109 protein-coding genes, 3 pseudogenes and 1 riboswitch (1 of these 113 running past the window's edge) are annotated in these 111194 nt (G+C 65.3%); of the genes and pseudogenes, 49 read left to right on the top strand and 63 right to left on the bottom strand.

Going from position 1 to position 111194, the window contains the following annotated elements; translation table 11 throughout:
• The 6 genes from IEG05_RS05385 to IEG05_RS05360 all read right to left on the bottom strand — a co-directional run.
• Positions 1–1227 carry the 5' portion of an LTA synthase family protein gene (locus IEG05_RS05385; protein WP_003302063.1) on the bottom strand. Its footprint begins 924 nt before the window's first position, so 1227 of the gene's 2151 nt are visible here — the first part of the coding sequence; its start codon is at positions 1225–1227; the stop codon falls past the left edge of the window.
• Between the two features lie 11 nt (positions 1228–1238).
• On the bottom strand, positions 1239–1667 hold the full coding sequence (locus tag IEG05_RS05380; RefSeq protein WP_046617841.1) for a diacylglycerol kinase: 429 nt from the start codon (positions 1665–1667) through the stop codon (positions 1239–1241).
• Positions 1657–2376, bottom strand: coding sequence for a lipopolysaccharide kinase InaA family protein (locus IEG05_RS05375; protein WP_041014917.1), 720 nt, complete (start codon positions 2374–2376; stop codon positions 1657–1659). The genes IEG05_RS05380 and IEG05_RS05375 overlap by 11 nt, the downstream gene beginning before the upstream one ends.
• A gap of 2 nt (positions 2377–2378) precedes the next feature.
• The gene (locus IEG05_RS05370; RefSeq protein ID WP_041014918.1) at positions 2379–3056 is read right to left on the bottom strand and encodes a class I SAM-dependent methyltransferase; all 678 of its coding nucleotides are present in this window, start codon (positions 3054–3056) and stop codon (positions 2379–2381) included.
• Between the two features lie 81 nt (positions 3057–3137).
• Positions 3138–4415, bottom strand: a complete 1278-nt coding sequence (locus IEG05_RS05365) for a sensor histidine kinase (RefSeq protein ID WP_090519378.1) — start codon at positions 4413–4415, stop codon at positions 3138–3140.
• Positions 4405–5088: a response regulator transcription factor gene (locus IEG05_RS05360; RefSeq protein ID WP_003302056.1), complete on the bottom strand. Its 684-nt coding sequence runs from the start codon at positions 5086–5088 to the stop codon at positions 4405–4407. Before IEG05_RS05360 ends, IEG05_RS05365 begins: the two co-directional genes overlap by 11 nt.
• Positions 5089–5196: 108 nt before the next feature.
• On the opposite strand from IEG05_RS05360, the gene IEG05_RS05355 reads away from it, so the two are divergent.
• Positions 5197–7155, top strand: coding sequence for an LTA synthase family protein (locus IEG05_RS05355; RefSeq protein WP_191121729.1), 1959 nt, complete (start codon positions 5197–5199; stop codon positions 7153–7155).
• Between the two features lie 117 nt (positions 7156–7272).
• Positions 7273–7935: a phosphatase PAP2 family protein gene (locus tag IEG05_RS05350; RefSeq protein WP_376752123.1), complete on the top strand. Its 663-nt coding sequence runs from the start codon at positions 7273–7275 to the stop codon at positions 7933–7935.
• Between the two features lie 77 nt (positions 7936–8012).
• On the opposite strand, the gene IEG05_RS05345 is transcribed toward IEG05_RS05350, so the two are convergent.
• Positions 8013–8426, bottom strand: a complete 414-nt coding sequence (locus IEG05_RS05345) for a hypothetical protein (protein WP_224742695.1) — start codon at positions 8424–8426, stop codon at positions 8013–8015.
• 155 nt (positions 8427–8581) lie between these two features.
• Complete coding sequence (locus tag IEG05_RS05340) at positions 8582–9523, bottom strand: SdiA-regulated domain-containing protein (RefSeq protein ID WP_046617995.1); 942 nt, start codon at positions 9521–9523, stop codon at positions 8582–8584.
• Positions 9524–9600: 77 nt separating this feature from the next.
• Here IEG05_RS05340 and IEG05_RS05335 point away from each other — a divergent pair, with 77 nt between their 5' ends.
• From IEG05_RS05335 to IEG05_RS05295, 9 genes are all read left to right on the top strand, one after another.
• The gene (locus tag IEG05_RS05335) at positions 9601–9990 is read left to right on the top strand and encodes a YkvA family protein (RefSeq protein ID WP_061337042.1); all 390 of its coding nucleotides are present in this window, start codon (positions 9601–9603) and stop codon (positions 9988–9990) included.
• 121 nt (positions 9991–10111) lie between these two features.
• Positions 10112–10801, top strand: coding sequence for a thermostable hemolysin (locus IEG05_RS05330; protein WP_023445713.1), 690 nt, complete (start codon positions 10112–10114; stop codon positions 10799–10801).
• Positions 10785–12230: an AMP-binding protein gene (locus IEG05_RS05325; RefSeq protein WP_023445712.1), complete on the top strand. Its 1446-nt coding sequence runs from the start codon at positions 10785–10787 to the stop codon at positions 12228–12230. The genes IEG05_RS05330 and IEG05_RS05325 overlap by 17 nt, the downstream gene beginning before the upstream one ends.
• Before the next feature lie 15 nt (positions 12231–12245).
• Positions 12246–12917, top strand: coding sequence for an iron-containing redox enzyme family protein (locus IEG05_RS05320; RefSeq protein WP_065983055.1), 672 nt, complete (start codon positions 12246–12248; stop codon positions 12915–12917).
• Positions 12904–13737 carry an SDR family oxidoreductase gene (locus tag IEG05_RS05315; RefSeq protein WP_090519383.1) on the top strand — a complete coding sequence of 278 codons (834 nt, stop codon included), beginning with the start codon at positions 12904–12906 and terminating at the stop codon, positions 13735–13737. The genes IEG05_RS05320 and IEG05_RS05315 overlap by 14 nt, the downstream gene beginning before the upstream one ends.
• Entirely contained in the window at positions 13734–14384 is a 651-nt protein-coding gene (locus tag IEG05_RS05310; RefSeq protein ID WP_065983053.1) for a tetratricopeptide repeat protein, read from the top strand. The genes IEG05_RS05315 and IEG05_RS05310 overlap by 4 nt, the downstream gene beginning before the upstream one ends.
• Positions 14385–14446: 62 nt before the next feature.
• Complete coding sequence (locus IEG05_RS05305; protein WP_014821503.1) at positions 14447–15106, top strand: response regulator; 660 nt, start codon at positions 14447–14449, stop codon at positions 15104–15106.
• Positions 15100–16521, top strand: coding sequence for an ATP-binding protein (locus tag IEG05_RS05300; protein ID WP_090519385.1), 1422 nt, complete (start codon positions 15100–15102; stop codon positions 16519–16521). The genes IEG05_RS05305 and IEG05_RS05300 overlap by 7 nt, the downstream gene beginning before the upstream one ends.
• Before the next feature lie 121 nt (positions 16522–16642).
• Positions 16643–17194 carry a cytochrome b gene (locus IEG05_RS05295; protein WP_090519388.1) on the top strand — a complete coding sequence of 184 codons (552 nt, stop codon included), beginning with the start codon at positions 16643–16645 and terminating at the stop codon, positions 17192–17194.
• Between the two features lie 55 nt (positions 17195–17249).
• Here the strand turns inward: IEG05_RS05295 and IEG05_RS05290 are convergent, their stop codons facing one another.
• The 7 genes and pseudogenes from IEG05_RS05290 to narH form a co-directional block, all read right to left on the bottom strand.
• Positions 17250–18482 (bottom strand): molybdopterin molybdotransferase MoeA, encoded by a 1233-nt coding sequence (locus IEG05_RS05290; protein ID WP_090519391.1) that lies wholly within the window; start codon positions 18480–18482, stop codon positions 17250–17252.
• The gene (gene moaB, locus IEG05_RS05285) at positions 18479–19024 is read right to left on the bottom strand and encodes a molybdenum cofactor biosynthesis protein B (RefSeq protein ID WP_191121728.1); all 546 of its coding nucleotides are present in this window, start codon (positions 19022–19024) and stop codon (positions 18479–18481) included. Before moaB ends, IEG05_RS05290 begins: the two co-directional genes overlap by 4 nt.
• A gap of 239 nt (positions 19025–19263) precedes the next feature.
• Complete coding sequence (gene moaA, locus IEG05_RS05280) at positions 19264–20253, bottom strand: GTP 3',8-cyclase MoaA (protein WP_013981802.1); 990 nt, start codon at positions 20251–20253, stop codon at positions 19264–19266.
• Between the two features lie 108 nt (positions 20254–20361).
• On the bottom strand, positions 20362–21318 hold the full coding sequence (locus IEG05_RS05275; protein ID WP_191121727.1) for a peptidylprolyl isomerase: 957 nt from the start codon (positions 21316–21318) through the stop codon (positions 20362–20364).
• Positions 21319–21399: 81 nt separating this feature from the next.
• Positions 21400–22191 carry a respiratory nitrate reductase subunit gamma gene (gene narI, locus IEG05_RS05270; RefSeq protein ID WP_013981800.1) on the bottom strand — a complete coding sequence of 264 codons (792 nt, stop codon included), beginning with the start codon at positions 22189–22191 and terminating at the stop codon, positions 21400–21402.
• Positions 22184–22939, bottom strand: a complete 756-nt coding sequence (gene narJ / locus IEG05_RS05265; protein WP_191121726.1) for a nitrate reductase molybdenum cofactor assembly chaperone — start codon at positions 22937–22939, stop codon at positions 22184–22186. Before narJ ends, narI begins: the two co-directional genes overlap by 8 nt.
• A gap of 3 nt (positions 22940–22942) precedes the next feature.
• Positions 22943–23374 (bottom strand): annotated as a pseudogene (gene narH, locus IEG05_RS05260) (nitrate reductase subunit beta); the annotation flags it as partial.
• Between narH and IEG05_RS05255 the strand changes: the two are divergent.
• The 4 genes and pseudogenes from IEG05_RS05255 to IEG05_RS05240 all read left to right on the top strand — a co-directional run.
• Positions 23374–24003 (top strand): annotated as a pseudogene (locus tag IEG05_RS05255) (ATP-binding protein); the annotation flags it as partial. The pseudogenes narH and IEG05_RS05255 sit on opposite strands and share 1 nt — an antisense overlap.
• Complete coding sequence (gene narL / locus IEG05_RS05250) at positions 23981–24589, top strand: two-component system response regulator NarL (RefSeq protein ID WP_263481093.1); 609 nt, start codon at positions 23981–23983, stop codon at positions 24587–24589. The pseudogene IEG05_RS05255 and the gene narL, both read left to right, overlap by 23 nt.
• 171 nt (positions 24590–24760) lie before the next feature.
• Entirely contained in the window at positions 24761–25546 is a 786-nt protein-coding gene (locus IEG05_RS05245; protein ID WP_191121724.1) for a type IV pili methyl-accepting chemotaxis transducer N-terminal domain-containing protein, read from the top strand.
• Positions 25547–25627: 81 nt separating this feature from the next.
• Entirely contained in the window at positions 25628–26323 is a 696-nt protein-coding gene (locus IEG05_RS05240) for a Crp/Fnr family transcriptional regulator (RefSeq protein WP_191121723.1), read from the top strand.
• Here the strand turns inward: IEG05_RS05240 and IEG05_RS05235 are convergent, their stop codons facing one another.
• On the bottom strand, positions 26324–26869 hold the full coding sequence (locus IEG05_RS05235) for a DUF4345 domain-containing protein (RefSeq protein WP_125862625.1): 546 nt from the start codon (positions 26867–26869) through the stop codon (positions 26324–26326).
• 190 nt (positions 26870–27059) lie between these two features.
• On the opposite strand from IEG05_RS05235, the gene IEG05_RS05230 reads away from it, so the two are divergent.
• Together IEG05_RS05230 and ypfJ are read left to right on the top strand one after the other, a co-directional pair.
• Positions 27060–27497, top strand: a complete 438-nt coding sequence (locus IEG05_RS05230; RefSeq protein WP_191121722.1) for a DUF411 domain-containing protein — start codon at positions 27060–27062, stop codon at positions 27495–27497.
• Between the two features lie 130 nt (positions 27498–27627).
• Complete coding sequence (ypfJ, locus tag IEG05_RS05225; protein WP_102832086.1) at positions 27628–28485, top strand: KPN_02809 family neutral zinc metallopeptidase; 858 nt, start codon at positions 27628–27630, stop codon at positions 28483–28485.
• 210 nt (positions 28486–28695) lie between these two features.
• Here ypfJ and IEG05_RS05220 read toward each other — a convergent pair whose 3' ends face one another.
• The 3 genes from IEG05_RS05220 to IEG05_RS05210 all read right to left on the bottom strand — a co-directional run bounded on the left by IEG05_RS05220 (position 28696) and on the right by IEG05_RS05210 (position 30795).
• Positions 28696–29298 carry an HAD family hydrolase gene (locus IEG05_RS05220; protein ID WP_090519401.1) on the bottom strand — a complete coding sequence of 201 codons (603 nt, stop codon included), beginning with the start codon at positions 29296–29298 and terminating at the stop codon, positions 28696–28698.
• Positions 29295–30164: an acyl-CoA thioesterase II gene (gene tesB, locus IEG05_RS05215; protein WP_041014940.1), complete on the bottom strand. Its 870-nt coding sequence runs from the start codon at positions 30162–30164 to the stop codon at positions 29295–29297. The genes IEG05_RS05220 and tesB overlap by 4 nt, the downstream gene beginning before the upstream one ends.
• Before the next feature lie 76 nt (positions 30165–30240).
• Positions 30241–30795 (bottom strand): GNAT family N-acetyltransferase, encoded by a 555-nt coding sequence (locus IEG05_RS05210; protein WP_046617803.1) that lies wholly within the window; start codon positions 30793–30795, stop codon positions 30241–30243.
• 70 nt (positions 30796–30865) lie between these two features.
• Here IEG05_RS05210 and IEG05_RS05205 point away from each other — a divergent pair, with 70 nt between their 5' ends.
• From IEG05_RS05205 to IEG05_RS05195, 3 genes are all read left to right on the top strand, one after another.
• Positions 30866–31786 carry a histone deacetylase family protein gene (locus IEG05_RS05205; RefSeq protein WP_023444634.1) on the top strand — a complete coding sequence of 307 codons (921 nt, stop codon included), beginning with the start codon at positions 30866–30868 and terminating at the stop codon, positions 31784–31786.
• Between the two features lie 19 nt (positions 31787–31805).
• The gene (locus IEG05_RS05200; protein WP_191121721.1) at positions 31806–33071 is read left to right on the top strand and encodes a TIGR03862 family flavoprotein; all 1266 of its coding nucleotides are present in this window, start codon (positions 31806–31808) and stop codon (positions 33069–33071) included.
• A gap of 103 nt (positions 33072–33174) precedes the next feature.
• Positions 33175–35073, top strand: a complete 1899-nt coding sequence (locus tag IEG05_RS05195; protein ID WP_191121720.1) for an ATP-binding protein — start codon at positions 33175–33177, stop codon at positions 35071–35073.
• A 23-nt stretch (positions 35074–35096) separates the two neighbouring features.
• Here IEG05_RS05195 and adhP read toward each other — a convergent pair whose 3' ends face one another.
• A complete protein-coding gene (gene adhP / locus IEG05_RS05190) occupies positions 35097–36119 on the bottom strand; it encodes an alcohol dehydrogenase AdhP (RefSeq protein ID WP_125862620.1) in 1023 nt (340 codons plus the stop codon).
• A gap of 219 nt (positions 36120–36338) precedes the next feature.
• A complete protein-coding gene (locus IEG05_RS05185; protein WP_191121719.1) occupies positions 36339–37664 on the bottom strand; it encodes an RNA helicase RhlE1 in 1326 nt (441 codons plus the stop codon).
• Positions 37665–37873: 209 nt separating this feature from the next.
• Here IEG05_RS05185 and IEG05_RS05180 point away from each other — a divergent pair, with 209 nt between their 5' ends.
• Both IEG05_RS05180 and rimA read left to right on the top strand, forming a co-directional pair.
• A complete protein-coding gene (locus IEG05_RS05180) occupies positions 37874–39538 on the top strand; it encodes a cation:proton antiporter (protein WP_046617796.1) in 1665 nt (554 codons plus the stop codon).
• 118 nt (positions 39539–39656) lie between these two features.
• The gene (rimA, locus tag IEG05_RS05175; RefSeq protein WP_046617795.1) at positions 39657–40469 is read left to right on the top strand and encodes a S6 modification regulatory phosphodiesterase RimA; all 813 of its coding nucleotides are present in this window, start codon (positions 39657–39659) and stop codon (positions 40467–40469) included.
• A gap of 2 nt (positions 40470–40471) precedes the next feature.
• Here the strand turns inward: rimA and IEG05_RS05170 are convergent, their stop codons facing one another.
• The 10 genes from IEG05_RS05170 to IEG05_RS05125 all read right to left on the bottom strand — a co-directional run bounded on the left by IEG05_RS05170 (position 40472) and on the right by IEG05_RS05125 (position 55630).
• A complete protein-coding gene (locus IEG05_RS05170) occupies positions 40472–41152 on the bottom strand; it encodes a type 1 glutamine amidotransferase domain-containing protein (protein ID WP_046617794.1) in 681 nt (226 codons plus the stop codon).
• Between the two features lie 122 nt (positions 41153–41274).
• The gene (locus IEG05_RS05165; RefSeq protein ID WP_046617994.1) at positions 41275–43164 is read right to left on the bottom strand and encodes a methyl-accepting chemotaxis protein; all 1890 of its coding nucleotides are present in this window, start codon (positions 43162–43164) and stop codon (positions 41275–41277) included.
• Between the two features lie 185 nt (positions 43165–43349).
• A complete protein-coding gene (locus tag IEG05_RS05160) occupies positions 43350–44810 on the bottom strand; it encodes a sodium-dependent transporter (protein ID WP_003281701.1) in 1461 nt (486 codons plus the stop codon).
• 81 nt (positions 44811–44891) lie between these two features.
• Entirely contained in the window at positions 44892–45551 is a 660-nt protein-coding gene (gene maiA, locus IEG05_RS05155; RefSeq protein ID WP_046617793.1) for a maleylacetoacetate isomerase, read from the bottom strand.
• A complete protein-coding gene (locus IEG05_RS05150) occupies positions 45541–46524 on the bottom strand; it encodes a fumarylacetoacetate hydrolase family protein (protein WP_046617792.1) in 984 nt (327 codons plus the stop codon). The genes maiA and IEG05_RS05150 overlap by 11 nt, the downstream gene beginning before the upstream one ends.
• Positions 46524–47663 carry a homogentisate 1,2-dioxygenase gene (locus IEG05_RS05145; protein ID WP_191121718.1) on the bottom strand — a complete coding sequence of 380 codons (1140 nt, stop codon included), beginning with the start codon at positions 47661–47663 and terminating at the stop codon, positions 46524–46526. The genes IEG05_RS05150 and IEG05_RS05145 overlap by 1 nt, the downstream gene beginning before the upstream one ends.
• A 182-nt stretch (positions 47664–47845) precedes the next feature.
• Complete coding sequence (hppD, locus tag IEG05_RS05140; protein WP_046617791.1) at positions 47846–48931, bottom strand: 4-hydroxyphenylpyruvate dioxygenase; 1086 nt, start codon at positions 48929–48931, stop codon at positions 47846–47848.
• Between the two features lie 445 nt (positions 48932–49376).
• Positions 49377–50786, bottom strand: a complete 1410-nt coding sequence (locus IEG05_RS05135; RefSeq protein WP_046617790.1) for a sodium-dependent transporter — start codon at positions 50784–50786, stop codon at positions 49377–49379.
• A gap of 128 nt (positions 50787–50914) precedes the next feature.
• Positions 50915–52009: a Glu/Leu/Phe/Val dehydrogenase dimerization domain-containing protein gene (locus tag IEG05_RS05130; RefSeq protein WP_046617993.1), complete on the bottom strand. Its 1095-nt coding sequence runs from the start codon at positions 52007–52009 to the stop codon at positions 50915–50917.
• 150 nt (positions 52010–52159) lie between these two features.
• Positions 52160–55630, bottom strand: coding sequence for an indolepyruvate ferredoxin oxidoreductase family protein (locus tag IEG05_RS05125; RefSeq protein ID WP_046617789.1), 3471 nt, complete (start codon positions 55628–55630; stop codon positions 52160–52162).
• A 241-nt stretch (positions 55631–55871) separates the two neighbouring features.
• Between IEG05_RS05125 and IEG05_RS05120 the strand changes: the two genes are divergently transcribed.
• Positions 55872–56342: an Lrp/AsnC family transcriptional regulator gene (locus IEG05_RS05120; RefSeq protein WP_003281718.1), complete on the top strand. Its 471-nt coding sequence runs from the start codon at positions 55872–55874 to the stop codon at positions 56340–56342.
• Between the two features lie 237 nt (positions 56343–56579).
• On the opposite strand, the gene IEG05_RS05115 is transcribed toward IEG05_RS05120, so the two are convergent.
• A complete protein-coding gene (locus IEG05_RS05115; RefSeq protein ID WP_014821541.1) occupies positions 56580–56996 on the bottom strand; it encodes a DUF192 domain-containing protein in 417 nt (138 codons plus the stop codon).
• Positions 56997–57106: 110 nt separating this feature from the next.
• Between IEG05_RS05115 and IEG05_RS05110 the strand changes: the two genes are divergently transcribed.
• The 4 genes from IEG05_RS05110 to IEG05_RS05095 all read left to right on the top strand — a co-directional run bounded on the left by IEG05_RS05110 (position 57107) and on the right by IEG05_RS05095 (position 62022).
• On the top strand, positions 57107–58447 hold the full coding sequence (locus IEG05_RS05110; protein WP_046617787.1) for a short-chain fatty acid transporter: 1341 nt from the start codon (positions 57107–57109) through the stop codon (positions 58445–58447).
• Between the two features lie 270 nt (positions 58448–58717).
• Positions 58718–60109, top strand: coding sequence for a GntP family permease (locus IEG05_RS05105; RefSeq protein WP_191121717.1), 1392 nt, complete (start codon positions 58718–58720; stop codon positions 60107–60109).
• A 109-nt stretch (positions 60110–60218) separates the two neighbouring features.
• Entirely contained in the window at positions 60219–60989 is a 771-nt protein-coding gene (locus IEG05_RS05100; protein ID WP_191121716.1) for a 3-hydroxybutyrate dehydrogenase, read from the top strand.
• A gap of 136 nt (positions 60990–61125) precedes the next feature.
• Entirely contained in the window at positions 61126–62022 is an 897-nt protein-coding gene (locus IEG05_RS05095; RefSeq protein WP_046617786.1) for a ribose-phosphate diphosphokinase, read from the top strand.
• Positions 62023–62289: 267 nt separating this feature from the next.
• Here IEG05_RS05095 and IEG05_RS05090 read toward each other — a convergent pair.
• The 3 genes and pseudogenes from IEG05_RS05090 to IEG05_RS05080 form a co-directional block, all read right to left on the bottom strand.
• Positions 62290–63069 (bottom strand): annotated as a pseudogene (locus IEG05_RS05090) (DNA-formamidopyrimidine glycosylase family protein); the annotation flags it as partial.
• Between the two features lie 66 nt (positions 63070–63135).
• On the bottom strand, positions 63136–64020 hold the full coding sequence (locus tag IEG05_RS05085) for a pseudouridine synthase (protein WP_191121715.1): 885 nt from the start codon (positions 64018–64020) through the stop codon (positions 63136–63138).
• A gap of 163 nt (positions 64021–64183) precedes the next feature.
• A complete protein-coding gene (locus IEG05_RS05080; RefSeq protein ID WP_191121714.1) occupies positions 64184–64447 on the bottom strand; it encodes a PepSY domain-containing protein in 264 nt (87 codons plus the stop codon).
• Between the two features lie 225 nt (positions 64448–64672).
• Here IEG05_RS05080 and IEG05_RS05075 point away from each other — a divergent pair, with 225 nt between their 5' ends.
• The gene (locus IEG05_RS05075; RefSeq protein WP_046617784.1) at positions 64673–65449 is read left to right on the top strand and encodes a DUF899 domain-containing protein; all 777 of its coding nucleotides are present in this window, start codon (positions 64673–64675) and stop codon (positions 65447–65449) included.
• A gap of 2 nt (positions 65450–65451) precedes the next feature.
• On the opposite strand, the gene IEG05_RS05070 is transcribed toward IEG05_RS05075, so the two are convergent.
• Positions 65452–65808, bottom strand: a complete 357-nt coding sequence (locus IEG05_RS05070; protein WP_041014967.1) for a copper-binding protein — start codon at positions 65806–65808, stop codon at positions 65452–65454.
• 172 nt (positions 65809–65980) lie between these two features.
• Here IEG05_RS05070 and IEG05_RS05065 point away from each other — a divergent pair, with 172 nt between their 5' ends.
• Genes IEG05_RS05065 through IEG05_RS05050 form a run of 4 tightly spaced genes read left to right on the top strand, consistent with a single transcriptional unit; the run spans position 65981 to position 68581 of the window.
• The gene (locus tag IEG05_RS05065) at positions 65981–66289 is read left to right on the top strand and encodes a PepSY domain-containing protein (RefSeq protein ID WP_003301967.1); all 309 of its coding nucleotides are present in this window, start codon (positions 65981–65983) and stop codon (positions 66287–66289) included.
• 8 nt (positions 66290–66297) lie between these two features.
• Positions 66298–66603: a PepSY domain-containing protein gene (locus IEG05_RS05060; RefSeq protein WP_125877783.1), complete on the top strand. Its 306-nt coding sequence runs from the start codon at positions 66298–66300 to the stop codon at positions 66601–66603.
• Positions 66603–67268, top strand: coding sequence for a response regulator transcription factor (locus IEG05_RS05055; protein WP_014821557.1), 666 nt, complete (start codon positions 66603–66605; stop codon positions 67266–67268). Before IEG05_RS05060 ends, IEG05_RS05055 begins: the two co-directional genes overlap by 1 nt.
• The gene (locus IEG05_RS05050) at positions 67265–68581 is read left to right on the top strand and encodes a sensor histidine kinase (RefSeq protein ID WP_014821558.1); all 1317 of its coding nucleotides are present in this window, start codon (positions 67265–67267) and stop codon (positions 68579–68581) included. Before IEG05_RS05055 ends, IEG05_RS05050 begins: the two co-directional genes overlap by 4 nt.
• A gap of 3 nt (positions 68582–68584) precedes the next feature.
• On the opposite strand, the gene IEG05_RS05045 is transcribed toward IEG05_RS05050, so the two are convergent.
• Positions 68585–68800 carry a hypothetical protein gene (locus IEG05_RS05045; RefSeq protein WP_003281738.1) on the bottom strand — a complete coding sequence of 72 codons (216 nt, stop codon included), beginning with the start codon at positions 68798–68800 and terminating at the stop codon, positions 68585–68587.
• A 325-nt stretch (positions 68801–69125) separates the two neighbouring features.
• Here IEG05_RS05045 and IEG05_RS05040 point away from each other — a divergent pair, with 325 nt between their 5' ends.
• The 4 genes from IEG05_RS05040 to IEG05_RS05025 all read left to right on the top strand — a co-directional run bounded on the left by IEG05_RS05040 (position 69126) and on the right by IEG05_RS05025 (position 78385).
• Positions 69126–69998 (top strand): helix-turn-helix transcriptional regulator, encoded by an 873-nt coding sequence (locus tag IEG05_RS05040; RefSeq protein WP_046617782.1) that lies wholly within the window; start codon positions 69126–69128, stop codon positions 69996–69998.
• A gap of 1078 nt (positions 69999–71076) precedes the next feature.
• The gene (locus tag IEG05_RS05035) at positions 71077–72312 is read left to right on the top strand and encodes an exonuclease SbcCD subunit D C-terminal domain-containing protein (protein WP_046617781.1); all 1236 of its coding nucleotides are present in this window, start codon (positions 71077–71079) and stop codon (positions 72310–72312) included.
• On the top strand, positions 72309–75962 hold the full coding sequence (locus IEG05_RS05030) for an AAA family ATPase (RefSeq protein ID WP_046617780.1): 3654 nt from the start codon (positions 72309–72311) through the stop codon (positions 75960–75962). Before IEG05_RS05035 ends, IEG05_RS05030 begins: the two co-directional genes overlap by 4 nt.
• 243 nt (positions 75963–76205) lie before the next feature.
• Positions 76206–76422: riboswitch (cobalamin riboswitch) on the top strand.
• A 97-nt stretch (positions 76423–76519) separates the two neighbouring features.
• Positions 76520–78385 carry a TonB-dependent receptor domain-containing protein gene (locus IEG05_RS05025; protein ID WP_046617779.1) on the top strand — a complete coding sequence of 622 codons (1866 nt, stop codon included), beginning with the start codon at positions 76520–76522 and terminating at the stop codon, positions 78383–78385.
• A 22-nt stretch (positions 78386–78407) separates the two neighbouring features.
• Here the strand turns inward: IEG05_RS05025 and IEG05_RS05020 are convergent, their stop codons facing one another.
• From IEG05_RS05020 to nrdR, 12 genes are all read right to left on the bottom strand, one after another.
• Positions 78408–79208, bottom strand: a complete 801-nt coding sequence (locus IEG05_RS05020) for a cobalamin-binding protein (protein ID WP_046617778.1) — start codon at positions 79206–79208, stop codon at positions 78408–78410.
• The gene (locus tag IEG05_RS05015) at positions 79208–79615 is read right to left on the bottom strand and encodes a hypothetical protein (protein WP_023444673.1); all 408 of its coding nucleotides are present in this window, start codon (positions 79613–79615) and stop codon (positions 79208–79210) included. Before IEG05_RS05015 ends, IEG05_RS05020 begins: the two co-directional genes overlap by 1 nt.
• Positions 79612–80229: a GTP cyclohydrolase II gene (gene ribA, locus IEG05_RS05010; RefSeq protein WP_041014975.1), complete on the bottom strand. Its 618-nt coding sequence runs from the start codon at positions 80227–80229 to the stop codon at positions 79612–79614. Before ribA ends, IEG05_RS05015 begins: the two co-directional genes overlap by 4 nt.
• 110 nt (positions 80230–80339) lie before the next feature.
• Positions 80340–80987, bottom strand: a complete 648-nt coding sequence (locus IEG05_RS05005) for a retropepsin-like aspartic protease family protein (RefSeq protein WP_031297385.1) — start codon at positions 80985–80987, stop codon at positions 80340–80342.
• An 84-nt stretch (positions 80988–81071) separates the two neighbouring features.
• A complete protein-coding gene (locus IEG05_RS05000; protein WP_023444676.1) occupies positions 81072–81569 on the bottom strand; it encodes a phosphatidylglycerophosphatase A family protein in 498 nt (165 codons plus the stop codon).
• Between the two features lie 48 nt (positions 81570–81617).
• Positions 81618–82580, bottom strand: coding sequence for a thiamine-phosphate kinase (gene thiL, locus IEG05_RS04995; protein WP_046617777.1), 963 nt, complete (start codon positions 82578–82580; stop codon positions 81618–81620).
• 12 nt (positions 82581–82592) lie between these two features.
• Positions 82593–83078 (bottom strand): transcription antitermination factor NusB, encoded by a 486-nt coding sequence (nusB, locus tag IEG05_RS04990; protein ID WP_003281759.1) that lies wholly within the window; start codon positions 83076–83078, stop codon positions 82593–82595.
• The gene (gene ribH, locus IEG05_RS04985) at positions 83075–83551 is read right to left on the bottom strand and encodes a 6,7-dimethyl-8-ribityllumazine synthase (RefSeq protein WP_003289143.1); all 477 of its coding nucleotides are present in this window, start codon (positions 83549–83551) and stop codon (positions 83075–83077) included. Before ribH ends, nusB begins: the two co-directional genes overlap by 4 nt.
• A 58-nt stretch (positions 83552–83609) precedes the next feature.
• Entirely contained in the window at positions 83610–84689 is a 1080-nt protein-coding gene (gene ribBA / locus IEG05_RS04980; protein WP_014595797.1) for a bifunctional 3,4-dihydroxy-2-butanone-4-phosphate synthase/GTP cyclohydrolase II, read from the bottom strand.
• 11 nt (positions 84690–84700) lie between these two features.
• Positions 84701–85363 carry a riboflavin synthase gene (locus tag IEG05_RS04975; protein WP_014821569.1) on the bottom strand — a complete coding sequence of 221 codons (663 nt, stop codon included), beginning with the start codon at positions 85361–85363 and terminating at the stop codon, positions 84701–84703.
• A gap of 523 nt (positions 85364–85886) precedes the next feature.
• On the bottom strand, positions 85887–86987 hold the full coding sequence (gene ribD, locus IEG05_RS04970; protein WP_046617776.1) for a bifunctional diaminohydroxyphosphoribosylaminopyrimidine deaminase/5-amino-6-(5-phosphoribosylamino)uracil reductase RibD: 1101 nt from the start codon (positions 86985–86987) through the stop codon (positions 85887–85889).
• Positions 86984–87451, bottom strand: a complete 468-nt coding sequence (gene nrdR, locus IEG05_RS04965) for a transcriptional regulator NrdR (protein ID WP_003281766.1) — start codon at positions 87449–87451, stop codon at positions 86984–86986. The genes ribD and nrdR overlap by 4 nt, the downstream gene beginning before the upstream one ends.
• A 112-nt stretch (positions 87452–87563) precedes the next feature.
• Here nrdR and IEG05_RS04960 point away from each other — a divergent pair, with 112 nt between their 5' ends.
• The 3 genes from IEG05_RS04960 to thpR are packed head-to-tail and all read left to right on the top strand — an operon-like array spanning position 87564 to position 89174.
• A complete protein-coding gene (locus tag IEG05_RS04960; RefSeq protein WP_014821571.1) occupies positions 87564–87989 on the top strand; it encodes a YbaY family lipoprotein in 426 nt (141 codons plus the stop codon).
• Complete coding sequence (locus IEG05_RS04955) at positions 87986–88639, top strand: class I SAM-dependent methyltransferase (RefSeq protein ID WP_046617775.1); 654 nt, start codon at positions 87986–87988, stop codon at positions 88637–88639. The genes IEG05_RS04960 and IEG05_RS04955 overlap by 4 nt, the downstream gene beginning before the upstream one ends.
• Positions 88640–88655: 16 nt before the next feature.
• Positions 88656–89174, top strand: coding sequence for an RNA 2',3'-cyclic phosphodiesterase (gene thpR, locus IEG05_RS04950; RefSeq protein WP_046617774.1), 519 nt, complete (start codon positions 88656–88658; stop codon positions 89172–89174).
• 31 nt (positions 89175–89205) lie between these two features.
• On the opposite strand, the gene yedF is transcribed toward thpR, so the two are convergent.
• Both yedF and yedE read right to left on the bottom strand, forming a co-directional pair.
• Positions 89206–89445: a sulfurtransferase-like selenium metabolism protein YedF gene (yedF, locus tag IEG05_RS04945; RefSeq protein ID WP_023444682.1), complete on the bottom strand. Its 240-nt coding sequence runs from the start codon at positions 89443–89445 to the stop codon at positions 89206–89208.
• Positions 89414–90640, bottom strand: coding sequence for a selenium metabolism membrane protein YedE/FdhT (yedE, locus tag IEG05_RS04940; RefSeq protein WP_023444683.1), 1227 nt, complete (start codon positions 90638–90640; stop codon positions 89414–89416). Before yedE ends, yedF begins: the two co-directional genes overlap by 32 nt.
• Before the next feature lie 207 nt (positions 90641–90847).
• Here yedE and trxA point away from each other — a divergent pair, with 207 nt between their 5' ends.
• Entirely contained in the window at positions 90848–91717 is an 870-nt protein-coding gene (gene trxA / locus IEG05_RS04935) for a thioredoxin (protein ID WP_023444684.1), read from the top strand.
• Positions 91718–91742: 25 nt separating this feature from the next.
• Here the strand turns inward: trxA and IEG05_RS04930 are convergent, their stop codons facing one another.
• The gene (locus IEG05_RS04930; RefSeq protein WP_014821577.1) at positions 91743–92093 is read right to left on the bottom strand and encodes a hypothetical protein; all 351 of its coding nucleotides are present in this window, start codon (positions 92091–92093) and stop codon (positions 91743–91745) included.
• Between the two features lie 95 nt (positions 92094–92188).
• On the opposite strand from IEG05_RS04930, the gene IEG05_RS04925 reads away from it, so the two are divergent.
• Genes IEG05_RS04925 through IEG05_RS04910 form a run of 4 tightly spaced genes read left to right on the top strand, consistent with a single transcriptional unit; the run spans position 92189 to position 95333 of the window.
• On the top strand, positions 92189–92818 hold the full coding sequence (locus tag IEG05_RS04925) for a DUF2796 domain-containing protein (RefSeq protein ID WP_046617771.1): 630 nt from the start codon (positions 92189–92191) through the stop codon (positions 92816–92818).
• Between the two features lie 17 nt (positions 92819–92835).
• Positions 92836–93543 (top strand): ABC transporter ATP-binding protein, encoded by a 708-nt coding sequence (locus IEG05_RS04920; RefSeq protein ID WP_044314120.1) that lies wholly within the window; start codon positions 92836–92838, stop codon positions 93541–93543.
• Between the two features lie 3 nt (positions 93544–93546).
• Entirely contained in the window at positions 93547–94812 is a 1266-nt protein-coding gene (locus IEG05_RS04915) for an ABC transporter permease (protein ID WP_046617770.1), read from the top strand.
• An 8-nt stretch (positions 94813–94820) separates the two neighbouring features.
• Positions 94821–95333, top strand: coding sequence for a DUF3299 domain-containing protein (locus IEG05_RS04910; RefSeq protein ID WP_014821581.1), 513 nt, complete (start codon positions 94821–94823; stop codon positions 95331–95333).
• Between the two features lie 43 nt (positions 95334–95376).
• On the opposite strand, the gene IEG05_RS04905 is transcribed toward IEG05_RS04910, so the two are convergent.
• Genes IEG05_RS04905 through IEG05_RS04880 form a run of 6 tightly spaced genes read right to left on the bottom strand, consistent with a single transcriptional unit; the run spans position 95377 to position 100274 of the window.
• Positions 95377–96468: a tetratricopeptide repeat protein gene (locus tag IEG05_RS04905; protein WP_191121713.1), complete on the bottom strand. Its 1092-nt coding sequence runs from the start codon at positions 96466–96468 to the stop codon at positions 95377–95379.
• Position 96469: 1 nt separating this feature from the next.
• The gene (locus IEG05_RS04900) at positions 96470–97183 is read right to left on the bottom strand and encodes an energy transducer TonB (RefSeq protein ID WP_014821583.1); all 714 of its coding nucleotides are present in this window, start codon (positions 97181–97183) and stop codon (positions 96470–96472) included.
• On the bottom strand, positions 97183–97596 hold the full coding sequence (locus IEG05_RS04895) for an ExbD/TolR family protein (protein WP_023444691.1): 414 nt from the start codon (positions 97594–97596) through the stop codon (positions 97183–97185). Before IEG05_RS04895 ends, IEG05_RS04900 begins: the two co-directional genes overlap by 1 nt.
• Before the next feature lie 11 nt (positions 97597–97607).
• The gene (locus IEG05_RS04890; protein WP_014821584.1) at positions 97608–98153 is read right to left on the bottom strand and encodes a MotA/TolQ/ExbB proton channel family protein; all 546 of its coding nucleotides are present in this window, start codon (positions 98151–98153) and stop codon (positions 97608–97610) included.
• On the bottom strand, positions 98146–99492 hold the full coding sequence (locus IEG05_RS04885; protein WP_046617767.1) for a MotA/TolQ/ExbB proton channel family protein: 1347 nt from the start codon (positions 99490–99492) through the stop codon (positions 98146–98148). Before IEG05_RS04885 ends, IEG05_RS04890 begins: the two co-directional genes overlap by 8 nt.
• Positions 99489–100274 (bottom strand): DUF3450 domain-containing protein, encoded by a 786-nt coding sequence (locus IEG05_RS04880; protein ID WP_023444693.1) that lies wholly within the window; start codon positions 100272–100274, stop codon positions 99489–99491. Before IEG05_RS04880 ends, IEG05_RS04885 begins: the two co-directional genes overlap by 4 nt.
• A gap of 184 nt (positions 100275–100458) precedes the next feature.
• On the opposite strand from IEG05_RS04880, the gene IEG05_RS04875 reads away from it, so the two are divergent.
• A complete protein-coding gene (locus tag IEG05_RS04875) occupies positions 100459–101157 on the top strand; it encodes an OmpW/AlkL family protein (RefSeq protein WP_046617766.1) in 699 nt (232 codons plus the stop codon).
• 74 nt (positions 101158–101231) lie between these two features.
• Here the strand turns inward: IEG05_RS04875 and IEG05_RS04870 are convergent, their stop codons facing one another.
• The 4 genes from IEG05_RS04870 to IEG05_RS04855 all read right to left on the bottom strand — a co-directional run bounded on the left by IEG05_RS04870 (position 101232) and on the right by IEG05_RS04855 (position 105068).
• Entirely contained in the window at positions 101232–102161 is a 930-nt protein-coding gene (locus IEG05_RS04870; protein ID WP_046617765.1) for an NAD-dependent epimerase/dehydratase family protein, read from the bottom strand.
• A complete protein-coding gene (locus IEG05_RS04865) occupies positions 102154–103038 on the bottom strand; it encodes a sugar nucleotide-binding protein (RefSeq protein WP_014821589.1) in 885 nt (294 codons plus the stop codon). The genes IEG05_RS04870 and IEG05_RS04865 overlap by 8 nt, the downstream gene beginning before the upstream one ends.
• Positions 103039–103048: 10 nt before the next feature.
• Positions 103049–103543 carry a single-stranded DNA-binding protein gene (locus IEG05_RS04860; RefSeq protein WP_023445625.1) on the bottom strand — a complete coding sequence of 165 codons (495 nt, stop codon included), beginning with the start codon at positions 103541–103543 and terminating at the stop codon, positions 103049–103051.
• A 157-nt stretch (positions 103544–103700) separates the two neighbouring features.
• Positions 103701–105068 carry an MFS transporter gene (locus tag IEG05_RS04855; RefSeq protein WP_046617763.1) on the bottom strand — a complete coding sequence of 456 codons (1368 nt, stop codon included), beginning with the start codon at positions 105066–105068 and terminating at the stop codon, positions 103701–103703.
• Positions 105069–105199: 131 nt separating this feature from the next.
• On the opposite strand from IEG05_RS04855, the gene uvrA reads away from it, so the two are divergent.
• From uvrA to IEG05_RS23230, 4 genes are all read left to right on the top strand, one after another.
• A complete protein-coding gene (uvrA, locus tag IEG05_RS04850; RefSeq protein WP_046617762.1) occupies positions 105200–108043 on the top strand; it encodes an excinuclease ABC subunit UvrA in 2844 nt (947 codons plus the stop codon).
• A gap of 110 nt (positions 108044–108153) precedes the next feature.
• Entirely contained in the window at positions 108154–108414 is a 261-nt protein-coding gene (locus tag IEG05_RS23240) for a hypothetical protein (RefSeq protein ID WP_224742691.1), read from the top strand.
• The gene (locus IEG05_RS23235) at positions 108414–108998 is read left to right on the top strand and encodes a M14 family zinc carboxypeptidase (RefSeq protein WP_235399878.1); all 585 of its coding nucleotides are present in this window, start codon (positions 108414–108416) and stop codon (positions 108996–108998) included. The genes IEG05_RS23240 and IEG05_RS23235 overlap by 1 nt, the downstream gene beginning before the upstream one ends.
• 26 nt (positions 108999–109024) lie before the next feature.
• Positions 109025–109396 carry a hypothetical protein gene (locus IEG05_RS23230; RefSeq protein ID WP_224742690.1) on the top strand — a complete coding sequence of 124 codons (372 nt, stop codon included), beginning with the start codon at positions 109025–109027 and terminating at the stop codon, positions 109394–109396.
• A 68-nt stretch (positions 109397–109464) separates the two neighbouring features.
• On the opposite strand, the gene IEG05_RS04840 is transcribed toward IEG05_RS23230, so the two are convergent.
• Positions 109465–110925 (bottom strand): catalase, encoded by a 1461-nt coding sequence (locus IEG05_RS04840; RefSeq protein ID WP_046617761.1) that lies wholly within the window; start codon positions 110923–110925, stop codon positions 109465–109467.
• Positions 110926–111194 lie beyond the last annotated feature (269 nt).

Here is a 111194-nt window from a genome sequence, read left to right as displayed (position 1 = left end):
GCCGTTGTAGACGTAAACGTCGTCGAACGCCCGCGCACCGAGCAGCTGCGGCAGGCCGGAGAAGCGATGGCCGCCTTCGGGCGTCTGCATCAGGTACTCGAAGCCCGGCAGGTTGGGAAAGCAGGCCATGCTGGCGAACATGCCCTGGTGGGTGTGGGTGCCGTTGGCGAAGAAGCGCTCGAACAACAGCCCCTCGCCGGCCAGGCGGTCGAAGTTCGGCGTGATGCCGTCGGCACTGCCGAGCGCGCCGACATAGCGGCCGGCGAAGCTCTCCATGAGGATCACCACCACGTTGCGCACCGCCAGCTGGCCGTCCGCCGGCGGCTGGAAGTCACGGCGCACCGGCGCCAGCTCGGCGTCCACCAACCGGTCGTTGGCGGTCAGCAGCAGCTCGCGGGTGATAGCCTGCGCATCCGCCACCGGCAGTGTCGCCTTCCAGCTATTGTCGCGGTGGCTGGAAAAGCGGTTCTTCGCCGCGTCATACAGCGACAGTGTCGCGTTCAGGCCGAGGTGATTGGCGAACATCGACTCGGTGGTAAAGGCATCGCCCCAACGCAGCGGCGGTCCCTGGCGCAGCGTGCCGCGGGCAGCCACCACGCAGACCAGTATCAGCACGCCGAATACCGCCGCGCGGGTATACCAGGCCGAGCCGCGGCGGCGCGCGCCGGTCTCGCGCACAGCCGGCGCGCCACGGGTCAGCCGCTCCAGCCAGCCGAACAGGGCGTACATCGCCGCGCTCGCCACACCCCAGCTCGCCAGCAGTTGCAGTACCGGGAAGCCGTGCCAGAGCATGCTCAGCACCGTCGCCGGGTCTTCCTGCAGGTACTGGAACACCAGACTGTTCAGGCGCTGATGGAACTCGCGATAGAAGTTCAGCTCGATCAGCCCGAGCAGGATCGTCAGGCTGGCACACACACTCAACCACAGCCGCAGCAGGCCCCGGGCGGCCATCATGCGCATGCTCAGCACGCCGAGCAGCAGTGGCAGCAGGATGTACACCGTTACCCGCAGGTCGAAGCGCAGGCCGTTGCCGAACGCCTCGACGAAGCTGGCAAGCGGCGTGCTGCCGATCAGTTCGCGGTTGAACAGCAGCAAGCCCAGCCGCAGCAGCGCAAAAAGCGCCAGCAGGGCCAGCGCACTGGCGAACGTGAAGCGCAGGTGCGCGGCCAGGCAATTGAAGCCGGACGCCGGGCGCTCTCGAGCAGGGCGTCGCAAAGAGGAAAGCATGGGTACGTCCTTCAGGGGATGAGGATCACCGCCCAGACCAGACCGATCAGGCACAGCGCCAGCAATTGCGCGGCGCTTCCCATGTCCTTGGCCTGTTTGGCGAGCGGATGCAGTTCGAAAGAGATGCGGTCGACCGTCGCCTCGATGGCCGAGTTGAGCAGTTCGACGATCAGGCCGAGAAACACCACGGCAATCAGCACGGCGCGCTCGACGCGGCTGACGTCGAACAGAAACGCCAAGGGAATCAGCAGCAGATTCAGCAGCACCAGCTGGCGAAACGCCGCTTCGCCTCTATAAGCGGCCTTGAGACCTGCAGCCGAATAGCCGGACGCGTACCAGATGCGCGCCAGTCCGCTGCGCCCCTTCAGCGCCGCACCGTCGGCCGGCACGTCGACGCTGGCCACGGCATCGGTAGCCGCGCAGGTCGGCTCAGATGACATCGCAGCGCAACTCGCTGAAGGTGCGGTGGGCGGCCAGTAATCGTTGCCAGTCCTGTTCCGGCATGGCCTGGCGATGACGCTTGAGCTGGCGCAGGTCATGCCGTGCCGCGGCGCTACGCCGCAAACGGCGACGACTCTTTTCCAGATCGAGCAGCGCGACTTCGACGCTGGCCGCGTCACCTTCACCCTGAACCCTGATGAAGATGTGCTTGGGGTAGCAGCAGCCATGCTGCCAGCGTGCCTGGTGGATGCGACCGAGGCTAATTCCGACCGCTGTCAGCATGCGCTCCTGTACCGTCGGACCGAAGCGCCCCCCCAAGTCCTGTTGATACCAGTCCTCCAGGCTGACGAAGCCTTCCAGCTCCGCCGTCACCAGCAGCGCCTGCCACTGCCCGGCCTGTTGTCGCGTGCCGCAGTAGACCAGTTCCGGCACCTGCACGCCGAGCCGGGCGAATGCTTGCAGCGCCTGCAATTCGCGCAGCACCGTGGGCCGGCCGAACGGATGCAGCAGCGAGCGATACAGGTGGCCAATCTGCCGTTTGCAGTACAGCAGCGGCTGCTGCGGATCGCGCAGCCGTATCCGTTGCACACCGCTTTCGCCGGCGCGGCGCTGGTTAGGTTCCTCGACCCATTCGCCCTGGGTGTTCCACCAGCGCTGGAAGGTGCTGGTACGCGCTTCGCGGGCCGGCAGTACGAGTGGTCGGCTCATGTTCAACCCCGCTTGCGCAGCACGTAGACCCGCCACATGGCGTAGCCCGGGAGGAAGTCATTGCGGTCGAGGATGTCGAAGCCGGCCTCGGCGAATTCCGTCTCGATCACCGAGCGCGCGACGACGAAGCGGTTCTGGTTGTCCTTTGCCGGCCGGCGACGCTCCAGGCGCTTGCGCTTCCAGGCCTTGTAGTTGCCATCGACCCACAGCGAGACGATCAGCGTGTCACGGGTGACGCGGTGGAACTCACGCAGCATCGCCAGCCGGTGCTCCGGGTCGGCGATGTGGTGCAGTAGGCGCATGCAGAAGATGTTGTCTACCGCGTTGTCACCCATGTCGATGGCGAAGGCGGAGGTCTGAAAGGTCTCGACCCGCTTGAGCACTTCCAGCGAATGCGCCGATTCGGCGATCGCCAGCATGTCGGCGGAGTTGTCGGCGGCAAAGATCATCCGGCTTGGGTGCTCGGCCAGCAGCGGCCAGAAGCGCCCGGCGCCGCACGGCAGGTCCAGCACCAGATCAGGATCGCCGGCGATCTTCAGTGCGCGGCGCGCCATCTGCTCGTCACGCCAGTGCGACAGCCGCCGGGCCGGGCCATCCTGATGCTTGTGCAGGTATTCGTAGGCGTGCTGGCGGTCGTACTTGCGCGAGAACTCCAGTTCGATAGGGCTCGATGTGGTCATGGCGGGCATTCCGGTTGGAAACGGAACGCCAAACTAACCAGGCAGACATCAAGGGCACGTCAACGGAATGTGAAAAAAACGTCAAACCGCGCCGTCATGAAAGCGCACCTGAAAACAGCTGCCCTGCGGTTGCCGCGGCACCACACCTACCTGCCAGCCCTGGTGCGCGCAGATCCGCTTGACCAGCGACAACCCCAGCCCCAGCCCTTCGCCGCGCCCCTCGGCACCCCGCACGAACGGCTGGAACATGCGCTCCTGCTCCGCCAGGGGAATGCCCACGCCGCTGTCCTCGACGCGAAAGCCACCTTCGTCGAGGACCAGCCGCACCGTGCCGCGGTCGGTGTAATGCAGTGCGTTGCGCAGCAGGTTAGACATCACCGTGCCGAGCAGGGTGTGGTTGTAGACGCCGCGGTCCTCGCCCTCCTCCAGCAGCTCGAAGGCCAGGCCCTTCTCCGCCAGCAACGGTGCCCAGCGCTCGCTCTGCTCGGTCGCCACGCTCCGCAAGCTGGCGTCGCCGGCCAAGGACGTCTGTTGCGGACGCGCCCGCGCCAGCATCAGGAAGGTTTCCACCAGCTCGTGCATTTCCCGCGCGGCGCGCTGGATGCGCGCCAGCGGTCGCTGCGCAGCTGGCGACAGCTCGGCCTGCTGCTCGAGCAGCTCGCAGGCGCCGAGCACCACCATCAACGGGGTGCGCAGTTCATGGCTGACATCGGCGGTGAATAGCCGCTCGCGCTCCAGGGTCTGGCGCAGCTGGCCGAGGGTGCTGTCGAACGCCGCGGCCAGATGGCCGACCTCGTCATCGGGATACTGCAGGGCCAGCGGCGGCGCCAGCGGATGCAGTTGGTCGCGGTGGCGCACCTGGTTGGCCAGGCGACTGACCGGCGCCAACACCCGGTTGGCCATCAGCCGCCCCAGCGCCCAGGCGCCGAGCACGCTGAGCAGAAAGCCGGCCAGCACGACGTTGAACAGCGCATCTTCACGGGCCTCGAACTCGTGCTGCTCCCGCACCAGCACGTAGCGGTCAGCGCCGACATTGCGCACATAGACGTAGTAGGCATCGTCACCGCGAACCAGCTCGGTGAACCCCTCACCGAGCCCGGCAAACGCCTTTGGCATCGGGTGCTCGGGCAGATGCGAGGCGAAGAAGTGGGTGCTGGTGTCCAGCTGCGGTGTCCGTCCCTTTGGCAGGTCCTCGTTGAGCACGATGTCCAGGTGGCGACTCAGCTCCTCGGTGACCAGCTGCTCCTCGATGAAGTGCACGACGCCGACGATGCCGAGGGCGAACGCACCGCTCACCACCAGCGTCATCAGCGTGAAGGCGATGACGATCCGCCGCGCCAGCGGCTGCTTAGCGAGCATCGCAGTCCTCCGCCAGGCGGAAGCCAAGGCCGTGCACGGTATGCAGCAACGGCTTGGCGAACGGCTTGTCGAGCACCTGGCGCAACTGGTGGATATGGCTGCGCAACGCATCGCTGTCCGGCACGTGATCACCCCAGACGGCATCTTCCAGCGCTTCGCGGCGCACCACCGCCGGGCTGCGCTGCATGAGGATCGCCAGCAGCTTGTGGCCGATAGGGTTGAGGCGAATCGGCTGGCCACCACGACTGGCCTCTAGGGTGTCCAGGTCGTAGCAGAGATCGGCCACCTGCAGCTGCCGGCGACGCGATCCCTGGCAGCGACGCAGGATCGCCTCGATACGGGCAACCAGCTCGGACAGCGCGAAGGGCTTGATCAGATAGTCGTCGGCACCGGCCTGCAGCCCCTTGATGCGGTCAGGCAGGGCATCGCGGGCGGTGAGCATGATGATCGGCGTATCACGCCCGGCATCGTCACGCAGGCGCTTGCACACCTGCAGTCCGTCGATGCCCGGCAGCATCAGGTCCAGCACGATCAGGTCGTAGTCCTGGGTGGCGGCCAGGTGCAGACCGCTGAGGCCATCCTGCGCGCAGTCGACCACGTAGCCCTTGAGCTCGAGGTAATCGAGCACGTTGGCCAGGATGTCGCGGTTGTCTTCGATGACGAGAATGCGCATATCGGTTCGCTAGCAGGCAAATGACGGAATTTTCACGCCTTCTTTACGAAGGGCTCACAGGCGGGTGCGCAGACTTCGGCGCGTTCGTCCTTAGCCGTGGATCATACGATGCCTTTTCCCCGACATGCTCAGCTTCGTTATCTCGCCCTGCTTCTGGGCCTCTGGCTCGGCACCTTCGTGCTGACCCGCTCGGCGTTGCTCGTCGCGCACTGGCAGGAGGCGACCGCCGGCCCGCTCGACATCCTGCGCATCTATGCCGAAGGCGCGATCTACGACCTGGCCTACCTGGCCTTTGCCGCCGTGCCGCTGGCGCTGTATCTCGCGCTCTGCCCGCGAAAGATCTGGGCCAGCCGCTGGCACCGCTTCGGCCTGCGCCTGCTGCTGGTGCTGAGCCTCTACGCGATGCTGTTTACCGCGGTGGCCGAGTGGCTGTTCTGGGACGAGTTCGGCGTGCGCTTCAACTTCATCGCAGTGGATTACCTGGTCTACTCCGACGAGGTCATTCACAACATCATGGAGTCCTACCCGCTCTTCACCCTGCTCGGCCTGCTCGCCGCCCTGGCCCTGGCTCTCGGCCTGGCCCTGCAGCGGCCGGTCAGCCGCGCCCTTGCCGCGCCGAGCCTGCCCTGGCGCGGGAGCCTGGCGACGCTGGCCGGCGTAGCGGGCCTGGCACTGGCCGCGGCCCTGGTGGTTGGCCAGGACTTTCCGCGCGGCAGCGGCGGCAACGCCTACCAGCGCGAGCTGGCGAGCAACGGCCCGTTCCAGTTCTTCGCCGCCTTTCGCAACAACGAGCTGGACTATCCGCAGTTCTACGCCACTCTGCCCGACGCCGAGATCGGCAGCCGCCTGCGCCGGGAAGTCGCCGAGCCGAATGCGCGCTTCCTCGGCAAAGACCCGCTGGACATCCGCCGGGCGATCGACAACCCCGGCCAGCCACGTCATCTGAACGTCGTGCTGGTGACCATCGAGAGCCTCAGCGCCAAGTACCTGGGCAGCTTCGGCGACGCGCGCGGGCTGACCCCCAACCTCGACGAGCTGCGCAAGCACAGCCTGACGTTCACCAAATTCTATGCCACCGGCACGCGCACCGACCGTGGCCTGGAGGCGATCACCCTGTCCGTGCCGCCGACCCCGGGGCGCTCGATCGTCAAGCGCATCGGTCGCGAGAGCGGCTTTGCCAGCCTCGGCCAGCAACTCGGCGCCCAGGGTTACGACAGCGTGTTCCTCTACGGTGGGCGCGGCTATTTCGACAACATGAGCGCCTTTTTCGGCGGCAACGGCTACCGCGTGGTCGACCAGAGCAGCGCCGACGAAGCGGACATCCACTTCAAGAATGCCTGGGGCATGGCCGACGAGGACCTCTATGCCCTGGCCATGCGCGAGGCCGATGCCGACCACGCCGCCGGCAAGCCGTTCCTGCTGCAGCTGATGACCACCTCCAACCACCGCCCCTACACCTACCCGGACGGCCGCATCGACATTCCCTCGGGCGATGGCCGCGAAGGTGCGGTGAAGTACACCGACTACGCCATCGGCCAGTTCCTCGACAAGGCGCGGCGCAAGCCCTGGTTCAAGGACACGCTGTTCGTCTTCGTCGCCGACCATACCGCCGGCAGCGCCGGCTCGCAGGACCTGCCGGTGGCCAACTACCACATTCCGCTGTTCGTCTACGCGCCGGGTCTGGTCGAGCCGCGCGAGTTCACCGGGCTGGCCAGCCAGATCGACCTGGCCCCGACCCTGCTCGGCCTGCTGAACATGGACTACGTGTCGACCTTCTTCGGCCGCAACCTGTTGCGCGAGGATGCCGCGCCGGGACGCGCACTGATCGGCAACTACCAGCACCTGGGCCTGTTCGACGGCCAGGACCTGGCGATCCTCAGCCCGCGCCTGCAGGTACGCCGGCATGACGAGGCGCTGCGCTCGAGCCGCGAATCCGAGGCGCCGCTGAGCGACCCGCTGGTGCAGCGCGACATCGCCTACTACCAGGGCGCGAGTCACAACTACCGCCAGGGCCTGCTGAGCTGGCGGGCGCCAGCACCGCACGCCGATCAGCTCAGCCAACCCTAGACCGACCCGGCGCCCGACCAGGGCGCCTCTGGAGTTCCGATGCCCCGCCTACCCGACCGCTGCGAAAGCAGCCGCCCGTACAATTTCGTCCTTGGTTTCGGCGTGCCCGCCGCGCTGATGCTGGCACTGCTGATCGGCGACCCCAGCGAACTCGACTTCGCCTTCTCCCGGCTGTTCTACGAGCCGGGCGTCGGTTTCGTCGGCCGACACAGCTGGCTGCTCGAGGACTTCCTGCACGACCGCGTCAAGCAGGCGGTGATCGTCATCGGCGTGCTGGCCATCGCCGGCTTTCTGGTCAGCCTGCTGCCGACGCGCCTGGCGCGCTGGCGCCGTTCACTGGGTTACCTGGTGCTGGCACTCGGCGTGTCGACCAGCATCGTCACCCCGCTCAAGGCCCTGACCGGCGTGCATTGCCCCTGGAGCCTGACCGACTTTGGCGGCCAGGAGACCTTCACGCCGCTGCTGGCCGAACGCGCACCTACGCTCAAGCCCGGTCGCTGCTGGCCCGGCGGGCACGCCTCGGCGGGCTTCTCACTGCTGGCGCTGTTCTTCGTGTTGCGCGACCGCCGCCCGCGCCTGGCGCGCTACGCGCTGGGGCTGGCACTGGGCCTGGGCACGGTGATGTCGCTGGGCCGGGTCATGCAGGGCGCGCACTTCCTCTCGCACAACCTGTGGACGCTGCTGTTCGACTGGACGATCTGCCTGGCCTGCTACCGCCTGGTGCTCTATCGGCCGGCGCCGGTTCTGCAAGGTGCCGTCGCCGTCGAGCCCGCGCTCTAGTCAGCCGCCGGAAACGACAAAGGCGCAGGGTGCGGTTGCCCCTGCGCCTTTTTTTCGTCTGGACCTCAGCCGCTGGCTCAGCGATGGAAGGCCTCGGCCCGGTCCTGGTCGACCTGATGACGCCACTCGCGGTCACGCTGGCGCTGCCAGGCATCGCCACGCCGCGACGGCAGGCCACCGCTGCCCAGCGGCAGCGCCTCGCACTGGCGATAGCCGTCATCCCAGCCCTGCGCATAGAGCGGCTGGCTCAGGTAGCGCGACACGTCCTTGCGAAATGCGGCCATGGCGCCGGCGGCCTGGCGGCCGCTGCTGCAACCGGCGCCATAGCCCTCGAGGTAGGCCGGCGGATAGCCGTCGCCGGCGGGCTGGCCGGGGTCACTCTGACAGCCCACCAGCACCAGTGCGGCGAACAACAGCGCCCGCGGCGCAGCGGCAGGCCGCCCCGCGCGAGACCGGGTCGAGGAGCAATCAGGCAAGCGGCGCATGAGCATCGAATCACCCTGCAGGAGGCGACCGCACGCAGGCAGCGCGCGGCATCCGAGGCAGTCTGCGCGGGGCGCCGTCAGGGTTCCGTCAAACCGGCGTGAATGAAACGTGAAGCCGCGGGCGCCGGCCTGCCACTCGACCAGCGGCGAGGCCGCTGGCTTCAGCCCTCGCGGCGAAAGCTGTAGAACAGGTTCGGTTCGCTGACTACGTATAGCGTGCCGTCATTGTCGATCGTCACGCCTTCGGGCTGCGGTGCCGAGCGTTTCAGATCGCTGAACAGGCCGTTGAGGCTGCGGTAGCTGAGCATCCGCCCGTCGCCGCTGAGCTCCATCACCAGATGCGACTCGTCGCTGAGCAGAATCAGGTGGCCGGTGGCGGCATCGAAGTGGATGTCCGAGAGGTCGGTGGCGAACACCTGGCCCGTGATCCAGTCGCTGCGGTCGCGCACCTTCAGCTGCAGCCCCCCGTCGAGGCTTGCCGCCACGCCATCGACCTCGTAGAGCTGGCGCGGGTCGCGCTCTTTGACGATGAACATGCGGTCGCCCGCGGCATCGTAGGTCACCCCTTCGAAACCCTTGTTGCCGTTGAGGTTGATGCCCAGGGAAAAGAACCTGGCCTCGGCGCTGTCGATGGTGCGCGGCACGGACGGCAACTGGAAGATGCTCACCTGCTGGGCCCGTTCGTCGGACACCGCCACGCGCCCGCCGCCCATGTAGGTGAGGCCTTCGATGTCGCCAAAACCCTGCAGCGGATAGCGCTCGAGCAGCTCGCCGGTCTTGCTCAGCGCGACGATTTCGGTCGGCCCGCCGTTGACCACGCCCAACAGGCGGTCAAGGTCGGTGTCATAGGTGATGGCCGACAGGTTGCGTGCGATGCCCTCGATCGGCTTGGCGTCGATCTGCACCCGGTAGGCGGGCAGCCAGCGATTGGCGACGCCCTGGTCGGTGACGTTCATCTGCCGGGTCAGGTAGAAGTACAGCCGCTCGTCCCAGTGCAACGCCACACCGACGCCCAGGCCGACCAGCAGCGCCAGCAGGCCGAACAGCCGACGCCGGCCGAACCGCAGCTTCAGGCGTTGCCCGGGGTAAAGGGAGATCTGCATCATCGTGGTACTTCCTCGTCCTGGCGCCGCCAGTTCTGTTCGGTAAGGAGCGTCCAGTGCCCGTGCTGTCCCGTTTCATGGCCCGCCTGCAAGGCTGGGCCCGTGCCCTCAAGCGCGACGTCATGGCGCTCTGGTTCTGCGCCCGCCACCCGGCGCTGCCCTGGTGGCTGCGCCTGCTGACCCTGGCCATCGTCGCCTACGCCCTGAGCCCGATCGACCTGATCCCCGACTTCATTCCGCTGCTCGGCTACCTCGACGACCTGCTGCTCCTGCCGCTGGGCATCTGGCTGGTACTGCGCCTGACGCCGCCGCAGGTGCTGGCCGAAAGCCGTGAGCAGGCGCTGGCCTGGGAGGCACGGCGTGCGGCCCGTCCGACCAGTCGCGCCGGTGCCGTGGCAGTCGTGCTGATCTGGCTGCTCGGCGCCGCGCTGGCCGGCTACTGGCTGCTCGGGCAAGGCCGACCATAACCAGCACCTTGTGAAAAAAACGTAACGGCCGAGCGCCGCCAGAACAGCGCTCGCCGCTTAAGACTGCCTTAAGTTTGCCGCCGCAGACTCCAGCCCAGATTCCTGAACCGAGGTTCCCCGAATGGAACTCCCCTGGGTTGATCACACTGACGTACTGGCACGCATCGGCCGCGAGCGGCCGATGACCCTGCAACTGGCCCAACCCGATCAAGGCGAGCGCCGCATGGCGCTGGAAGCCTTCATCCACCAGCGCTTCGCCGAGCACTACGGGGCGCACGTGAAGCACTTCATGCCCTGCCTGCTTGGCCTGCACGACGAAGACGGCACCGTGCAGGGCGCGGTCGGCCTGCGCAGCGCGCGGCGCCGCCCGCTGTTTCTCGAGCGTTATCTGGACGCACCGATCGAAGAGGCCGTCAGCCTGCGCAGCGGCCGGGCGATCCCCCGCGAGGAGATCGTCGAGGTCGGCAACCTGGCCGCCTTCGGCAATGCCTCGGCACGCCTGTTGATCGTCGCGCTGACCGACCTGCTGGTCGCCCAGGGCTTCCGCTGGGTGGTGTTCACCGGTACTCCGGCGCTGCTCAACAGCTTCCAGCGTCTGGCGCTGACGCCGCTGCCCCTGGGCCTGGCCGATCCGGCACGAATGGGCGACGAGCTGCCGGACTGGGGCAGCTACTACGCCAGCCGCCCGCAGGTGATGGCCGGCGAGATCCTGCCCGGCCACCAGCATCTGCTGCAGCTCGGCGTGTACGCCAGGCTTGGCTATCAGCCGCTGTTCGATACCAGCGAGGTGCCCCATGCAGCCTGCAGCTGAACGCTTCTGGACGGCCCTTGAACAGCACAGCGGTATTGCCCTGAGCGAGGGCACGCGCCAGCTGAGCTATGCCGAACTGCGCCACGAGGTCGCCGCCCGTGCCAGCCGGCTCGAAGCGCTCGGCGTCGCGCGCGTCGCGCTGGCCCTGGACAATGGCCTGGAATGGGCGCTGTGGGACCTCGCGCTGCTGCGCGCCGGGCTGGTCTGCGTACCGCTGCCGGGCTTTTTCTCGCCGGCGCAGCAGGCGCACGTGCTGGAGCACGCGGGCATCGATTGCCTGATCGGGGCGACCCCGGCACCGATCGAGCGCAGCAGCTTCACCGCCCAGGAGCCCGGCCTGTACCTGCGTCAGCCGGGCGCCGTCACCGCGGTGCCGCCCGGCACCCTGAAAATCACCTATACCTCCGGCACCACCGGCCAGCCCAAGGGCGTGTGCCTGGATGCACGCGCACAGCTCGCGGTGGCCGAGAGCCTGTGGCAGGCCAGCCTGCCCTGCGCGGTGGAGCATCACCTGTGCGTGCTGCCGCTGGCGACCCTGCTGGAAAACATCGCCGGGCTCTACGCACCGTTGCTGGCCGGCGCCCGCGTCGAGCTGCGGCCGCTGGCCGAGGTCGGCTTCAGCGGTGCGGCGGGATTCGATCTGCCGCGTTTTCTCGGCACGCTCAACGAGAGCCGCCCGCACAGCCTGATCCTGCTGCCGCAGCTCTTGCTGGCGCTGATCAGCGCTGCCGAGCAGGGCCTGCCGCTGCCACCGGCGCTGCGCTTCATCGCGGTCGGCGGTGGCCGCGTCGCGCCGCAACTGCTCGAGCGTGCCGAGCGTCTCGGCCTGCCGGTGTTCGAGGGCTACGGCTTGTCCGAATGCGCCTCGGTGGTCTGCCTGAACACTCCCGTGGCACGGCGCATCGGCACGGTCGGCCGACCGTTGCCACACGCCGAGCTGCGCTTGGCCGACGATGGCGAGGTACTGGTGCGCGGCCCGCATATGCTCGGTTATCTCGGCGAGCCGCCGCTGACGGGCGACTGGCTGGCGACCGGCGACCTCGGCCATTTCGACGACGGCTTCCTGGTCCTGCATGGGCGCAAGAAGCACCAGTTCGTCACCGCCTACGGGCGCAACGTCAATCCCGAATGGGTGGAGGCCGAGCTGATCCAGCAGGCGCCGATCGCCCAGGCCTGGCTGCATGGCGAGGCGCTGGCGCAGAACGTCGCGGTGCTGGTGCCGCGACGCGCCGAACTCGGCGATGCCGAGCTGCAGGCGGCAGTCGAACGGGTCAACGTCGGCTTGCCGGACTACGCCCGCGTGCACCACTGGCTGCGCGCCGCCGAGCCCTTCACCGCCGGTAACGGCCTGGCCACCGCCAACGGCCGGCTGCGCCGCAACGCCCTGTTCAACCATTACCAATCGGCGATCAACGCCCTTCTGTCCTGACTTTCGAGGTTCATCATGGATTTCTTCGACCAGCTGCAACACCAGACCAATGCCGAGCGCGAATACCTGCTTGGCGCGCCGATCATCCACGCCGCGCTCGCCGGCACCGCGACCCGCGCGCAGTACATCGCCTTCCTCACCCAGGCCTACCACCACGTCAAGCACACCGTGCCGCTGCTGATGGCCTGCGGTGCGCGCCTGCCCGAGCGGCTCGAGTGGCTGCGCGAGGCGATTGCCGAATACATCGAGGAAGAGATCGGCCACCAGGAGTGGATCCTCAATGACATCCGCGCCTGCGGCGGCGATGCCGAGGCGGTGCGCAACGGCCAGCCCGCGCTGCCCACCGAACTGATGGTGGCCTACGTCTACGACCGCATCGCCCGGCACAATCCGGCGAGTTTCTTCGGCATGGTCAACGTGCTGGAGGGCACCAGCATCGCGCTGGCGACCCAGGCCGCCGGCGTGCTGCAGGACAAACTCCAGCTGCCGGCCAAGGCGTTCAGCTACCTGACCTCGCATGGCAGCCTGGACCTGGAACACATCGAATTCTTCAAGAGGCTGATGAACCGCCTCGACGACGAGGACGACAAGGCCGCCGTGGTGCACACCGCGCGCGTCGTCTACCGCCTCTACGGCGACATCTTCCGCAGCCTGAGCGCGCCGGAGCACGACCATGCAACTGCGTGACGCGCGCATCCTGCTGACCGGCGCCAGCGGCGGCATCGGCCAGGTGCTGGTCGAGCGGCTCTGCGCGAACGGCGCACGGCTGTTACTGGTGGGACGCGACAGTCTTGCCCTGGAAGCGCTGGCGCGCCGCTATCCGGGGCAGGTCAACTTGGTCTGCGCCGACCTCACCCAGCGCAGTGGCCGGCATACGGTGCTCGATGCCGCGCGGCGTTTCGGCGGCCTCAACTGCGTGATCAATGCCGCCGGGATCAACCAGTTCAGCCTGCTCGAACAGCAGGACGAGGATGCCATCGCCCGCCTTATCGGCGTCAACGTCACCGCCACGCTGCAGCTGACCCACCTGCTGCTGCCGCTGCTGCGCCAGCAACCGCAGGCGCTGCTGGTCAATCTCGGCTCGACCTTCGGCTCCATCGGCTACCCGGGTTTTGCCGCTTATTGCGCCAGCAAGTTCGCCCTGCGCGGCTTTTCCGAGGCGCTGCGCCGCGAGCTCGCCGACAGTCACGTCAAGGTGCTCTACATCGCCCCGCGCGCGACCCGCACGGCAATGAACAGCGCCGACGTGGTGGCAATGAACGATGCGCTGAAGGTCGGCATGGACGATCCGCAGGCCGTCGCGCGGCAGATCGTCCACGCCATCGCCACCGAACGCGAAGAGCTGTATCTCGGCTGGCCGGAAAAACTCTTCGTACGCCTCAACGGGCTCCTGCCGCGGCTAGTCGACCAGGCCTTACGCAAACAGTTGCCGGTGATCAAGCGCTTCGCCCGTGCTGAACAACCGCTGCCTCCCTCCCAAACCACTTCGACCGGAGATCACCCATGAAGCATCTGCTCGGCCTGTGCACCCTTGTGCTGGCGCTGGCCTGCCAGCCGTCCTTCGCCCTCAGTCCGGCCGGCGAATCGTCGCTGCGCCAGATCCAGGCGCGCTGGGCGGAGATCAACTACCAGCTGCCGGCGGCACAGCGCGAAGCGGCCTTCGCCCGGCTCGCTTCGGAAGCCGAAAGCGCGGTGGTCGGCGAACCGCAGGCCGCCGAGTTGCACATCTGGCACGGCATCGTGCTCAGCACCTGGGCCGGCGCCAAGGGCGGGCTCGGCGCGCTGGGTCTGGTCAAGCAAGCTAAAGCCGAACTGGAAAAAGCTATCGAACTTGAGCCACAGGCGCTGGATGGCTCGGCCTACACCAGCCTCGCCAGCCTCTACTACCAGGTGCCCGGCTGGCCGATCGGCTTCGGTGACGAGGACAAGGCTGAGGCGCTGTTCAAGCAGGCGCTGGCGCTGAACCCGAACGGCATCGACCCGAACTACTTCCACGGTGATTTCCTGCTGCGTCAGAAACGCTACGGGGAAGCGCGCGCGGCGCTGGAAAAGGCCCTTGCCGCGCCCGACCGTGCGGGTCGTGAAGTCGCCGATGCCGGTCGCCGCGACGAAGCCCGCGCGCTGCTCGCGCAGGTCAAGGAAAAGCTGGAATAACCGGCTGCGGCGGCGTTGAATGCACAGCAATGCCGCAAACCCTTCAGGACGACAGGAACGACATGCGCATTCTGCTGGTGGAAGACGATCGCGCCCTCGGCGAGGGCATCCGTACCGCACTCAAGCCCGAGGGCTACACGGTGGACTGGCTGCAGGACGGCGCCAGCGCGCTGCATGCGCTGAGCCACGAGAGCTTCGAGCTGGCCATCCTCGACTTGGGCCTGCCGCGTATGGACGGTCTGGAAGTGCTCAAGCGCCTGCGCGCCAGCGCCAACCCGATCCCGGTGCTGGTACTCACCGCGCGCGATGCCACCAGCGACCGCATCGCCGGGCTGGATGCCGGCGCCGACGACTACCTGGTCAAGCCGTTCGACGTCGCCGAACTCAAGGCCCGCCTGCGCGCACTGCTCCGGCGCAGCTTCAATCGCCCTGAGCCGGTACTGGAGTACCGCGGCATCCTGCTCGACCCGGTCAATCAGCAGGTCAGCTACCAAGGCACCCCGATCAACCTGCCGCGCAAGGAATTCGTCCTGCTGCATGAGCTGATCGCCCAGCCCGGTCGCGTGCTGACCCGCGATCGGCTGCAGCAGGTGCTCTACGGCTGGGACGAGGAAGTCGAGAGCAACGCGCTGGAGGTGCATATCCATCACCTGCGCAAGAAATTCTTCCCCGAGCTCATCCGCACCGTGCGTGGGGTCGGCTATCTGGTGGACAAATGCTGAGGCGCTCTATCCGCAACCGCACCCTGGTGCTGGTGCTCGGCATCCTGCTGCTGTCGCTGAGCCTGATCTCCTGGCGCAGTTATCGCGACGCCCGCCACGAGATCGAGGAGCTGTTCGACGCCCAACTGGCGCACAGTGCTCGACTGGTGCAGGGGCTGGTGATGCGCGACATGAACCCGCAGGCCCGCAATGCGCTGCAGCAGGCGCTGGACGCCGCGGTGAATGCGCGGCGCGATCAGGGCGTGCCGGGGCACGACTACGAAACCAAGCTGGGCTTTCAGGTCTACGCCACGGATGGCAGCAGCCTGCTGCAGTCAGCCGGCGCGCCGCACGGCGCCTTGCAGCGGCTGGCCGGCGCTGACTCCGCGTCACCCTTCAGCCATCTGAGCGGCGGCTATCACGACGTGCAGCTCGACGGCCATGCCTGGCGGCTGTTCCTGCTACACGACCGCGAGGACGATCTGTGGATTCTGCTCAGCGAGCGCGGCGACGTACGCGGCGAGCTGGTCGGCAAGATCGCCCGGCGCAGCCTGCTGCCCGACCTCATCGGCCTGCCGCTGCTGGCGCTGCTGATCTGGCTGGCGGTGGGCTGGGGTCTGCGGCCGCTGGCGCACATGGCGCAGCTTCTGAAGAGTCGCGATCCGGACAACCTCGCGCCGCTGCTGCTGGCGCCGCTGCCGCAGGAGCTGGAGCCGGTGGCCGCCTCGCTGAATCGCCTGCTGCAGCAGGTCAATCAACTGGTCGAGCGGGAAAAACGCTTCATCGCCGATGCGGCCCATGAACTGCGCACGCCCCTGGCAGTGCTGCGCATCCATGCGCAGAATGCGCAACAGGCCGAGCAGCCGGAGGACCGTGAAGCCGCGCTGCAGCAACTGCTGACCGGCGTCGATCGCACCACCCGCGTGGTCACTCAGCTGCTCACGCTCGCTCGCCTGGAACCCAATGCGCAGCCGCGGCATCCACAGCAGCTGGACCTGCTGCCGCTGTGCCGCGAATGCCTCGCCGAGCTGACGCCGCTGGCCCTGGCGCGCGATCAGGAACTGACGCTGGAAGCTGACGACGTGGCCGATCACCGGCTTCCCGGCGATGCCGCCGCGCTCGCCACGCTGCTGCAGAATCTGGTCGGCAATGCCCTGCAGTACACGCCCGATGGCGGGCAGATTCAGGTCAGCCTCCAGACCATGGAAAACGGCGTCAGCCTGTGCGTGGATGACAGCGGTCCGGGCGTGCCGGCAGCGCAGCGCGACAAACTGTTCGAGCGCTTCTACCGCCAGGGCGACGGCCAGGGCGCGGGGCTCGGCCTGGCCATCGTCGCACGCATCGCCGAACTGCACGGCGCGACCATCGAACTGGCGGACTCACCGCTCGGCGGGCTGCAGGTCGCCGTGCACCTGCCCCGCCAGTCACACCACTAGCCTAGAACGACCAGCGGCGAGCTGCCGCGACCGTCCGCCGCAGGCGCAACGGGCATTCGCTAAGGTTCGCTTAAGGCTGGCGCCCTAGACTGCCGACATTCCCCTACTCGGAGTGAGTGAAATGACTGCATCGAACCCTCTGGCACGCTACGGTCGCCTGAGCATTGCCCTGCACTGGCTGATGCTGCTGTTGATCGCAGCGGTCTACGCGACCATCGAACTCAAGGGCAATTTCGCCAAGGGCAGTGAACCGCGCGAACTGCTCAAGCACTGGCATTTCATGCTGGGTCTGACGGTATTTGCACTGGTCTGGCTGCGCCTGATTGCACGCTGGCTGCATCCCGCACCCAAAGCGGTCGCCGGGGCCGGCTGGGAACGCGCGCTGGCCAAGCTTATGCACCTGGCGCTGTACGGCCTGATGATTGGTCTGCCGCTGCTCGGCTGGCTGACGCTGAGCGCGGCAGACAAGCCGATTCCCTTCTTCGGCCTTGAGCTGCCGGCGCTGATCGGCGCCAACAAGGAGCTGGCCGGCGAGTTCAAGGAGCTGCATGAAACGCTGGCGGTGGCCGGCTACTGGCTGATCGGCCTGCACGCGGCGGCGGCCTTGTTCCACCAATACGTGCGCCGCGACGGCACCCTGTTGCGCATGCTGCCGCAGCGCCACCAGGCCTGAGGCGCAGACACGACAACGCCCGGTCGACTCACCATCGACCGGGCGTTTTTGTTTGTCAGCCGAGCAACTCGCTGAACGGCAGATACTCCACCGTCTCCCCTTCTTCCAGCGTGCGGTTGCGCTCGACGATGGCCAGGCCTTCGGCCCAGCTGGCCGAGGTCAGCATCGCTGAGCCCTGACGCGGATGCAGGCACACGCGCATCTCGCCATCGACCTGTTCCAGCCGCGCGCGCAGGTACTGGCGACGGTTGTTCGGCTTGCGCCAGGCGAAGCCGGCGGTCAGGCGCAGCGGCTTGGGCAGCACCTCGGTGCAACCCTGGGCACTGAGCAGGAACGGTCGCGCCACCACCAGCGAGGTGATCAGCGCCGCAGCCGGATTGCCGGGCAGGCCGATCCACGGCTTGCCATTGACCTCGCCAAAGGCCAGCGGCTTACCCGGCTGGATCGCCAGGCGCCACATGTGCAACTCGCCCAGCTCGCGAATGGCCTGCTTGAGATGGTCCTCCTCGCCGACCGAGACGCCGCCGGAGGTGATCAGCATGTCCCATTCGGAGGCGGCCAGCGCCAGGGCGTCACGGCTAGCAGCCAGCTCGTCGACGAGGATTTCGTAGTCGTGCACTTCCATTCCGATGCTGCGCAGCACGCTGAGCAGGCAGTAACGGTTGGAGTTGTAGATCTGTCCCGGCGCCAGCGGCTCGCCGGGTTCGCGCAGTTCGTTGCCGCTGGAGAGCAGGCCGATGCGCAGGCGCCGATAGACCGCCACGCGGGCAACGCCGAAGCTCGCCAGCAGGCCGATCTCCTGCGGGCGCAGACGCTTGCCCGCCTGCAGCACGGGGGCGCCAGCCTGCAGTTCCTCGCCCTGACGACGCACATGGGCGCCCTGGATAACGCCGGGGAAATGCACGCGATCGGCCTCGATCTGGCAATCCTCCTGCGCCACCACGGTGTCGGCGCCCGGCGGCAGCGGCGCGCCGGTGAAGATGCGCACGGCGTGGCCGGCAGGCAGTTGCTGGTCGGCGGCATCACCGGCGGCGATGCGCCCGGCGAGTGGCAGCCAGCCGCCTTTAGCCGGCAGGTCGGCGGCGCGCAGGGCGTAGCCGTCCATTGCGCTGTTGTCCCAGGCCGGCACCGGGAAGGGCGCGTCTAGCGATTCCGCCAGCACCCGGCCAAGGGCATCGGACAGCGCGACGTGTTCCACTGGCGGCAGCGCCGGCACCCGTGCCAGCAGCTCGGCGATGGCCTCGTCGACCGGCTTCAGGCCACTGGTGTCGCAGCCACAGGCGCTCATGAGCGTGGCCCGCAGTATTCGACTGCGCTGGCCTTCAGGTGCGGTACGAAGTTGCAGGGCTTGGTGCGGCTGTCCAGCTGCTCGACGAGGATCTTGTTCCAGGCGGTGCGGCAGGCATTGGTCGAGCCGGGCAGGCAGCAGACCAGGGTGCCGTTGCTCATGCCGGCCAGCGCGCGGGACTGCACGGTGGAGGTGCCGATCTCGCTCAGCGAAACGTAGCGGAACAGCTCGCCGAAGCCGTCGACATCTTTGTCCAGCAGCGGCTGCACCGCCTGCGGGGTGTTGTCACGGGCGGTGAAACCGGTGCCGCCGGTGATCAGCACCACCTGCACGTTTTCGCTGGCGATCCAGCTGCACACCCGGGCGCGGATCTGCCAGATGTCGTCCCTGACGATGGCCCGCTCGGCCAGCGTGTGGCCTGCGCTCTGCAGGCCGTCGATCAGCGCCTGGCCGGAGGTGTCGGTGTCCAGGTTGCGGGTATCGCTCACCGTGAGCACGGCGATGTTCAGAGGCTGGAATTCGGTGTTGGACAGGTGAGCCATGGCTCGAAACTCCCTTGAAGATGTGTGCGCAGGCTGCACCGGCGCCGCGGGCCAGCCCATTCCCCGTTGGAGGTAGGCGCGCGGCAGGCGGTGCCGGCAGGTCGACCAACGCGCATGGCGTTGGCCAGCGAGCGTTGCGACAGCCCGACTGCAACGCAGCGGGGCATGGGTCAGACCGGCAGTGCCGGCCGATGGTAGCGAATAAAACGGTCGGCCCGCAGCCCGTTCGGCGCGGGCAGTCAACCGCCGCTGGCGTTCATGAAGCGCAATACCTGGACCTCGCCGCCGCTGGAGAATTCGTGGCGCAGCGGTTTGCGTTGCAGCGCGGCGTGAATGGCGTCGATCACCGGCTGGTCGCTGGTCGGATGGCGGCGCAGCAGTGCGCGCAGGTCGATGGAATGCTCGTGGCCCAGGCACAGCAGCAGGCGACCTTCCACGGTCAGCCGCACGCGGTTGCAGGTGGCGCAGAAGTTGTGCGAATGCGGCGAGATGAAGCCGATGCGCGTCTGCGGGTGCTCCGGCAGGCGCACATAGCGCGCCGGACCGCCGCTCTGCTCGGCCGAATCGATCAGCGCGTGACGCTCGGCGATCAGCGCCTTGACCTCGTCGCTGGAGCAGAAGCTCTCACCGCGCGAACGGCCGACGTCGCCCAGCGGCATTTCCTCGATGAAGCTCAGGTCCAGCCCGCCGGCGATGGCGAAGTCCACCAGGTCGGCGACCTCCTCGGCGTTGCGGCCCTTCATCACCACGGCATTGAGCTTGATCCGCTCGAAGCCGGCGGCGCGCGCCGCATCGATGCCGTCGAGCACCTGCTGCAGCTGGCCGGTGCGGGTAATGGCGTGGAATTTCTCGGCGTCCAGGCTATCCAGGCTGATGTTCAGCCGCTTGACCCCGGCCCGAGCCAGCGGCGCGGCAAGCCTGACCAGCTGCGAGCCGTTGGTGGTCATCACCAGTTCACGCAGACCGGGCAAGGCCGCGATGCGCTCGCAGAGACCGACGATGCCCTGGCGTACCAGCGGCTCGCCGCCAGTGAGGCGGATCTTCTTCACGCCCAGCCCGACGAAGATGCGCGCGATGCGCTCCAGCTCCTCCAGACCGAGCACCTGCTGACGCGGCAGGAAGGTCATGTCCTCGGCCATGCAGTAGACGCAGCGGAAGTCGCAGCGGTCGGTGACAGACATGCGCAGGTAGTCGATCTGGCGGTTGTGGGCATCGCGTAGTTGAGTCATCGATAACACCTCTAAGCCTCGTAGGGTGGATGACGCTTATTCATCCACCGTGGGCCCCGCGCGGTGGGTGGTGAAGCATCATCCACCCGGCGCAGGGCCAAGCCGCCGTCATTGCATCAGTGGCGTTTCCGCGCCCTGCAGGTGGATTCCCTCGATGTTCGCCGCCCCCACCAGATTCTGCAGGTACTGGCTGACGCCGATCTGCCAGACACGCTGGTTGAGTTCGGCGCGAATCGTTCCGGCGACGATCTCGTAGGGCAATTGCTCGCCCTCGATACGCTGGTCGACGAACACCAGATGGTAGCCGTAGCGGCTCTCCAGCGGTTGCTGGCAGAGGCCGACCGGCAGACGGAACAGCTGGCGCTCGAACTCCGGCACGGTCTGGCCCTTGCTGATCTGCCCAAGCGCCCCGCCCTGCTCCTTGGATGGACAGGCCGAATGCTGCAACGCGAGTTCGGCGAAGCTTTGCGGCGCCGCCTGCAGTTGCTGCAACAGGCCCAGCGCCTGTTCACGCGCCAGGCTGCGCGCTTCGGCGTCATCCGCCGGACAGGCCAGCAGGATGTGCCGCGCGGCCAGCAGCGGCGCGCTGAAGAAGCGCTGACGGTTGCCGTTGTAGTACTGCTGACAGGCCGCCTCGTCGGCCAGCGGCAGCGGCACTTCCTGTTCGATCAGCGTGCGGGTGGCCGCTTCTTCCTCGCTTTCACCGGATTCAGCACGCACCACCAGGCCGAGTTCGGCGATGCGCTGCTGCAACAGCTCGCGCACCACCAGTGCCTGGGTCGCCAGAAAGACCGCCTCGTCGCGGCTCTCGGCGGGGTGATACTGCAATTCCTGGGCGATGGCCTGGGCCGCGATCGCCACCCCGTTGACCCGCACCCGCGGCCACTCCTGCTCGCTGCTGGCGATCAGCAGCGGCTCGCCGGAGGCCTGCTCCTCGGCGGGCTGGTGCTCTTCTTCATGCGGCAGTTCCTCGAACAGAGGGGCCTCGGCCGGCACTTCGATTTCCGGGCGGGCGCCGCCACCGCAGCCGCCACCACCCGTGCTTCCACCACATCCACAACCCATGATGATTACCTCGATAAGACGCTTGAAGCTTCGATCCGATCGGCCAGACCGGCTGACGCGTGGGGCGCCAGCCGGCAAGGGTCATACCGGGCTCTTGCTCTTTGCCGTGGCAGGCACGGCGGACGGCACGGCAGTTTCGCGTACCGGTGCTTCGTAGGTGCGCGGGCGCTGCGGACGCGGCATGGCCGGCTTGACGCCCTTCTGCCGGACGATCTGGTAGCGCCGGCCCAGGTACCACACCGGCGCGCTGACGATGTGCACCAGACGGGTGAAGGGGAACAGCACGAACAGGGTCATGCCGAGGAACACGTGCAGCTTGTAGATGACGCTGACCGACTCGATGGCGCCTGCGGCCTTGACCGGCTGCAGGGTGACCAGGCTCTGTGCCCAGGTGCCCAGCAGCACCATCACCGAACCGTCCAGGTGGCCGGTGGAGGCGACGATGGTCAGCAGCCCCAGCACCAGCTGCGCCAGCAGCACGAACAGGATCATCACGTCGCTGGTGTTGGAGGTGGCCCGCACACGCGCATCGGTCAGACGGCGATGGATCAGCATCACCAGGCCGATCAGGCAGAGGATGCCGAAGAAGCCACCGGACACCATCGCCACGATCTGCTTCTGACCACTGGTGATGAAGTGGTGATAAAGCGCCTCGGGCATCAGCAGGCCGACGAAGTGACCGGCCAGGATGAAGATGATGCCGACGTGGAACAGGTTGCTCGCCAGGCGCATGCGGTTGTTCGACAGCATCTGGCTCGAGCCGGCCTTCCAGCTGTACTGCGACAGGTCGAAGCGCGCCCAGCTGCCGATCAGGCAGATGGCCAGGGCGATGTAGGGGTAGACCCCGAACAGCAGGAAATTGAAGTTAGACATTGCGCACCTCCTGGGCGAGCGCGGCGGCCTGCCCGTCATGCTTGAAATCGGTCCAGTGCAGCGGCACCGGGCTTTCCTCGCGAGCCTTGCCCGGCCCGCTCGGCATGGATGGGCAGCGATCCTGCTGCTCGGCCTGGAGGAAGTTGACCTGCTCCTCCTCCCAGATCTTGTCCAGGGCCTCCAGCGAGTCGTCGCGCTCTTCGGCGGCGACCTGCTCCTGCAGCCCGGCCAGGGTTTCCTGCACCGGCTCGCCGGCGATCTGCAGCAGTGCGGTGAAGCATGCGGCATGCGGGCTCTCGCGTTCCTGCAGACGCGCTGCCAGCAGGGCCAGCAGGTGCGACACGTCGGCCAGCCCCTCGCGGGCCTCGAGGTCATCGCGGGTGGCGAGGTATTCGAGGTAAAGCGGGATGTAATCCGGCAACTCGCGTACACCGATGTCGAAACCGGCCTCGGTGTACTGCGCCATCAGGTCGACCATGGCTTGGCCGCGATCGCGGGACTCGCCATGCACGTGTTCGAACAGGAGCAGCGACAGTGAACGACCGCGGTCGAACAGGTCGGTGTAACGCTCCTGCACGTCCATCAGGTCGTCTTCGGTCAGCTCGTCGAGCAGGCGGCGCAGCGCGATGCGCTGCTCCGGGCTGATCTCGCGGGCCGCGCCGATGGCCTGGGCCAGTTCGGCATGGCCGTCGCGCAGGTGCTGGTCGGGGTAGTCCAGCAGCAGGGATATCACTTTAAGGATGCGCATGGCTCAGTCCTCCCACAGCTGGACGGTCTTGATGATGTCGCGGCGGTTGGCCTTCTTCGCGCCAAACATGTTGGTGTCCGAGGCGCCCGAGCAGCCACTGCCGAAGCTGAAGCCGCAACCGGAACGCTCGGCGAAGGCGTCGCTCATGGCCTCTTCGCGGTGCGCGGTCGGGATCACGTAGCGGTCTTCGTAGTTGGCGATGGCCAGGTAGCGGTACATGTCTTCCACCTGGGCCACCGACAGACCCACGCTCTCCAGCACCTTGAGGTCCTGCACACCATCGACCTGCTCGGCACGCTTGTAGGCACGCATGGCGAGCATGCGCTTGAGCGCCAGCTTGACCGGCTCCTCGTCGCCCGCAGTGAGCAGGTTGGCCAAGTAACGCAGCGGGATGCGCAGGCTGTCGACGTCCGGCAGCACGCCGTCCATGCTGACTCAAGCGCCTGATGCAGAAGGAAAGCAGCCAGGCGCAGCTGGACGACAGCGTGCAGCAGATCGACCAGGGCCTGAACGCGGCCTACCGCCAGTTGCGCGAGCTGCTGACGACCTTCCGCATCAAGGTCAACGAACCCGGGCTGCGACCGGCGGTGCAGGCGACCATCGAGGAATTCGGTGCCAACTCCGGCCTGCAGATTCTGAGCGACTACCGCCTCGACCACTGTCCGCTGACGCCCAACGAGGAAGTGCACTGCCTGCAGATCATCCGCGAGGCGCTGAGCAATGTGGTCAAGCACGCCGAGGCCGACCGCTGCTGGCTGAGCCTGACGCAGGACAGCAATGGCACCATCCACGTCAGGATCGAGGACGACGGCATCGGCATCCGCCCCGAAGAGCAGCGCGCCGGCCATTACGGCCTGATCATCCTGCAGGAGCGCGCCAGCAGCCTGAACGGCAGCATCAGCATCGGCCTGCGCCCCGGCGGCGGCACCCTGGTCCACCTGCGCTTTCCGCCTGCCTATCGCCACATTCCCCTAATACAGGAGCCTGTCACGCATGAACGAAGGGACAACCACACGAATCCTGCTGGTCGACGACCATCCCATGATGCGTCGGGGCCTGCGTGACCTGCTGGAACTGGAAGACGACCTGGAGATGGTCGGCGAGGCAGGCAACGGTGAAGACGCCATTCGCCTGGCTCAGGAGATCGAGCCCGATCTGATCCTGATGGACCTGAACATGCCGGGCATTGACGGCCTGGAGACCACCCGGCGCATGCGCGACGCGGACATCGATGCGCGGATCATCATGTTCACCGTCTCCGACGAGCAGAGTCATGTCCTCGAAGCCCTGCGCAACGGCACCGATGGCTACCTGCTCAAGGACATGGACGCCGAACAGCTGATCGAGCAGATCCGCATCGCCGCCACCGGCCGCATGGCCCTCAGCCCCGAACTGACCCAGGTGCTCGCCGAGGCCATCCGGGTGCGTCCCAAGCCCACCGGCCAGGTGCAGTTTTCCAGCCTGACCAAGCGCGAGAAGGAAGTCCTGCGGCTGATCGCCAAGGGCCAGAGCAACAAGATGATCGCGCGCAAGCTCGGCATCACCGAAGGCACCGTGAAGGTCCACGTAAAGAACCTGCTGCACAAGCTGGACCTGCGTTCCCGTGTCGAGGCGGCCGTCTGGGTGCTGGAGAACGAAGCGAAGGGCTGACCGGTACCGTCGCCCGGCAGCAGTTTTGTGCGTGATCGCTCAACTCGCGAAGCCGCTGCCGTCCCCTTGACAATCATCAATGCCATCACCGCGAAGCGCTCTATCTTCTCGTCCCCAACCGACCTGACCGTGTGGTCAGCATCGCGCCCATCCGGACGTAAGGAGCGCTCCATGTTCAAGATTCTGCTGCCCACTTCCCTGCTGCTCGGCCTGCTGGCCGCCAGCCTGCCCTGCCAGGCGGCCATCAGCGACGCCGAGGCGGTCAACCGCGCCGGCATGCAGCGCATGCTCGGCCAGCGCATCGCCAAGAGTTACCTGATGATCGGCACCGATACCCGCGTCGATCTTGCCGCCAACCAGCTCGACAGCAGCATTGCCAGCGTCGAGGAGAACGCCCAGCTGCTCGACGAGTACGCCGCCAACGATGTCATCCGCAAGGCGCTGGAAGACGCCACGCAGACCTGGCATCAGTATCGCCAGCTGGCCCTGACCCAACCGGATCGCGAACAGTCTGCCGAGCTGCTGCGCCTGGCCGAGCGCTTCCTCGGCCAGAGCGAAGCGCTGGTGCATGAGATCGAGCGCCACAGCGGCAGTCAGGCGGCTCGCCTGGTCAACCGCAGCGGGCGCCAGCGCATGCTCAGCCAGCGCATCGCCATGCTCTATCTGGCGATGACCTGGAAGCTGCCGGAACAGCGCCTGCGCGGCGATTTCGACGCGGCAGTCGCGGAGTTCGAGCGCGGCCTGGACGAGCTGAACAAGGCGCCGCAGAACACCGAGCAGATCAACCGCCAGCTCGATCAGATCGGCGCGCAATGGCGTTTCGCCCGTGCTGGTTTCAGCCTCGCCGACGACGCCCGTTTCGTCCCGACGGTGATCGTCACCACCAGCGATTCGCTGCTGCGCAAGATCGAACAACTGACGCTGGACTACGAGCGACTGGCCGGCAGCACCCGCTGATCGACTACCTACCTGCCCAGAAAGAGGTATGGCCTGCCCGCACGGCGCGACCTAGCATGCCGTTCATCGAAAGGAAGGGGGATGGCCATGCTGACCGGCTCTGCAGTGCTCAATACGATGCGCCGTCATCATCTGTTCAGTGGGCTGGCCGAGACGGCTCTGCAGAACCTCGCGGCGCATACCACGGTCAAGCGCCTGCCAGCCGGCTGCACGCTGTTCCATCAAGGCGACGCGGCCGAGCACTTTCACGTGCTGATCAACGGCCAGGTCAAGCTGCACCGGGTCACCTGCGATGGTCAGGAAAAGGTCATCGAGGTAGTCCGGCCGGGCGAGGCCTTTGCCGAGGCGCTGTTCTTCAACAAGCAGCCCGAACATCCGCTGAGCGCCACCACCCTCAAGGAAAGCCTGGTGCTCAACGTGCAGAACGCCCACTACCTGCGTCTGCTCGAGACCCAGCCTCAGTTGTGCATGCAGCTGCTCAGCAGCCTCAGCGACCGACTCAACCAGCGCCTGCACCAGATCGACAGCCTGACCTCGTCCAATGTCTGCCAGCGCGTGGTGCGTTACCTGTTCCAGGAACTGCAGGCAGCGCGCAGCGGTGTGATCGACCTCGACCTGCCCAAGCGTCTGATCGCCTCGCAACTGGGCATCCAGCCGGAAGCCCTGTCGCGCATCCTGCATCGCCTGACCGACGCAGGGCTGATCGCCGTGCAGCGGCGGCGCATCGAAATACTCGACCAGCGCAGCCTTTCGGCCTACCTCGAAGCAGCCGCCTGATCAGCCCTGGGCGTCGGGGTCACCACGACGGAACGGCTGCGGGGCGACTTCAACCGATGCCGGCTCGACCGGCGGCGGACCATCGCCAAGCTTGAAGGGTTTCGGCGGCTCGCTGACCAGTCTCCGCGTGGCCGGCTCGAGGCGCTCCGGCTCAGGCTCCGGGCGCTCGCGGACAAGATGCCACGCAGCGGCGGCAAGGGCGGCGGCCAGCACACGATAGAACAGCGATGCCAGATCGAAACCGACCAGCTCACCGCCATCCAGCCACAGCGACACCAGGCGCCCGAGCACCAGCGCGGTCATGGTGATCATCAGCATCATCAAGGCCGGCCGCGCACGCTCAGGGGCACGCGCGGCCCAGATCAGAAACAGTGCCAACCCCAGTTGCAGGCCACCGTAGTAGACCCGCATGTGGCTGACCGAGGCGCCCTCCATCAGCAGCATGCCGTTCAGATTGGCCATCTCGTAGGGGCGAAACCAGTAAGCCAGGCTCAGACTGGCCATCACCAGCGCCTGCGCGAGCAGAACGAAACGGGCAAAACGCATCGAAAACTCTCCTGATGTGCGACTCGCTATTCCGATTGGCATGGGACTGTCAGACTGCCGGTTTGTTCTGCCCCCGGCCCTTCGGTCGAATCTCCCGCGCGACGTCGATGGTGACAATTGCCCGCCTGCCGCACCTTGGGTATGGGCGCAACCCGGCGTATGGTGGGCCTCTCGCTCGTAGGAGGTTCCCATGCACCGTCTTCTGTTGCTGCTTCCCGTCCTGCTCGCCGGGTTCGCCCAGGCCGCCGAGCCCATCGCCATCGACGTCTATCGTGACCCCAACTGCGGCTGTTGCGAAGCGTGGATCGATCACCTGGAGGACAACGGTTTTTCCGTGAGCGATCACGTGGTCAACGACATGACCTCGGTAAAGATGGAACACGGTATCCCGCACCGCCTCGGTTCCTGTCACACCGGGGTGATCGACGGCAAGTTCGTCGAAGGCCACGTTCCTGCCGCCGACATCCTCAAGCTGCGTGCGCAACCGGACCTGATTGGCGCGGCCGTACCCGGCATGCCGATCGGCTCGCCGGGCATGGAGATGGGCGAGCGCAAGGACGCCTTCAAGGTGATCGGCGTCAGCAATGCGGGCGAGGAACGCGTGCTCTCCGAATACCCCGGCGACTGAGCCATCGCGTCGCTGCGAATGCAGTGCGGTCCGCGCTGCAGCTTTTTCGCGCCGTGCGGGTCTTAACGGGAGGCAGGCGCCGCTTCGGTGTTGCGCCCTCAACCCGTCAACCGTTCAGAAGGACACCCCCATGCGCTGGAAACGAGCCCGACGCAGCGACAACGTAGTGGACGCCAGAGGCCGCAGCGGCATGCGCCTTGGCGGCGGACTGGGCCTGGGCGGCATCGCCATCGTGGTGATCATCGGCCTGCTCTCCGGGCAGGACCCGCTGCAGATCCTCGGCCAGCTGGCCAACCAGAGCGGACCTGCCGTCTCCCAGCAAAGCCAGCCGCCGGCCGGGGATGACCCGCAGACCGAATTCGTCCGGGCGATTCTTGGCGACACCGAAGACACCTGGCGTGCGTTGTTCCAGCAAGCTGGCGCTCAGTATCGCGACCCGACCCTGGTGCTGTTTCGCGGCGGCGTGAACTCGGCCTGCGGCTTCGCCAGCTCGGCGGTGGGCCCGTTCTACTGCCCCGGCGATCAGCAGGTCTATCTCGATCTGCAGTTCTTCGACGAGATGGCCCGGCGCTTCTCCGCCGCCGGCGACTTCGCCCAGGCCTATGTGATCGCTCATGAGGTCGGCCATCACGTGCAGACCCTGCTCGGCGTTTCCCAGCAGATGCAGAGCGCCCGTCAGCGCGGCGCGAAGATGGAAGGCGACAACGGCCTGCTGGTCCGCCAGGAGCTGCAGGCCGATTGCTTCGCTGGAGTCTGGGCCTATCACGCACAGCAACGCCACGACTGGCTGGAAGAAGGCGATCTGGAAGAAGCGCTGAACGCCGCCAATGCCATCGGCGACGACAACCTGCAGAAGCGCAGCCAGGGCCGCGTGGTGCCGGATGCCTTCACTCACGGCACTTCGGCGCAACGGGTGCGCTGGTTCCGTGATGGCTTCGAGCATGGCGATCCGGCGCGCTGCGACACCTTCAAGGCGACGCGGCTGTAATAGACGGCCACGGGAGCCTCGCCAGCAAGGCGCTTCTACGTGGTCATGCGGGTTCTGACCAGATGCACACGACCTGCTGCAGGCGGCGGGAGAACAGGGTTGGCGACGGGCTTGTGCACGACCTGACTCGTGCACGGCCCGAATGCGGCAGCGGCCTCGCCCGCAAATGGCTGTGCGTCGGTGTGCGCCCCGTTCCCCGTCGCGCCGCGCTCAGACCTCGCCCGAAGACAGCAGCCCGTGCAGCACCCGGCAATCCGGAGCATAGAGATCGGCCAGTTCCGGCCATTCGTTGTGCGGCACGTTGACCAGTACGCCACGCGCGCCGGCCGCCCGGGCGCACTCCAGGTCGAAGCGGTAGTCACCGACCATCAGCATCGCCGACGGCGCCACGCCCCAACGTTCCGCCAGATGCAGCAGCCCGCCCGGATGCGGCTTGGGCGGCGCTTCGTCGCGACCGAGGATGTCCTCGGGCAGGAAACAGTCCCCCATGCCGACTGCGTCAAGAGTCACCCTGGCCAGTTCCTGGGCATTGCGAGTGAGCACTCCAAGCCGGCAGCCGCGCTCGCGCAGAGCATGCAGCAGCTCGCGAGCGCCTTCTGCCGGGCGCGCCGCGCAGGCCAGCTCGCGCTCGTGCTCCAGCAGCCAGGCGTGCTTGGCGGCGGCCTCCTCGGCAGGTAGCGCCGCCAGGTGATGGAGGATGTCGTCCTCCTCGGGGATTGCCAGCGCGCGGCGGATCGCGGCGAAATCGTGCACGGCGATCGTCAGGGTGCCGTCCATGTCGAACACCCAGTGACGGACCTCGGCGATCTTCACATCCAATCCTCGCGCACGCGGATCAGCCCTTCCTGCGCCACGGACGCGACCAGCTGGCCCTGGCGGTTGAAGATGCTGCCGCGGGCGAAACCGCGCGCATTGCCGGCCCAGGGGCTGTCGATGGAGTACAGCAGCCAGTCGTCCAGCTTCACCTCACGATGGAACCAGATGGCATGGTCGAGGCTGGCCAGCTGGATGAACTTGCTCCACGAGCTGACGCCGTGCGGCTGCAGCGCGGTGCCGATAAAGCTGAAGTCCGAGGCGTAGGCCAGCAGGTACTTGTGCAGCGCCGGGCTGTCGGGCAGCGCGCCGTCGGCACGGAACCACAGGTGGCGGACCGGTTCGATAGGCTGCGGGTTGGCCGGATCGACCAGCGTGACCGGGCGGATCTCGATGGGCTTGGGCCGGCGCAGCTTTTCCATCACCCGCTCGGGCACCATCGGCGACAGCTTGTGCAGCAGCTCCCACTCGTTGGGCAGATCGTCCGGCCCGACCACGTCCGGCATCGGCAACTGATGCTCGTAGCCCGTTTCCTCGGCCTGGAACGAGGCGATGCCGGTGAAGATGGTCTGGCCCTTCTGGATCGCACTGACCCGCCGCGTGGTGAAGCTGCCGCCGTCGCGTACGCGATCGACGTCATAGACCACGGGCTGGTGCGAGTCGCCGGGGCGCAGGAAATAGCCGTGCAGCGAATGCACATGGCGCTCCGGCGTCACCGTCTGGCTCGCGGCGGAGATGACCTGGCCGAGCACCTGGCCGCCGAACAGCTGGGGAAAGCCGAGGTCCTGGCTCGCGCCACGGAACAGGTTCTCCTCGATGCGTTCCAGGGTCAGCAGGTTGACCAGGGCGTCGAGTATCTGGGTCATTTCGGCATCCTTGATAGGGGGCTCGTACGGGCGCGCCATGTTACGGATTTCGCCGGCAACGCTCCAGCAACAGTGCTCATTGTCGCCAATCGTCCCGCCGCAGCCGGTAGAGCACCTGGGTGTGCAGCGGGTGCTCGGGCGAAACGTCCGGATGACCGAACGTGGTGGCCGGCTCCGGGCGCATGCCGAGCCCTTCCAGCAGTTGCCTGCCCGGTTCGTTGATCTGCGAGACACAGGCCACGACCTCGTCCAACTCCAGCGCGCCGAATGCGCATTTCAGCGCCGTCTGCGCGGCCTCGCGAACCAGACCCTGCCCCCAGTGCTCGCAGGCCACCGCCCAGCGCAGCTCGGCGACCGCGTTCGGCAGCGGCAAGGCGGACCAGACCAGCCCGCAATAGCCGATGAAGGCGCCGTTGTCCTTGCGCTCCAGCGCCCACAGGCCGAAACCATTGCGCAGCAGATGCAGCCTGCTGCGCACCATCAGCGCGGCGCAGTCATCCCGGGACCACCGCGCCGGGTTGTAGCGCATCACCTCCGGGTCGGCACAGAGCCGCACCAACGGATCGAGGTCTTCGTCATGCCAGTTGCGCAGCCGTAGGCGCGTGCTTTCGAGTGCGAGTCGTTCAACCATCCCTGCTCCTTGAGCGCTCCGACGGCCAGCCTGCATACTGTGGCGCACATCCATCGAACACGCGTGGTTCATGTCGCTTCCCCTGGTATTTCACGACGATTACAGCCCGCCATTGCCGCCGGGCCATCGGTTTCCCATGGAGAAGTTTCGTCTGCTGCGCGACCACCTGGTCGCCCTGGGTTTGACCACAGACGCAGCGCTATTGCGCCCCGAGCTGTGCAGCCATGACATTCTGGCGTTGGCGCACGAGCGCAACTACGTCGAGCGCTACTGCAGCGGCGCGATGGGTCGCGACGAGCTGCGCCGCCTCGGCCTGCCCTGGAGCCCGGAGCTGGCGCAGCGCACCGTGCGGGCGGTAGGCGGTTCGCTGCTGGCCGCCGAACAGGCGTTGCAGCATGGCCTGGCCTGCCACCTGGCCGGCGGCACCCACCATGCCCATCACGACCATGCGTCCGGCTTCTGCATCTTCAACGACCTGGCGGTGATCGCGCTCTACCTGCTGGAAAGCGGACGCGTCGGCCGCGTGCTGATCTTCGATTGCGACGTGCATCAGGGCGACGGCACCGCGCGCATCCTGGAGAACGTGGCGGACGCGGTGACCGTCTCGCTGCACTGCGAAAAGAACTTCCCCACGCGCAAGGCCCATAGCGACTGGGACATCCCGCTACCACCCGGCATGGGCGATGAGGCCTACCTCAAGGTGGTTCATGACACCCTGAACTACCTGCTGCCGATCTATCAGCCGGACCTGGTGCTCTATGACGCTGGCGTCGACGTCCACCGCGACGACGCCCTAGGCCTGCTCTCGCTGACCGACGCCGGGCTCGCCGCGCGCGACAGCGCCGTGCTCGATCACTGCCTGGGCCGCGACATTCCCGTGGTCGGCCTGATCGGCGGTGGCTACGACAAGGACCGCGCACTGCTCGCGCGTCGCCACGCGACCCTGCATGTCAGCGCCCACTCGGCCTGGCAGCGCCACGGACTCGGCTGAGCACCCGTCAGCGGCTACAATGCCCGCCCTGCTCGCCTGCCCGGTTGCCGCCATGCCCCAGCCCGCTTCTTCCTTTCGCGTCGCCATCATTGGTGGTGGCCCGGCCGGCCTCATGGCCGCCGAGGTGCTCGGCCAGGCGGGCGTCAGTGTCGATCTGTACGACGCCATGCCCTCGGTCGGCCGCAAGTTCCTCCTGGCCGGGGTCGGCGGCATGAACATCACCCACGCCGAGGACTACTCCGCCTTCGTCAGCCGCTACGGCGAACGCGCGGGCGAGCTGCGTCCGCTGCTGGACGCCTTTACACCCGCCGCGCTGCGCGAATGGATTCACGGGCTGGGTATCGACACCTTCGTCGGCAGTTCCGGCCGGGTATTTCCCACCGACATGAAAGCCGCGCCATTGCTGCGCGCCTGGCTCAAGCGCCTGCGTGAAAACGGCGTACACATTCATACCCGCCAGCGCTGGCTGGGTTGGGACGAGCACGGTGCGCTGCGCATCGCCGGGCCGCAAGGCGAAAGCCTGATCGACGCACACGCCACCCTGCTCGCACTCGGCGGCGGCAGCTGGGCACGACTGGGCTCCGATGGCGCCTGGGTGCCGCTGCTCGCAGCCCGAGGTATTGCCATCGAACCGCTGCAGCCGGCCAACTGCGGCTTCGAGGTGGAAGGCTGGAGCGCCCATCTGCGGGACAAGTTCGCCGGCGCGCCGCTGAAGACGGTCAGCCTCGCCCTACCGGGTAGCGCGCCGCGCAAGGGCGAGTTCGTACTTACCGCGACCGGTATCGAGGGCAGCCTGGTCTATGCGCTTTCGGCACCGATCCGCGAGGCCATCAACCGTGACGGCGGCACCACCGTGCTGCTCGACCTGCTGCCGGATCGCACCCTGGCGCAGGTCGCCAGCGCCCTGGCCAGACCGCGGGGTTCGCAGTCCATGGCCAAGCATCTGCACCGCCAGCTGAAGCTCGATGGGGTCAAAGCGGCGCTGTTGCGCGAGCTGAGCGATGCCGCGTCCTTTCAGGATCCGCAGACCCTGGCCACGGCGATCAAGGCGCTGCCCATCCGCCTGGTCCGCCCGCGCCCGCTGGACGAGGCGATCAGCAGCGCCGGCGGCGTGCCCTTCGAAGCGCTGGATGCCAACCTGATGCTGCAACAGGTGCCCGGAGTGTTCTGCGCCGGGGAAATGCTCGACTGGGAGGCACCGACCGGCGGTTATCTGCTGACCGCCTGTTTTGCCAGTGGCCGAGCCGCGGCCGAGGGAATGCTGCGCTGGCTGCGCGACCACTAGTCACTCGCCGGTTAGGCCGCGCGCTGCTAGCTTCAGTTGCAGAGCACGCCGCAAGCAGTACCCCGCTTGGCGTGCTAGGACGAACACGCGCGAGGCAATATCGATGGCGGTCAACGCAATCCCGGTGGATCAACGTGTCATCGACATCGACTCCAGGCGCTTCGCCTCGATCGAAAAGGCGCTGGTCGAACTGATCACCAACAGCGACGACAGCTACGCCCGACTGGAAGCGGCAGGCGTGGCAGTTTCCGGGCAGATCCTCGTGCAGTACGAGCGTCACAGGCGCGGCGCCCTGCTGGCGGTCACCGATCACGCCCAGGGCATGTCGTTCGCCGCCGCCTGCTCCATTCTCAGCTATGGCGGCGCACACAGCCCGCTGGCGCAGGGCACCGGTGGCGGGCGCGGCTATTTTGGCCGCGGTCTCAAGCAGGCGATCTTCGGCCTTGGCTACGGCTGGCTGGAAACCATCCATGATGGCAGGCTGTCGCGGATCGAGCTGTTCCGCGCCGAGAACGGCGGCTATCTCTACGATGACGGTGGCCAGGATCGCGCGGTGACCGAGCGCGACCGTGGGCGCCTCGGCATTGCCGGCAACGGCACGCGCGTCGCCATCATCATCGAAAGCAGCCAGGTACGTATTGCCCAGTTCAGCGCCCTGACCGAGTCGCTGGCCAACAACATCTATCTGCGCGACGTGCTCGGCCGTCGGCACTTGGAGATGACGCATCTGCGTGACGGCGTCGAGATCGAGCGCAGCGGGCGTACTCGTTTCGAGGAACCGCCGTCACTGTTGTTGCTTGGCCCGGATCTGCCGGGCGAATTCCACTGCGACGGCCAGACCTTTGCCTTCAGCCTGACGCTCAAGCGTGCACTGGACGCACAACTGGTGCCGCGCGGCGACGAGCGCACCAGCGGCCTGCTGGTGCTTTCCGGCACGGCGGCGCTGGATTGCCAGCTGTTCGATTATGAGAACCAGGTCGGCACCGAATACCTGTTCGGCACCGTTCGCTGCGCGGCGCTCAGCGAGCAGCTCGGCCAGGGCGTCGCGGTGATCAGCGACGAACGCGCCGGGCTGAACCTGAAGACACCCTTGGTGGCGGCATTCGCCCGGGCGGTCAGTCAGTTGATCGCCCCGTTCGTGATGGCCGAGCAGGAAAAGCTCAGACACCTGGAACGCGCCACCACCTCCGGGCGCACCGCGCACATGATCGAGCACCTGTTGCAGCGCATGAGCCAGGCGGCGATTCACGACTTCGGCATCGTGGCGCCGGCCAGCACGACGGCAGGCCCTTCCGGCACCGATGTGCGACCAGCCGCACTGCGCTTCAGTACGCCGTTCTACTATCGCCAGCCGAATCATTCGTTTCACGTCAGGCTGCTGATCGACCCGCAGCAGCTTACCGCGGACGCGGTCCTGCAGGTGGACGCCAGCCTCAGCGACGGGCTGAGCATCGATCCTCCGCCCGCGCCTGTTCCGCTACAGGCGCTACGCGACAAGCCGTGCGTGGAGTGGACGGTCAGCGGCCAGTCCGCGGCCGATCATGGCGAGATCGTCGCGCGCGCCGGCAACTACCTGGCCTGGTGCGAGATCGTTATCGCCGAGCACGCGTCGACACATGCTCACCACCACCCGGCGTGGCAACACCATGCTGCCACGCGCCGCCCTTCGCGCGATCACGGCGAGGCCATGTTCACCGGCTACGAGTTCCGCTATCTCGGCGAAGACCAGGACCGCGCCGTCTACAGCCCGGAAGAACGCAAGATCCTGATCAACACCGCGGCACCCACCGTGCAGCTGTACGTCGACGGCCACGGCAACTTCCGCGACTCGGCACGCCTGCTGCTGGCCGAGCTGTTCATGGTCGTGATCGCCGAAGAACTGGCGCGCTGGAAGCTCGGCAGATCGGCGCTGGCCGACGACGTCGCCGCGTTCCATGCCGCCAAGCGCGAGATCATCCGCCGCTACGGCAGCGACATTCACCTGACCTTCATGCGCGGCTGAGGCCAGCTACCCGGCGCGCCGCCTTACATCTTCATCACGATCCGGCCTTCGATGCGACCGGCGCGCATGTCATCGAGGATCTGGTTGATGTTGTCGAGGCTGTCGGTGTGGATGGTCGCCTTGACCTGACCTTCACCGGCGAAGTCCAGCGCCTCCTGCAGATCGGCGCGGGTGCCGACGATGGAGCCGGTGATGCTGATCGCCTTGAGCACCACATCGAAGATCGGCGTCGGGAAGTCTCCCGGCGGCAGCCCCACCAGCGCGACAGTGCCACGCCGCCGGGCCATGCCGATGGCCTGACCGAAGGCACTGTTGGATACCGCAGTCACCAGTACACCGTGGGCACCGCCGATGTCGCGCTGCACCACCTCCACGGGATTCTCCGTACGTGCATTGATGGTCAGGTTGGCCCCCAGACGCTTGGCCAGCTCGAGCTTGGCATCGTCCACATCGACTGCCACCACGTGCAGCCCCATGGCCTTGGCGTATTGCACCGCGACGTGGCCGAGGCCGCCGATGCCCGAGATCACCACCCATTGGCCGGGCCGCGCTCCGGTGACTTTCAGCCCTTTGTAGACAGTGACTCCGGCACAAAGAATCGGCGCAATCTCGTCGAACTCGACGTTCTTCGGCAGGATGCCGACGTAATTCGGGTCCGCCAGCACATACTCGGCATAGCCGCCGTTCACCGAGTAACCGGTGTTCTGCTGGCCTTCACAGAGCGTTTCCCAGCCGGTCAGGCAGTGTTCGCAGCAACCACAGGCGGTGTACAGCCAGGGTACGCCGACGCGATCACCCTCTTTCACGCGCGTGACACCGGCGCCAACAGCGGAGACATGGCCCACACCTTCATGGCCGGGGATAAACGGCAGTGACGGCTTGACCGGCCAATCGCCTTCGGCCGCGTGCAGGTCGGTGTGACACACACCGGAGGCGGCAATCTTCACCAGAATCTGGCCGGGGCCGGGCATCGGCACCTTGACTTCCTCGAGGCGCAGCGGCTCGCCGAAGGCGTGTACCACTGCAGCTTTCATGGTCTGGGTCATGGGCTAGCTCCTTCATGCGGAACGTTCGAGTCTGCATTGGCGCAGACCCGATCAGCCTAGACCCGGATCGATCGTCGCGCGACCCTCTGGACCGCCGGTCGGCGGCGAAGACGCGTGTGTTCCACTACGCCATGACAGGATTGTTGATGTCGGCGCCATCGAGTCTGTGACGGGAGCAGCTGTGGAAACGGCTTCCCCGTTTTCCACCCTGCGCTGCGATCAGCGCTTCTTCGCCGGCTTGCCGCCGCCCAGGCTCGGCACCTTGCGAATCGGCCTGGCGTTGGGCTTTTCGCTCTCGTCGAACCAGTTGCCGAGATGAATCTTGCCCTTGCCGCCGCCGTCCTTGGGCTTTTTCGGTTTCTTCGGCTTCTTGATGATCTGCCCGCCGAGGGTGGTGGTCGCCACGCGATGGTCCGGCACGAAACCAAGCTCGTCGTGGCGCGGCAGCACCTGGTTGATCAGGGTTTCGATGGCCGCCAGCTGATCGACTTCATCGGCACTGACCAGGGAAACCGCCTCGCCCGTAGCGCCGGCGCGGCCGGTACGGCCGATGCGATGCACGTAGTCTTCGGCGACGATCGGCAGGTCGAAGTTGACCACCTGCGGCAGGTCGTGGATGTCCAGCCCGCGCGCGGCGACGTCGGTCGCCACCAGCACCTGCACCTCGCCCGCCTTGAAGCGCTCCAGCGCACGCAGGCGCGAGGCCTGTGGCTTGTCGCCGTGGATCGCATCGCTGGAAATACCCGCAGCCTGCAGCTCGTCCACCAGCTGATCGACGCCCTTGCGCGTTTTGACGAACACCAGCACCTGGCCCCAGCGCTTGTCCGCCAGCAGATGCAGGAACAGCTCGCTCTTGCGTTTCTTGTCCACCGGCACCAGCCACTGCTTGACCGTCTTCGCCGCGGCGTTGCGTGGGCTGACCTCGACCGACAGCGGATCGCGCAGCAGCTCGCGGGCCATCTGCCGGATCGGCTCGGAAAAGGTCGCGGAAAACAGCAGCGTCTGGCGCTTCTTCGGCAGAGCGGAGAACAGCTGGTCCAGCTCGTCGGCGAAACCGAGGTCGAGCATGCGATCGGCCTCGTCGAGCACCAGCGCCTGCAGCTGGTTGAAGCCCATGGCGTTCTGCCGGTAGAGATCGAGCAGGCGACCGGGCGTCGCCACCAGCACATCGATGCCCTTGCGCAGCGCCATCATCTGCGGGTTGATGCTGACCCCGCCGTACACCGCGTAGGTGCGCAGCGGCAGATTCTGCCCATAGACACGAAAGCTCTCGTGCACCTGCTCGGCCAGCTCGCGGGTCGGCACCAGTACCAGCGCGCGTACCGAATTGCTCGCCACCTTGGCGCCTTCCATGGTCAGGCGCTGCAGCAATGGCAGGGCGAAGCCGGCGGTCTTGCCGGTACCGGTCTGCGCCGCCGCCATCAGGTCGCGGCCCTTGAGCACGGCGGGAATGGCTTCGATCTGCACCGGCGTCGGCTTGCGGTAATCGAGGGTTTCCAGGGTCCGCAGCAGCGGATCGATCAGGCCCAGGGAGGCGAAGGTCATGGCAGGCTCGCAGCGCCGTTTCGGCGGGATGAAAAAGGGCGGATTCTAGCAGCAGGCCGGGCACATCGGCTCACCAGCCGATTGCAGGCGGGCCAGGCGATGCCTTGCTGTCACAGTTTCATACGCTGCCGCGCTGGTAGCTGGCCAACGCCTGCCGCAGGATAGGCACAGCGCCGCGGCGCCGTCACATCAACCGCACGGAGACCCTGATGGAAGCGCTGCTCGCCCACGGCCCCTTCGCCGAATTCGCCCTGCTGCTGATCGTTTCCGCGGTGGTCGGCGCGATTGCCGTGAGCCTGCGCCAGCCGCTGCTGATTTCCTACATCGTGGTCGGCATTCTGCTTGGCCCGGCGGTGTTCGGCCCGGTCAACGCCGCCGAGCAGGTCCATCTGCTGGCCGAGATCGGCGTCGCCGTGCTGCTGTTCGTGGTTGGGCTCAAGCTGGACCTCGCGCATATCCGCAATATCGGGCCGGTGGCGCTGGCCACGGGGCTCGGGCAGCTGACCTTCACCATCGTCTTCGGCTTCGCGCTCACGCTGCTGATGGGCAAGAGCACCATGGAGGCGATCTACATCGCCGTGGCGCTGACCTTTTCCAGCACCATCATCATCGTCAAGCTGCTCTCGGACAAACACGAGCTGGACTCGCTGCACGGACGCATCGCCGTGGGTTTCCTGATCGTCCAGGACCTCGCCGTGGTGCTGGCGATGATGACCATGAGCGCCCTGCGCGGCGCCGGCGATGCCGGCTGGGCCGAGGTCTCGGGCTCGCTGCTACTGCGTCTGGCAGGTGCTGCGATCCTGATGTACGTGCTGATGCGCTACGTGCTGCCGCCCCTGGTCAGCCGCATGGCGCGCTCGCAGGAGCTGCTGCTGATCTTCTCCATTGCCTGGGGTACCGGACTTGCCGCGCTGGGCGACTACGTCGGTTTCAGCAAGGAGGCCGGAGCCTTCGTCGCCGGCTTTTCGCTGGCCTCGACGGCCTATCGTGAAGCGATGAACGCGCGCCTGACCGGCATCCGCGACTTCATGCTGCTGTTCTTCTTCATCGACCTCGGTGGCCGGCTCGATTTCTCCACGCTCGGCAACGAGATCCTGCCGGCCATCGCGCTGGCGCTGTTCGTGCTGATCGGCAATCCGCTGATCGTCATGGCAATCATGGGCTACATGGGTTATCGCAAGCGCACCGGCTTTCTCGCCGGGCTGACCGTGGCGCAGATCAGCGAGTTCTCCATCGTTTTCGTTGCAATGGGTATCACCCTTGGCCATGTCGGGCCAGAGGCGCTGGGCCTCACCACGCTGGTCGGCTTGGTGACGATCATGCTCTCGACCTACATGATTCTGTTCTCGCAGCCGCTCTATGAACGGCTGGCACCCTGGCTCGGCGTGTTCGAACGCAAGCGTCCCTATCGCGAACTGGAAGTGGAGGCCCAGGGCAGGCCGCAGGGCCATCCGCGCATCATCATCTTCGGCCTGGGCCGATATGGCTCGCGTCTGCTGCAGCAGCTGGCCGCGGCACGACTGCCGGTGCTCGGCGTGGATTTCGACCCGGAAGCCGTTCGCACGCTGCGCCGCAGCAAGCTGCCGGTACGTTTCGGCGATGGCGAGGATCCGAGTTTTCTCGAATCGCTGCCGCTGCAGCATGCCGAATGGGTGGTCACCAGTTTTCCGCAGTGGGAGGCCAATCGCGCCTTTCTGCATGCGCTCAAGCATGCAGGGTTTCAGGGCAAGATCGCCGGCGTGGTGCGCGACGACCAGCATGGCAAGGCGCTGGATGCAGCCGGCGTCGCCCGCGTACTGAACCCCTTCACCGATGCGGCGGACTTCGCCGCGCGCAGCCTGATCGACGAGCTGGGGCAGAGGCCAAGCCACTGACCCGCGACCGCAAGGGATTCGAGGGCCATCCCGCACACAGTACTGGCAGACCAATGGCATTCAGTGATCGAATGCACAGCCGCTAACTTGCTATGAGTCGGTCCAATCGAGTGCGCCCATGAGTTCGAGCAACACCAGCAGCATCCCTGCCCCAGATGCCTATCCGTGCCACGGCGCCGCCGAGCACGGCGCCTGCCCCAGCTGCGCCAGTGGCGAGCGCCTGGGCTTTCGCTTCAGCTACGCGTTCCAGCCGATCATCGACCTGCACAGCCAGCAGATCTTCGCCCATGAGGCCCTGGTTCGCGGCCCGGATGGCGAGCCCGCACCGACCGTGCTGTCGCAGGTCACCGAGCAGAACCGCTTCCGCTTCGACCAGGCCGGCCGGGTCAAGGCAATCAAGACCGCGTCCAGGCTGGGCATGCAGAGCAAGCTGTCGATCAATTTCATGCCCAACGCGATCTACCGCCCCGAGCTGTGCATCCGCTCGACGCTGGAAGCCGCCCGCGCCCACGACTTTCCCATCGAGCAAATCATCTTCGAGACCGTCGAAGGCGAGCGCATCAACGACGGCAAGTGGCTGACCGAGGTGTTCCGCGAATACCAGCGCATCGGCTTTCTTACCGCCATCGATGACTTCGGTGCGGGCTTTGCCGGGCTAAATCTGCTGGCCGATTTCCAGCCGGACATCATCAAGCTGGACATGGACCTGATCCGCGGCATCGACCAGAGCCGCATGCGTCAGGCCATCGTCCGGGCGACGGTGGGGATGTGTGAGGAGTTGGGTATCAAGGTGATCGGCGAAGGCGTGGAAACCGCCGACGAATGCAGCGCTCTGTTCGACCTCGGCATTCACCTGATGCAGGGCTATCTGTTCAGCCGGCCGCTGTTCGAGGCCTGTGGCCAGGCGGAACAGCTCGCCTGGCCACAGTGAGTTCAGCCGCGCAGCAGCTTGAGCAGTTCCTCTGCCGCCGCTTCCGATGAGGCCGGGTTCTGCCCGGTCACCAGCAGCCCGTCGACCTGCACGTAAGGCGCCCAGTCCGCGCCCTTGCTGTACTGGCCGCCACGCTCGCGCAGGCGGTCCTCGAGCAGGAACGGCACTACATCGGTCAGCTCCACACCCGCTTCCTCGCCATTGGTGAAGCCGGTGACGCGTCTACCCTTGACCAGATACTCGCCATCTTTGCCGCGCACCTCGGTCAGCGCCGCCGGTGCGTGGCAGACCGCGGCCACCGGCTTGTCGGCCTTGACGAAGGATTCGATCAGGGCAATGGAGGTCGGGTTGTCCACCAGGTCCCACAGCGGGCCGTGGCCGCCCGGATAGAACACCGCGTCGAAATCCTCGACAGACACCTGATGCAGACTATAGGTGTTGGCCAGCAGCGTCTGCGCCTCGCCATCCCCGTTGAAACGCTCGGTGGCCTCGGTCTGGGCGTCGGGCTCGTCGCTCTTCGGGTCCAGCGGCGGTTCGCCACCCTCGGGCGACGCGAGCACCACCTGCGCCCCGGCATCCAGGAAGACGTAGTACGGCGCGGCGAATTCCTCCAGCCAGAAGCCGGTCTTTTTGCCGGTGTCACCCAGCTGGTCGTGGGACGTGAGCACGATGAGAATTTTCATGGAGCCTCCTTGTTGAAGCGCGACGTGAACAGTTGAGACTGTAGTCACGGGCACATTGCTCCGCTGCCGAATCACATCCATGAAAAAGGGCGCCGCAGCGCCCTCTAGAACCACCGTTCCGGTCAGATCCGGAAGCTATCCACCAGCTGCTTCAGCCGGCGCGCCTGCTGGTCCAGGTCGCCACAGGCGCGCAGGGTCGACTGCAGGTTCTCCACGCCTTGCTGGTTCAGCGTGTTGATCTCGGTGATATCCATGTTCAGCGACTCGATCACCGCGGTCTGCTCCTCGGTGGCGGTGGCCACCGACTGGTTCATGCCGTCGATCTCGCCGATGCGCTGGGTCACCTCGCCGAGGCGTTCGCCGGCACGGTCGGCGATGGAGACGCTGGACTCACTCTGCCGCTGGCTTTCGGTCATGGTCTGCACCGAAGCGCCGGCACCAACCTGCAGCTGCTCGATCATCTGCTGGATTTCCTGCGCCGAGCTCTGGGTGCGATGCGCCAGGTTGCGCACCTCGTCGGCGACCACGGCAAAGCCGCGTCCCGCCTCGCCGGCCCGCGCCGCCTCAATGGCGGCGTTCAGCGCGAGCAGGTTGGTCTGCTCGGAAATGCCCTTGATCACCTCGAGAATCTGACCGATGTCCACGGTCTTGGCATTGAGCGCCTCGATCTGCCCGCAGGACGCGCTGATCTTCGCCGACAGCTCGCGCATCGCGGCGATGTTCTGCTCCACCACCTGGCGACCGTCTTCGGCCTGATGTCGCGCGCCACTGGCGTGCTGCGAGGCATCTGCCGCGTTGCGGGCGATCTCCTGGGCGGCGGCGCCAAGTTCGTTGATCGCCGCCGCCACGCTGTTGGTGCGACAGGCCTGCTCGTCGGAGTTGGCCATCGATGCGTTCGAAGCGCCGAGCACGCGCTGTGCCACTTCGTTGACCTGCAGCGTGGCCGATGACACCTCGCGGATCGATTCATGGATACGCTCGACGAAGCGGTTGAAGGCGGTCGCCAGCTGACCGAACTCATCCTTGGACTGCACCGCCAGGCGCCGGGTCAGGTCGCCCTCGCCCTCGGCGATGTTGGCCATGGCGCGGCCCATGTCGGTGAGCGGACGCATCAGTACACGAATCAGCATGCCCAGCAGCAGCAGGATGAACGCCACGGCGGCAACCGTGGCGACCAGCGCGGTGGTGCGGAAACTGGTCAGCGCGGCATAGGCCTTGTCACGATCCAGCGAAATACCCACGTACCACTGCACCGAAGGCAGGCCCTTGACTGGGCTGAAGCCGAGGATGCGCGGATTACCCTCAAGCTGCGCCTCGACATAGCCACTACTGAGCGACGGCGTATTCTGCGGGTAAATATCCTGGAGCGACTTCATGACCATCTGCTGATCGGGATGGACCAACACCTTGCCGTCGCCGCTGACAAGAAAGGCGTACCCCATGCCATCAAAATCCAGCGCGTTGAGCATATCCACCAGAGTTTTCAGGCCTAGGTCGCCACCAACTACACCCGTCGCGCCCTGGCCGCTTTTGACCGGGGTTGCGACTGTCACAACCAGCTCGTTCAGCGTGGCATCCAGGTAAGGTTCGGTCAGCGTCGTGCCATCTGCAGACAGCGCATCCTTGTACCAGGGGCGAGTTCTCGCATCGTAGTCGTCCGGCATGGCCTCGTAAGGGCGGAGGATATAGCTGCCATCGGCTCCGCCGAGATAGGTGAACATGAACGTAGAGGTCAGTGCACGTTGTTCGAGCAGACTGCCAACAGACTCTGCCGAGTCATCCCGGCCGATGGTCTGCGCAGCGCTTTCCACCAGCAGGATACGGCCTGACAGCCAGTTCTGAATGTTGTGGGCGGTAACCTCGCCCATTTCCCCCAGGTAGCTTTCGAGGTTGGCGCGAATGGCGCTCCGCTGCAGATAATCGTTATAGAGGGTAAACAGCGCAAAAGTTGCGATCACCACTAACGAGGCGGCCAGCAGAATCTTGTGGCTGAACTTGAGATGACTAGACATTTGAGGCGCATCCGAATGACTGAACGGGGTGCTGGCATCCTGCGCACTGTGCATTCCTTTGATCTCAATCACTTTTTCGGCCGCTCCCAAAGAAACTTGACCTACTAGTCGCAATGCGGATGTTTCCCCATAAAAAACGCCAGCCTGCTGGCTGGCGTTCTTCACGCGAAGGGGCCGCGCCGTGGTCAGCGACCGGCCAGGGCCGGCATCACCCGCGGACGCAACATCTCGCCAAGCACCGCCAGCGCACCGATCGCTCCGGCGATCCAGTACCAGCGCTGCAACGGGTCGAAGCCCAACCAGCCAAGGGCATGCAGGAAGACCATGAGGATCAGCACTGGACAGACATAGCGAACCATGAACAGCCACAGCGCGTAGCCCAGCGGCGGCAGGTTCAGCTCGTCGCGCATGATCTCGCTGCGCAGCGCGTAGCCGGCCAGCAGCACGGTGAAGATCCCGCCCAGCGGCATCATCCAGCGCGAGGTCAGGTAATCCAGCCAGTCGAAGAAGTTCTTGCCCATCGGCGTCCAGCCCGACATCAGGTTGAACGAGAGCATCGCCAGCAGGCTGATCACCAGCAGCACCACGCCGGAACCCATTGCCGCCTTGATCCGCGAGATGCCGTGCTTCTCGTTGAGGTAGGCGACGGTTGCCTCGATCATGGAGATCGCCGAGGTCAGCGCGGCGATCGACACCATGGCGAAGAACAGCACGCCGAAGGCGGTGCCGAACGGCATCTGCTGGAAGGCCAGTGGCAGGCTCATGAAGATCAGACCCGGGCCTGCAGTCGGGTCCATGCCGTTGGCGAAGATGATCGGGAAGATCGCCAGGCCCGCCAGCAGCGCGACGCAGGTGTCGGCGATGGCGACCATGAAGGTGGTGCGGGCGATGGACTGGTCATCCGGGATGTACGAGCCGTAGGTGAGGATCGCACCGGAAGCCAGGCTGAGGGTGAAGAATGCGTGGCCAAGCGCGGCCAGCAGCGCCTCGCCGGTGATCTTCGAGGTATCGAAGCTGAACAGGAAGGCGAAGCCCTGATCGAAGCCGCCGCTGGTGACCGCGTAACCCACGAGGATCAGCAGCAGCACGGCCAGCCCCGGCATCATCCAGCGCACCGCGTTCTCGATGCCCTTCTGCACGCCCTTGGCGACGATCCACAGCGTCAGCAATGCCACCAGCAGGCTCCAGCCGCCAAGTTCCCACGGGTTGGAGTTGTGCGCCTCGAACACGCCACCCAATGCCTCAACGCTGGTCGCCGCCAGGGAGCCGTCGAGCATCTTCACCGTGTAGGCGAAGGCCCAGCCGGCGACCACGACATAGAAGCAGAGGATCAGGAAGCCGGCCGTCATCGCCATGCCGCCAACCGCCTTCCACAGCGGGTTGCCGTTGTTCTCGCGGACTACCCGGCCGATGGCGTCGATCGGGCTGCCACGGCCGCGGCGACCGATGGCGATCTCGCACATCATTACCGGTACGCCGATGGCGAGGATGCACAGCAGGTACATCAGTACGAAGGCACCACCGCCGAACTCGCCGGTGATGTAGGGGAATTTCCAGATGTTGCCCAGGCCCACGGCGGAGCCGGTTGCCGCGAGGATGAAGCCCCAGCGCGACAGCCAGAGGTTCTTCGGTTTTTCACGAGTCATACGTCACCTGTTTGTTGTTATCTGTGACGGGATCGGGACCGTCGCGCAGGGCGCGACGGCGTGCAAGGCGAATTCAGTCGTTCATTGAGCGTCGGGCTGCACCTCCGGCGCGGCCTGCTGGAAGGCCGGAAGCGTCTCGCAGCGTGCAACGATCTCGAGAATGCGTGGATACGCCGCGAGGTCACAGGCAAAACGGCGCGCATTGTATACCTGCGGCACCAGGCATGCCTCCAGATAACCTGGCCGATCTTTCAGGGAAAGCCTGCCATCGAAACATTCCAGGCCCGCTTCCACGGCGGCGAGACCCTGACCGACCCAGTGCTGATACCACGCGTTCCTGGCCTCGTCGTCGACACCCAGTTCGGCGGAGAGGTACTGCAACACACGCAGGTTGTTCAGCGGATGGATCTCGCAGGCGATGTGCATGGCCAGGGCGCGCACCTGGGCGCGGCGAACCGGATCGTCCGGCAGCAGCGCCGGCACCGGGAACACCTCGTCGAGGTATTCCAGAATCGCCAGCGACTGGCTGATGCGTGCCCCACCGTTGGCTTCGTCAACTAGCAACGGCACCAGCTGCTGCGGGTTGAGGGCGCGGTAATCGGCCGCACGCTGCTGGCCGCCATCCTTGACCAGATGCACCGGCACCTGCCGGTAGGCCAGCCCCTTGAGGCTCAGCGCGATGCGCACCCGGTAGGCGGCACTGGAGCGCCAGTAACCGTAGAGCGTCAGCTCAGTGCTCATAGCGCTCGACCTGCTGATCGATAGCACCAAAGATGCTCTGTCCGGCGGCGTCGAACATCTCGATGCGCACCCGATCGCCGAACTTGAGGAATGGCGTCTTCGCCTCGCCGTGCTCGACCACCTCGAGCATGCGCTTCTCGGCCAGGCAGGACGAGCCAGCGCTGCGGTCGTAGTTCGACACCGTGCCCGAGCCGATGATGGTGCCGGCGCCCAGTGGACGGGTGCGCGCGGCATGGGCGACCAGGGTCGGGAAGTTGAAGGTCATGTCGGTGCCGGCATCCGGCTGGCCGAACAGCTCGCCGTTGATGTGCGAAACCAGAGGCCGATGCACCTTGCCGTCGCGCCAGGTTTCGCCCAGCTCGTCCGGCGTCACCGCCACCGGCGAGAAGCTCGACGACGGCTTGCTCTGGTAAAAGCCGAACCCCTTGGCCAACTCACCGGGAATGAGATTGCGCAACGAGACGTCGTTGACCAGCATCAGCAGCTGGATGTGCGCGGCCGCCTCGGCCGGCGTCGCACCCATGGGCACGTCGCTGGTGATCACTGCCAGCTCGCCTTCCAGATCGATGCCCCAGGCCTCGTCGGCCAGGCGGATCGGGCTGTGCGGCGGGATAAAGGCATCGGCGCCGCCCTGGTACATCAGCGGATCGTGCCAGAAGGACTCCGGCATCTCGGCGCCACGCGCCTTGCGCACCAGCTCGACGTGATTGACGTAGGCGCTGCCATCGGCCCAGTGATAAGCGCGCGGCAGCGGGCTGTGGCAGGCGCCTTGGTCGAAGGCGAATGCGCCCTCCTCCAGCCCGTCGTTGAGGCGCTGGTAGACCGCTTCCAGCTTCGGCTTGCAGTAGTTCCAGTCATCCAGCGCGGCCTGCAGCGTGGCGGCGATCTGCGGCACTTTCACCGCCTGGGCGAGATCGCGGGAAACGACGACGAGCACGCCGTCGCGGCCCTGGTTGAGGGTTGCGAGTTTCATCAGGATTCCTTGCCCGGCGCACGCCAGGAGTTGACGTATTCGGGGACATCGACGGCTGCGGCGGCTTCGCCGACTTCCAGCGCGCGGCGGGTGTCGATCATCACCGCCACCTCGTCGGCAAAGGTTGCCGGGTCGGTGCTGGCCTTCTTCAGTGCCTTCGGGTGCGGCCCGTGGGGGAAGCCGCAGGGGTGGAAGGTCACCATGCCCTGCTCGATGTTGTCGCGGCTGAAGAAGTTGCCGCGGTGGTAGAACAGCACTTCGTCGTAGTCGTCGTTGTTGTGGAAGAACGGCACCTTCAGCGCACCCGGATCGGATTCCACCGGCCGCGGCGTGAAGGTGCAGACCACGAAACCGTTGGCGACGAAGGTGGTGTGCGCCGACGGCGGCATGTGATAGCGATGGCTCATCAGCGGGCGGATGTCGCGCCAGTTGAGCCGTACCACGGTGTTGTCGCCGTGCCAGCCGACCACGTCCAGCGGGTTGTACGGGTAGGTCACGGTGGTGATCTGGTCTCGCCGCTTGATGCGGATTTGCCAGGGGTTCTCGTCCTGCTGCGCGCGAAAGGCGTCGTCCAGCCGCGGATGGTCGAGCACCGCGGCGTCAAAGATGGCATGCGGGCCGACCAGGCCTTTTTCCGGCAGCTGGTAGGCGCCGTCGGTGTTCTCGATCAAGAGCATGAACACCGGCTGCGTCACCTCGATGCGCCAGGCGGTGCCGCGCGGGATCATCAGGTAGTCGCCGTCGCGGAATTCCAGGTGGCCGAAATCGCAGTACAGATGCCCGGCGCCCTCGTGGATGAACAGCAGTTCGTCACCATCACCGTTGCGCACCAGGTGGCGCATGGCGCCGTTGGTCTTCCACAGGCGCAGCTTGACGTCGGCGTTGTGCAGCGCCAACGGCGCCTGCAGCGGGCAGTCGCCTTCGCTGGGGATGTGGTTGAAGTTGAAGGCATGCGGGCGAAGCGGGCCTTCCCAGTCGATCCAGCCGGTCGGCGGATGCTTGTGATGCAGGTGCGAAGCCGGGCCGAAGAAGCCTTCGCGGCCCATTTCGCGCTCGTAGGTACCCTGCGGAAAATCGCAGTGCGCCTGACGCGAACTCTCACCCTCGCGGATGGGGAAACTGATCCATTTGCGGCTCATGTGCCTCTCCTCGTGATACCGCGTGATCTCAATGGCGCTGCGGTGGTTGTCGATGCGTAGGGTGGAAGACTGCGAAGCATCTTCCACGCGTCTGTGTCGGCCACGCGTTCATGTCGGCCTACCGAAACGCGTGGATGTGCTTCGCGACATCCACCCTACGCAACCCCACCTCGACGCCGGACTTACTCGTCCGCCTTGATCACGCCGCGGCGCAGCTGGTCTTCCTCGATGGATTCGAACAGCGCCTTGAAGTTGCCTTCGCCGAAGCCCTGGTTGCCCTTGCGCTGGATGATCTCGAAGAAGATCGGGCCGATCACCGTGTTGGTGAAGATCTGCAGGAGGATGCCGTCGTCCCCCGGCGCGCCGTCGATCAGCAGGTTCAGCTCGCGCAGCACATCGGTTGGCTCGCCATGGCCAGCGACGCGGGTATCGACCTTCTCGTAGTAGGTCGCGGGGGTTGTCATGAAATCCACGCCGTTGGCACGCAGGCGGCGCACGGTCTCGTAGATGTCGTCGGTGGACAGCGCGATGTGCTGGATGCCCTCGCCGTGGTATTCGCGGATGAATTCCTCGATCTGCGATTTGTCGTCGGCCGACTCGTTGATCGGGATGCGGATCTTGCCGCAGGGCGCGGTCATGGCACGGGAGAACAAACCGGTCAGCTTGCCTTCGATGTCGAAGTAGCGAATCTCGCGGAAGTTGGCGATGCGCTCGTAGAAACCGGACCAGACATCCATCTGCCCGCGCTTGACGTTGTGGGTCAGGTGATCGATGCACATCAGGCCGACGGCGTTGTCGTTCGGCGTACGGCCTTCGATGTACTCGAAGTCGACGTCGTAGATGCTCTTGTCGCCGTAGCGGTCGACGAGATACAGCAGCGAGCCGCCGATGCCTTCGACGCAGGGGATGTTCAGCTCGCCGAAGTTGGCGTGGCTGCCGACCAGCTTGGCGCCCTGGGATTCGACGTAGGCGGCGGCCTGCGCGGCATTCTTCACCCGGAAGGCCATGGCGCAGGCGCTCGGGCCGTGCTTCTCGCCAAACTCGCGCACATGCCCGGTGGGGCTGCCGTTGAGCACGATGTTGATGTCGTGCTGCTGAAACAGCCAGACCTCCTTGGAGCGGTGCTTGGCGGTTTCGGTAAAGCCCATCTGGGTGAACAGCGCGCGCAGCTGCTCGATGCCTTCGGCATTCGGCGCGGTGAATTCGACGAACTCGAAGCCGTCGGTACCGATGGGATTGTGCTGTTCGATCTTGTTCACGGCGTTCATATCGCCTCCTGATTATTGTTGTGAGGACTGCCGCTGCACGGCTTGGCTGGCCCCATCACACCCCAGGCCAGGGCAGCGAACAATGCTGTTTACGGGCACGGAAAGCGGCTGGCGCCATCCCCGCCGTCAGGTTTTCCTTACATCGCCTTTTTTGCTGAAAAGCCTGGCCCAGCGGCTTGCCAGGCGTAACGAAAAGCTGACAGCGTGGTGCGACAAGCTGCCGCACATGTATTCCAGGCGCCCGAGGCGAAAAAAAAGGTGGGCTGAAGCCCACCCTACGAGAACCCGTTAAGGGCCTGACTCGCAGGGCAGGCTCCGAGCCCACCAAAGGGACTTCGAACGAAGCCCACGGCACACTTTAGAGTGGGCTTCGGCCCACCAAGCGCAAGAGCCGACTGCACACGGTAGGGTGGGCTTCAGCCCACCGCCCCGTCGACCCAGCCTGCTAGATCAGCCCGAGCAGGTTGAGGAATACCAGCACGATGGCCACCGGCGTGCCGTAGCGCAGCAGCTTCCACCAGGCCTGGAACAGCCCGGCGTTGCGAATGCCGATCGCGTCGCTGACCACCTGTTTTTGCAGCACCCAGCCGGTGAACAGCACCGTACCGAGCCCACCCAGCGGCATCAGCCAATTGGTGGTGAGGTAGTCCAGGGTGTCGAAGAAGGTCTTGCCGAACAGCTGGTAGTCCGCCCAGTGGTTGAAGGAGAACACGCTGCCCAGGCTCAGCAGCCAGAGCACCAGACCGCTGCCCAGCACCGCCTTGGTCCGGCTGATGCCGAAGCGCTCGGTGAGCCACGCGATGCTCGGCTCGGAAAGCGAGATGGCCGAGGTCAGCGCGGCGATCACCAGCATCACGAAGAACAGCCCACCGACGACCTGCCCCAGTGGCATCTGGCCGAAGGCGATCGGCAGGGTGACGAAGATCAGCCCCGGCCCGGCCCCAGGTTCCAGCGCGTTGCCGAACACCAGCGGGAAGATCGCCAGGCCTGCCAGCAGCGCCACCGCGGTATCGGCCAGCGCCACCAGAATCGAGGTCTTGGCGATCGAGGTGCCTTCCGGCAGATAGGAGCCGTAGACCATCATCGCGCCGCAACCGAGGCTCAGGGTGAAGAAGGCATGGCCAAGGGCGACCAGCACGCTCTGCGCAGTCAGCGCGGAGAAGTCCGGCACGAAGAGAAACTGCAGCGCCTGGGCGAATTCGCCTTCGATGGCGGCATAAACAACCAGCACCAGCATCAGCACGAATAGTCCGGGCATCAGAAAACGCAGCGAACGCTCCAGCCCACCGCGCACGCCGAAACCGACGATCAGCATGGTCGCGGCCAGCACCAGCGTGGCGCAAACCACCAGGCGCAGCGGGTCCGCCAGCAGCGCGCCGAACAGCTCGCCACTGGCCTCACCGCTGACGCCGGTGAAACCGCCGCTGAAAGTCGCCGGCACATAGGCCAGCGCCCAGCCAGCCACCACCAGATAGAAACTCAGAATGAGAAAGCCGGTCAGCCCGCCGAGCCAGCCGACCACGCGCCAGCGCGAACTGGCCCCGGCTTCGCGAGCCAGCCGGGCCACGGCGCCATCAGGATTCGCCCGACCGCGGCGGCCGATCATCACCTCGGTCATCAGCAGCGGAATGCCGATCAGCAGGATGCAGGCGAGGTAGACCAGAACGAAGGCGCCGCCGCCGTTCTGCCCGGTCACGTAGGGGAATTTCCAGATATTGCCCAGGCCCACCGCCGAGCCGGTGGCGGCGAGGAAGAACACCCAGCGGGAGGACCACAGGCCGCGGCTGGCGTTGTCTTGGATGCGTGCGCGCGCGCCGGCGAAGGTGCCGGCCGCGAGGCTGGTTTTATCGGTCATTGCGGATTCCTGCTTGTTGTTTTTGTCAGGGATGGTGCGAACGAACGGAGCGGGCACGGCGCTGGCGATCAGAACCGGCCGCCCCGCTCAGTGAAGGCCGGCACGCCCAGGCGACCGGCCGTCAGGACTCATGAAGCCTGGCGCTTGAGTGCCTCGGCCTGCGGTACGCCGGCGGCGTGCAGGCGCTCCAGCGCCAGGCGATCGGCGATTACCGAGGTCGGCTCACCGCTGGCAGCGGAGCGGGTGAATATCTCGCGCAGGGTATCGCCGATGGCGTTCACATGAGCGTCGATCTGCGCGGCGCTGCCGCCGGTGCGCTGGTAGTAGACGTCGATGATGCCGCCGGCATTGATCGCATAGTCCGGCGCGTAGAGCTGGTTGCGCCGCTGCAGTTCGATGCCGATCTCGGCGGTGGCCAGCTGATTGTTGGCCGCCCCGGCGATCACCGGGGCGCGCAGCACTTCCAGGGTCTGCTCGTTGAGGATGCCGCCCATGGCGCAGGGCGCGAAAACGTCCACGTCCAGGCCGTAGATGTCCTGCGGGCGCACCACGTTGGCGCCCACTTCCTCCATCGCCTGCTTGACGTTGGCATCGAAGATGTCCGCCACCCACAGCTCGGCGCCAGCCGCCTTCAGGTGCCGCGCCAGGCCCAGGCCGACATGACCAACACCCTGGATCGCCACCTTCAACCCGGTCAGATCGTCGCGACCGAGGCGCTGGCGCACCGCTTCCTTGAGGCCGACGAACACGCCATAGGCGGTGGATGGCGACGGGTCGCCGCTGGCGATGCTGCCATCCAGCGTGGTGCGTGGCGTGGCGCCGACCACATGACGGGTGCGCTGGGCGAAGGCCTGCATCTCGGCATCGCCGGTGCCGGAGTCGGCGGCGGTGATGTAGCGCCCGCCGAGGCTGTCGACGAAATCACCCATCGCATGCAGCAGCGCCTGGCTCTTGCCGGTGTGCGGGTCACCGATGATCACCGCCTTGCCGCCGCCGAGCTTGAGTCCGGCCAGCGAGGATTTCAGCGTCATCCCGCGCGACAGGCGCAGCACATCGCGCAGGGCGTCGTCGTCATTGGCGTAGGGAAACATCCGACAGCCACCCAGCGCCGGACCGAGGCGCGTGTCGTGGATGGCGATGATGGCTTTCAGACCCGACACCTGGTCATGACAGAAGACCACCTGCTCGTGGCGATCGAAGTCGGGGTGAGCGAAGACGGACATTTGGGTTACCTCGTTCTTGTTGGTCTGATGCTCTGCAGCCAGCAGAGCCTTGTTGTCTGGTACCGGGGCCACCGCTATTCGGGCGATCCGGGCCGCGAAAAACTGGCTGTCAGGCGTTACTCCTGCGCCAGTAACTTCGCGGCCATCGCGCTAGGCCGCAGGCTGGAACAGCCGCACGCTCTGCACCTCGTCGCCCTTGGCCAGCTGCTCGCGGAGCAACTTCTCTTGCTGGCGGGCCTTGGCAATGGAGCGCTCCTTCACCGGGCCGTAGCCGCGGATCTGTTCCGGTAGCGCGGCGATGGCCACGGCGGTGCGGTAGTTGGTCGGCTTGAGCTGGGCCAGCAGCTCGTCCACGGTTTTCTCGTACTCGCTGATCAGCTGGCGCTCGACGCGGCGGTCGTGGCCATAGCCGAACGGATCGAGCGGCGTACCGCGCAGGAAGCGGAACTTGGCCAGCACGCCAAACAGGTTCAGCACCCACGGCCCCAGCTCGCGCTTGCGCGGTTCACCGGTGACGGGGTCACGCTTGGCCAGCCAGGCTGGGGCGAGGTGAAACTGCAGCTTGTAGTCGCCCTCGAACTGCGCTTCGAGCTGCTGGCGGAATTCCGGCTCGCTGTACAGCCGCGCTACCTCGTACTCGTCCTTGTAGGCGAGGAGCTTGAAGTAGTAGCGCGCGACGGCCTTGGACAGCGCCAGATCGTCCGCGCTATCGGCGTCGCGCACGCGCTCGACCAACTGGCGATAGCGGCGCGCCAGTCCGGCACTCTGGTAGCGGGTAAGGAAGTCCACGCGCCAGTCGACGATCTCTTCCAGGGTCTTGCAGATCGGTTCGACCATATCGACGGGGCGTGCCAACTGCTCCACCGCTTCACGCTCGAGCACGGCACGGCGGCCCCAGCGGAAGGCCTGCAGATTCAGCTTGGCGGCAACGCCGTTGAGCTCGATAGCCTTCTCTATGGCCTCGGCGCTGATCGGCAGCAGCCCCTGCTGATAGGCGAAGCCGAGCAGGAACAGGTTGGTGGCGATGCTATCGCCGAGCAGTCGCGTGGCGAGGCGGGTGGCGTCGACGAAGTGGGTCTTCTCGGCACCGACCGCCGCGCTGATGGCCTGCCGCATGGCGCCGCCGGGCACCTGGGCGTCGGGGTTGCGGGTGAACTCGGCGGTGGCCGATTCGTGGCTGTTCACCACGGCGTTGCTGATCTGCTCGTTGAGGCGGGTCAGTGACTCGTCGCCCGCCGTGACAATCAGGTCGCAGCCGAGCAGCAGATCGGCCTCACCGGCGGCGATGCGCACGGCGTAGATGTCGCTCTGCTTCGCGGCGATGCGCACGTGGGTGGTCACCGGGCCGAACTTCTGCGCCAGGCCGGCCTGGTCGAGCACCGTGCAGCCCTTGCCTTCCAGATGCGCGGCCATGCCGAGCAGCGCGCCAAGGGTAGTCACACCGCTGCCGCCGACACCCGGAATCAGCACGTTCCATGGACGATCCAGCGTTGGGTGCAGCGGCTCGGGCAACGTCGCCGCCTCGATACCGCCAGCCACGGCTTCGGGCTTGCGCAACCCGCCGCCATGCACGGTGACGAAGCTCGGACAGAAGCCCTCGACGCAGGAGAAGTCCTTGTTGCAGGCGTTCTGGTCGATCTCGCGCTTGCGCCCCAGTTCGGTTTCCAGCGGCAACACGGCGAGGCAGTTAGACTTCTCACCGCAGTCGCCGCAACCCTCGCAGACCGCCGGGTTGATAAAGGCGCGCTTGGCCGGGTCTTCCAGCTTGCCGCGCTTGCGCCGACGACGCTTCTCGGTGGCGCAGGTCTGGTCGTAGATGATCACCGAGACGCCCTTGAATTCGCGCAACTCGCGCTGCACGGCATCCAGTTCGCGGCGGTGATGGAAGCTGGTGATTGGCGCGAAGGTATCGCGGGTCGGGTACTTGTCCGGCTCATCGCTGACCAGAGCGATGCGTTTGACGCCTTCGTGGAAGATCTGCCGGCTGAGCTGGTCGACGCGCAGCTCGCCGTCGATGGGCTGGCCGCCCGTCATGGCCACAGCATCGTTGTAGAGAATCTTGTAGGTCACGTTCACGCCGGCCGCGACGGCCGCACGCACGGCCAGGCTGCCGGAGTGAAAATAAGTGCCGTCGCCGAGGTTCTGGAACATGTGCGGGGTGTCGGTGAACGGCGCCTGGCCGATCCAGTTGACGCCCTCGCCGCCCATCTGGGTAAAGGTCTCGGTGCGCCGGTCCATCCACTGCACCATGTAATGACAGCCGATGCCGGCCGAGGCACGGCTGCCCTCGGGCACCTTGGTCGAAGTGTTGTGCGGGCAACCGGAGCAATAATGCGGCGTGCGCACGGTGCTGTAGCTGCGCGCGGCCAGGGCCTTCTCCTTGGCATCGAGGAAAGCCAGGCGGGTGAGGATGCTTTCGCTGGTGTAAATCGGCGCGAGGCGCTTGGCGATCACCCGGGCGATCATCGCCGGGGTCAGCTCGGAGAGATTCGGCAGCAATGAATTGCCCTGCTCGTCGAATTCGCCGACCACCCGCGGGCGCTTGCTGACCGGCCAGTTGTAGAGCTGCCCAGTGAGCTGGTCTTCGATGATGCTGCGCTTCTCCTCGACCACCAGAATCTCGTCCAGCCCCTGGGCGAACTCGTGCACCGAGACCGGCTCCAGCGGCCAGCTCATGCCGACCTTGAGCACCCGCAGGCCGACCGAGGCGCATAGCGCTTCGTCGAGGCCGAGGTCATCCAGCGCCTGGCGCACGTCGAGATAGGACTTGCCGGTGGTGATGATGCCCATGCGCGGATTCGGCGAATCAAGCATCACCCGGTTGAGGTTGTTGGCGCGGGCGAAGGCGCGCGCAGCGTAAATCTTGTACAGATTGAGGCGCTTTTCCTGGGCCAGCGGCGGGTCCGGCCAGCGGATGTGCACGCCGTCCTCGGGCAGTTCGAAATCTTCTGGGATGCGCGTTTGCATGCGCAGCGGATCGACTTCCACCACGGCGGAAGAATCGACGTTCTCGGCGATGGTCTTCAGTGCCACCCAGCAGCCGGAGTAGCGCGACAGTTCCCAGCCGATGATGCCGTAATCGAGAATTTCCTGAACGTTGGCGGGGTTCAGCACCGGAATCGAGGCGGCGATGAAGGCATGCTCGCTCTGGTGCGGCAGCGTCGAGGACTTGCAGCCGTGGTCGTCACCCGCCAGCAGCAGCACGCCGCCGTTGGGTGCAACACCTGCCGCATTGCCGTGCTTGAACACGTCACCGGCGCGGTCGACCCCCGGGCCCTTGCCGTACCACATGGCGAACACGCCGTCGTACTTGGCGCCGGGGAACAGGTTGGTCTGCTGGCTGCCCCACACCGCGGTGGCGGCCAACTCTTCGTTGACGCCCGGCTGGAAGTGGATGGCGTGTTGCTTGAGGTAGTCGCGGGCTTCCCAGAGGCTCTTGTCCAGCCCGCCCAATGGCGAGCCGCGATAGCCGGAGATGAAGCCACCGGTATTCAAACCACGAGCCTGATCACGCTGATGCTGCAGCATCGGCAAGCGGGTCAGCGCCTGGGTGCCGGTGAGGTAAAGATGACCGGTTGCAAGCCGGTACTTGTCGTCCAGACGGATCTCGGCCAGAGACATGGGGCGCTCCTAATTTGTTGTTATCGGAGTCAGGGTTGCGTTGTTCGCTACCCGCCTGACGCAGTCATGGAGAAACCGCACGGTTGTCTCTCCACGCCGGCAATCGGCAGGGGATCACCCCACCGTCGCGTGTCGATTAACAGTCTGGCCGTGACGAAGAGAGATTTTCTTTCTACTTTTGCGGTAGAACAGCGCTTCTGTGCATGACCCATTCGCTAACAACAAGAAAACAGGCACGACCATGCAGACTTCGCCCCTAAGCAGCATCGATCGCAAGATCCTCCTTCTGCTGCAACACAACGCCGATCTCTCCGCGGCGGAAATTGCCGAGAAGGTCGAACTGTCGCAATCGCCGTGCTGGCGACGCATCCACCGCATGCAGGAGGAGGGGCTGATCGAGCGCAAGGTCGCCCTGCTCAACCCGAAGAAACTCGGGCTGAACATGACAGTGTTCGTCAACATCAAGCTCTCGGCCCACGGGCGCAGCAACCTCGACGAGTTCGAGCGGGCGGTGGTGGGTTACCCCGAGGTATTGGAGTGCCACACCATGGCTGGCGAGTCGGATTACCTGCTCAAGGTGGTGGCGCGCGATATCGACAGCTACGAACGCTTCCTGCGCGACCAGCTTTTGCAACGCCCCCACGTGCAGGAGGCGCACTCGCATATCGCCATGAGCGAGGTGAAGCGGACCACGGAGTTGCCGCTGGATTGAGCCTACAGACCGGGTTCGCGGCGGGCGGAGGACAAGGCGGAGCCGTTATCCACCCTACGAGCGAAGCAGCCGCACGAGGGAATGAAAGCGTAGGGTGGAAAACGGCCAGAGCCTTTTCCACGCGTCCACCAAGATCGCCTCCGACACCGTCCCAGACATCCGCATGCGTCGGGCCTGGTTACGGTGAATAAGGCTTCGCCGTTATCCACCCTACGCACCGACGCACCGCTTGCACGCCTACTCCTCCGGTATCCCTTCCAGCCGCGCGTCCCGTCCGATCTCCCGCTCAGCGAACCAGCCCTGATCCATCTCCAGCGCATAACGTGCCGGCCGCTTCGAACAACGAATCTCGGTATTGAACGGCTCCAGATCGATCACATCGACCAGAACGCCGTCCTCATCGAAGAACGCCGCGGACAACGGCAGCGGCGTGTCCTTCATCCATAGGCAGTGCCGGCGCACTTCATCAAAGCGGAACAACATGCCGCTGTCGCTGGCAAGTTCACTACGCCCCATCAGACCACGCTGGCGCTGCAAGAAGGTATCCGCATATTCGGCCTGGAGTTGATGCCCGCCAAGCTGCAGCCGCAACGGCTCGGCGGGCTGGGCGGTGGTCGCGACGGCCATCAGCGATAGCAGCAACGCAATACGCATAAAGCAATCTCCTGAGACCGGGTACGGCGGAACAGCCGGCCGCCGCCGCACTCATAAGCGAAACGCCGCACCTGCGCGGCGACATAACGACAACAAGGGAGAACCCCATCGTGCTCAACAGAATAACCGCGGTCAGCGTCTACCTGGTGCAACGCTTCCTCCCCTCGCCCTTCGTCTTCGCCATCCTGCTCACACTGATCGTGCTGATCGCCGCCATGCTCAGTACCGGTCAGGGCCTGCCGGCGATGGCGCAGCACTGGGGCAACGGCTTCTGGAACCTGCTGGCCTTCACCATGCAGATGTCGCTGATCCTGGTCACCGGCCATGCCTTGGCACGGGCGCCGGCGATCAACCGACTGCTCGACCGCATGGCCCGCATCCCGCAGTCCCCGGGCCAGGCCATCGTGCTGGTCACGCTCGTCGCGTTGGCCGGTTCCTGGATCAACTGGGGTTTCGGCCTGGTCATCGGCGCGGTCTTCGCCCGCGCGCTGGCGCGTCAGGTGCGCGGCGTCGACTACCCGCTGCTGGTGGCTTCGGCCTACTCCGGCTTCCTGATCTGGCACGGCGGCTTTTCCGGCTCGATTCCGCTGTCGCTGGCCAGCGGTGGCGCCGATCTGGAAAAGATGACCGGTGGCGCACTGACCGAGGCCATCGGCGTCGGCCAGACGCTGTTCGCCTCCTACAACCTGATCATCATCGCCGTGCTGGTGGTCGGCCTGCCGCTGCTGAACTGGGCCATGCAGCCGAAGACGCCGAAAGTGGTCGACCCGGCGCTGCTGGAGGAACCCCAGCCAAGCGACATCCCGCGGGAGACCGCTACCCAGCGCCTGGACGACAGCCGCACCCTCGGCCTGATCATGGTCGCGCTGGCGGTGCTGTTCTTCTACCGGCACTTCAGCGAGAACGGCCTGGCGTTGAGCCTGAACATCGTGATCTCGATCTTTCTCTTCACCGGCCTGCTGATGCATGGCACGCCGGAGCGCTACATGCGCGCCATCGAGGAGAGCATTCGCGGCATCGCCGGCATCGTCGTGCAGTTCCCTTTCTACGCCGGGATCATGGGGATGATGGTCGGCGCCAATGCGGCCGGCGTATCGCTCGGCCGACAGGTCACTGACACCTTCGTAACCTGGTCGACGACCGAGAGCTTCCCGGTGCTGGCCTTTCTCAGTGCCGGGCTGGTCAACGTCTTCGTGCCCTCCGGTGGCGGCCAGTGGGCAGTGCAGGGGCCGATCATGCTGCCGGCTGGCGCCGCGCTCGGCGTGGCACCGGAAGTCACGGCCATGACGATCGCCTGGGGCGATGCCTGGACCAACATGATCCAGCCGTTCTGGGCGCTGCCGCTGCTGGGCATCGCCGGGCTCGGTGCCCGCGACATCATGGGCTACTGCCTGCTCTGCCTGGTGTTCTCCGGCGTGGTGATCGCCGGCGGGCTCTATTTCCTGACCTGAGGCCGGAGCATTCCGGACGGCGACGTTGTCCGGAATGCTGGACCGCACTGTCCAGGATGCAAGACACAAGCGCCGTCCAACGATCTGGACACTCAAGATAAAGACCATGCAAATCAGCGAGTTGCGTATCTGGCACGGAACTCGCTAAATCACCGTGCGGCCTGTCCGCAGCCGAAACAAGAAAAACAAGCGCCTGCCGTGCAGCAGCGAGTCCCCGAATGCCCTCGGCAGCGTTCGGTCGTGCCGCACGGGGCCAGGAGATCGTCCCCGATGAGCGTCGTCATCGCCCTTGCTGCATTGGCCCTGCTGATGCTCGCCGCCTACCGCGGCTACAGTGTCATCCTGTTTGCTCCCATCGCCGCCATGGGTGCGGTGCTGCTCACCGACCCGTCCGCCGTGGCGCCGGCGTTCACCGGCATCTTCATGGAGAAGATGGTCGGCTTTATCAAGTTGTACTTCCCGGTGTTCCTGCTCGGCGCGGTGTTCGGCAAGCTGATCGAGATGTCCGGCTTCTCGCGCTCCATCGTCGCCGCGGCGATCCGCCTGCTCGGCACCAGCCAGGCGATGCTGGTGATCGTGCTGGTCTGCGCGCTGCTCACTTACGGCGGCGTGTCGCTGTTCGTCGTGGTGTTTGCCGTGTACCCCTTCGCCGCCGAGATGTTCCGCCAGAGCAACATGCCCAAGCGGCTGATCCCGGCGACCATCGCCCTCGGCGCATTCACCTTCACCATGACCGCCATTCCCGGCACGCCGCAGATCCAGAACATCATCCCCACCACCTTCTTCAACACCACCACCTGGGCGGCGCCCTGGCTCGGCCTGATCGGCACCCTCTTCGTATTCGGCCTGGGCATGCTCTATCTCAAGTGGCAGCTCGGCAAGGCCATTGCCGCCGGCGAAGGCTACGGCACCAACCTGCGCAACGAGCCGGAGACGCCGGCCGACATCGCCCTGCCCAACCCCTGGCTGGCGCTGTCGCCGCTGCTTCTGGTGCTGGTCGCCAATCTCTTGTTCACCCGCTGGATTCCCGAGTTCTACGGCACCAGCCACAGCCTGCAGCTGCCCGGCATGAGCGCCCCGCTGGTCACCGAGGTCGGCAAGCTCACCGCCATCTGGGCGGTGGAAGCGGCGCTGCTGCTGGGCATCGCGCTGGTGCTGGCAACCAGCTTCGGCACCCTGCGCGGCAAGCTCGCCGAGGGCAGCCGCACGGCGGTCGGCGGTTCGCTGCTGGCGGCGATGAACACCGCGTCGGAATTCGGCTTCGGCGCGGTGATCGCCTCTCTGCCGGGCTTCATCGTGGTGGCCGACGCGCTCTCGGCGATCCCCAATCCGCTGATCAACGAGGCCATCACCGTCAACCTGCTGGCCGGCATCACCGGCTCGGCCTCTGGCGGCATGAGCATCGCCCTGGCCGCGATGGCCGACAGCTTCGTCGCCGCCGCCCACGCCGCGCAGATTCCGCTGGAAGTGCTGCACCGGGTCGCCTCGATGGCCTCCGGCGGGCTCGACACCCTGCCGCACAACGGCGCGGTGATCACCCTGCTGGCGGTCACCGGGCTGACCCACCGCGAATCCTACAAGGACATCTTTGCCATCACCCTGATCGCCACGGCCGCGGCCTTCTTCGTGATCGGTGTGTACTACGCTACCGGCATCGTCTGATCGCGGCGCTTCGCCGATTTCGGCGAGCATCACGACATCTGCGATTGCCTTCCGACAACAAGAAAAACGAGGCGCCGCCCAGCGCGGTCGCCGCCAAGCGGGAGAAACCATGAACCTCACAGGCAAGACCGCACTGGTCACCGGCTCCACCAGCGGCATCGGCCTTGGCATCGCGCTGAAGCTGGCCGAAGCCGGCGCCAACCTGATTCTCAACGGCTTCGGCGATGCCTCGCCGGCGCTGGCTGAAGTCGGCCGCCATGGCCACAAGGTCGGCCACCACGGTGCGGACGTGTCCGACCCAGCGCAGATCGCCGAGCTGTTCGCCTACGCCGAGCGCGACTTCGGCGGCGTCGACATCCTGGTCAACAATGCCGGCATCCAGCACGTGGCGCCGGTGGAGGAATTCCCGGTGGAGCGCTGGGACGCCATCATCGCCATCAACCTGTCCTCGGCGTTTCACACCACACGCCTGGCCCTGCCCGGCATGCGCCAGCGCGGCTGGGGGCGGATCATCAATATCGCCTCGGTGCACGGGCTGGTGGGCTCCGAGCAGAAGGCCGCCTACGTCGCCGCCAAGCACGGGCTGGTCGGGCTGACCAAGGTCGTCGCGCTGGAAACCGCCACCACGCCGATCACCTGCAACGCCATCTGCCCCGGCTGGGTGCTGACCCCACTGGTACAGCAGCAGATCGACGAGCGCGCGCGGGAAAGTGGTGACGAACAACGCGCCCGCCACGACCTCCTCGCCGAAAAGCAGCCCTCGCTGGACTTCGTCACCCCCGCGCAGCTAGGTGCGATGGCGCTGTTCCTCTGCAGCGAGGCCGGCGATCAGGTACGCGGCGCCGCGTGGAACATGGACGGCGGCTGGGCAGCGCGCTGACGACGACTGACCTCCCACGGCGAACGGCTGCGAGCTGCAGGCTGTCTGTATCCCATTCAGGCGGACTGCCGCGCCGAGATCGCCCGAGGTTCAGGTCGGCAGCGCCGAACAGCCAAAAACCGTTTCGGGAGTGCCGATGCAAAGCCAGCTGCTGTATTTCGATGACGAGCGCGCCGCCGCCCTGCGACTGGCCGAAGCCTCTGGGCTGGCCGCTGCGGCAGTCGAGCGCCACCGTTTTCCCGATGACGAACTGCGCCTGCGTCTGCCACTGGGCGAAGGCGAGGCCATCGCCGAGCAGCTGGTGATCTACCGCGGCCTCGACCATCCCAACGAGAAGCTGGTCGAGCTGCTCCTGATCGCCGGCGAGGCGCGCCGACTGGGCGCCAGGCGACTGATCCTGGTCACGCCTTATCTGGCCTACATGCGCCAGGACATCGCCTTCAATCCCGGTGAAGTGGTCAGCCAGCGGGTGCTTGGCCAGCTGCTGGCCAGCCAGTTCGACGGGCTGATCACCGTCGATCCGCACCTGCACCGCGTCGCTACCCTGCAGGAAGCCGTGCCTCTGGAAGATGCCGTGACACTGTGCGCGGCACCGGCGCTGGCACGGCTAATCGCCGAGCGGCATCCCGATGCCCTGCTGATCGGCCCGGATGCCGAGGCGCTGCAGTGGATCGAAGCTGCCGCCGTCGAACATGGCTTCGAACACGGCGTGTGCAACAAGGTGCGCCACGGCGATCGCCAGGTCGACATCGCACTGCCGGCGCTGGAGTTTGCCGGGCGCCATGTAGTGCTGCTCGATGACGTCGCCAGTTCCGGCCGCACCCTCGCCAATGCCGCGGAGAAACTGCTGGCCGCTGGCGCCGCCTCGGTAGACGTCGCAGTGACCCACGCGCTGTTCGCCGATGATGCGCTGGCGGTGATCCGCGCCGCCGGGGTCGGTCAGATCTGGAGTACCGACTGCATCGCCCATGAGAGCAATGCGGTGAGCATGGCCTCGCAGCTGGCTGACGCGCTCAGGCCGCTGCTGCGCTGAGGCGATACTCAACGAGCGGCACATAGGGTGAAAAACGCGGCAGCTTCCCACTGTCTCCCTCCAGCCCGGCTCCGAGCCCCGCTAGCCTCGAGGACAAGGCGGTGCCGTTGTCCACCCTACGAGGCCCCTGCACCGGCCGGCCATCTGCGCCCCAACACCACGGCCGCCGTAGGGTGGAAAATGCGCAGCTTTTCCACCGGTACCCGGCGACCACCTCGGCGGCGGCGAACCAACCGCGTTGACAAGGCCGCTCCATTGTCCACCCTCCCCCTCATCCACCGCGCCCGGCTCGTCGGCCACGATCTGCGCTGAGTCGCCATAGCGCTTCTGGCAGCGCAGGCAGAAAAACGCCCGGCGTTTGCTGCGCCCCAGCGCCTTCGCCTTGCTGAAGGGAATCTTGCAGCGCGGACAGATATCGCGGTTGTGGGCCAGCCAATGGGCCTTGAGGGTGCCTTCGCGCTTCCACTGCAGGAACTCGAAACTGTAGGTGCGCGTTTCATGCACTAGCTCGCGCAGCTTCGCCGCCGGCAACTCGCCGATCAGCGACAGCGGATGGATGCGGATGCGAAACAGCACTTCGTTCTTGATGATGTTGCCGGAGCCGGCAAACAGCGTCTGGTCCAGCAGCGCGTCGCAGGCCAGCATCTGCGGATGCGCACGCAGCCGCTTGAGCGCCGCGCGCGGGCTCCAGGCGTCGCTCATCAGGTCCATGCTCCAGTCGTACGTCGCATCCAGCGGCCCTTCGATCAACTGCACCGAGCAGGCGTAGAAGTTCAGCTCGCCGTTGGCAAAGCCCAGGCTCAGCCGCGCTACGGCGTCCTTGCGCTCGTTGATGCGGTAGCTGCCGAACAGCAGCAGGTGGATGCGGACGGAGACGTCGTCCAGCTCGATCAGGAAATGCTTGCCCCAGCTATGGAAGCCACGCACCACCTGACCGGCCAGCCGGGACATGTCGATCTTGGCGCTGCCCTCGGCACGTTCGATGGTGCGCCCGGCGAATGCCGCGACTTCTTCACGCAGGATGACGATGGAAGGACCTTCGGGCATGGCTGCACCAGGGGCTGGGCTGTCTTGGATTTGAGACTCGCCAATCCCACGAAGGTGCGCCCACCGTTACCAATCCAGTTGCAGCGTGCTCTCGAATTCGCGCAGCGCTCCGCTCAGCGGATCGCTAAAGCGCAATCCACGCGCCAGCAGCTTCAGTGGCCGCGCGTAGTCGTCGGCCTCACGCTCGCTGCGCTCGAGCAGCTCGGGATAGAACGGGTCATTGCAGATACCGGCGCAGAGCGTGGCCATGTGCAGGCGCAGCTGGTGCTTTTTGCCGCTGATGGGGGAGAGCCCGTAGCGCCAGAGGTCGCCGCGCCGTTCGAGCACCTCGATCAGCGTTTCGCTGTTCGGCTCACCGGCGCCCTCACGCATCAGGAAGAAGGGGTCGCCCGGCACCATGCACAGGCGTCGGCGCAGGGGAAATTCGAGATGCGGCAGCGCCGGGCAGATTGCCTCGTAGCGCTTGCTGATCTCCCGCTCACGGAACAGCGCCTGGTAGGCACCTCGGCTCCCCCGGTTGGCCGAGAACAGCACCAGACCGGCGGTGAGCCGATCGATACGATGAATCGGTACCAGATCGGCGTTACCCAGCCGTTTGCTGAGCCGCGCCAGCAGGGTTTCGTTGACGTATTCGCCAGCTGGCATCACCGAGAGAAAGTGCGGCTTGTCGGCTACCACCAGATGCTCGTCGACGTGCAGGATGCGTTCTTCGAACGGCACCGGGGTCTCATTCGGCACTTCGCGAAAGTAATGAATGCGCATGCCTACCCGATAGGCCTGCGCGGCATCGATCGGCTGCATCTGCGCATCAAGCACGCGGCCGCGGGCGATGCGATCGAGCCAGGTAGCGCGACTGATCGCAGGGAAGTGCGCGCACAGGCAGTCGAGCACCGTAGGCCAATCGCCTGGCGGCAGATGCAGGGTGCTGGGGCGGGAACTGGAAGCGGACATGAATGCAGCTACACGGTAGCGACGAGGGAGGTGGATGATACCTGCTCTGTCAGTAGCTGCCTCCCGTTGCGGGAGCGCTGTGGCAAGTGGCTGCTGAGCGCAGCGCCGCCAGGGGGCAGGCGATGCGCTCAGCGAAGACGCCAGGCGAGAGGAACGCGCAGGCTCAGTCTTCCTTGTCCTTGGTCACTTCGCCGGTACGGCCATCGATCTTGAACTCGTACTTCTTGCCGTCCTGCTTCATGCCCTCGCCTTCCCAGCCATCATCATCGGCCTCGATGCCGTGCAGTTCGGTGTAGCCGGCGGCCTTGGCCTTCTCTACGGCCTGTTCGAGGCTGATCCAGTCGGCGCCGGGCTTGTCGGCGGCGAAGGTAGCACCAGAACCGAGGATGGCAACGGCGAGCGCGGCGGTCAGTGTCTTGTTGTACATCTCGTTATTCCTTCTGCGAACGGGATCAGATCGGGCCATACGGTTGGCCCTTGCCTGAATTACGAGCGCGGCGGCGGCCGCTAAGTTCAACCACAGCGCCGCCAGCCGCCGGACGTTCCCTGGCCCGATGTCGATTTCGCCCGGCGCCAATCGACTCTGTCACAGGGCCATTGCCGCGCGGCGGTGGCTCCGCGCCCGCTCCCAATCCGCGCCCCGGAGGTCTACATGGCAACGCACAAGGTCGTATCCGATCAGGACTGGCTGGCCGCCCACAGCGCCCATCTGCAGGAAGAGAAACAGCTCACCCGCCAGCGCGATGCGCTCAGCGAAAAGCGTCGGCAACTGCCCTGGCGACGCCTTGCGCAGGACTATCGCTTTCACGATACCAGCGGCGCGGTTCGCCTGAGCGAGCTGTTCGAGGGTCGCAGCCAGCTGGTGATCAAGCACTTCATGTTCGGCCCGGACTGGACCGAGGGTTGCGTCGGCTGTTCGTTCGAGGCCGATCATATCGGCGGTGCGCTACTGCACCTGCTGCAGCATGACGTCAGCTTCGCCGCCATTTCCCGCGCGCCGTTCGAGCGGCTGGAGGCGTTCCGCCAGCGCATGGGCTGGCAGTTCCGCTGGCTGTCGTCGGCCGGCAGCATGTTCAACCGCGACTTCCACGTGTCCTTCGATGCCGAGGACATCGTCGAGGGCAAGGTCTTCTACAACTACGCCTGGCAACCCTTCGTCTGCGAGGAGCTGTCGGGCTTCAGTGTTTTTTACCGCGACCCGCAGGGCGACATCTTCCACACCTTCTCGACCTATGGTCGCGGCGCGGAAGAACTGCTCGGCACCTATGTCCTGCTGGACATGACGCCCAACGGGCGCAACGAAACCGGGCCCCAACACAACCTCACCGACTGGGTACGCCTGCATGACCGTTACGACAGCGACGATCGCGTTGCCCCGAGCGGACGCTCAGAGCCCGCCGGCTGCTGCCACGAGCAGGCGCGACGCTGAGGCTACTGCCGTCGAATGAAGACGATCTGCGGGTCCATCTCGCCGTTGCTGAAGCGGAACTCCACCGCATCGCCCACGGCCAGCCCGCCGAGCTGTGCGGCGTCCGCCTTGAACGGCATCACCATCGCCGGCCACTTCAACTCCGGCACCGGCCCGTGGGCGATGGTGACGCTGCCCTGCCGGGCATCGATGGCGCGGATCACGCCTTCGGCCTGGTAAGCGGGCTCGGCCTCCAGGCTGTTGCCAGCCGCCACATCATCGACCGGTGGCGGTGTGGTGGAGGGCTTCAGCAGATCCTCGGCAGAGGCCTGGCCACTCAGCCCGAGGGTCGCAAGCAGTACGAGAAACACGGTTTTCATGACGACTCACCCCGATCGATCGGTCGTGCTGACCTGCAGCAAGCGTAGTCCCCATGGCGCGGTTCGCCCTCGCCCGAACGGTGCATTCGCAGCCGCCTGGCGACGTTCAGTTTCGTTTAAGCAAGCCCCCGTAACCTGTGAATCGTCGAAACCAACCACAGGAATCAAAACCATGAAAACACTGACTACGCTGTTCACCGCCGCCACCCTCGCCCTCGGTGCCAACCTGGCCATGGCCAAGGACATCGGTCCCGACGAAGCACTGAAGCTGCGCGATGCCGGCACCATCCAGTCGTTCGAGAAGCTCAACGAAGCGGCACTGGCCAAGCACCCCGGCGCTACCGTCGAAGAGACCGAGCTGGAAGAAGAGTACGGCCGCTACGTCTATCAGCTTGAACTGCGCGACGACAAAGGTGTGCAATGGGACGTCGAGCTCGACGCCAAGACCGGCGAAGTGCTGAAGGACCATCAGGACGACTGAGGCCATCCATGCGTGCCCCCCTTTTCATAACCGTTCCACTGACCCTGCTGCTCGCTGCCACTCCGGCGGCGAGCCGCGACCTGGACCAGGATGAGGCCCTGCGGCTGCGCCGCGAGGGCCTCATCATGCCGCTGGAAGCTCTGCTCCAGCGCGCCATGGAGCGCTATCCGGGGGCCAGCCTGCTGGAAGCGGAGCTGGAAGAGGAGGATGGCATCTACGTTTACGAGATCGAATTGCTCACCACCGACGGCGTTGCCCGCGAGCTCGAACTGGATGCCCGCGACGGGCGCCTGCTCAAGGATGAAGAAGACTGATGCGTCTGCTACTGGTCGAAGACAATGTTCCACTGGCCGATGAACTGGTCGCCAGCCTCAGCCGCAACGGTTATGCCATCGACTGGCTGGCCGATGGCCGCGACGCCGGATACCAAGGCGCCAGCGAGCCCTATGACCTGATCATTCTCGACCTCGGCTTGCCTGGCAAACCGGGGCTGGAGGTGCTGCGCGACTGGCGTGCCGGCGGCCTCACCACACCGGTGCTGATCCTTACCGCGCGCGGCTCCTGGGCCGAGCGCATCGACGGCCTCAAGGCCGGCGCCGACGACTACCTGACCAAGCCCTTTCATCCCGAAGAACTGCTGCTGCGCATCCAGGCGCTGCTGCGCCGTGCCCACGGCCTGGCCAACCAGCCCATGTTGCAGGCCGGCGGCCTGGAGCTGGACGAGTCGCGCCAGTGCTGTCGCAAGGACGGCCAGGACATCGAACTCACCGCCGGTGAATTCCGCCTGCTGCGCTATTTCATGCTGCATCCAGGGCAGCTGCTGTCGAAAACCCAGCTGACCGAACACCTGTACGACGGTGAAACCGAGCGCGACTCCAACGTCATCGAGGTGCATATCAACCGGCTGCGCGGCAAGCTCGGCCGCGAACTGATCGAGACGCGCCGCGGCCAGGGCTATCGCTTCGGCGGCCAGCCGTGAAGTCCATCCAGCGCAGCCTCAGCCTGGCGCTGATCGCCACCCTGCTACTGGTCGCGCTGGTGCTGGTGCAGACCAGCCTGTGGCTCTTCGAGTCAGGCCTCAGGCGCAGTCTGGAAACCGATCTGCGCGAGGAAACCGAGGGCCTGCTGATTGCCCTGGTGAAGGGGCCGAACGGCGATCAGCTGGACGTGCAGCGCCTCAACCCGCGCTATCAACGGCCGTTCTCCGGCCACTATTTCAAGATCGAACTGCCCGAGCGCACCTGGCGCTCCCGCTCGCTGTGGGACGCCTCGCCAGAATGGCCGGAACGCGCGGGCCTGGCGGACGAACTGCTCGACGGCCCGCAGGAACAGCGACTGCTGGGTTATCGCGCCGAGTACCGCCGCGACGGCCAGCCGATCATCATCAGCGTGGCGCAGGACTACACGCCGGTCCTCGAAAGTTTTGCCCGCGTGCGGCTGAGCGGCCTCGGCCTGGTCGGTTTCGCCCTGCTCGCCCTGCTGCTGTTGCAGCGCTATGCCATGGGACTGGCACTGCGCCCACTGGAGCGCGCGCGGCAGCAGATCGCCCAGCTGCAGCAGGGCCAGCGCCAGCAGCTGGACCAGCAGGCGCCCGTCGAGCTGCAGCCGCTGGTCGAGCAGATCAACCACCTGCTCAGCCACACCGAAGACACCTTGCAGCGCTCGCGACACGCCCTGGGCAACCTCGGTCACGCGCTGAAGACGCCACTGGCAGTGCTCGGCAGCCTGGTGCAACGTGAAGAACTCGCCGCCCACCCCGAACTGCAGGCCAGCCTGCAGGAGCAGCTGGAGCAGATCCAGCAACGGGTCAGCCGCGAACTGGGCCGCGCGCGGCTATCGGTGGACGTGCTGCCCGGTGCGCATTTCGACTGCGACGCGGAACTGCCGGCACTGTTCGATACGCTGGCGATGATCCACCGCAGCGGCCTCGACCTGCGCTGGCAGGCGCCCGCCGGCTGCCGCCTGCCGCGTGATCGCGAGGACATGCTCGAGCTGCTGGGCAATCTGCTGGATAACGCCTGCAAGTGGGCCCGTAGCCGCGTCGAGCTGAGCATCGAGCGCAGCGGCGATGGCTTCGTCCTGCTGGTGGACGACGACGGACCGGGGATCCCGGCGGCACAACGCGAGCAGGTCATCAACCGTGGCGTACGGCTGGACGAGTCGGCGGAAGGTCACGGCCTGGGGCTGGGAATCGTCAGCGATATCCTGACGGCCTGGCGTGGCGAGTGGAGTCTGGAAGAAAGCCCGCTGGGCGGTTTGCGGGTGCGCATCGCACTGCCGGCGACGCGCTGAGCATCATTGCGGACGAGCCAGTTCGTTACGCATGTCTTCGAGTATGGTTTCGACCAGCAGGGTGTTCTGCACCTGGTGCCCGGCCATGATGCGCGTGGCGTGGGTGCCATTGATCGGGTAGCCGACATGCACCAGCAGGCGACCGTCCGCTTGCGGCTCGACGCGCGTGCGGTACTGCGAGGTGAAGGTTTCGGCCAGGTAGCGGGAAAGAGTCTTCATGAAGCATCTCTAGCAATGAGCCTGAGACAAAGACCCTGTTCATCGCTCGGAGATTCATGCCGTCCATCGGGAATCCACTGATCTTCATAGAACTGTAACCCTCATCACCCCTTCCGATCGCCGCTGCCATAGGCCAGCCAGGCCAGAAACAGCATTACAACGAACGCCATGCAGGACATCACCAACGCGTTGATCATCAGGCTCATGTCAGGGTCTCCTCATCCACCGGATCGAGTTGAAACATACCCCGAATATATGTAGCGTTGCGCGACACGTCGACCTGCTCGACATAGGCATGTAAATCTTTGGAACAGGTGCAGAGGCGATGAAACGCAAGCAATCGATCAGTCAGATTCGCTGGGACCTGGCGCTGCGCTACCGGCTGATCGAGACCATCGCCTGGTGGGAAGGCCGCCTGACCACGGGCCACCTGATGCAGAGTTTCGGCATCAGCCGCCAGCAGGCATCGAAGGACATCAACACCTACCTGAACGAACATGCGCCCAAAAACCTGACATATGACCGCCACCTGAAAGGCTACAAGCCGACCAAAGGCTTCCAGCCGCTGTTCATCGACGGCAGCGCCAGCGCCTATCTGCATTTACTCGACCAGAACCGTGTGCGCGCCCCGCATATCGAGGGCCTGGCGCTGGCCTACGCGCATACCGAAGTGCTGCAGGTGCCGGACCGCAGTATCCGACCCGAGGTGCTGCGGCCGATCCTGCAGGCCTGTCGCGAGGGGCTGCGGCTGGAGAGCGAGTATGTCTCGCTGGCCAATCCCGAGGTGGAAATCCGCGTGATGGCGCCGCACACGCTGGTGTTCACCGGCATGCGCTGGCATGTGCGCGCCTACTGCGAGAAGAACCGCGAATACCGCGACTTCGTGCTCAGCCGCTTCCGCGGCGAGCCGGACCTGATGGACGCCAGCGAACACACCCGCGAACAGGACGAGGCATGGAACACGCCGGTGACCGTGCTGATCGAGCCGGACGCACGATTGAGCCCGGCACAGAAGGCGATCATCGAGGTGGATTTCGGCATGGTCGAGGGCCAGCTGCCGGTCGAGACGCGCGGAGCGCTGGTGCAGTACGTGCTGCAGCGCTTCGGTATCGATCCGAATACCGTGCAGGCCAATGCGGCGGCGCAGCAGCTGCAGGTGGGGAATCTGCAGGCGTTGAAGGAGTGGTTGTACTCGTGAGGGCTCTTGGGGGCGCTCTTGGCCGTGAAGGGCGTCGGCACGGAGCTCGGTATGTGAGCGGCGCGATTTCCTTGGCGTTTGGCTCAGGTTTCGCCCTGCTGGGCGACTCACTTTTCTTTGCACGCGCAAAGAAAAGTAAGCAAAAGAAAGCGCGCCCCTACATCCGGCCCTGCGCTACGCGCAGGGTTCGTTCGCTTCATCGCCGCTCCAGGGGTCGGCTTACAAGGGCCATCCATGGCCCTTTAAGCCTTTCGCCGCATCCATGCGGCTCACCCCCTTGCGCAACGATTCCGCTCTCCCTACTGAAGGGGAATCTGGTGCTGCCTGTCAGGCCGCGCATGGAAACGCACAAAGCAAAGTCAACTGCGAAGCAAAGCGTAGTTAGCCTTCGATCCATCAGGCGACCCGGACTGGAATCCGCCTCAGGAGGCCGAACTCAGCCCTTGCACAGCGGGACGCGAGCAATGGACGCCGAGCGAGGAATGACGGGACAGGGACGTACCGTCATGACGTGTCCCGATATAAGGTGGAACACTGATCAACATTTTCCACCGCTGGCTTCAAGCAAGGTGTTGCCGGACCACGGCGGGTTACTTTGCAAACCGGTGGGTAAGCGTCGCGTTACCCAAGCTACAGACAACGCAACCAAGCAGAGCGTGGGTTCGGCCATTTACAGCGCCCCCTGCCCATCCCCAATTGCACGACCTTTCAGGCAACACCAAACGCCCCTTTCAGGAGGCCGAGTGCAGGTGGCGTGGAAAGGGTTGAGCGGCATGGATGCCGCGAGAGCTGCGATGGGCCAGGGATGGCCCTTCGCAGCGGGCCCTTGGAACGTCACCGGAACGAGGGAACCCCGGCGCAGCCGGGGCCGGATGGAGGGGCAAGCGTTTTTGCTTACTTTTTTCGCGACTGAAAAAAGTGAGTCGCCCAGCAGGGCGAAACCAGCGCGTCATACCAGCACGATAAGTGACAGCCACATCCAACCGCGCCCACAAGCCTTTACATCCGACGCAACCACCCACCGCCCATCCCACGCCAGCGGTTCGCCACTGCACCCGCCCACAATGAGCCTGAGCCCATGCGCCTGATCCACACCTCCGACTGGCACCTCGGCCAGACCCTCCACGGCCAGGACCGCGACTACGAACACGCACAATTCCTCGCCTGGCTGCTCGACCAGTTGATCACCCACCGCGCCGACGCCCTACTGATCGCCGGCGACGTGTTCGACACGGTCAACCCGCCACTCAAGGCCCAGGAGCGCCTCTACGATTTCATCGTCCGCGCCCACGAAAAACTCCCGCAGCTGGACATCGTGATGATCGCCGGCAATCACGACTCGGGCGGGCGTATCGAACTGCCAGCGCCGCTGATGAAGCGCCTCAACGCACACGCCGTCGGTCGCATCAGCTGGGTCGCCGAGGGCCAGCTGGGTCACCAGCGGCTGCTGGTGCCGCTACACGACGCCGCTGGCAACACCGCCGCCTGGTGTCTCACCCTGCCCTTCCTGCGTCCGGCCGAAGTCACCGGAATGACGCTGGGCGACGACTACATGACCGGCATCCGTCAGGTCCACGAGCGGCTGATCGCTGCTGCCGAATCCGCACGCCAGCCCGGCCAGGCGCTGGTCGCCATGAGTCACGCACACATGGCCGGCGGCGCGGTCTCGGAGGAGTCCGAGCGCAATATCGTTATCGGCAACGCCGAGGCCCTGCCAGCCAGCCTGTTTCCCGAATCGGTCGCCTACGTCGCCCTAGGCCACCTGCACAAGCCGCAGCAGGTCGCCGGGCAGGCGCGCATCCGCTACAGCGGCTCGCCGCTGCCGCTGTCCTTCGCCGAGGTCAACTACCCGCATCAGGTGCTGCTGGTCGAACTCGATGGCGAGCAGCTGGCGCAGGTCGAAAGTCTGCCGGTGCCGCGCGCGGTGGAAATGATCCGCATCGGCCGCGCGCCGCTGGCTGACGTCATCACCGCGCTGGATGCACTGCCGCCCACGGGTCTGTTCGACGACAACCTGCCCTGGCTGGAGGTACGCGTGCTGCTCGACGAGCCGCTGCCGGACCTGCGCCAGCGCATCGAAACCGCGATAACCGGCAAGGCCTGCCGGCTGGTGCGCATCGCCAGCGAATACGCCGGCAAGCGCGGCGAAACGGAATCGGACGTGCTGCTCGGCCTCGACCAGATCACCCCGCAGGAACTGTTCGCCCGCGCCTGGGAAGAACAGTACGGCAACCCGGCGGACGAGCAGGCGCTGGACGATTTCGCCACTTTGCTGCAACGAGTCGAGTTCGCCCATGAGGAGGACGACCGATGAAAATCCTCGCCATCCGCCTGAAGAACCTGGCCTCCTTGGCCGGCGAACAGACCATCGATTTCACCGCCGAACCCCTGGCCAGCGCCGGACTGTTCGCCATCACCGGGCCTACCGGGGCCGGCAAGAGCACCATTCTCGACGCCCTGTGCCTGGCGCTGTTTGGCAGCACACCCCGGCTCGACAGCGTCTCACCGCTGAACAAGGTTCCCGACGTCGAAGCCGAGATCGGCGGTGGCGACGAGCGCAACCTGCTGCGCCGCGGTTGTGGCAGCGGCTACGCAGAGGTGGATTTCGTCGGTGTCGACGGCCACCGCTACCGCGCGCGCTGGGAGGTCAGGCGTGCCAAAGAGAAGATCGACGGCAAACTACAGGCCAGCAGCCAGAGCCTCACCGATCTCGACAGCGGCACGCTCCTGGCCAGCGGTAAAAAGCGCGAGTTCAAGGAACTCCTGGAAGCGCGCCTGGGGCTGACCCTGGCCCAGTTCACCCGCGCCGTGCTGCTGGCGCAGAGCGAGTTTTCCGCGTTCCTCAAGGCCGACGACAACGAGCGTGGCACCCTGCTGGAAAAGCTCACCGATACCGGCCTCTACAGTCGCCTCGGCCAGGCCGCGTTCGAGGCCGCCAAGCAGGCGAAGGAGAGCCTGACTCGCCTTGAACAGCAGGCCGGCGGCCTGCAGCCGCTGGAGCCCGAGCAGCGTGAAGTACTGGAGCGCGAACATCAGGCCCAGCTCGAAGAATTGAAGAAGCTGCAACAGCAGCTCAAGGAGCTGGAAGCCCAGCGGCAATGGCTCAGCGAACTGCAGCGCCTGGAAAACGAGCGCGAAGCAGCGCGCCAGCAGCTGCAGGGCGCCGAAGACGAGCGCGAGAATCTGACCGAAGCCCGCCGTATTCTCGACCTGTTCGAACTGCTCGCGCCGCAGCGCCATCGTTTTCTGCGCCAGCACGAACTCGAACCCCTGCTGGGCAAGGCCGCCGACAGCCTCACTCGCCTGCAGCACGAGGCGCAAAGCCTGCAGCAACGTCTCGACACCTTGCAGAGCCAATGCAGCGCCGCCAGCGAGCAACTGCGTTCGGCCGAACAGGCGCGCCAGGACGCCGAGCCGCGGCTGGCCCAGGCGCGCCGTGAAGAGGAACGCCTCAGCCATCTGAACGCCGACCTAACCTCGATCCGCGAAGAAAGCGTCCAGGCCGATGCCGCGGCGAGCACCGGCGAGGCAACGCTCAAGCAGCTCGGCGAGCAGCAACAGCGCGCCGCCGAACAGCTAGCAACGCTGACGCAGCAACTCGAGACGAGCGCAGCGCTGCAACCGCTCTGTGCAGCCTGGGGCGGTTACCGTCCGCGTCTGCAACAGGCCGTCCAGCTGGCGGCACGGCTGCAGCAAGGTCAGGGCGAACTCCCGGCACTGGAAGCGCAGGCCAAGGCTGCCGAAACCCGGCAAAGCCAGGCGCGCGAGGCGCTGGACAATCTGCAACGCGAGCGCGACAGCGAACTAGGGCTGGCCGAACAGCTGGCCCAGCTGCATCGACAGCTCGACGAATGGCGCCAGGCCGAGCGCGAAACTGAGGCCCTGCGCGAACTCTGGGCGCAGCAGCTCACGCTCACCGCCAGCCAGCGCGAACTGAGCGACGCTCACATCCGCCAGCAGGCCGAGCTGGACAGCCTGGTACCGCAGGGCAAACAGCTTCGCAGTGACCGTGATGCTGCCGAGCAGGCGCTCAAGGTCACCCTCGCCCTGCTTGAACGCCAACGCCTGGCACGCAGCGAGAATGTCGAAGCGCTGCGTGCGGCGCTCGTCCCCGGCGAGCCCTGCCCGGTCTGCGGCAGCGACGAGCATCCCTGGCAGCGCACCGATGCGCTGCTCGCCAGTCTCGACCGGCACGACGACAGCGAGGCCGAGCGCGCTCGCCAGTCGCTGCAGGAACAGGACCAGCGTCTGCAGGAACTGCGCGATCGCCATGTCGCGCTCAGCACGCAGTTGCGCCAGACGGAACAACGCCAGGGCGAAGTCGAGGCGCAGCTGCAGGCCCTGGCACCGCGCCTGCTCGCCCTGCCCGCACACTCGCGATTGCTTGAGCAGTCGGAAGCCGAGCGTTCGCTATGGCTGGAAGCGCAGCTGACGACACTCAAAGACCAGATCGCCAACGCCAGCCAGCGTCAGCAGCAACTGCTCGCGCTGCAACAGCGCAGCGAAACCCTGCAGCAGGCCTGGCAGGCCGCGCGCGAGGCCTGCGTCGAGGCGACCCAGCAACTCGCCCGCCAACACGATGCCCTGGCCCGCGACAGCCAACAGCTCGAAGAGGAGCTGGCGGCCTTCTCCGAACTGCTGCCCACCGAACAACTGCAGCGTTGGCGCGAAAATCCGGCGCAGACCTTTATGCAGCTGGACACCAGCATCGCCACGCGGCTGCAGCAACTGCAGGCGCAGACCGAGCTGGCCGATGAGCTGCGCCAGTGCGAGCAGCGCCGCAGCGACGAGCAGTTGCAACAACGCCATCGCCAAGAGAAACAGGAAAGCTGCAGCGCACGACTGACCGAGCGCGAGAAACTGCTGCTGGCCTGCCAGCAGGCGCTGCGTACCAGCCTTGGCGAACAGACCAGCGCCAGCGCCTGGCAACAGCAGCTGGACGCGACCATCCAGGCTGCGCGGCAAACCCAGGCCGAGATCAATCGGCAGCTCAACGAGAGCAAGGTTGGCCTGACGCGACTGCACAGCGAGCAGCAGAACTGTCGCCAGCGCCAAGCCGAACTGGAACAGGAACGCGACGCGCTGAAAGCGGAACTGGCCACCTGGCGCACCAGCCACCCGCAGCTGGACGACGCCACCCTCGCCCAGCTGCTGCACATGGATGACCAGCTGATTGCCGAGGCGCGCCAGCGCTTGCGAGAGAACAGCGAAAACCTGACCCGCTGTCGCGAGCGTCTCGACGGCTGCCTCAACCGCCTGAACCTGCACAAACAGCAGCAGAGCGAAGCCCTGGATGCCGAGCAGCTGCAGCAGCGCCATGCCGAGCAACTGCAGCAATGCGAGCAGGCCGACCAGCGCTGCGCGGAAACCCGCGCCCAGCTGATCGACGACGACAAGCGCCGCAGCCAGAGCCAGGCGTTGCTCGCGCAGATCGACGCCGCACGGGCCGAGCATCAGCGCTGGGGGCGCATCGCCGCCTTGATCGGCTCCAGCGACGGCGGCGCCTTCCGCAAGATCGCCCAGGCCTACAACCTCGACCTGTTGGTGCAGCATGCCAATGTGCAGCTGCGCCAACTGGCCCGGCGCTACCGGCTCAAGCGTGGCGGCAGCCCGCTGGGCCTACTGGTCATGGATACCGAGATGGGCGACGAGGTGCGCTCGGTGCATTCGCTGTCCGGCGGCGAGACCTTCCTCGTTTCGCTGGCCCTGGCGCTGGGCCTGGCCTCGATGGCCTCGAGCAAGCTCAGGATCGAGTCGCTGTTTATCGACGAAGGCTTCGGCAGCCTCGACCCCGAGTCGCTGCAGATCGCCATGGACGCGCTGGATTCGCTGCAGGCCCAGGGCCGCAAGGTGGCGGTGATCTCCCATGTGGCGGAAATGCACGAGCGCATTCCAGTGCAGATCCAGGTGCGCCGGCAGGGCAATGGGCAGAGTGATCTACAGATTGTCGGGGGGCTTTCATAAAGCTCGGCGCTGTCGCGCAGACATGCCGCCGTCGCTTGGCGACGGTCGGCACGACCTCGGCGGCTTCGAGCCCAATGTAGGCGCCCGCAAGTCAGCGCCGATCGCTGAACATTGCGCACCATCGCGGCTGGATGTTTTTCGAGCAACGCTCGAGCGGCCCTGGGACGCGGCTTTGCTTGGATACCACTGACCTTGCGGCCATTCGTCCGCTTGTGTTTCCCCAGCACCAGCCGTAAGGTTCGCGCGTTTTCTTATCCGCCCAGGTGTGCACGACCGCAAGGTCCGCATTAAACGGGAAGCCGGTGCGCTCGATGAGCAAGGCCGGCGCTGCCCCCGCAACGGTAATCGACCGCGATCCTCAGGGATCGCCGTCCGCTCCACAGCCACTGTGTTCCGACATGGGAAGGTGAGCGTGATGCGTGTCGAAAGCCCGGAGACCGGCCTGACGGATTCGACTGGTGTTGCGGAGGGCAGCACCGTCAAGCGCTGCTGCCCGTCATCCCCGCGCTTGTTCCTGCCCTCCTCAAAAGTCTGCGATCTTTTGAGGAATTCCAAGAATGAAACTGTCCCGACTTGCCCTGGCCGTGGCGCTGCTGCCTGGTGCTCACGCATACGCAGCCGATCTGTCGCGAGAAGAAGCGCTTAAGCTGTCCGACACGGTGGTCAGCGCAAACCGCGAACCACAGCGACGCAGCCAGACCCCAGCGGCTACCACCGTTTTCAACCGTGAAGATATCGAGCGGCTGCAGGTTCGCAGCGTCGTCGAGCTGCTAGAACGCGTGCCGGGCGTAAGCATTACCCGCACAGGCGGAGCTGGCAGCCAAACCGGCCTGTTCCTTCGCGGCACCTCCAGCACCCAGACCCTGGTCTTGGTCGATGGTCAGCGCATCGCAGCGACCTCCAGCGGCACCAGCAGCCTCGAATTTCTCAGCCCCGATCAGATCGAGCGGATCGAAGTCGTGCGCGGCCCGCGGTCTGCGCTGTATGGCTCGGATGCCATCGGCGGGGTGGTGCAGATCTTCACTCGGCAAGGCAGCGGTCAGGGGCTTGCGCCTGCGGTCCGCTTCGGGGCAGGAAGCGACGGCACCTTCGAACGCAGCCTGAACCTCTCCGGTGGGAATGGCCAGACTCGCTTCAACCTGGGGGCCGCGCTGGATGAAACCCAAGGTATAGACGCCACGCGCGATAGCTTTGGTGCCAACGGTGATGACGATGCCTACAGAAATCGCTCGCTTAGCCTGAATCTTGCGCACCGCTTTAATGACTCGGTTGAAGTCGGCGTGAGCGCAATCGATCAGCGAGGTGAGAACGAGTTCGACGACCTGGGCGGCACATCCAAACCGACCACTGATTTCCAACTGAGCAGCATCTCCGGGTTTATCGACGCGGAGCTAAGTAGTGTCTGGAGCAGCCGACTCGAAGTCGGGCACAGTGAGGACAAGCGAGACACCGGAAACGACACCCCACTGGCTCCTGCCTATATGTTTTACAGCTACTCGACCTATCGTGACTCGGCCAGCTGGGTGAATACACTTCAGCTCGATCCGGCGAATCAATTGTTACTCGGTGCCGATTGGCATGAGGACCAACTGCACAGTTCGAGCGACTTTGCCCAGGATTCACGCTGGAACCAGGCAGCCTTCATCCAGCACCGCTATACCAGCAATGCGTTCTCTACAGAGATTGGCCTACGCCACGACAAGAATGAGCAGTACGGAAGCGAAAACACTTGGAACGCGGCGCTTACCGTACCGCTGGATACCCGCAACGACGTGATCGTGTCCTACAGCGAGGGGTTCCGCGCCCCGACATTCAACGAACTCTATAACTCTTGGTTCGGAAATCCTGATCTAGCACCTGAAAAATCCAAGAGCTATGAGCTCCAATGGCGCAACCGCTATAGCGACAGCGGCTCGCTGGAATTGTCGCTGTACCGCACTGACATTGAGGACGCCATCGTCTCGGACGCCTTCTGGATTCCTCACAATGTCCAGACAGCACGGATCAACGGCCTGGAGGCCACGCTCCGGCAGGACGTGTTCGGTTGGCAGGCTAGCCTCGCGGCCGGCCTGATCGACCCACGCGATCGCGATAGCGGTCATACACTCGCCCGTCGCGCCAAGCGCACGCTGAGCCTGGATCTGGACCGGCAGCTGGGCAAGTTTTCGGTAGGCGCTAGCTGGAGAGCCGTCAGCGGTCGCTATGACGACGCCGACAATACCATCGAGCTGGGCGGCTACGGACTGCTTGGCTTGCGTGGCAGTTGGCAGGCCAACTCGGAGGTGAAGCTGGGCCTGAAGCTGAACAACCTGTTCGACAAGGACTATGCGGAAACCACCTACAGCACCGCCAACGGCCGCTACGGATATAACACCGAAGGCCGCACCGCACTGTTCGCCGTCACCTGGACTCCCTCGCTGTAGCAGCGTCTACCGGCGCGCCCGCTCAGGGCGCAGCCGCCATCACCTCGCAGAGCTTCCGGATCGCCCCCAGCATCTGGAAGCTCGGCCGCTCCAGCCCCTTGTCGGGCACTTCAAGCAGTCGACCGCTGCGCACGGCACTGAGCTGCGGCCAGGCCAGCCATTCGTCCAGCTGCGCACCGCTACCGGCAAGAATGACTTCGGGATCGCGGGCGAGCACGGCCTCGATGCTGACCTGTGGCGCCGCCAGGGTCAGATCGGCAAAAACATTTTGCCCACCACACACCTCTATCGCTTCGCTGATGATCTGCTGGCCGCCGAGGGTATACAGCGGGCGATTCCAGATCTGATAGAACACCCGCAGCGGCTCAGCGCGCGTGTAGTTGCTGCGTAATTCGGCGAGGCCTGCACGAAAGCGCCCGGCCAGTCGTTCGCCTTGTTCGGCGCGCCCGACGGCATTACCCACTACAACGAACTGCTCGGCCAGCCCTTCGAGACGGGTCTGCTCGACAACCAGAACGGGAATACCGAACTGCTGCAACTGCTCACGCTGACTGCGCGGCACACTGTCCGGCCAGAGCAGCACGAGATCAGGGCGCAAGCTGAGCAGGGTTTCCATCTCCACCTGGCCATAGCGTCCAACCGAAGGCACCGACTGCAGCGCCGCTGGGCGCTCGCCACCATCCAGGACGCCAACCAGCCGGTCGGCAGCATCGAGTTCGAGCATGATCTCGCTGAGCGATGGCGCCAGACTCACCACCCGCTCGGCAGCCAACGCAGGCGATGACGCCAGGGAAATCAGCGCGGCAAGCAGCAGACGTCGCATCAATGCAATTGCCGCGGAATGCGGTAGAGCACCAGCAACACCAGGCTACCGAACACCAGCAGCAGGCGGGCAACCGGCTCCATGCCGAACAGCGCACCCGCAGCACCGAACCAGGCCGGTAATGAGGCGATCAGTAGGCCGTGACGGCGCACGCGACGCAGATCGTTCCAGGCGTCGTCCTCCACCGGACCGTTCAGCGCCTGTTCGGTGGCGATCAGTGCATGTTTGAACCGGGTGAAAGCCCGCAGGCTGAAGAACAGCGAGACGAGGCCTGCTGCGAAGAGTGGCAGACCCCAGTCGGCAAACACCACCGATGTGCGCCCAAGCACCAGCACCGGTAGCACCATCAGCAGCGTATGCAGCCAGCCGTCACGTGCGAGCTGGCGAAGGGCGGCGGCGCGCGTCACGACTGCTCGGCTTCGCCTTGGTGAATCTCGCCGAGCATGTGGCCGAGCTTGCCGGCCTTGGTGGCGAGGTAGTTGCGGTTGTACGGGTTATGCGCGATCTGCAATGGCTTGCGTTCGGCGACGCGAATGCCGAAGCCCTGCAGCGCCTTGACCTTGCGTGGGTTGTTGGTCATCAGCTTGATCTCGGCGATGCCCAGGTGCTCGAGCATCGGCAGGCAGATACCGTAGTCGCGCATGTCCGGGGCGAACCCCAGACGCTCGTTGGCTTCGACGGTGTCGGCGCCGGCATCCTGCAGTTCGTAAGCGCGAATCTTGTTCAGCAGGCCGATACCACGGCCTTCCTGGCGCAGATAGAGCAGCACGCCGCGACCCTCATCGGCAATCGCGCGCAGTGCCGCTTCGAGCTGGAAGCCGCAGTCACAGCGCAGGCTGAACAACGCATCGCCGGTCAGGCACTCGGAGTGCAGACGACCCAGCACCGGCTTGCCGTCGGCCACATCGCCTAGCGTCAGTGCGACATGTTCCTTGCCAGTGTCCTGGTCGAGAAAACCATGCATGGTGAACACACCGAACGGCGTCGGCAGTTGGGAAGCGGCGACGAACACGACAGACACGGGCGGAAATCCCAGGAGGCAGAAAAGCGGACATTGTAACACCAACTAACCGCGAATCTGGCTGGAGAGTTTGGTCGTCGACCGCGCCTATCGTGCCGTCAGGAAGCCGCTCAGGAGGTTTTCGACTCCAACACCAGCACGCCCTGCTCCTCGCGCCAGCTGACGCGCCCGAGAAAGCTCATGCCGAGCAGCGCCTCGGTAGGCGAACCGCCCTCGACGACCACCGCGTCCACGCCGAGCACCTCGATCGCCCCGACCTTGACGCTGTTGAGATGCACGCGCCAGGCCTTCGCCGTACCGCTGGCGGTGCTCACCACCATGGGCCGACCGTTGACGCGGTAGTCGATGCCCAAGCGACGGGCCTGATGTTCGTTGATCGCCACCGAGGTGGCGCCGGTATCAACGAGAAACTGAATCGACTGGCCGTTGATCGCACCGGCGATCCAGTAATGGCCGCCAGTGCCCTTTGCGACGCTCAGCTGGGTCTTGCTTGGCGCCGCGTAGGCGCCGCTGTATTCGCGACTCAGGTTGTAATGACGCTCAACGCCGTCGACGCGCAGCACCGCACCGCTGGCATCGGCGCTCACCACCTGGACGCCGCCAGGGCCGGTCTGGCCGACCCTGACCAGCTTGCGCTGACCGTCGACATTGACCACCGCAGCGCCCGGAAATAGCCCGACCACTTGCACCATGGAGGCGGCCTGCGCCAGCGCGGGCAGGAGCAACAGGCTGGCGAACAGAATGGAGACGCTACGCATGGCTATTTCTTCCTCGAAACCGGGCCCGGGGCGAACGCCGATCATCCTTCAATGGCCGACTGCCTGCAGCGACCGGACGCACAATCAAACCAACAGCGCCACCAGTCCCTGCATGACCGCCCAGGCCGCGACACCGGCGAGGATATCGTCGAGCATAATCCCCACCCCGCCATGGATATGCCGATCGACCCAGCTGATCGGCCAGGGTTTGGCGATATCCATCACACGGAACACCACGAAGCCGAGCAGCATCCAGTACCAGCCTTCCGGCACCAGCCAGAAAGTGATCCAGATACCGACGAACTCGTCCCAGACGATCCCTTCGTGGTCATGCACGCCGAGTTCGCGCGCCACCTTGCCACACAGCCAGACGCCGAACAGCATGGTCAGGCCGAGCATCAGCAGATAACCCCACCCCGGCAGCAGTTGCCACAGCGGCACGAACGGCAGTGCTACCAGTGAACCCCAGGTACCCGGCGCCTTGGGCATCAGCCCGGAACCGAAGCCGAACGCCAGGTTGTGCCAGGGGTCGGACCAAACCAGGGTTTGCGGCTTGGCCGCGACTGGTGAGGATTCAGTCAAAACAGCGTTCCTTTCTCGGATCGGAGGTAAGCGATCGCATCGCAGCACTTACGCATTGAAATGGTTGTAACCACGTTCGGACACAGCGACTTCATTGCCCGCCGCATCGATCAGCTGCACACCCTCCCCTGCCAACACCCGGCCGATGACCTGTACCGGCCAGCCGGCGGCCTGCAGTGATACGAGCTCAGCAGCCGGCAGGGTGAACGCCAGCAGGTAGTCGTCGCCGCCGGCCAGCGCGCAACGCAGCGCTTCGGCGTCGCCGGCGAAGCGCCGCAAAGGTTCGGACAGCGGCAGGCGATCACGCACGATCTGCAAGGCCACGCCCGAAGCCTTGGCGATATGCCCACAATCGGCCAGCAGACCGTCGGAGATATCCAGCGCCGCCGTGGCCTTGCCTCGCAGCGCTTCACCCAGGGCCAGCTGCGGTTGCGGCGACCAGTAGCGTGCCAGCAGGTGTTCGGCGACGTCCGCATCGGCTTCGGCCTGGCGCAGCACCAGCGGCAGGGCACCAGCCGCCTCACCGAGCACACCGCCGACACAGAGCAGATCACCGACCTGCGCGCCGGACCGAACCAGCGCCAGCCCGGACGGCACCCGGCCGAACACGGTGACGGTCAGGCTCAGCGGGCCGCGGGTGGTGTCGCCACCAATCAAACGCAGGCTGCAATCAAGCGCCATCGAATCCAGGCCACGGGCAAGTTCCGCAAGCCAGAGTGGATCGCCAGCAGGCAAGGTCAGGGCGAGGGTGAAGCCGATGGGCGCGGCGCCCATGGCGGCAAGATCACTGGCGGCCACGGCCAGCGCGCGCTGGCCGAGCAGGAAGGGATCGCAGGGATCGGGGAAATGTACCCCGGCGACCAGGGTATCGGTGGAAACCGCCAGCTGTTCGCCGACCGGAAGCTGCAGCAGGGCACAATCATCGCCAATGCCGAGAACGACTTCGCCGCCAGCCCTGGCACAAGCGGCGGCAGCGAAGTAGTGACGGATCAGCTCGAACTCACCCAGCAAGGCGAGCAGCCATCAGCGCTTGTGGTTGCGCACTTCGGCGCTGCGCAGCGTGGGCGCCAGCTTGTCCAGCACGCCGTTGACGAACTTGTGCCCGTCGGTGGCGCCATAGACCTTGGCCAGCTCGATGCCTTCGTTGATGACTACGCGGTAAGGCACGTCGATGCGCTGCATCAGCTCGTAGGTGGACAGCCGCAGAATCGCCAGCTCCACCGGATCGAGCTCGTCCAGCGGACGGTCGAGATTCGGCGCGATGGCACCGTCGACTTCGCTCTTGCTGCGTGCGACACCGGTCAACAGCTCGTGGAAGTAGCTGCCGTCCACCCCGGAGAAATCGTTGTCGACGCGGAACTGCGCCTCGATTTCGTTGAGGCTCTGACCGGCCATGTGCCACTGATACAGCGCCTGCATCGCCAGGCTGCGGGCAACCCGGCGCGTGGCAATCTTGCCCTTGGCCTTGGGCTGGGGAGCGTCCTGGCTATCGTCGTGATTCAGGCTCACTTCGCCTCCAGCTGCGACAGCAGGCTCACCATTTCCAGTGCGGAAAGTGCGGCTTCGGCGCCCTTGTTGCCGGCCTTGGTGCCGGAACGCTCGATGGCCTGCTCGATGGAATCGACGGTCAGTACGCCGAAGGCGACCGGCACACCGAATTCCATGGAAACCTGAGCCAGACCCTTGGTGCATTCGCCAGCAACGTATTCGAAGTGCGGCGTGCCGCCACGAATGACCGCGCCGAGGGCGACGATGGCGTCGTATTCACCCTGCTGGGCGACCTTCTGCGCAACCAGCGGAATCTCGAAGGCACCCGGTGCACGGATGATGGTGATGTCGTTCTCGCTGACGCCGTGACGAACCAGCGCATCGACCGCGCCGCTGACCAGGCTCTCGACGACGAAGCTGTTGAAGCGGCCTACGACCAGGGCGTATTTGCCCTGCGGGGCGATGAAGGTTCCTTCGATGGTCTTCAGGGGCATGGGTGCTTTCTCATCTCTTTAAAGAACGAAGGCGCCGCGGACTGCGCGGCGCCTCTGATTATTCGGCCGGGAGGTATTCTACAACTTCCAGATCGAAGCCGGATATCGCGTTGAACTTCATCGGCGCGCTCATCAGGCGCATCTTGCGTACACCAAGATCACGCAGGATCTGCGAACCGGCACCGACGGTGCTGTAGGTCGCCGGGGTCGGCGGCTGCTGGCGGGTCAGCTGCGCCAGCAACTGCGGGCCGGTCAGCGGGTTGCCGAGCAGCAGCACAACGCCCTTGCCGGCCTTGGCCACTTCGCTCATCGCAGCACGCAGGCTCCAGCGACCCGGCACGGTGACCAGCAGTAGATCACGCAGCGGCTCCATGTTGTGCACGCGCACCAGCGTGGGTTCTTCCGGGGAGATTTCACCTCGGGTCAGTGCCATGTGCACGGTGTCCTCGACGCCGTCGCGGTAGGTGACCAGGTTGAACTGACCCAGCTCGGTTTCCAGCGGCTGCTCGGAAACCCGCTCGACGGTGCGCTCGTGGATCATGCGGTAGTGGATCAGGTCGGCGATGGTGCCGATCTTCAGCCCGTGCTGCTCGGCGAACAGCTCAAGCTCCGGGCGGCGCGCCATGGTGCCGTCGTCGTTCATGATCTCGCAGATCACGCCGGATGGTTCGAAGCCCGCCATGCGTGCCAGATCACATGCCGCCTCGGTGTGGCCGGCACGCGCCAGTACGCCACCCGGCTGCGCCATCAGCGGGAAGATGTGGCCAGGGCTGACGATGTCTTCGGCTTTCGCCGCTCGCGCTACCGCGGCCTGCACGGTACGCGCGCGGTCTGCAGCGGAAATGCCGGTGGTGACGCCTTCGGCGGCCTCGATGGAGACAGTGAACTTGGTGCCAAAGCCCGAGCCATTGCGCGGCGCCATTAGCGGCAGTTTGAGCAGTTCGCAGCGCTCGCGGGTCATCGGCATGCAGATCAGGCCACGGGCGAAGCGTGCCATGAAGTTGATGTGCTCGGCGGTCACGCATTCGGAGGCGACGATGATGTCTCCTTCGTTCTCGCGGTCCTCGTCATCCATGAGAATGACCATCTTGCCGGCGCGGATGTCTTCGATCAGTTCTTCAGCGGTATTGAGCGCCATGGGGTGTCTCCTCAATTCTTCAGATAGCCGTGCTCGGCGAGAAAACCTTCGGTGAGCCCCGAGGCCTTGGGTTCGGCGGCCTTGTCACCCATCATCAGGCGCTCCAGGTAACGCGCCAGTAGGTCGACTTCCAGATTCACCTGCCGCCCGGGGCGGTAGTCGGCCATGATGGTTTCGCCGAGGGTGTGCGGCACGATGGTCAGCTCGAATTCGGCGCCGTTGACCGCATTGACCGTGAGGCTGGTGCCATCGACGGTGATCGAGCCCTTGAGCGCGATGTACTTGGCCAGCTCGCGTGGCGCGCGGATGCGGAACTGTACGGCGCGGGCGTTATCTTCACGCGCCACGACCTCGCCGACGCCGTCGACGTGACCGCTGACCAGGTGCCCGCCGAGGCGACTGGTAGGCGTCAGGGCCTTCTCCAGATTGACCCGACTGCCGGCCTTGAGGTCGATAAAGGCGGTGCGCGCCAGGGTTTCGCGGCTGACGTCGGCCCAGAAGCCGTTGCCCGGCAGCTCCACCGCCGTCAGGCAGACGCCGTTGACCGCGATGCTGTCGCCCAGTTTGACGTCGCCCAGATCCAGCTTGCCGGTTTCGACCAGCACGCGGACGTCGCCACCCTTGGGCGTGAGCGCACGGATGCTGCCGATGGCTTCGATTATTCCGGTGAACATGTGGCCTCCCGAGGAAGGCGGGTAAAACGCTGCATACGACGAACTCCTGTTTTTGAAAAACAGGGCGCTACGGATCGATAGGGATGCATGACGGGCGCACGGACGGCGTCCATCGGGATATCCCGCTCTCTCTCATCCGGACTATACCGTCGGCCCCGGAATCACACCGGGTCTGCTGACCTTGCCGAAGCAAGCGCTCGCGGGCTAGACGCGATTGAAAGCTACTGCGCGCAGAGCATGCTGCGTTGTGGTCCTCCTCGAAGTACTCATTTACCAGGGTAAACTCCGCCTTCTCGTCGAATCACGCCTTGCCTGCTCAGCGCTCGCTGCGCTTTCATCCTTGTAACTGCGCCATTACCGCCGGTGGGGAATCGCACCCCGCCCTGAGAACGTTGGGCCAGTCGCGGCCCGGCAGCGTTTTTAACACAAATAGCGACGCGGGGCAGCCGATTATCGCCCGGTAATCGGCTATCTGAATGCAAGACACAGGCTATCGGCGGACACAGCCGACACGGGTTGCCGATCAGCTGGCCGGACGCGCCACGATCTTCCAGTCGTCACCCACCGCACGGATGTCGACGATCTTCAGCTCGCGCGCCTCACTCATGCGCTCCAGAGGCAGCTCCAGCAGCGGCCGCGCGGAGGAGCCGAGGAACTTGGCCGCCATGAACACTTGGTATTCGTCGATCAGGCCGAGACTGGCGAACGCACCAACCAGCCGCGGGCCCGCTTCGACCAGCACCTCGTTGGCCCCGCGCGCGGCCAGTTCCCGCAGCAGTGCGACCAGGTCGACCCGCTCCTGCCCCAGCACCAGCGCCTCATGGCCCGCTGCACGATAGGCCTCCTCGCAGCCCGGCACGGCCGTAGCGACCAACGCCGGACCAGCCTGGAAGAGCGGCGCTTCCAGCGGCACGCGCAACCGGCCATCGACCAGCACTCGCAACGGCGGACGTTGCAGCGCCAGCGCAGTCGTTTCCGCATCCAGCCCCAGTTCGGCGCCACGCACGGTCAGCCGCGCGGCATCCATGAGCACCGTATCGGCGCCGGTCAGCACAACGCTGGAGCGCGCGCGCAGGCGCTGCACCTCGGCGCGGGCGGCCGGGCCGGTGATCCACTGGCTCTCGCCGCTGGCCATCGCGGTACGCCCGTCCAGGCTCATCGCCAGCTTGGCACGAACGAACGGCAGGCCGCTTTCCATACGTTTGATAAAGCCGCAGTTGAGCTCGCGCGCCTCGGCTTCCAGCACGCCGCTGGCGACCTCGATGCCGGCGCTACACAGTAGCGCCAGACCGTTCCCGGCGACCTGCGGATTGGGGTCCTGCATGGCCGCCACCACGCGGCCGACGCCGGCCTTGACCAGCGCTTCGGCACAGGGCGGTGTACGCCCGTAGTGGCTGCAAGGTTCGAGGGTGACGTAGGCGGTGGCACCGCGGGCGCGCTCACCCGCCTGGCGCAGCGCATGGACTTCGGCATGTGGCTCGCCGGCGCGTACGTGCCAGCCTTCGCCAACCAGCTCGCCAGCGGCGACGATCACGCAACCGACCCGCGGGTTCGGATGGGTCGAATACAGGCCTTTTCGCGCCAGCTGCAGTGCGCGGGCCATCCAGGCGTGATCGGTAGTCATTCGGGCTTCGCGGGCTCGCGGGACAGCCGCTCGATTTCCTCACGGAATTCGTTGAGGTCCTGGAAGCGGCGGTAGACCGAGGCGAAGCGGATATAGGCGACCTCGTCGAGCTTCTGCAGCTCGGCCATCACCAGTTCGCCGAGCACCCTCGACTTGATTTCGCGCTCGCCGGTGGCGCGCAGCTGATGCTTGATATGGGCGATGGCCGCTTCGAGACGCTCGACGCTGACCGGACGCTTTTCCAGCGCACGCTGCATGCCGGCGCGCAGCTTCTGCTCGTCGAACGGCTGGCGGCTGCCGTCGGACTTGATCAAGCGTGGCATCACCAGCTCGGCGGTTTCGAACGTAGTGAAACGCTCGCCACAGGCCAGACACTCGCGGCGGCGGCGCACCTGATCGCCCTCGGCAACCAGGCGGGAATCGATGACCTTGGTATCGTTGGCAGCGCAGAAGGGACAATGCATGGGGCTGAAATCGGTCGTACGTCGGGGCGGCCATGGTAGCGCATCCGACCCGCAAGACAAGGCGACGGCTTTGCTGCTATACAACTCGCAATCGTCGTTCAGGAGGCTGTCCGTGCCACCACGTTTTTTCGTTCTCCCTGCCTTCCTGGCCTTGCTCGCCGGCTGCAGTAGCCAACCCAGCGAGCCGCCGACCGCGCCGGTCGAGCTGAGCACCGCCCCGCACTCCAAATTGCTCAACGAACTGAGCGGCAGCCTGATCGGCGCGCCGGCAGGCAGCGATGTCGAACTCGCCTTGCTGGAAGTTGATCGTCGCGACCAGCCGGACCGCCTGCTCAGCAACGTCCAGCTCAAGGGCCGCGATAGCCAACTGCCCTTCATCCTGCAGTTCAACCCCGACGCCTTTCCCACCGGCCAGCGTGTCGAGCTGCGCGGCCGGGTCACCCGGGCCGGCCAACTGATCATGCGGCTGCCGCCGCGGACTATTTCCAGCCCAGCCAGCCAGGCGCTCGGCCCGCTGCAGCTGGTTCCTGCGCCGTGACGGCACCGGCGTCCTTACAGTCGGCACTGAACGAGCTGCTGGGCGATGCGCGCCTGGTTGCCGAGCCGCTGCCGGGCACCGATCTGCGGCTCTGGCTGGTCGACGCCGCCAACATGGATCGCGCCTTCAGCCCCGAGGAAACCCGACGGATACTCGAAGACCCGCCGTACTGGAGCTTCTGCTGGGCCAGCGGCCTGGTGCTGGCGCGCTGGCTGGCCGACCGGCCGGAATGGGTGCGCGGCAAACGCGTGCTCGATTTCGGCGCGGGCTCGGGCGTCGCCGCCATCGCCGCGGCCAAGGCGGGCGCTGCCGAAGTGGTGGCCTGCGACCTGGACCCGCTGGCGCTCGCCGCCTGCCAGGCCAACGCCGCGCTGAATGAGGTCGAGCTACGCTATTCGCAGGACTTCTTCGGCGAGGCGGATCGCTACGACCTGATCATCGTCGCCGATGTGCTCTACGACCGCGCCAATCTGCCGCTGCTGGATCACTTCCTCAGTCGTGGACGCGAAGCGCTAGTGGCCGACTCCCGCGTGCGCGATTTCTCCCACCCGCTGTACCGGCGCCTGGACGTGCTGGATGCCTGCACCCGGCCGGATCTGGCCGAGCCGGCAGAATTTCGCCAGGTCAGCCTCTATCACGCGACGCGCTAGTTGCACGGAGACCACCATGAGCGAGGAAAACCTGCGACTGTTCTTCGCGCTGCCCTGCCCGCCCGAGCAGGCGGCTGCGATCTGCGCGTGGCGGGACGACCAGGCGATCGATGGCCGAGCGGTGCCGCGCGACAACCTGCACCTGACCCTGGCCTTTCTTGGCGCACAACCGAGAGAACACCTCGACGCGCTGCTGCAGATGGCTGCGACCGTGCACGCCGAAGCTTTCAGCCTGTCTCTCGACCGCCTGAGCACCATTGGCAAAGGTTTCATCTGCCTGCAGCTCGCCAGTACACCGCCCGCGCTGCTGCAGCTGGTCGAAGCACTGAGCGAACGGCTGGCAGCGCTTGGCGTCGTGCTCGACTGCCGGCCATTCCTACCGCACCTGACGCTGAGCCGCCAGGCCCGGAGCCGAGCGCAGCAATCGGCGCCAGACTTCACCTGGCACGTCGATCGCTTCGTGCTCTACCGTTCAGTCAATACGGCGGACGGCGTGCGCTACGACGAGCTGGGCAGCTGGCCACTTCTGCCATAACAACCCTTCAAGGCCGCCATGGCGCAGTCTCTCAACGCGGCACTTCGATCAGAAAACGAAACAGCGGGCCGTGCTGTTCCACTGCCAGGCAGTTGTAGCCCTTGGCCTTGGCGTCCTCGGGGATGCCATGCACCGACTGCGAACAATCGGTTACCACCTCGAGCAGCTGCCCCGGCTGCATGGTTTCCAGGGTTTCCAGCGTAGCGATGGCGTTGTACGGGCAATGCTCGCCACGCAGATCAAGCGAGAGATTCGGTTTGGCCTGGCTCACGGGCAGGGCTCCTTTTCGATTGGAAACGACGTGCATTGAGGTGCACCAGTAACATGGCGACGGCCAGGCCGGCGAAGGTCAGCAGCAAGCCACTGGCCGGGCCAAAGCTCTCCAGCAGATTGATCTTCGGATAGGGCAGTGCCAGCGAGGTGCCGAGTTCGTCCCAGTAGACCGCCACCAGAGTACCGCCGATAACGTTACCGACGCCGACCACCCAGAAATGCACCTGCCCTTCCATGGCGCGATACATCCAGCCGGTTTCGCAGCCGCCGGCAACGACGATACCGATACCAAACAGCACGCCACCGATGATTGCGTTCGGCCCCATCCAGAAAATCTTCGGGCTTGCCCCTAGCGCGATGGCACCGAAGGTACCGACGCAGGCCACAGCCATGCCCAGCAGGATGCCGTAGGCAGCGCGGGTTCGGCCGGTGGTCCAGAGATCGCGGGCGGCACTGGTAAAGCAGATCTGTGCACGCTCGATCAGCCCGCCGAACAGGAGTCCGAACAGCACCGCCATGCCCAGCACCAGCGAGGCATCGAAACGCCAGGCAGCGAAGGCGACCGCAAGCACCGCGACCGCCGTGCCGATCCGGGCCTGCACCGTGGCCCGCCGCCGCGTGCCCTCCGCATCGCCGAACAGCGAACTGGCCTGGCTGCCGACCTTCAGCGGCGTGCGCAACCAGGGCAACAGGCAGATTTTCACGCCAATCCAGGCGCCACCCACGGTGGCCAACATGAACGCCCAGGCGTGCAGCGAAAACATCGGAATGCCGGTGAAGAAAGCCGCCAGGTTGCAACCCATTGCCAGGCGCGCGCCGAAGCCGGCGACCACCCCGCCGATCAGCCCCTGCACCAAGCGGCGCTTGCTGGTCGGCCAGCGCAGGCTGACGTTGTTTGCCCACAACGCCGCACACAGTGCGCCAAGCAACATGCCGATGATCATCACGCCATCCACGCGATCGAGCGGAGTGCCGGACAAGCCGATCAGCTTGAAGTAACTCCACTCCTCGGGTGCGTAGCCGAACCAGGAAATGACGTGTCCACCCCAGCGAGTGAACTCGCCGGTGACAGCCCAGAAGGTGCCGGTTATGGCGAAGTAGTAAGCGGAAGCGACGCCCAGCGCGACAAGCGCGGGCAGCGGCGACCAGAAGCGCACGAGGTAGCGCTCCCGGAAGTCGGAGAGAACGGACATGTGAAACTCCTTATGACGCGCGACTGCAAACGCCGCACCGGTCTAGGAAAAGGGTTGCGCCACGATGCGCCGGCAAGAGGCCTGCGCCACCTGGCGGGCGCAACCATAGACCAATGGCAACCGCCATGCGAGCCCTTGCTTCCCGTGGCGAGCGCCCCCACATACCATGCACAGCCTTTCAGTCATTCGTCGCCCACGAGAATCCCGATGAGCCAGACGCCCTATATCTTCGATGTCACCACCGCCAGCTTCGAACAGCTGGTGCTCGAGAACTCGTTTCACAAGCCGGTACTGGTGGATTTCTGGGCCGAATGGTGCGCGCCGTGCAAGGCCCTGATGCCGCTGCTGGCGAAGATCGCCGAGGAGTATCAGGGTGAGCTGCTGCTGGCCAAGGTCAACTGCGACATCGAACAGGAGGTCGTCGCCCGTTTCGGCATCCGCAGCCTGCCAACCGTGGTGTTGTTCAAGGATGGTCAACCAGTGGACGGCTTTGCCGGTGCGCAGCCGGAATCGGCGATTCGCGCCATGCTCGAGCCCCACGTGCAGGCTCCGGCGACGCCGCAGGGCAACCTGCTGGAAAGCGCGCAGGCCGCCTTCGCCGAAGGCCGTTTCGCCGAGGCCGAGGCGCAGCTGCAGCAGCTGCTGAGTGAAGACAACGAGAACGCTGCCGGGCTGATTCTTTATGCCCGCTGCCTGGCCGAACGCGGAGAACTGGGCGAAGCGGAAACGGTGCTCAACGCGGTAAAAGGCGATGAGCACAAGCAGGCTCTGGCCGGCGCCCGTGCTCAGCTGACGTTTCTGCGCCAGGCCAACGACCTGCCGGAAGTCGCCACCCTGAAGAGTCGCCTGGCGCAGAATGGCGAGGACGATGAAGCGGCGTATCAGCTGGCCATCCAGCAACTGGCTCGCCAGCAATACGAGGCGGCGCTCGACGGCCTGCTCAAGCTGTTCGTGCGCAACCGCGGGTACGCCGATGGGCAGCCGCACAAGACGCTGCTACAGGTTTTCGATCTGCTGGGTAATGACCACCCGCTGGTGACGCTGTACCGCCGCAAGCTTTACCAGGCGATCTACTGATCGCGGGCAAACCTCCGGCGCGCCATCAGGAAGGCGCGCCGACCCAGTGATAGCAAGCCGAGTCGGCGCCGTGCTCGACCTTCACCTCGTCACAGTGACGCAAGCGCACCAGCAGCCGCTTGGCCAGCAGCGCATTGCCGGCGAGCGCTTCCAGTTCGGCGAGCAATTCCGGGCCGTCCAGCTTGCCAGCGCAGCGCAGTCGCTCCCGCGCACTGTGCCACAGGGCGTCGCCAGGTGGCGTCGCAGGCGCCGGGACGCCACCCGCCGCAGCCTCATCGGTGCCGACGCTACGGGTCAGGTTCATCCAGTCCTGGGCGTCCAGCTCGATTTCCAGATCGACCGGCCAATCTCCTATGCGTCCGCGGATTCGAATCATGCTGTCCCTCCAGAGCTATGCGTTCATCCTCACATGAAGGCAGCGGACTGGCCAGCCGCACGGCAAAGTTGTTATAACGTAACAAACCCCTTTCGATGGAGCCGATCATGCGCCACCTACTTTTTGCCGTGCCTATGCTTCTGCTGCCCCTGAGCTACAGCCAAGCACATGAAGACGATCATCACCATGAACACGAAGGCGCCACCAGCCTGGGTGCGCATGAGCATGGCGCGGCGCGCCTGAATGTGGCACTGGATGGCAATCAGCTGGAGCTGGAGCTGATCAGCCCGGCGATGAACCTGCTCGGTTTCGAGCACGCTGCTGCCAGCGCAGCAGATGAGGCGAAGATCGCCAGCGTACGCTCGCAACTGGAACAACCTCTGCCCCTGTTCGGCCTCCCGGCGGCGGCAGGTTGTAGCGTCAGTGAACAGCAGTTTGCCGGCGAACTGCTCGGCTCGGCCCATGCGGGCTATCAGCGCCGCGATGATCACGAACACAAGCAGGAGGATAAGCACGACCACGACGACCACGAAGCCGGTGGCCACAGCGATATGGAAGCGCACTACCAACTCGCCTGCAGCAACCCAGAGGTGCTGCGCGCACTGGATCTCACACGGCTGTTCGAAAGCTTTCCCGGCACGGAAAAGATTCAGGTACAACTGATCGGCCCGAGCGGCCAGCAGGGCACGGAACTGACTCCGGCCCACGCGCAGTTGCCCTTCTGAACCAGCACTGGACCCCGATGAGCGCTCCACTCCTCGCAATCGACAACCTCGGCTTCGCCTGGCCCCGCCAGGCCGAGCTGCTGGACATCCCCACGTTTCGCCTCGAACGCGGCGAAAGCCTGTTTCTCAAGGGCCCGTCGGGCAGCGGCAAGACCACCCTGCTCGGCCTGATCGGCGGTGTGCAGAAGGCCGGCCGCGGCAGTATCCGTCTGCTCGACCGCGACCTCGGCAGTCTGTCGGCCGGTGCCCGTGACCGTTTCCGCGTCGATCACACCGGCTACATCTTCCAGCAGTTCAACCTGCTGCCTTTTCTTTCGGTACGCGAGAACGTCGGCCTGCCCTGCCATTTTTCGCCGCTGCGTGCCGAACGTGCGCGCAAGCGCCACGGCAGTACGGATGCCGCGGCGGCGAGCCTGCTGGAGCATCTGGGACTGCCCCCGGGGATGTTCGAGCGTCGTGCCGATGCGCTCTCCATCGGCCAGCAGCAACGCGTCGCCGCTGCCCGCGCACTGATCGGCCAGCCGGAGCTGGTCATCGCCGACGAGCCGACCTCGGCGCTGGATGCGGATAGCCGCGAAGTCTTTCTGCAGCTGCTGTTCTCCGAGTGCCGCGCAGCCGGCGCGAGCCTGCTGTTCGTCAGCCATGACCAGAGCCTGGCGCCACTGTTCGACCGCAGCTTGTCGCTGGCCGAGCTCAATCGCGCGACGCGCGCAGTGGAGTGCTGAGCGATGTATCTCCTGCGCCTGGCCCTGGCGAGCCTGAACAATCGGCGCTTCACCGCCCTGCTGACCGTGTTCGCCATCGCCCTCTCGGTGTGCCTGCTGCTCGCCGTCGAACGGGTGCGCAACGAAACCCGTGCCAGCTTCGCCAGCACCATCAGCGGCACCGATCTGGTGGTCGGCGCGCGCTCCGGCTCGGTCAATCTGTTGCTGTACTCGGTGTTCCGCATCGGCAATGCAACCAACAACATCCGCTGGGACAGCTACCAGCGCTTCGCCGAACACCCGCGGGTCGCTTGGGCGATTCCGATTTCCTTGGGCGACTCCCATCGTGGCTACCGCGTAATGGGCACCAGCACGGCCTATTTCGAGCATTACCGCTACGGTCGCAAACAGCCGCTGCAACTGGCCGAAGGCCGCGCCTTCGAAAGCGATCCGTTCGAGGTCGTGCTTGGCGCGGAAGTGGCCAGTGCCCTGGGCTACAAACTCGACGACAGCATCGTCCTCGCACATGGCGTAGCGCGTGTCAGCCTCGTACAGCACGATGACAAACCGTTCCGCGTGGTCGGCGTGCTGCAGCGCACCGGCACGCCGGTCGACCGTACCCTGCACATCAGTCTGGCCGGCATGGAAGCGCTGCATGTCGACTGGCAGAACGGCATGCCGGCCCGCGGCGCCGGGCGTATCGACGCCGAGCAAGCGCGGGCACTCGATTTACAGCCGCAGCAGATCACTGCGGTCCTGCTCGGTTTGAACAGCAAGGTCGCCACCTTCACCCTGCAACGGGAAATCAACCAGTACCGCAGCGAGCCGCTGCTGGCGATCCTGCCCGGCGTCGCCCTTCAGGAGCTCTGGAGCCTGATGGGCACGGCCGAGAAAGCGCTGTTCGTGGTCTCGCTGTTCGTCGTGCTGACCGGCCTGATCGGCATGCTCACGGCGATCCTCACCAGCCTCAACGAGCGACGCCGGGAGATGGCGATCCTGCGCTCGGTGGGTGCTCGCCCCTGGCATATCGCCGCGCTATTGATCATCGAGGCGTTCGGCCTGGCCCTCGCGGGCACGCTGCTGGGGCTGGCCCTGCTGTATATCGGCATCGCGATCGTGCAATCGCCGTTGCAGAGCCTCTACGGCCTTTATCTGCCGCTGGCCTGGCCGAGCGCCTATGAGTGGGGACTGCTCGGCGCTATCCTGCTGGCGGCACTGCTGATGGGCAGCGTGCCGGCCTGGCGGGCCTATCGCCAATCGCTGGCCGATGGCCTGTCGATTCGACTGTGAGGAACCCGATGTCGCGCCTGCTGCTTGCTCTGCTACTGGCCTGTGCGGTCTCTGCGCATGCCGATGACGTCCGCGATCTACAGTGGTCGGAGCTGATTCCCGAGGGCGCGCCGCCACCACCGCCGCCAATGGCCATGCATGACATGTCGCAGCTGGCCGATGCGCTGGCTGCCGAGGCCGGGCCGGCTGCCGCACAACAGTCGCCGGCCGCGCCAGTGGTCGAAGCGCTCGATGGGCAGATGGTGAAGTTGCCGGGGTATATCGTGCCGCTGGACATGACCGAGGAAGGGCGCGTCATCGAATTCCTGCTGGTGCCCTACTTCGGCGCCTGCATTCACGTGCCCCCGCCGCCATCCAACCAGATCGTGCATGCCACCAGCGAGCTGGGCGTGCGGGTGGAAGCGCTATATGAACCGTTCTGGATCGAGGGACCGCTGAGGGTGGAACACGCCAGCAGCGAGCTGGCAGAGGCTGGTTATCGCATGCAGGCACAGAAAATCTATCCCTACGAATTGCAGTAATCGCCATCCGGCAACGCGGTGGCGATTACGCTTCTGCCAGCGGTCAGTGCGCGCTGGCGATCTGCTTCTCACGCTCGAAACTGAGCTCACCTTCCGCCCACTCGCGCCATTCGCGCACGCGACGACGTTCGGCGCCGGCCCGCTCGGCCTGCTTCAACGCGTCAAGCCCGGCCTGCCAACGAGCCTGTTCCAGCTCGAGCTGCGCCACATTCATCCAGAACTTCGCGCTGCCGGTCTGAGTCGCCAGCTGGCGATAGATCTTCGCGGCCTCGGTGCGCTCGCGGGCCTGCCACCAGAGCATGCCCATGCGCTCCTGGCGACTGGCATTGCTCGGCAGCAAGCGTGACGCCAGCATCCCTTCGAGCAGTTTGGCGCCTTGCCATGGCTGCCCAGCGGCACTAGCGAGAGCGACTAGGTTGTCCAGCTCCGCCTCACTGAAGCGCAAGCCCTTCGCGTGCGCAGTGCGCAGCGTCGCCAGCGCGCGATCTTCAGCGCCCGCCATCTGCTGCAGACCGGCCAGCTGCCGCCAGGCCTTGACCTGATCGGGGTGGCGCAGCAGCAGCTTCTGTTGCCAGCGTTCGGCAGCCTGATAGCGCTTGAGCTCGGCGTTGCCGGCAACCAGGAACTGCAGCCAGGTATCACCCGCCTTCGGGTTCGCCTGCACATAACGCTCGGCCAGCGGCAGCGCCTTGGCATGCTGACCGAGGCCCTGGTAAGCCTGCACCAGCATCTGCAGCACTTCTTCGTTGCCCTGATTAGCCGATCCCAGCAAGCTGACCACCTTGGCGTAGCGACCCTCGACCAGGTTCAGCCGCGCAAGGTTCATCCGCTCGCCGGCCAGCAGCTCTTCGTCCAGCTTGCCGCTGGCCACTGCCTTGTCCAGCCATTCCAGCGCCTGGCGATTATTGCCTTCGGCCCAGGCCAGATAGCCGCGACTGCGCCAGAGCAACGCCTCTTCACCGCTACCGGCCTTGGCGCTGACGCCCTCCAGCGCCTTGCGCGCAGCGGCATAGTCGCCCTTGCTCTGCGCGGTCTGCGCTCGCTGGAGCGCCATGAACACCGCGGGGTCGATGGCCTGGGCGGCCTGGGCCGAAGCGGCGAGAAAAAGCGACAGCACGAGCAGCAAACGAAGCATCTCAGCGTTCTCCTTGCAAGCGGAAGTGCAGGGTTTTCACGGCTTCACGGGATACCGGTGCACCGTTTTCGGTACGCGGCGCGAAACGCCAGCGGGCCGCCGCGCGCCGGGCCTCGCGGTCGAACACGTTACGAGGCGAGGCTTCCAGCACGCGGATGTTCTCCACCCGCCCCTGCGGGTTGATGGTGAACGCCAATTTGATATGCCCTTCGATGCCCTGTTGCCGCGCACGGTAGGGATACTCCGGACGTACATCATTGAGCGGCATCACTTCCTGCTCCGGGCCGCCGGGCTTGCCCGCCGCTTCGACTGCCGCACTGGCCGGCGCTGGCGCCGCGGCCGGGGCACTCTGTGCCGCCGTCAGGCCGGACAGACTGGGCGCCGGAGCGGTGGCGACCGACACGCCCGCATCGATGTTCGGCAGGTCGAGGTCGAGCTTGGGCAGATTGGCGTCTGGCGTCGCCATATTCGGCGTCGGTGGCGTCGGCGGTTGCGGCGTCTTCGGCTGCGGCGGCTGTGGCGCCTGCTGACGTGAGCGCGTGGCGGTGTCCTCGTTGCGCCCATCCATGCGCACGAAATTGGCAATCGCTAATGGATCTTCCTCAATCTTGCTGCGCGGGGGATTGACCATGCTCAACATCAGGGCGAACAGCAGCAACGCCACCACACAGGCGGCGATGAAGGCCAGACTGAAACGGACCAGCCGCGGTTGCATCAGCGCGACCCCGTGCTGGCGGCCAGCGCAACGTCTTGCACGCCGGCCTGACGCGCCTGGTCCATGACCTGCACCACGAGGCCGGTGCGCGCATCCTGGTCAGCCTGGACGACCACAGCGCCCTCCGGCTGATCCACGCGCAGACGCTCGACATGCGCCCGCACACTGCGTACGTCGACCACCTGCTTGTCGATCCAGACCTGGCCATCGGCCGTGACGGCGATGAGAATATTGCCCTTGTCCTGGGTGCTGGCTGTGTCCGCCTGCGGGCGCTGGACTTCGACACCGGATTCCTTGATGAAGGAGCTGGTGACGATAAAGAAGATCAGCATGATGAACACCACATCGAGCATCGGCGTGAGATCGATGCCGGTATCTTCTTCCTGCTGGTAATGATGACGGCGCATACGCATCCCGCTAATCCTCAGTCGTGACGCAGCTGGTCAGCCAGCCGGTCGAGAGACTGGCGCGCGATTCGCTCTAGGCGCGCCAGACTGAACAATCCTGTGATGGCCAGCACCATGCCGGCCATGGTCGGCAGGGTCGCCTGCCAGACACCCGCGGCCATGCCGCGTGGGTTGCCGGAGCCACTGAGCGCCAGCACGTCGAAAACCGCGATCATGCCGCTGACCGTACCGAGCAAGCCAAGCAGCGGATACATCGCCACCAGGGTCTTGCTCAGCCGTAGCGGTCCGGACAACTGCTGCTGAGCCTGCGCCAGCCAGGCCGAACGCACCGCACGCTGCCAGCTACCAGGCTCATCGGCCATCTGCGCCCAGGCCTGCCGACGCGATTCGACCCAGTGCGGGAAGACCCGCCGCATGAACCAGAGGCGCTCGAAGACCAGTGTCCAATACAGTACGCACAGGCCGGCCAGCGCCCACATCACCACGCCGCCGGCAGCCATGAAATCGAGCAGCGCGTGACCACTGTCGATCAGACCCAGCCAGTGAGCGCGCAGATCAGTCACGGCGTGGCGCCCCCGACAGGTGCAGCGCGATGAGGCCGGCGCTCTGCTGCTCCAGCAACTGGATCAGCGCCTTGCTACGGCTGGCCAGCAGGCTGTGCAGGAACAGCAGCGGAATTGCCACCACCAGGCCCAGCACCGTGGTTACCAGCGCCTGAGAGATACCGTCGGCCATCAGCCGCGAGTCGCCGCCACCGCTCTGGGTGATGGCCTGGAAAGTGATGATCATGCCGGTCACGGTCCCCAGCAGGCCGAGCAGCGGAGCAACGGCCGCCAGCAGCTTGAGCAGCGGCTGACCGCGCTCCAGCGGCGGGGTCTCCTGGAGGATCGCCTCGTCCAGCTTGAGCTCGAGGGTCTCCAGATCCGACAACTGTGGCTTCGGCCCCAGCACGCCGATGATGCGGCCGAGCGGATTGTCGTCGCGCGGCTGGTTCAGCTCGCGCATCTGGCTGCCCACCTTGCGACCGACGCCACCCAGATACACCATGCGCCAGATCGCCAGCAGCAGGCCGACGGCACCAAGCACCAGAATGACGCCACCGACCAGACCGCCTTGCTTGACGCGATCCCACAGGTCCGGCTGGCGTTGCAGCTGGGCGATCAGCGTGCCGCGGCTCGGATCCACCGGCAATGTAGCCAGCGCATCGGAGCTGCTCAGATAGTCTTCGATCAAACCCTGACCGGACGGCTGGCGTGTCGGTACCAGCAGCTCGCCGGCATCGGCGTCGTAGCGCAGGAAGGCCTCGTCGGTGAATGTGGAGAAGCTGCCGACCCGCAGTACCGGCTGCTCGCTGCGCGCGCCATCGGTGCCCACCACCGGCAGCTGTACGCGCTCGACGCGGCCGCTGGCCGCCAGGTCTTCCAGCAGGGTCATCCAGAACGCATCGAGGTCATCGGCCGACGGCAGCGCGCGGCTTTCCGCCAGGCTGCGCAGCTGGGTCAGGCGCTCGGGATACTGAGCGTTGAGCAGACTGTCCTGCCACTGGCCAGCGATGTCACCTGCACTCTGGCGCACGACGCCGAACAGCTCACCCAGATGGCCAACACGCTGCGCCAGGAGTTTTTCCTGCTCGGCCAGCTCGGCCTCCTGACGATCGAAGTCGGCCTTCAGGCGTTCGGCCTCGGCCTTCTGCTCGGCCAGTGCGGCACGGGCACGGGAAAGCAGTTGCTGCTGCTCGCCACGATCACGAACGAAGGCCTGCTCGCGGGCCTTCATGGCGCTTACCTCGGCGGCACGGTCGCTGCGAATGCGCTCGAGCAGCTGGTCGGGACTGAGCGGTTCTGCCGAATGAGCCGTGAGGGGCAACAGCGCGACAAGAAGGAGGGAAAACAGACGGCTCATTGCGCGGCCTCCTCGGCCAGGGTCTTCACGGGCAATTGCAGGTAGGCCGGAGCCTGTTGCTGACGGGCGATGGCGATGGCCTGCGTGAGCGGTCGGCGGGCGCTGCCGTCGAGCACTTCCCAGGCGCGAGTCTGCGGATTCCACCAGCCGCTCTCGTGAGCATCGAGAGTCTGGTAATAGAGCATCACTCGACCGAGCCGCAGGAATTCGACGCTGCGTGACTCCGCGTCGCCCGGCAGCTCGCCACGCCAGGCTTCCAGCGTGCGGCCGTAGTCGCTTTCGATCTGATAGGCCTCGAGGATGCGCCGGTACTTTTCCGCCAGGCTGACGTCGGCGCGTGGCAGTAGGTCCTGCAGGCCGGCCAGACGGTCGGCACGCTCATCGGGGAGAAACGGCAGATCGGCCGCAATGAATTCCCCAAGCACCTCGACCATACGGCTCATCTGCGGCGTAACGGCTTCCTGGGTGCGCTCGATGCTGTCCAGCTGGCGCTGAAAGCCCACAAGTTCCTTGCTCTGCGCTGCGGTCAGCTCCTGCAACTGCTTGTTGTAGGCCTTCAGCGCTTCGGTCTGCTGCAAAGCACTGCGGTACTCGTTGAGCATCTCGCGAGTGGCGTCGTCGAGCTGGTCGATCCGCGCCTGCGAGGCCTTCGCCTCGGCGGACAAACGCTCGCTCTCATCCAGCGCTGCGTCCAGCGGTGCCGCGGACAGCGACCCGGCATAAAGCTGAAGACAGCACGGCAGCACGGCAACCGCCAGCAGGCGGGGGAAGAAGGAAGGCATTGAAGGGTCCTTGCAGACGGTCGTTAACTCAAAAGAGAAACATTATCATCTGTGAATTGACGCAAAGCAACCCGGGCGTTTCGTCGCAGTCGAGGCGGCGTTTTTCATTGAGCTGGATCAAAAAGCCCCAGCGCTCAGCACCTACCATGGCGCCCAATCGCATTCCAACAAACGGAGCATCATCATGCGCAAGACCCTGTTCACCGCTTCCGCGCTGGCCCTGGCGCTGGCCGCACCCTTCGCCCAGGCTTTCGAAGCCGGGGACATCATCGTTCGCGCTGGTGCTATTACCGTTGATCCGCGTGAAGATAGCGGCAATCTGGAGTTTGATGGCGCTAGTGCAGGCGGCACTAGCGCTACGCTGAATAGCGATACTCAGCTGGGCCTGAACTTCGCTTACATGGTCACGGATAAAGTTGGTATCGAGCTGCTTGCCGCTACCCCGTTCAGCCATGAAGTTGGTGTGAAAGGCGTAAGCAATGCAGTCGGTACTCCGGGCCTCGACGGCAAGCTGGGCGACCTCAAGCAACTGCCACCAACCCTAAGCGTCGTGTACTACCCGCTGGATAACAAAGCTGCGTTCCAACCTTACGTCGGCGTCGGCATTAATTACACGACATTCTTCCAAGAAGACCTGAGCAGCGAGCGTAAAGCACAGGGCTTCAGCAGCATGGATGTCGACGACTCCTGGGGCTTAGCCTTCCAAGTCGGGGCGGACTACATGCTGACTGATAAGCTGATGATCAACGCCCAGGTTCGTTATATCGACATCGACACCGAGGCTACCGTTAAGGGCCCGACAGCACTTGGCGTAACCAAGACCACAGTTGACGTGGACGTAGACCCGATGGTCTACATGGTCGGTCTCGGCTACAAGTTCTGACGTAACCGGCCCAGCCGAATCGCAGACAGACAAAAGGCGCCTAGGGCGCCTTTTGTATTTTCAGAGTTCACAACCTACAAACCCAACAGGTTGGCCAGCCCATCGCGCATCGTGGTCGGTGGCTCGGGCAACCGATAGCGCTGCAGCAATCGGGCATTATTCGCCCGCGAATGCCGAATATCCCCCGGCCGTGCGGCCTGATAGCTCACCTCGGGAAGCCCGCCCAACACGTCACCGATGGCCGCCAGCAGCTGATTCAGCGAAGTGGCCTGATTCAGCCCAACATTCACCGCGCCTTCCACCGTCTCGGGCGACTCCAGCGCCTGCACCAACACCTCGACGAGATCGGCAACGTAGAGAAAATCGCGCGTCTGCTCGCCATCGCCGAACACCGCAATCGGCAAACCCTTCTGCGCCCGCTCGGTGAAGATGCTGATCACACCGGAATACGGTGACGATGGATCCTGCCGCGGCCCGAAGATATTGAAGAAACGGAACACCACCGGCTCCAGACCATGCTGGCGCCGATAGAAATCCAAGTAGTGCTCGCTGGCCAGCTTGTCCGCGGCGTAGGGTGTCAGGGGCGCCTTCGGTGTGTCCTCATCGATAGCATGGCCTTCGCCGTTGTTGCCATAGACCGCTGCGCTCGAGGCAAACAGCACACGCTTCACACCCGACTCGCGCATCGCCTCACACAGATTGAGCGTGCCAATCAGGTTGCTCTGGTGCGTACCGAATGGATCATCCACCGACGCCTGCACCGACGCCACCGCGGCCAGGTGCACCACCGCCCGACATCCCTGCACCGCACGACGCACGCAATCGGCATCGGCGACATCGCCGACGATCAGTTCGACGCGTGTATCTTGCGGCAGGTTTTCGCGCTTGCCGGTCGAGAGATTGTCCAGCACACGAACGGCATAGCCGCGCGCCAGCAACGCATCGACCAGGTTCGAGCCAATGAACCCGGCACCGCCGGTGACCAGAATCGGGGCATCAGCCATGACGGTAATAGCGCTCCAACAGGCTCGGCAACCCGGTGCGCCAAGCGCGAGGCTTGATGCCGAAAGTGGTGAAAATCTTCTTGCAGGCGAGTACGCCGTGCTGCGGTTCGGCTGCGGCATCCGAACAGGCGGCATGCGCCACGGCCGTCAGATTCGCCGTTGTGACGTCGCGATACTTGCCGGCCTCGCCGAGCAACGCCTGGGCGACCAGCAACGGGGTGGAAGCCTCATGTCCGCCGTAGTGATAGGTACCCCACAGCGGAGCCTGGCAGTCGAGCTGCTTCAATACCGCAAGGATCACGCGCGCGGCATCGTCGACAGGTGTCGGATTGCCGCGCCGGTCATCCGCCAGCAGTATCGCCTCGCTCTGCTCGAGTCGTTGCAGCACGCGCCCTAGAACACCGTCCCGACTGTCATCGAGCAACCAGCCAAAACGCAGCAGGACATGTCGCGGGCATAGCGAACGCACACTCTGCTCGATGCGCCAAAGCGCCCTGCCTCGTGCATCCAGCGGCGCCACCTCGTCCTTTTCGCTATAGGCCGTGGTTCGGGCACCGTCGAATACCCGATAGCTCGATGGCTGCAACAGGACGAAATCATGGTGCTGACAGAGTTCGGCGAGCCGCTCGACCGCACGCTCCTGTGCGGCGAGCGCCGGCTCGTTGGGCTGTCCGCTCTGGAACCAGTCGTAATAGTAGGCAAGGTTGACCACGACATCCGGACGGTTGTCGTCGAGCAACTGGGTAAGACTGGCGGCGTCCCAGCCCTGAGCGGGCGGTCGCGGCGCGAGGAAGCCTATGTCTTCCTCGGCGCCGAGGCGGATGAGCGCCTGGCCCAGGGCATTGCCGCCGCCCAACAGCATCAGGCGCATTCGCATTCAGATAACTCTAGAAGGGGATGTCGTCGTCGAAGCTGTCGTAGTCCGGTGCCGGCTGCTGCCGCGCAGCGGGCTGCTGCGGCTGGGCCTGCGGACGCGGCGCCTGCTGCGGCTCACGCTGCTGCGGGCGAGCCTGACGCGGGGCATCGTCGGAACTGCCGCCACGGCCACCGAGCAGCTGCATGGTGCCGTTCATGTCGACGACTATTTCGGTGGTGTAGCGCTTGACGCCGTCCTTCTCCCACTCGCGGGTCTGCAGGCGTCCCTCGATGTAGCATTGCGAACCCTTGCGCAGGTATTCGCCGGCGATCTCGGCAACCTTGCCGAACAACACCACGCGATGCCACTCGGTACGCTCCTGAAGCTGGCCGGTCTGCTTGTCCTTCCAGCTATCGGTGGTTGCCAGCGTGATGTTGGTCACCGCATTGCCATTGGGCATGTAGCGGGTTTCCGGGTCGCCGCCGACATTGCCGATCAAGATGACTTTATTCACCCCTCTGGCCATGGGTAACTCCTCATTGGAACGTTGAATTGGATGGATTCACCGATGGCGGTTGTACCGCCAGCAAAGCCGATGACCGCGAATCTTACCTCAGCCACCCCTGACGGCCAACCGACGCACTTTCATGTTGCGCGGCACTATGCAGCCGCGAACAGGCGCCTCAGGCAACCAGGCGATCAAGAGCTTCACGATCCAGCTGCTGCGTATCGACCTTGATATAGGCCGCTGCCTCGTCGGCAACGATGAGCACGTCGCTAACACCGGCGACTTGTAGCAGGTCACGCCCAAGTCCTGCGTTGGCCAGCGCTCCGGCCGACAGCGGCAAGCGCAGGCTGGTGACATAAGGAGGTTCGCGCATGCTGAAGGCCACCACGAACCACAACGCGCAAAGTGCAGCGCAACCGGCGAACACCAGCGCCAGGCCACCCTGCTGATAGAGCATGCCGCCCAGCACGCCACCGAGACCGGCACCGAGAAACTGACTGGTGGAGTAGACGCCCATCGCGGTGCCCTTGCCGCCGGCCGGCGCGACTTTGCTGACCAACGAAGGCAGCGACGCTTCCAGCAGATTGAACGCGATGAAGAAGCCCACCATGCCGACGACCAGCATCCACAAGCCATTTCCGAACCACCAGAAGAACAGCTCGCAGAGCAGCAACGCGGAGACCGCGCCCAACAGCACGCGGCGCATCTGGCGCTTCTTCTCGCCATAAATAATGAAGGGAATCATGCCGAAGAAGCCGACCAGCAGTGCCGTGAGGTAGACCCACCAATGCTCTTCCTTGGGCAACGCGCCCTGCTCTACCAGTGCCAGCGGCAGCGCGACGAAGCTGGCCATCAGGATCGCATGCAGCGCCAGGATGCTGAAATCCAGGCGCAACAGATCGGGGTGGCGCAACGTCAGGCCGAGCGCCTGCTTGGCAACACCGGATTCGCGATGGCGCACATGCGCCTGGGCCTTGGGCAGCAACGCGACGATGACTCCGCCAAGCAACGCCATGCCGGCGGTTACCCAGAACAGCCCGGAGAGACCGAAGGCACGGGTCAGCAACGGCCCGACGATCATCGCGACAGCGAAGGAAAAACCGATGCTCACGCCGATCAGCGCCATTGCCTTGGTCCGGTGCTGTTCGCGGGTCAGGTCCGAGAGCAGCGCCATCACTGCAGCGGAAATCGCCCCCGCCCCTTGCAGGATGCGCCCGGCGATGACGCCCCAGATGCTGTCGGACATCGCCGCGAGCACCGCTCCAGCGGCGAAGATCAGCAGGCCGAAATAGATGATAGGCAAGCGACCAATACGATCGGAAAGAATACCGAAGGGAATTTGCAGCAGCGCCTGGGTCAAACCATAGGCACCTATCGCAAGACCGATCAGGGTCGGCGTAGCGCCTTCCAGGTCCATGCCGTAGGTTGCCAGCACGGGCAAAACCATGAACATGCCGAGCATGCGAAAAGCGAAAACCAGGGCCAGCCCGGAAGCTGCGCGTGTCTCGCTGGCGCTCATGCGCTCGCTGTAGGGGTCCTGCATGGAGGGTCTCGCTTGTATGAACCGGCGGCGATTCTAGCAGCCCTACCCTGTTCGGCACAGGCGCGCGATTTTGCCGCGACTATCACCCCGGCCGTATACTTTCGGGTTTCCGCCCGCCACGCGAGGCTGTTTTGGACAAGATTCTGATTCGTGGGGCCCGCACCCACAACCTGAAGAACATCGACCTCACCCTGCCGCGCGACAAGCTGATCGTCATCACCGGCTTGTCCGGTTCTGGCAAATCATCGTTGGCATTCGACACTCTCTACGCAGAAGGCCAACGCCGTTACGTCGAATCGCTTTCGGCGTATGCGCGCCAGTTCCTCTCGATGATGGAAAAGCCCGACGTCGACACCATCGAGGGGCTCTCCCCGGCGATCTCCATCGAGCAGAAATCGACCTCGCACAACCCGCGCTCCACCGTGGGCACCATCACCGAGATCTACGACTACCTGCGTCTGCTCTATGCGCGGGTCGGCACGCCGCGCTGTCCAGATCACGATGCCCCGCTGGAAGCGCAGACGGTCAGCCAGATGGTCGACCAGGTGCTGGCACTGCCAGAAGGCCGCAAGCTGATGCTGCTGGCCCCGGTCATCCGCGAACGCAAGGGCGAGCACCTGGCCGTGTTCGACGAACTGCGTGCTCAGGGTTTCGTGCGCGCCCGCGTCAACGGGCGGCTGTACGAGCTCGACGAGCTACCCAAGCTGGACAAGCAGAAGAAGCACTCGATCGACGTGGTGGTGGACCGCTTCAAGGTTCGCGGCGACCTGCAGCAGCGCCTGGCCGAATCCTTCGAAACGGCGCTCAAGCTGGCCGATGGCATCGCCCTGGTCGCCTCCATGGAAGAGGACGACGACAGCGAGGAAATGATCTTCTCCGCACGCTTCGCCTGCCCGATCTGCGGCCACTCGATCAGCGAGCTTGAGCCCAAGCTGTTCTCCTTCAACAACCCGGCCGGCGCCTGTCCGACCTGTGACGGCCTGGGCGTGAAGCAGTTCTTCGACGCCAAGCGCCTGATCAATGGCGAACTGACCCTAGCCGAAGGCGCCATACGCGGCTGGGACCGGCGCAACGTTTACTATTTCCAGATGCTCGGCTCACTGGCCTCGCATTATGGCTTCAGCCTCGACGAGCCTTTCGACTCACTGGCCGCCGATCATCAGAAGTCCATCCTGCGCGGCAGCGGCCGTGAGAATGTCGAGTTCCGCTACCTCAACGACCGCGGCGATATCGTCAAGCGTTCGCACCCGTTCGAAGGCATCGTTCCCAACCTGGAACGCCGCTACCGCGAAACCGAATCCAATTCGGTTCGCGAAGAGCTCGCCAAATACCTCAGCACTCAGCCCTGCCCGGATTGTCGCGGCACGCGTCTGCGCCGCGAAGCACGCCACGTGTGGGTTGGCGACAAGACCCTGCCTGCGGTCACGGCCATGCCCATCGGCGACGCCACCGACTACTTCGGCGTCCTCTCGCTCAGCGGACGACGCGGCGAGATCGCCGACAAGATTCTCAAGGAGATCCGCGAACGCCTGCAGTTCCTGGTCAACGTCGGCCTGGACTATCTGACCCTGGATCGCAGCGCCGACACCCTGTCCGGCGGCGAAGCCCAGCGTATTCGCCTGGCCAGTCAGATCGGCGCTGGCCTGGTTGGGGTGATGTACATCCTCGACGAACCTTCGATCGGCCTGCATCAGCGCGACAACGAACGCTTGCTGGGGACCCTTCGCCACCTGCGCGACATCGGCAATACCGTGATCGTCGTGGAGCATGACGAGGATGCGATCCGTCTCGCCGACTACGTCGTAGACATCGGCCCAGGTGCCGGCATACATGGCGGCCGCATCGTCGCTGAAGGCACACCTGACGAGGTGATGGCGCACCCGGATTCGCTGACCGGCAAGTACCTCTCTGGCCGGGTGAAGATCAACTATCGGCCTGAGCGCACCCGCCGTGATCCGAAGATGCTGCTCAAGCTCAAGGGCGCGCGGGGCAACAACCTGCGCAACGTCGACCTGGAGATTCCGGTCGGCCTGCTCACCTGCATCACCGGTGTGTCGGGCTCGGGCAAATCAACGCTGATCAACAACACGCTGTTCCCGATCACGGCGACTGCACTCAATGGCGCGACCACGCTGGAAGTAGCCCCGCACGACAGCTTCGATGGGCTGCAGCATCTGGACAAGGTGGTGGACATCGATCAGAGCCCGATCGGCCGCACCCCGCGCTCCAACCCGGCGACCTACACGGGGCTGTTCACGCCGATTCGCGAGCTGTTTGCCGGCGTACCGGAAGCGCGCTCACGCGGCTACGGTCCGGGCCGCTTCTCTTTCAACGTCAAGGGCGGACGCTGCGAAGCCTGCCAGGGCGACGGCGTGATCAAGGTGGAAATGCACTTCCTGCCCGACATCTACGTGCCCTGCGACGTGTGCAAGGGCAAGCGCTACAACCGCGAAACGCTGGAGGTGAAGTACAAGGGCAAGAGCATCACCGAAGTGCTCGACATGACTATCGAGGAAGCCCGCGAGTTCTTCGATCCGGTGCCGGCCGTCGCGCGAAAACTGCAGACGTTGATGGATGTTGGGCTGTCCTACATCAAGCTGGGGCAGAGTGCGACGACCCTGTCTGGCGGTGAGGCGCAGCGCGTCAAGCTGTCCCGCGAGCTGTCCAAGCGTGACACGGGCAAGACGCTGTACATCCTTGATGAACCCACCACCGGCCTGCATTTCGCCGATATCCAGCAGCTGCTCGACGTACTGCACCGTCTGCGCGACCACGGCAATACGGTCGTGGTGATCGAGCACAACCTTGACGTCATCAAGACGGCCGACTGGCTGGTGGATCTCGGCCCGGAAGGCGGCTCGAAGGGTGGCCAGATCATTGCCTGCGGTACGCCGGAAGAGGTGGCAGGCATGGCCCAGTCTCATACCGGTCATTTCCTCAAACCGTTACTCGAGCGCGACCGCTCGGCGGGCTGATCATCGCGTCGGCAGCCGTTTCGGCAACAAGCGCAAGCGCAGCGGGGTCCACTACGGATCCCGCCGGGCAGTTGGAAGGGACACTCTCAGCCCGACAAGGAGAAAGCCTGATGCGAATTGCGCTTGCTGCCTGCCTGCTTGGCGCCGGCCTGCTACCCGGTCGCGCCGCTGCCGCCCAACCCAACGGCCTTTGGATCACCAATGAGCAGAACGTCTCGCTGGAGGCGTTCATGAGCAACAACCAGCTGTACGATCAGCTCAACGCACTTTCACGACGCTTCCCGGATGCCCTGCGACTAGAACAGGCCGGCAGCAGCAACGAAGGTCGGCCAATCTGGCTAGGCTGGGTAATTCAGACAAACCAGCCGTGATGATCATCACCCAACAGCACGGCACCGAAGCGGCGGTCAACCTGATAAAACGCCTTGCCTCGGGCGGGGCCTTGTCCCGCCAGGTACTGGATAATCTGCAGGTGCTGATCGTGCCGAGGGTCAACCCGGACGGCGCCGAGCGTTTCAGTCGCGGCAACATGGATTTCAGCGCCCCGCAAACCAGCGCTGACTGCCTGCGCGCCGATGGCACCCTGAATCCTGCCAAGTTGGATCAGCACCTCGGCGCCAACGTGACCGCCTTCACCAATGCCGACGGCCAACGCCAATTTAGCTACGACATCAACCGCTACCACTGGACAGACTGGAGCAAGAGCACGCAAATACGCTGCAATCCAGGCCTGGCCAGTGAGCGGCACTTCAACCCGGGGCAGAACCCGGTGCCCGAAGCGGTTGCGGTACGCGGCATCTATGACCGTTACCGTCCCATCTGGCTGGTAGATGTGCACAATCAAAACCCTGCCGTGGTACTCGAGGATGTGGATCCTGAAGTGAACCGCCCGGGACGCCAGGTGACTGGCTCTATCACCTGGCCAACTCACCCGGATGTCGCCCAGAAGCGGTAGCACTGTCGAAGCAGCTGGCAATCGTGATGAAGCAGCGCTCCACGCAGCTTGGCTTCATGGAAATCACCAACTACTACTATGAGCACCCCAACGGCGATGTCCGCCGCGGCGGCGATCCAGGCATTGCCCGAAACGCATACGGCCTGCTGGGGACCGAGCGACTGGCCGCCAGCGAAACAGGCCCATTGGGCGGCAGCGTGCTCATGGAAATCGGCGGATTGAACAGTCGCAGCCAGAAGTCTGTCGGCATGCTGCGCAACAATGTGCGTGAAATGCTTGAGGCCGTGCTTGTCGCAACTGCCGACGGCAGCCTGACGGTGATCGACCCGGCAGAGGCCGATCGCCTTCCGCCACCCGGACAGGAGAGCGATAAGCCGCTCAACAATCCCCACGAATAGCGCTGAATAGACAAGAAAGCCCGCAGACTCGCTGCGGGCTTCTTGATCTTTCGGATACCGCGAATCGCTTATGCCGGCACTTCCGACAACGGAATATCCAGGGCGGCGGCAATACCTGCTCCATAGGCCGGATCAGCCCTCAGGCAGTGACTGATGTGGCGGATCTTGATATGACGCGCCACTCCCTGCATCGACCGAGCGGTATTTTCGAACAACCGCTGCTGTTCATCGGCCTTCATCAAGCGGAACAGGTTGCCCGGCTGAGTAAAGTAATCGGCGTCGTCGGCACGGTAGTCGTAACGATCCGCTGCCCCCTCGAGAGCCAGCGGTGGCTCGCTGAAGTCAGGCTGTTCCTGCCACTCGCCATAGGTATTCGGCTCGTAATGCAGACGACCGCCCTGATTGCCATCTACGCGCATGGCACCATCGCGATGGTAGCTGTGGACCGGGCAACGCGGAGCGTTGACCGGAATCTGATGGTGATTCACCCCCAGCCGGTAGCGTTGCGCATCCCCGTAGGAGAAAAGACGGCCCTGCAACATACGGTCTGGAGAGAAGCTGATGCCCGGAACGACATTCGCCGGTGTGAATGCCGCCTGCTCGACATCCTGGAAGTAGTTGTCGGGATTGCGGTTGAGCTCGTAATAGCCGACCTCGATCAGCGGGTAGTCGGCATGCGGCCAGACCTTGGTGAGGTCGAACGGATGGTACGGCACCTTGGCGGCGTCGGCCTCCGCCATTACCTGCACATACATCGTCCAACGTGGATATTCGCCACGCTCGATGGCCTCGAACAGATCGCGCTGCGAACTCTCCCGGTCATTGGCAACGATGGCTGCCGCCTCGGCGTCGGTGAGATTCTTGATGCCCTGCTGGGTCCGAAAGTGAAACTTCACCCAGAAACGCTCGTTGTTCGGACTGATGAAGCTGTAGGTGTGCGAACCGAAACCGTGCATATGGCGGTACGACGCCGGAATGCCCCGATCACCCATGACATAGGTGATCTGGTGCAAGGCCTCAGGCAGCCCGGTCCAGAAGTCCCAGTTGTTGTTCGCGCTGCGCATGTTGGTGCGCGGATCGCGTTTTACTGCGTGGTTGAGGTCCGGAAACTTCAGCGGATCGCGGAAAAAGAACACCGGGGTGTTATTGCCCACCATGTCCCAGTTGCCTTGCTCGGTGTAGAACTTCAGTGCGTAACCACGAATGTCACGCTCGGCGTCGGCCGCGCCGCGCTCACCGGCGACGGTAGAGAAGCGGGCGAACAACGGGGTGCGCTTACCAACCTCGGAAAACAGCTTGGCTTTGGTGTAGCGGGTGATGTCATGGGTGACGACGAACTCGCCAAACGCGCCGGAACCTTTCGCGTGCATACGACGCTCCGGAATCACCTCGCGGTCGAAATGAGCGAGCTTCTCTAGAAACCATACGTCCTGAAGCAGCATGGGACCACGGCGGCCCGCAGTCATGGAGTTCTGGTTTTCGGATACCGGCGCACCGGCAACGGTTGTGAGCTTCGGCTTGTCAGTCATGGTTGCAGCTCCTTGGTATTCAATAGCTTCCAGGGTCTTGGTAAGTACCTGCTGGTTGAATGCCATCATAGGAAGCAAGCGCAACGGCGACTAATGATGAAGATCAACGCCCCTTATAGAGCCAGTCTCTCAGAATCCTTTGGGATCGGGTAGGAGGCGGCCTCACGGCCGCCGTCCTCCCACACCACCGTGCGTACGGTTCCGTACACGGCGGTTCAGGCCATGCGGTTAAGCCGATTGATCGTATCCAGTATCGAGACCAGTCCAAG

The organism is Stutzerimonas kunmingensis, assembly GCF_014764705.1.
In the GTDB taxonomy this organism is placed as follows: Bacteria; Pseudomonadota; Gammaproteobacteria; order Pseudomonadales; family Pseudomonadaceae; genus Stutzerimonas.
Note: the sequence above shows the minus strand (reverse complement) of the source record. Positions and strands in the feature narration are given on the sequence as shown.

What these genes read in the sequence shown, in the direction of transcription:
- IEG05_RS05380 (WP_046617841.1), bottom strand. Translation starts at nt 1,667, where the DNA reads ATGTCATCTGAGCCGACCTGCGCGGCTACCGATGCCGTGGCCAGCGTC.
- IEG05_RS05375 (WP_041014917.1), bottom strand. Translation starts at nt 2,376, where the DNA reads ATGAGCCGACCACTCGTACTGCCGGCCCGCGAAGCGCGTACCAGCACC.
- IEG05_RS05370 (WP_041014918.1), bottom strand. Translation starts at nt 3,056, where the DNA reads ATGACCACATCGAGCCCTATCGAACTGGAGTTCTCGCGCAAGTACGAC.
- IEG05_RS05365 (WP_090519378.1), bottom strand. Translation starts at nt 4,415, where the DNA reads ATGCTCGCTAAGCAGCCGCTGGCGCGGCGGATCGTCATCGCCTTCACG.
- IEG05_RS05360 (WP_003302056.1), bottom strand. Translation starts at nt 5,088, where the DNA reads ATGCGCATTCTCGTCATCGAAGACAACCGCGACATCCTGGCCAACGTG.
- IEG05_RS05355 (WP_191121729.1), top strand. Translation starts at nt 5,197, where the DNA reads ATGCCTTTTCCCCGACATGCTCAGCTTCGTTATCTCGCCCTGCTTCTG.
- IEG05_RS05350 (WP_376752123.1), top strand. Translation starts at nt 7,273, where the DNA reads ATGCTGGCACTGCTGATCGGCGACCCCAGCGAACTCGACTTCGCCTTC.
- IEG05_RS05345 (WP_224742695.1), bottom strand. Translation starts at nt 8,426, where the DNA reads ATGCTCATGCGCCGCTTGCCTGATTGCTCCTCGACCCGGTCTCGCGCG.
- IEG05_RS05340 (WP_046617995.1), bottom strand. Translation starts at nt 9,523, where the DNA reads ATGCAGATCTCCCTTTACCCCGGGCAACGCCTGAAGCTGCGGTTCGGC.
- IEG05_RS05335 (WP_061337042.1), top strand. Translation starts at nt 9,601, where the DNA reads ATGGCCCGCCTGCAAGGCTGGGCCCGTGCCCTCAAGCGCGACGTCATG.
- IEG05_RS05330 (WP_023445713.1), top strand. Translation starts at nt 10,112, where the DNA reads ATGGAACTCCCCTGGGTTGATCACACTGACGTACTGGCACGCATCGGC.
- IEG05_RS05325 (WP_023445712.1), top strand. Translation starts at nt 10,785, where the DNA reads ATGCAGCCTGCAGCTGAACGCTTCTGGACGGCCCTTGAACAGCACAGC.
- IEG05_RS05320 (WP_065983055.1), top strand. Translation starts at nt 12,246, where the DNA reads ATGGATTTCTTCGACCAGCTGCAACACCAGACCAATGCCGAGCGCGAA.
- IEG05_RS05315 (WP_090519383.1), top strand. Translation starts at nt 12,904, where the DNA reads ATGCAACTGCGTGACGCGCGCATCCTGCTGACCGGCGCCAGCGGCGGC.
- IEG05_RS05310 (WP_065983053.1), top strand. Translation starts at nt 13,734, where the DNA reads ATGAAGCATCTGCTCGGCCTGTGCACCCTTGTGCTGGCGCTGGCCTGC.
- IEG05_RS05305 (WP_014821503.1), top strand. Translation starts at nt 14,447, where the DNA reads ATGCGCATTCTGCTGGTGGAAGACGATCGCGCCCTCGGCGAGGGCATC.
- IEG05_RS05300 (WP_090519385.1), top strand. Translation starts at nt 15,100, where the DNA reads ATGCTGAGGCGCTCTATCCGCAACCGCACCCTGGTGCTGGTGCTCGGC.
- IEG05_RS05295 (WP_090519388.1), top strand. Translation starts at nt 16,643, where the DNA reads ATGACTGCATCGAACCCTCTGGCACGCTACGGTCGCCTGAGCATTGCC.
- IEG05_RS05290 (WP_090519391.1), bottom strand. Translation starts at nt 18,482, where the DNA reads ATGAGCGCCTGTGGCTGCGACACCAGTGGCCTGAAGCCGGTCGACGAG.
- moaB (WP_191121728.1), bottom strand. Translation starts at nt 19,024, where the DNA reads ATGGCTCACCTGTCCAACACCGAATTCCAGCCTCTGAACATCGCCGTG.
- moaA (WP_013981802.1), bottom strand. Translation starts at nt 20,253, where the DNA reads ATGACTCAACTACGCGATGCCCACAACCGCCAGATCGACTACCTGCGC.
- IEG05_RS05275 (WP_191121727.1), bottom strand. Translation starts at nt 21,318, where the DNA reads ATGGGTTGTGGATGTGGTGGAAGCACGGGTGGTGGCGGCTGCGGTGGC.
- narI (WP_013981800.1), bottom strand. Translation starts at nt 22,191, where the DNA reads ATGTCTAACTTCAATTTCCTGCTGTTCGGGGTCTACCCCTACATCGCC.
- narJ (WP_191121726.1), bottom strand. Translation starts at nt 22,939, where the DNA reads ATGCGCATCCTTAAAGTGATATCCCTGCTGCTGGACTACCCCGACCAG.
- narL (WP_263481093.1), top strand. Translation starts at nt 23,981, where the DNA reads ATGATGCGTCGGGGCCTGCGTGACCTGCTGGAACTGGAAGACGACCTG.
- IEG05_RS05245 (WP_191121724.1), top strand. Translation starts at nt 24,761, where the DNA reads ATGTTCAAGATTCTGCTGCCCACTTCCCTGCTGCTCGGCCTGCTGGCC.
- IEG05_RS05240 (WP_191121723.1), top strand. Translation starts at nt 25,628, where the DNA reads ATGGCCATGCTGACCGGCTCTGCAGTGCTCAATACGATGCGCCGTCAT.
- IEG05_RS05235 (WP_125862625.1), bottom strand. Translation starts at nt 26,869, where the DNA reads ATGCGTTTTGCCCGTTTCGTTCTGCTCGCGCAGGCGCTGGTGATGGCC.
- IEG05_RS05230 (WP_191121722.1), top strand. Translation starts at nt 27,060, where the DNA reads ATGCACCGTCTTCTGTTGCTGCTTCCCGTCCTGCTCGCCGGGTTCGCC.
- ypfJ (WP_102832086.1), top strand. Translation starts at nt 27,628, where the DNA reads ATGCGCTGGAAACGAGCCCGACGCAGCGACAACGTAGTGGACGCCAGA.
- tesB (WP_041014940.1), bottom strand. Translation starts at nt 30,164, where the DNA reads ATGACCCAGATACTCGACGCCCTGGTCAACCTGCTGACCCTGGAACGC.
- IEG05_RS05210 (WP_046617803.1), bottom strand. Translation starts at nt 30,795, where the DNA reads ATGGTTGAACGACTCGCACTCGAAAGCACGCGCCTACGGCTGCGCAAC.
- IEG05_RS05205 (WP_023444634.1), top strand. Translation starts at nt 30,866, where the DNA reads ATGTCGCTTCCCCTGGTATTTCACGACGATTACAGCCCGCCATTGCCG.
- IEG05_RS05200 (WP_191121721.1), top strand. Translation starts at nt 31,806, where the DNA reads ATGCCCGCCCTGCTCGCCTGCCCGGTTGCCGCCATGCCCCAGCCCGCT.
- IEG05_RS05195 (WP_191121720.1), top strand. Translation starts at nt 33,175, where the DNA reads ATGGCGGTCAACGCAATCCCGGTGGATCAACGTGTCATCGACATCGAC.
- adhP (WP_125862620.1), bottom strand. Translation starts at nt 36,119, where the DNA reads ATGACCCAGACCATGAAAGCTGCAGTGGTACACGCCTTCGGCGAGCCG.
- IEG05_RS05185 (WP_191121719.1), bottom strand. Translation starts at nt 37,664, where the DNA reads ATGACCTTCGCCTCCCTGGGCCTGATCGATCCGCTGCTGCGGACCCTG.
- IEG05_RS05180 (WP_046617796.1), top strand. Translation starts at nt 37,874, where the DNA reads ATGGAAGCGCTGCTCGCCCACGGCCCCTTCGCCGAATTCGCCCTGCTG.
- rimA (WP_046617795.1), top strand. Translation starts at nt 39,657, where the DNA reads ATGAGTTCGAGCAACACCAGCAGCATCCCTGCCCCAGATGCCTATCCG.
- IEG05_RS05170 (WP_046617794.1), bottom strand. Translation starts at nt 41,152, where the DNA reads ATGAAAATTCTCATCGTGCTCACGTCCCACGACCAGCTGGGTGACACC.
- IEG05_RS05165 (WP_046617994.1), bottom strand. Translation starts at nt 43,164, where the DNA reads ATGTCTAGTCATCTCAAGTTCAGCCACAAGATTCTGCTGGCCGCCTCG.
- IEG05_RS05160 (WP_003281701.1), bottom strand. Translation starts at nt 44,810, where the DNA reads ATGACTCGTGAAAAACCGAAGAACCTCTGGCTGTCGCGCTGGGGCTTC.
- maiA (WP_046617793.1), bottom strand. Translation starts at nt 45,551, where the DNA reads ATGAGCACTGAGCTGACGCTCTACGGTTACTGGCGCTCCAGTGCCGCC.
- IEG05_RS05150 (WP_046617792.1), bottom strand. Translation starts at nt 46,524, where the DNA reads ATGAAACTCGCAACCCTCAACCAGGGCCGCGACGGCGTGCTCGTCGTC.
- IEG05_RS05145 (WP_191121718.1), bottom strand. Translation starts at nt 47,663, where the DNA reads ATGAGCCGCAAATGGATCAGTTTCCCCATCCGCGAGGGTGAGAGTTCG.
- hppD (WP_046617791.1), bottom strand. Translation starts at nt 48,931, where the DNA reads ATGAACGCCGTGAACAAGATCGAACAGCACAATCCCATCGGTACCGAC.
- IEG05_RS05135 (WP_046617790.1), bottom strand. Translation starts at nt 50,786, where the DNA reads ATGACCGATAAAACCAGCCTCGCGGCCGGCACCTTCGCCGGCGCGCGC.
- IEG05_RS05130 (WP_046617993.1), bottom strand. Translation starts at nt 52,009, where the DNA reads ATGTCCGTCTTCGCTCACCCCGACTTCGATCGCCACGAGCAGGTGGTC.
- IEG05_RS05125 (WP_046617789.1), bottom strand. Translation starts at nt 55,630, where the DNA reads ATGTCTCTGGCCGAGATCCGTCTGGACGACAAGTACCGGCTTGCAACC.
- IEG05_RS05120 (WP_003281718.1), top strand. Translation starts at nt 55,872, where the DNA reads ATGCAGACTTCGCCCCTAAGCAGCATCGATCGCAAGATCCTCCTTCTG.
- IEG05_RS05115 (WP_014821541.1), bottom strand. Translation starts at nt 56,996, where the DNA reads ATGCGTATTGCGTTGCTGCTATCGCTGATGGCCGTCGCGACCACCGCC.
- IEG05_RS05105 (WP_191121717.1), top strand. Translation starts at nt 58,718, where the DNA reads ATGAGCGTCGTCATCGCCCTTGCTGCATTGGCCCTGCTGATGCTCGCC.
- IEG05_RS05100 (WP_191121716.1), top strand. Translation starts at nt 60,219, where the DNA reads ATGAACCTCACAGGCAAGACCGCACTGGTCACCGGCTCCACCAGCGGC.
- IEG05_RS05095 (WP_046617786.1), top strand. Translation starts at nt 61,126, where the DNA reads ATGCAAAGCCAGCTGCTGTATTTCGATGACGAGCGCGCCGCCGCCCTG.
- IEG05_RS05085 (WP_191121715.1), bottom strand. Translation starts at nt 64,020, where the DNA reads ATGTCCGCTTCCAGTTCCCGCCCCAGCACCCTGCATCTGCCGCCAGGC.
- IEG05_RS05080 (WP_191121714.1), bottom strand. Translation starts at nt 64,447, where the DNA reads ATGTACAACAAGACACTGACCGCCGCGCTCGCCGTTGCCATCCTCGGT.
- IEG05_RS05075 (WP_046617784.1), top strand. Translation starts at nt 64,673, where the DNA reads ATGGCAACGCACAAGGTCGTATCCGATCAGGACTGGCTGGCCGCCCAC.
- IEG05_RS05070 (WP_041014967.1), bottom strand. Translation starts at nt 65,808, where the DNA reads ATGAAAACCGTGTTTCTCGTACTGCTTGCGACCCTCGGGCTGAGTGGC.
- IEG05_RS05065 (WP_003301967.1), top strand. Translation starts at nt 65,981, where the DNA reads ATGAAAACACTGACTACGCTGTTCACCGCCGCCACCCTCGCCCTCGGT.
- IEG05_RS05060 (WP_125877783.1), top strand. Translation starts at nt 66,298, where the DNA reads ATGCGTGCCCCCCTTTTCATAACCGTTCCACTGACCCTGCTGCTCGCT.
- IEG05_RS05055 (WP_014821557.1), top strand. Translation starts at nt 66,603, where the DNA reads ATGCGTCTGCTACTGGTCGAAGACAATGTTCCACTGGCCGATGAACTG.
- IEG05_RS05045 (WP_003281738.1), bottom strand. Translation starts at nt 68,800, where the DNA reads ATGAAGACTCTTTCCCGCTACCTGGCCGAAACCTTCACCTCGCAGTAC.
- IEG05_RS05040 (WP_046617782.1), top strand. Translation starts at nt 69,126, where the DNA reads ATGAAACGCAAGCAATCGATCAGTCAGATTCGCTGGGACCTGGCGCTG.
- IEG05_RS05035 (WP_046617781.1), top strand. Translation starts at nt 71,077, where the DNA reads ATGCGCCTGATCCACACCTCCGACTGGCACCTCGGCCAGACCCTCCAC.
- IEG05_RS05030 (WP_046617780.1), top strand. Translation starts at nt 72,309, where the DNA reads ATGAAAATCCTCGCCATCCGCCTGAAGAACCTGGCCTCCTTGGCCGGC.
- IEG05_RS05025 (WP_046617779.1), top strand. Translation starts at nt 76,520, where the DNA reads ATGAAACTGTCCCGACTTGCCCTGGCCGTGGCGCTGCTGCCTGGTGCT.
- IEG05_RS05020 (WP_046617778.1), bottom strand. Translation starts at nt 79,208, where the DNA reads ATGCGACGTCTGCTGCTTGCCGCGCTGATTTCCCTGGCGTCATCGCCT.
- IEG05_RS05005 (WP_031297385.1), bottom strand. Translation starts at nt 80,987, where the DNA reads ATGCGTAGCGTCTCCATTCTGTTCGCCAGCCTGTTGCTCCTGCCCGCG.
- ribH (WP_003289143.1), bottom strand. Translation starts at nt 83,551, where the DNA reads ATGCCCCTGAAGACCATCGAAGGAACCTTCATCGCCCCGCAGGGCAAA.
- ribBA (WP_014595797.1), bottom strand. Translation starts at nt 84,689, where the DNA reads ATGGCGCTCAATACCGCTGAAGAACTGATCGAAGACATCCGCGCCGGC.
- IEG05_RS04975 (WP_014821569.1), bottom strand. Translation starts at nt 85,363, where the DNA reads ATGTTCACCGGAATAATCGAAGCCATCGGCAGCATCCGTGCGCTCACG.
- ribD (WP_046617776.1), bottom strand. Translation starts at nt 86,987, where the DNA reads ATGACTACCGATCACGCCTGGATGGCCCGCGCACTGCAGCTGGCGCGA.
- nrdR (WP_003281766.1), bottom strand. Translation starts at nt 87,451, where the DNA reads ATGCATTGTCCCTTCTGCGCTGCCAACGATACCAAGGTCATCGATTCC.
- thpR (WP_046617774.1), top strand. Translation starts at nt 88,656, where the DNA reads ATGAGCGAGGAAAACCTGCGACTGTTCTTCGCGCTGCCCTGCCCGCCC.
- yedE (WP_023444683.1), bottom strand. Translation starts at nt 90,640, where the DNA reads ATGTCCGTTCTCTCCGACTTCCGGGAGCGCTACCTCGTGCGCTTCTGG.
- trxA (WP_023444684.1), top strand. Translation starts at nt 90,848, where the DNA reads ATGAGCCAGACGCCCTATATCTTCGATGTCACCACCGCCAGCTTCGAA.
- IEG05_RS04930 (WP_014821577.1), bottom strand. Translation starts at nt 92,093, where the DNA reads ATGATTCGAATCCGCGGACGCATAGGAGATTGGCCGGTCGATCTGGAA.
- IEG05_RS04925 (WP_046617771.1), top strand. Translation starts at nt 92,189, where the DNA reads ATGGAGCCGATCATGCGCCACCTACTTTTTGCCGTGCCTATGCTTCTG.
- IEG05_RS04920 (WP_044314120.1), top strand. Translation starts at nt 92,836, where the DNA reads ATGAGCGCTCCACTCCTCGCAATCGACAACCTCGGCTTCGCCTGGCCC.
- IEG05_RS04915 (WP_046617770.1), top strand. Translation starts at nt 93,547, where the DNA reads ATGTATCTCCTGCGCCTGGCCCTGGCGAGCCTGAACAATCGGCGCTTC.
- IEG05_RS04910 (WP_014821581.1), top strand. Translation starts at nt 94,821, where the DNA reads ATGTCGCGCCTGCTGCTTGCTCTGCTACTGGCCTGTGCGGTCTCTGCG.
- IEG05_RS04905 (WP_191121713.1), bottom strand. Translation starts at nt 96,468, where the DNA reads ATGCTTCGTTTGCTGCTCGTGCTGTCGCTTTTTCTCGCCGCTTCGGCC.
- IEG05_RS04900 (WP_014821583.1), bottom strand. Translation starts at nt 97,183, where the DNA reads ATGCAACCGCGGCTGGTCCGTTTCAGTCTGGCCTTCATCGCCGCCTGT.
- IEG05_RS04895 (WP_023444691.1), bottom strand. Translation starts at nt 97,596, where the DNA reads ATGCGTATGCGCCGTCATCATTACCAGCAGGAAGAAGATACCGGCATC.
- IEG05_RS04885 (WP_046617767.1), bottom strand. Translation starts at nt 99,492, where the DNA reads ATGAGCCGTCTGTTTTCCCTCCTTCTTGTCGCGCTGTTGCCCCTCACG.
- IEG05_RS04880 (WP_023444693.1), bottom strand. Translation starts at nt 100,274, where the DNA reads ATGCCTTCCTTCTTCCCCCGCCTGCTGGCGGTTGCCGTGCTGCCGTGC.
- IEG05_RS04875 (WP_046617766.1), top strand. Translation starts at nt 100,459, where the DNA reads ATGCGCAAGACCCTGTTCACCGCTTCCGCGCTGGCCCTGGCGCTGGCC.
- IEG05_RS04870 (WP_046617765.1), bottom strand. Translation starts at nt 102,161, where the DNA reads ATGGCTGATGCCCCGATTCTGGTCACCGGCGGTGCCGGGTTCATTGGC.
- IEG05_RS04865 (WP_014821589.1), bottom strand. Translation starts at nt 103,038, where the DNA reads ATGCGAATGCGCCTGATGCTGTTGGGCGGCGGCAATGCCCTGGGCCAG.
- IEG05_RS04860 (WP_023445625.1), bottom strand. Translation starts at nt 103,543, where the DNA reads ATGGCCAGAGGGGTGAATAAAGTCATCTTGATCGGCAATGTCGGCGGC.
- IEG05_RS04855 (WP_046617763.1), bottom strand. Translation starts at nt 105,068, where the DNA reads ATGCAGGACCCCTACAGCGAGCGCATGAGCGCCAGCGAGACACGCGCA.
- IEG05_RS23240 (WP_224742691.1), top strand. Translation starts at nt 108,154, where the DNA reads ATGCGAATTGCGCTTGCTGCCTGCCTGCTTGGCGCCGGCCTGCTACCC.
- IEG05_RS23235 (WP_235399878.1), top strand. Translation starts at nt 108,414, where the DNA reads ATGATCATCACCCAACAGCACGGCACCGAAGCGGCGGTCAACCTGATA.
- IEG05_RS23230 (WP_224742690.1), top strand. Translation starts at nt 109,025, where the DNA reads ATGAAGCAGCGCTCCACGCAGCTTGGCTTCATGGAAATCACCAACTAC.
- IEG05_RS04840 (WP_046617761.1), bottom strand. Translation starts at nt 110,925, where the DNA reads ATGACTGACAAGCCGAAGCTCACAACCGTTGCCGGTGCGCCGGTATCC.